The organism is Sphingobium algorifonticola, from assembly GCF_004005485.1.
Classification (GTDB): Bacteria; Pseudomonadota; Alphaproteobacteria; order Sphingomonadales; family Sphingomonadaceae; genus Sphingobium; species Sphingobium algorifonticola.
Window position 1 is genome coordinate 1 of the sequence record NZ_RZUL01000005.1, and the last position, 113,740, is coordinate 113,740.

Consider the following 113,740-nt stretch of genomic DNA (forward strand, 5'->3'; position numbering starts at 1 on the left):
GGCTTGCGGAGACTACCCCTCCGTCTCCTCCTGAGACCAATATTGGTGGCGCGGGATGGAGCAGCCCGGTAGCTCGTCAGGCTCATAACCTGAAGGTCGTAGGTTCAAATCCTACTCCCGCAACCAGCAAAAAAAGAGGCAATCCGGTCCGCCTCAGCAACCCTGCGCACATTCAGGGGCAGGTGACGAGAAAACAATCCGCATTAGCATGTCGCCCGGATCGCGCATCGGGTCGGTGGCGATCGTGTTGACCCGACCACTTTCCGGTGCCTTGACCGTTTCGACGATCCTGCCGAACGCATCGGATATGGTCGCGACGGCCTGACCCTTCACCACATCGCTGCCCAGCGGCGCAAGAATATGCGCAAAGCCGCCCCGTGTCGCGCGGACGGGGACAATGGCATTGGCGACATAGGGCGTTGTTCCGGCGGCAGGGGCGCTATTGGCGGCCTGCATCTTCAGGTCGATCATTACTCTTCCGATGCCCTCAACGGCTCGCCATGCCATGGTCGCGTCGAAGATTTCAGGGCGTCCCAGTTCCAGCGTGATGGCGGGCACGCCGTCGTTCAGCATCTCCAGTTCGACAGTGCCTTTCTCGCCGGGGTCAAGCTTGATGATGTCAGGCGCGATCAGTGCCGCAATCTCCCGCGCGCGGGGTGATCCGGCAAAGGCGTACATGACATATTCGGTGCCGCGCGACTGGGTATGCAGGTCGATCGCCGTATCGGCATTGGGACGCAACAGGCCGTGCCACAGCCGATATGCATAGCGACTGCCGATCGATGCGCCGGCATCGGCCTTGCCCGGCATCAGGCGGTTGAGGTTTTCGCCGTCCCTTCCGTCGTCGGGCGTGAAGCCCCGACTGTGATGCAGCAATCCGGGGATGTTGAGCCCGGGTACGCCGACCACGGTTCCATGAAGTGTCGTCGGATCGATTCTCGCGGTCAACTGGTGGATGACATCGATCCCGGTCAGCTCGTCGCCATGGATTGCGGCCGTCAACAACAGGCGAGGGCCGGGCGATGTGCCGCGCACCACGATGACCGGCACGTGCCAGCCCTGCGCAATGCCGTTGTCGGTAACGCGGAACCAGAAGCGGTGGACCTGTCCCGGCGGCAAGGCGGCGGCATCCAGCCGGTCGATGATCGGTGTGCCATCGATCATGCCGATGGGTTCAGGCGCACCTGCCGCTGCCGGGGCTGCCATGGGCACGAGGGCGCCCGACACGGCCAGTGCCAGTCCGACCCTGAGGATCACCCCGGTTCGTGCCGTCTTTCCAGAATATGTCATTATGCCCCCAGACTGCTTTGCCATGCGCTGTCATGGCGCAGGCCTAGTCATATGCGGGGTGTATCGAGATGGCCAGATGGCGGATTAAGCGCCGCCGTGCGTTCCAGAATGACATGAACCTGCTGCTGGATATCATCCTGAATGATTATTGACAGTAGGCCACTAAAAACTCATGATATACTATATCGCTGAGGACGTGGAAGATGCTTCTGATCGGTCGAACAATTCTCGCGATAGGGCTGGTAACTGCCGGGTTTGGGGCAGGGTCGGCTGTGCTCGCGCAGCGTCCCTCCAATCTTCAGCCTGGCGAAAGCGTATGGAAACCGGCGGCCGCACCACCCGGCGGCATCCCCTGGTCGGTGCTTGAAAGCACGAAGGAAATCCAGCGTCAGGCGGCCGGGATCATCTATTCCCGACCGGCATTTTCGCCGCGCGTCAAGGCGCTCGCCAGCAAGCGGATCAAGGTCAGTGGTTATGTGATGCCTCTGCAAAACACCGCGAAGCAGACCCATTTCGTCCTGCTCGCTTATCCGCCCGACTGCCCGTTTCACCTTAACCCGGCCCCGACGCAGTTCATCGAGGTCAAGACCACTTCGCCGATCGCCGTCAAGCAAGGTGTGCAGTCCTTCGAAGGCACATTGATATTGAGCGGACAAGACGAGAGCGGCATATTCTACAGCCTGCGCGCGGGCCGGGAGATTTGACCATGGTAATACAATCAGGAGCATGGATGGCAGGGACGGACAGAGGCAGGCGCATCTGTCTTGCTGCTGCGGCGCTCTCCTTGGCGGCCGGTGCACCGGCGTTCGCCTGTGCCGATCATGGCGGCGCTGACAATTATTTTCTGGCGTATATCGACTATAGCGGGATGACCGAGGCGGAGCAGTTCGCTGCCGAGCAGCGCGCCATAGCGCAATATCATGCCGCGCAGATCGACAAGGCGCGGGCGCAGTTCGTCACGCGTTTCAAGGTCGATCCGGCACCGACCACCGTGGCGCGGGCCGACGCGCAGTAACTTGTCCTGACGCAAGGTTGCAGCCTGCATCACTGCCGACCGTAGCGAGGAACCGTCCGCATGCCCGTGGCTCTTGACTTGCGTTGCGTGGACAAGGCCTATGGTGATCGTATCATTCTGCAGGATTTTTCGGTCACGGTCGACAAGGGCGAGCATCTGCTGCTGCTGGGTCCGTCCGGTTCCGGCAAGACGACGCTGCTGAACCTGATCATCGGCCTGCTCAAGCCCAATCGCGGTACGATCATGATCGCCGGTGAGGATGTCGCCGATACAAGCCATGGCGGACATGATGCCATCCGCAGGCGGCATGTCGCGGTTATATTCCAGACGCTGCGGTTGATTTCGGCCATCAGTATCCGAGACAATTTGCGGCTGACGCAACGGCTTGCCCTGGGACAAGCCGATGACAAGGCGATCGATCATATGCTCGATGCGCTTGGAATCGGCCATCGTGCAAGCGCGCAGCCGCGTTCCCTGAGCCAGGGGGAAGCGCAGCGCGCGGCCATCGCGCGCGCGCTGATCACGCGTCCGACGCTGATCGTGGCGGATGAGCCGACCAGCGCCCTGGATGACGGGAATGCCATGCGGGTTGCCGACCTGCTGCTGCATCATGCCGCTGTGCAGGGCAGCAGCCTGATCATCGCCACCCATGATCGTCGATTGCAGGACTTCATTCCGCGCAGCATCACCTTGGCGCAAACAGCGACGCCTTCGACATGATGCTACGCCTGCCTCTTGCCTATATGGCCGACCGCAAGCTGATGACGGGACTCAATATCCTTTTGCTTGCTCTCGCGGTGGCGACGCTGGTCATGTTGCTGGTCGTGTCGTCCCAGCTTTCGCAGCGGCTTTCGCGCAATGCGCAGGGAATCGATCTGGTGGTCGGTGCCAAGGGTGCGCCGCTTCAACTCATCCTGTCCGCAATTTATCAGATGGACCAGCCTACCGGTAATATCCCCCTGTCCAGTATCGCTCTGTTGCGCCGTAATCCAATGGTCGCACAGGTCATTCCCATGGCCTTGGGAGACAATTTCCGCGGCTACCGGATTGTCGGGACCGAGCCGGCCTATATCGACCTCTACGGCGCACGGATCGACCGGGGCCGCATGTTCGGTGAGCATGGCGAAGTCGTGCTGGGGGCTGAAGCGGCATCCCGCCTTGGTGCCGGGCTGGGCCAGAAGTTTCTCGGCAGCCATGGTTTGTCCGCAGGGGACGGCAGCAGCGATCACGACAGCCATCCCTTCGAAACGGTCGGTATCTTGCAGCGCACGGGTACGGTCATCGACCGGCTTGTCCTGACATCCATCGAGACGGTCTGGGAGGTCCACGGTATCGGCCATGAGGAGACGGCAGCGGCGGACCATGCCGATGAGGCCGCGCCGGATCATGAAGATGAGGACCACGATACGCATGCTACAGCCGACGCCGACAGGGAGGTCACGGCACTCCTCGTGCGTTATCGGTCTCCGGCTGCGGCCGTGCGGATACCGCCGATGATCAACCGCCAGACGTCGATGCAGGCTGCTGTGCCTGCCGTGGAACTGAGCCGTTTGCTCGGGCTGCTGGGTGCCGGTATCGAAGGGGCACGTCTCTTCGCATGGCTGCTTGCTTTGATCGGGGGCCTTTCGATCTTCGTCACCTTGCTGAATGCCGCGTCGGCGCGCGAGGCCGATCTCGCGCTGCTGCGCGTGATGGGCGCGTCCCGGGCCGAGGTGTTCGGCGTGGTCTTGGCGGAGGGCCTGTTGACTGCGTTGCTTGGTGCGGCAGTCGGCGTCGCGATCGGCCATATAGGGCTGGCGGTTGCTACAGAACTGTTCGTCAGCTTCAAGGAACTTGGCCTGCAACCCTGGGAGCCGGTGCCCGGTGAAATCGGGATCGTTCTGGCCGTCATAGCGGTCGGCCTGTCAGCTTCGCTCCTTCCGGCGCTTCGCGTTTTCCGTATGGACCTTGCCCACACCCTTGGCCGTACCCACTGACTATCCTGAGGCCTGTTCCGGTTTGGCCACAGCCATTGCGACCATGACGGGTGCGGACGTGCGCAACGATTGATCATCAAGGGGTTGCTGACCGGCGTTCCTTGCGACCCGCGCCTTGCCAGCAACCCCCGACACCCCGCACCCTGCAATCGTTTTAATCGATTGCAGGTAAATGTAAATCAAGCTTTGCTTCAATGGTTTGCGGACTGGCGCTCGCGATGCCCCGTTGATCCCAAAGCAGGCCAGGGTCAAACGACACGGTTACGCACAAGATTTTCGACGACAGCCGGATCGGCCAGTGTCGATGTGTCGCCGAGTGCCTGAGCGGACACTTCCCCTTCGGCGATCTTGCGCAGAATGCGTCGCATGATCTTGCCCGACCGGGTCTTGGGCAGGCCCGGCGCGAACTGGATGGCGTCGGGCGTGGCGATCGGGCCGATTTCGGTGCGGACCCATTTGACGAGATCCTGGCGCAGAGTGTCCGACGGGTCTTCGTCGGCATTCAGCGTGACATAGGCGTAAATGCCCTGGCCCTTGATGTCGTGCGGGAAGCCGACGACCGCGGCCTCGGCGACTTTCGGGTGAAGCACCAGCGCGCTTTCGACTTCGGCGGTGCCCATGCGATGGCCGGACACGTTGATGACGTCATCGACGCGACCGGTGATCCAGTAATAGCCATCGGCATCGCGCCGGGCACCATCACCGGTGGTATATTTGCCAGGATAGGTCGTGAAATAGGTCTGGAAGAAGCGATCGTGGTCGCCCCAGACCGTCCGCATCAGCCCGGGCCAGGCGCGTGTGACCACCAGATTGCCTTCGGCGGCGCCCTCCAGCACCTTGCCATCGGCATCGACGATCTGGGGATCGACACCTGGCATCGGGAGTGTTGCGGAACCTGGTTTCAGGTCGGTTGCGCCGGGCATCGGGGCGATCATCGCGCCGCCTGTCTCGGTCTGCCACCAGGTGTCGATGATCGGGCAGCGACCTTCGCCCACAACAGTGTGATACCAGCGCCAGGCCTCAGGATTGATCGGCTCACCGACTGTACCCAGCAGGCGAAGCGATGCGCGACTGGTGGCGGTGACGAACCCGTCGCCTTCCTTCATCAGGGCACGCAGCACCGTTGGCGCGGTGAACAGCGTGTGCACGGCGTGCCGGTCCACGATTTGCCAGATGCGGCCCGGCGTTGGCCAATTGGGCAACCCTTCATACATCAGCGTAGTCGCGCCATTGGCGAGCGGACCGTACACGATGTAGCTGTGCCCCGTGACCCAGCCGATATCGGCGGCGCACCAGTAAATGTCGCCGGGACGATAGTCGAAACAAAGCTCATGCGTCAGGGCGGCCCAGAGCAGATAGCCGCCGGTGGTATGCAACACCCCCTTGGGTTTGCCGGTGGACCCGGATGTGTAGAGGATGAAAAGTGGATCCTCGGCCTGCATGGGTTCGGCCGGGCAATCGGACGCCGCGTCGGCTGCCGCCTCGTGATACCAGATGTCCCGCCCGTCGCGCATGGCTATGGCACCGCCGGTCGCCTGCACCACAATGACCTTTTGCACGCAGGCGGACAGGTCCAGCGCCTTGTCGACATTGGCCTTCAGTGCGATCGTCTTGCCGCCCCTGCGCCCCTCGTCGGCTGTGATGACGATGGTAGAGTCGCAGTCGGTGATACGGCCCGCCAGTGCCTCGGGCGAGAACCCCCCGAAGACGACGCTGTGGATCGCGCCGATCCGTGCGCAGGCGAGCAGGGCGAACGCCGCTTCCGGGACCATCGGCATGTACACGGTGATGCGATCGCCCTTCTTCGCACCTGCGCTTTTCAGCACGTTGGCAAAGCGGCAGACTTCGGCGTGAAGCTGACGATAGGTGTAGCGACGCGGGGCTTCCGCCGGATTGTCCGATTCCCATAGAATCGCGACTGTGTCCCCGCGCTCCGCCAGATGCCGGTCGATGCAGTTCACCGAGACGTTGAGCACCCCGTCGCTGAACCAGCGTACACCGAAATCCCCTTCGGCAAAGCTGCTTTCGTCGGCCCGGGTAGGGGGCGTGATCCAGTCGAGCCGCTGCGCCTGTTCCAGCCAATAGGCGTCCGGTTCGGCCAGCGACCGGGCATGCTCGGCCGCGCGGCTTTCCGCATTGCGCCGGGCGTTGGCGCGCCATTCGGGAGGAACGGGAAAAAGATCCTGCGACATGCGCCTGCCAACTCCTTGTAACGCTACCCGGCGCCTTATCCGGTAATGCTGATGCCGATCCATAATGTCCTTGGCGTGCCAAGATCAATGGAGCCAGCGACATTGCGCGTTACGATCGCCTTGTCGAAGATATTCTCTGCGCGACCCACAAGGGCCACGCGCGCCATCAGTGGGAGGCGCGCGGTCGCATCGACCGTGATCGCACCGGGCAAGGCATCGGTTTCCAGATCGTCTTCATATTGGCGGGAGACGTAGCGCAGGCTTGTCGACAGCAGGGCATCAGGCGCCGGTTCCCATGCCAGCGTTGCGCTGGCCGCATGGCGTGGCGTCTGCGCAGGAACGAACCCGTCGAACGCCTTGCCGGGTGCCTCCACTTTCGCGCGGCTGTACGCATAGGACGCATTGAGCGACCAGGGACCGTGCCGGGCGCTGCCGGTCAGTTCAATGCCTCGTGCGACTATGGCGTCGACATTCTGGCGCTGGCGCAGATTGACGCCCGTCGTGACATTGGCCACGGCATCCTCCAGCCGATTGTGGAAGGCGGTGATGCCCATGCGCACGCCGGGTAGTGGCGTAAGGTCTGCCCCGATTTCCGCACCTTTCAGCTTTTCGAGCGCAAGGGCGGCGTTCGCCTGCGTCGTGACGGGGAACACGGCGAAGGGGCGATAGAGTTCATTCAGCGTCGGCAGGCGGAAGCCGGTATAGGCCGCCGCGCGTAAGGCAATGGTATCGACCGGACGCAGCAAGACGCCCGCACGGCCACTGAATCGCCAGCCGTCGCGATCGGGGTAGACGACGTCGCTTGTCAGCGCGCCAGCGCCATTGCGCGTTTCGAACTGGCCATCGGTGATCGTCCAGCGATCCGCGCGGACGCCCCCCGTCAGGATAAGACGGCCCAAAGTCCAGTCGTCCTCGATGAATAGCCCTGTCGTGCCCTGCCGCCCGAAAGCGTGGCGACGCGCCGTCACTGCGCCGGTTGTGGCGTTGTAGGCATCCTCGAACATATCGCCGCTGGCATGGCGGCTGTCCGCGCCGATCCGCAGGACATGGGCGTCGCCCAGCGGCGGGCGCACCTCGATCTTCCCGCCGATACCGGTGGACGGCGTGTTCCGCTGGTCGAGCGTCTTGCGGAAGCTGGTGGCACTGATGACGATGTTGCTGAAGTTGCGGGCCTGCACATAGGCGAGTGCATCGACCTGCCAACGGCCGCGTGCGATCACGCGAATGCTGGCATCCTGCCCTTCGCTATGGCTGTCCGTCCCGGCAAAGCGCAATGTCCGGTCATCATCGAATATCAGGCCGCGCGCCTGCACCTCCACTTCGGCACTCACCGGAACCACCGCCCGTATGCTCGTCGACCAGCCGTCATAGCGGGCGGGCACGTCTGCAATGGTGCGCTGATTGCGCGGCGTCGTGAAGAAACCGTCGCCCCGGTCCCAGCGGCCCGAAAGCGTAACCTGACCGGCGCCCAATGTCGGGGAGGCGCTGGCAGTCAGTTCCGTCGCATTACGACTGCCATACAAGGCGTTGGCGGCAAAGCGCGGCATATCCCCACCTGCCGCGCTTTCCAGCTCGATCGTCCCGGCGACCGCGCCTGCGCCAAACGCACCGGCGCCGCCGCCACGCGTGACGCGCACCGCACCCAGCCGGTCGGGCACTATCGCACTGAACGGGATGTAACCGAAGAACGGGTCGGCCATCGGCACACCGTCAAGCAGAACCAGCGCGCGGCTGGACGCATTGCCGCCCAGCGCGCGCAGGGTCGCCCCCTGGGCGGACGGATTGGCCGAGCGGCTGTCCGACCGGCGAAACTGCTGAAAGCCCGCCACGTCCGCCAATGCCGTTTCCAGCCGCCCCGATGCGACGGCGGTGAGCCGTTCACGTGGAATGATGACGGAACCATAAGCCGGCGTGCCCGGCGGCAACGGCAACCCTTGCCCGGTCACGATGATCGACGGGGTAGCTTCGTCCTGCGCGATGGCAGTTGTGGGCAGGACGAGCGGGCAGAGAAGCAGGGCGGCGCGACGCATAGTCTATGTAAACTCCGTTTGGCCGATCCCTTGGTTACATCACCCCCTCGGTCAACCCTCTTGTTTGTTTGCCATCACAGGATGAGGCCCTGTCTGTCCCATCCTTCAGAGCGTGACGCCGTCCTTCCAGATTGCGATTTCGCGGATGCCGTTCTCCTCATTCCGGGTAAGGCGTCGCCCGGAAGCGATAGCGAGAATAAGGTCCATGCATGTCTGGGAAACGCTATCCATCGGTATGCCGTCGAGCAGCGGCCCTGCGCTGAAATCGATCCATTGCGGTTTGCGCCGTGCGACATCGTCGTTCGAGGCGATCTTTATCGTTGGCACCGGGAAGCCGAGCGGGGTGCCGCGTCCGGTGGTGAACAGCAGCAGCGTCGCGCCGCTTGCCACTTCCGCTGTTGACGAGACGGCATCATTCCCCGGCGATCGCAGCAGCGCCATGCCGCCTTTGCCGACAGCCTCGCCATAATCGAGTACCTGTGTGATGGTCGCGCCGCCACCTTTCTGCACGGCACCCAGCGATTTTTCCTCCAGCGTGGTCAGCCCGCCAGCCTTGTTCCCGGGCGACGGGTTCTCATAGACAGGCTGGCCATGGTCGATGAAATAACGCTTGAACCCCTCGATCATCGCATTGGCCTTGTCGAAGGTCGCGCGGTCGGCGGCGCGTTTCAGCAGATGCTGTTCCGCCCCGAACATTTCGGGCACTTCGCTCAATATGATCGTGCCGCCCGCCGCGGTCGTGCGATCGGTGATGCGGCCGACCAGCGGGTTGGCGGTGAGGCCCGACAGGCCGTCTGATCCGCCGCATTTCACGCCGATGACCAGATCGGACAGGGGGCAGGGGGTGCGCGCATCATGGCGCATGACATCGACCAGCTCGGCGGCGGCCGCCAGCCCTTCTTCGATTTCGTCCTCCACCTCCTGCGCGTTGAAGAAACGGACGCGCGCGCGATCGACGCCCCGCGCGGCGGCCATCAGCGCCGCGAGTTGATTGTTTTCGCAGCCCAGGCCGACGACGATCACGCCGCCCGCGTTGGGATGACGGATCAATCCGGCAAGGATGCGCTGCGTCATGGCAAGATCGTCGCCTAGCTGGCTGCATCCGAAAGGATGGACGAAGGCATGGGCACCGTCGATGAGATGCCCGAACCGTATCTGCGCCTGCTCCGCAATGATCGTCGCGGCATGGTTGACGCAACCGACGGTATTGATGACCCACAGTTCATTGCGGGTGCCGACCCGGCCATCGGCGCGGCGGTAGCCCTGAAACGTGAGGTCCGACGCCAGCGGCAAGGCAGGCGCGATTGAGCCTGAAAATTGCGGCTGTGGCCCGCCTTCGCTCAAATCGGTTGTCAGATTGTGACTGTGCACCCATTCGCCCGCGCGGACCGGCTGATCGAGCGATCCGATCGGATAGCCATATTTGACGATCGCGCTGCCTGCGGGAAGATCGACGAGCGCAATCTTGTGTCCCCGCGCGATCGTCTCCTGCGCGATCAGCGCGCCGTCCGGCCCGATCATGGCCACGCCCGCGTCAACCGGCCCGAGCAGAACGCCGACATTGTCATCCGGGTGAACGCGGATCAGCCGAACGGTCATGTGTCGGCAAGGCCCATTGCGGACCGGACGGCACGGTCGTTTCGAAATGCGTCTGGGAACAGCGCCGGGTCGGCAACTGCCGTCGCGAGTGTCGCTTCGCCGGTTCGCCATGCGGCAAAAGCTGCGGCCTGAGGATCGATCACATGCTCCCTAGATCGCGCGAAGGCCAGCCATGCATCCACGACCTTTGCCATGCACGCGGTCGGCAGCCCGTTGCGTGCATTGGCTGTGAGCAGGGGAAAAAGCCGCTGCGCCAGCTTGGCCGATCCGTCCTGCGCGATCTGTTCCAGCGCATGATCGACCATCGGATTTTCGTAACGCGCGTGCACCGTGCGCCAGTAAGCCGCGACATCCAGCGGCGCCAGCGCCGGCGCAATCTCTTCATGGACGAGCCGCTCGACAAAGCCCAGCAGGCCAGGGTCGGCAATCGCATGGAGCACATAAAGGTGCCCGCGGGCGAGGCCCATATAGGCCAGCGTACTGTGCGTCGCGTTGAGCACATGCAGCTTCAGGCGCTCGAAGGGCGTGACGTCGGCGACGATATCGACACCCACCTTGTCCCAGGCCGGGCGCGGGCCGGTGAAACGGTCCTCTATCGCCCATTGGCCGAAAGGTTCGCGCTGCACGCTGGCGTGGTCGATCATACCGATTGCCGCGGCTACCCTTGCCGCCGATGCCGCATCGGTTGCCGGAACGATCGAGTCGATCATCGTATTGGGGAAGCCAATCTCGGTCGCGATCCAGCGGGCGAGCGCGGCGTCCCGCTCCTGCGCAATCGCTATCACCCCGGCACGCAGCTTTTCGCCGTTGTTCTGGAGATTGTCGCAGCTTACCACGGTAAACGGCGCGGTTCCCGCCGCATGCCGCAGCGCCAGCCCTTCGACCAGCCAGTCCATTGCCGTCCATGGCCTGCCTGGAACGGCGGGGCGGGCCGGATCGCGCACATAGCCTTTTTCCGTGACGGTCAGCGTGACGACATGGGTGGTTGGCGCGGCCAGCGCGGCGAGCACCTCTGCCTGTTGCGCGGTTGCAGTCAACGCCTGACGCACGATACCCATCACGCGGTAGCGCGGCACAGTGTCCAGCGTCTCGACGGTATACAGCCCGTCCTGCGGCACCAGCGTCGCAGGCACATCCGGGCGGCGCAGCGATACGCCCGTAATGCCCCAGGCGCCTCCGTCGGCGATAACGGCATCCTCTGTGAACACGCCCTGATGCGCGCGGTGGAATGCGCCGATGCCCAGATGGACGATGCCGGTGCCCAGCCGTGCCGGATCGAACGGTGGCCGCGTAACGCCGGGCCGTATCCGGTCGAGCGTTGCGAGCGACAGGCGCATACTCACAACTTGTACGCCGCCTTGGCGAAATCGCGGGCAAGGCGCGGTGCGAGGTCGAACGCTTCATCCTCCGCCAGCCGACCGGTCGTCACCAGTTCTGCAAGGAAGTGGCAATCGATCCGCCGCGCGACATCGTGCCGGGCGGGAATGGAGAAAAAGGCACGTGTATCGTCGTTGAAGCCGACGGTGTTATAGAAACCCGCTGTTTCCGTCACGTTGCGGCGGAAACGCAGCATTCCTTCGGGACTATCATGGAACCACCAGGACGGCCCCAGTTTCAGCGCAGGATAATGCCCGGCCAGCGGGGCCAGTTCGCGCGCATAGACCGTCTCATCCAGCGTGAAGAGGATGATCGAGAGGTCTGTTGCGTTGCCAAACCTGTCGAGCAAAGGTTTGAGCGCACGGACATATTCCGTCGCGACGGGAAGGTCGGCACCCCGGTCGCGCCCGTAATGGGCAAATAGCCAGGGATTATGGTTGCGCATGGCACCGGGATGAATCTGCATCACCATGCCGTCCTCCACGCTCATCCGCGCCATCTCGGTGAGCATCTGCGCGCGGAACAGCTCCGCATCGGCGGCGCTGCCGCGACCTGATCGGATGCGGGCGAACAATGCCTCGATCTCGTGCCGGGGCAGGTCGGCGGTGGCAGCGGTGGGATGGCCGTGATCGCTCGCCGTGGCACCATGCGCGCGGAAAAAGGCACGGCGCTTTTCCAGCGCGGCGAGATAGCCGCGCCACCCTTGCGTATCCTCACCCGTGATTTCGCCCAGGCGATCGACATTGGCGACAAAATCCTCGCGATCCGCGTCGATGACATCGTCGGGGCGAAAGGTCGTGATTACCCGCCCGTGCCAGTCCTTCTGGAGCGCGGAATGATGCTCCAGCCCGTCGAGCGCGCCTTCTGTCGTCGCGAGCACTTCCAAGCCGAACCGATCGAACAGCGCGCGAGGACGAAAAGCCTCTGATGCCAGCTTGTCGCCAATCAGATCATAATAATGATCCGCCGTCGCGCCGGTAAGGCGCACGTCGATCCCGAACACGGTGGCGAACACATGATCGTACCAGATACGCGACGGGGTTCCGCGGAACAGATGGTAATGGTCCGCGAACAGCCGCCAGGCGGCGCGCAGGTCGGTCTCTGCCGGAAGTTCAGGGTTGTCGCTCCGAATCCCCAGGCGCGCGGGGGCAATGCCCTGGCTGTAGAGCATGCGTGTCACATAATGGTCCGGCCACAGGAAAGTGGTTGTCGCATCGGTGAACGCCGCGTTGGAGCTGAACCACGAAGGATCGGTATGGCCGTGCGGGCTGATGATCGGTAGGTCGGCGATTTCGGCATAGAGACGCCGGGCTATATCCCGCGCACGGGATTCGGCGGGGAACAGGCGGTCGGGATCCAGCGTCAGGGCGACGGCATCGGTCATGAACAATCTCCGGACGGTTTCGCCATCGGCGGCATCACGCGTTGATAAGGCAGCATTGCGACGGTACGCGCGGCTGTGTAGAGTAAAGTGGTCAAGCCAATTACGGTAGCGCGACGGGATTTGTCAATTGATCGCGCCGCATCATAGGGAATGAGCGGACATGGAAAACCGCAAACGATACAAGGCTGTCGCAGAGGCGATTGCATCCGCGATTGCCGATGGGCAATTCATGCCCGGCGAACGGCTCCCCGCCGAACGTGAGCTGGTCGATCACTATGGCGTAAGTCGTCCGACAATTCGGGAGGCGATGCTCGTCCTCGAAGTCCAGGGGCTGGTCGAAGCACGGCATGGATCCGGCATCTATGTTCTGGATCGTCCACAGGGTCCGGCTGCGATAGATGTCGAGACGAGCAGCCTGGCCATCATCGAAGCGCGTGCCGTTGTTGAAGGGGAGGCCGCTGCCCTCGCGGCCGTGCAGATTGCCGATAGTGAGATAGCGGAACTGGAAAAGATACTCGCCGACATGATCGCCGAGAATCAGGCGAGCAGGCTTCAGGCCGAACCGGCCGATCGCGCCTTTCACATGGCCATTGCCCAAGCGACGCACAATGGCGCGATGATCGCCGTGGTGGAGCAACTCTGGACGATGCGCGACAATGCGCCACTGTCGCACGTCATGCTGGAGCGGGCCCGGCGTAACGGTATGAAGCCGACGATCGCGGACCATCGCGCGATATTGGACGCGCTGCGCTCGCGCGACCCGGCTGCCGCACGAACAGCGATGCGGCGCCATCTCTACCGGGTCATTGACGGCCTGCTGGATGCCACGGAAACCGAGGCGATCGCCCGCGCGCGCGAGGAAATGAGCGCACAGCGGACGTGGCTCCACCAACGCCGTACATGAAGGCCTTGTCGCGTCGCAGTGCACACAAACCGGCGGAGAACGAGGTGCCCAAGACCGCCGATGCATAATGGTGGGTCACGATGGCCTTGCCCTGCGCGCCATCTCCCATCGCGCGGCCATTCTTACCCCGCGTCAATGAGAAGGACTCGTCCCTGCGGTAAGCCGTCCCGGTAAGTGGAAACCGGAGTTTCATATGATCGGGCGGCGCACCTTTCTTTCGATCCTTGGTGGCGGGGCAATCTCTGCTGCCGGCGCCAGTTGGGGACTGACGCGTGACCCGACCGCGGCACGCGCGGCATGGGACATGGCGGGCAGTTCGTCCGACGACCCGCGTATTCGCTGGCTGAGCTGGGCGATCCTCGCGCCCAACCCGCACAACCGTCAGCCCTGGATGGTCGATCTGAGCGCGCCGGACGTCATCACGGTCTTCGCGCAGCATGACCGTCGCTTGCCCCATACGGATCCCTTTGACCGTCAAACCACGATCGGCCTCGGCGCATTTCTTGAGCTTGCCCGCATGGCCGTCGCCGCCGAGGGCATCCGGCTGGACACGGAGCCCTTTCCGTCGGGAAGTGCGCCCGACGGTTTGGATGCGAGGCCGATTGCCAGGATGACAGTCGCGGCGGGGACGGCCAAATCCGACCCGCTATTCGTCCATGCCGGAGCGCGTCGGACCAACCGCGCCGCTTATGACCTGAGCCGCCCCGTGGCGCCCGAGGCGATTGCGACCATCCGGCAGGCCGCTGGCCCCGATGCCATGGGATGGACGGCCGATCCGCAGCGGGTCAAACGGCTGAGGGGCATCGCGTGGCGCGCGATGACGACCGAACTCAAGACATCGGCGACCGCGCGTGAAAGCATCGATCTGACGCGTATCGGCAAGGCCGAGATCATCGCGAACCCTGACGGCATCTCTCTGGCGGGCCCGCTGATGGAGAGCCTCTCGATAGTCGGCTTGCTGTCCAGAGAGGCGATGGCGGACCCGGCATCGTCGGGGTTCCAGTCAATGCTTGCGGCGCAAAGACCGCAATTCGATACAGCGATGGCTTTCGTTTGGGTCATGACCGACGGCAACGACCGGAAGGCTCAACTGGAGGCGGGGCGCAGCTATCTGCGCGCGAATCTCGCCGCGACGAGCCTCGGCATCGCCATGCAGCCGTTCAGTCAGGCGCTGCAGGAATATGCCGAAATGGTGCCAAGCTTTACCGAACTCCATGACGCGCTTGCGCCGCCCGAGGGATCGCGCGTGCAGATGTTCGCGCGGCTCGGTTTTGCCAGCCCGCCATCCGGCAGCCCGCGTTGGCCGCTCGCCACCCGTATCATGAAGGCATGAGCACCATGAGGCTCTGGAAAAGACACGCGACGGAAAACGCGCGCCGCCCTCATGGTATCGTCGTGGAGCAACCGCCAGCCGGGGGAATGCTCGCCGTGCCGGGCAAGGCGTTGACCTTTGTTCGTGCGCCAGCAGGTCGCCTGCGGTTTCACGAAGATATCGGCCATGATGCCGCGCCCGTCCCACTTCACCGGCACTTGTGGCAGACCGAGCGTTTCACCGTCCTCTACGGGCGCCTGACGCTGACCTGCGATGGCACGTCCATTGACATGAACGCGGGCGATAGCCTCGACGTGCCGCCGCTAACGCTGCACAGCTACGCACCAGCTGTCACGGACGGCCCGGCAGGCTCTGTCCTGATCGAAGTGGAAATGTGGCCCGCCCTGCGCGCGGGACAATTTTTCGAGACGATTTATGCGCTTACGCGAGAGGGCGGGCTTCCGCCCAGGGATATTCGCGATGTCCTGAGGCTCCTGGCGCTGTCTCACGCCCACGGCTTCATGATCGGGGGTCCACCGGTTGCGCTGATGAGAATTGCCTCCGCTGTCGGGGCGGCGATCGCTGCACTGTTCAGGATCGACCACTGGTCGCCACAGTTTGCCGCACGCCCGCCCGCAGCGGCGCCTGCCCCTCCCATCTACCTGCCGGGATATTCGGACGCAGGCCCGTAAGGACCGCCATTTCGATCGAACCTGCCGGAACCGCAACGATCGCGCCTTCGACGCCGATGTTCCGCCGCCCAAGCGGCCCCCTCAACGCGCGTGTCGCAAACACGCCACCCGATCATTGGAGACGAACATGAATATGGATCAGACACAACTCCGCGCCTTCCTCGGCAGCGTCGGCCTTATCGCGGTCATCTTGATGACAACGGCCACTGGGCTGCTGAGCAGGCCGGTTACGCCCGCTCAGTCTACGTCGGTCGTATCGGCCCAGTCATGAGACCCCGCCTGAGATCCTTATGCACGCTTGTTCTGTCGCTCCTCGTCGTATCCTGCGCCTATCGTCACGATGCGCTGGATCGAGGAATGGACTATGCGACGCGCAACTTCTCGGACGGACGCACGATGCGCGCACCCCGGAACAACCCGATGACCGCGGCGAAGGTCGCGCTGGGCGAGGCATTGTTTCACGAAACCCGGCTGTCGGTCGATGGATCACGATCCTGCGCTTCCTGTCATCAGCCGTCGCGCGGTTTCGGTGACGGCATGCCGCGCACGGCCGGGCGCAGTGGCGCGCCCTTGCCGCGCCATACGCCCAGCCTTTGGAATGTCGGGCATGCAGGCAGGCTGTTCGCCGATGGTCGGGCTGCCAGCCTTGAGGCGCAATCCTTGATGCCGATCACCCAGCTGGAAGAGATGGGCCGGGCGCCAGGGACGGTGACAGACGGCATTCGGGACGACACGCACTATCGGCGCTGGTTCGCCGAGGCGTTCCCCAAGGCGCCGTTTGTTAACGAAACCAATCTCGCCCATGCACTCGCAAGCTATCAGCGCACGTTGATATCGGGGACGACCCCTTTCGACCGCTGGCTGCGCGGCGATCGTAACGCCATTTCCGTCGAGGCCCAGCGTGGCTTCGCCGTCTTTGCCGGACCAGGCAATTGCGCCGCGTGCCACCATAGCGCGAACCTGACCGACGAGAAGTTTCATGACATCGGCCTGCCGGATGGCGACCGCGGGCGCGGTGCCGTCACCGGCCGCCGCGCGCACGATCATCGCTTTCGTACACCCTCGCTGCGCGAAATCGGCCGGACCGCGCCCTATATGCATGATGGTTCGCTTCCCACACTCGAAGCGGTCGTCGATCATTATTCGGACCATGTCACCGATCGCGGCCAGACTATGCGGCGGGTCCATCTGAGCGCCGACAACAAGCGCGACCTGATTGCTTTCCTGAAAACGCTCGATAGCATGGCGCCCGCGACGAAGGTCGCTCGGGCGGAAAGAATGCAACGCGAATAGTGTCGTGATCGCATTTTCATCATGCTTGCATCGGGCGGGGGGTAATCACGGCCCACAGGATTGCATTTTCGGAGTGTAGCGTGTGACCTTGCCGGATCCTGACACTACAGCGGGCCGCTTTCTGGACCTGCTCCGGCGACAGGCGCATCCGGTCGAACCAGGCGAAGCGGCCTTAGGCAGGCTCTTGGCAGCGACGCGGGTTATCAATGTGGCAAAAGGCGACACCGTGCTGCGCGCCGGCGACGTTGCCGAATATCTATTCCATATCGACAAAGGGTTGCTTCGGTACTTCTATCTCGACGAGGCAACCGGAGACGAACGAACCGGGCAGTTCTTTGACGAGGGCGGCACGGTGACTGACGCGGCCAGCTTCCTGACGGGCGCGCCGGCGACCCAGACGATCGAGGCAATCGAGGAATCGGTGTTGCTGATCGTGCCGCGAATTGCGCTGTTGCGGGCATATGATGAGGATCACGCCACCGAACGCTTCGGGCGCAAAATGATCGAAGCGGGATTTGTGGGCTTGCAGCGCCGCGCCGCCAATCTGCTCAACATGTCGCCGGATGATCGCTACCGCTATTATGTGCAGACCCGGCCGGAAATCGTGCGCCGGGTGCCGCAATATCTTCTCGCCAGTTTTCTTGGCATCACGCCCGAGAGCCTGTCCCGCATCCGCGGTCGGATGGCGCGACCCGACAAGTCGAAACTGTAATCTAGCTTTGCTTTGCGCCAGTGAGCGTGTTTTGCGCAGCAGCGCTGCTGATGCCAAGCCAAGCCTGTAAGCGGGTGGGCCATTCCATCGCCGCCTCCCCACATGCATCGCAGCGCGCAGGCCCCCGCGAGACGCCCGGCGCGACGTGAACAACTCGCGTGAAAGCGCACTGGCCCGACAATCCCGGTCACGCATTCTTACCCCTCGTCAATGCCTCGGGTCAAAGTTTTCGGCAGTGCCCAGTCACCCAAGGCAGTTCCGCCTTGGCGCACAAGAAAACCGAGGACCGTCATGATCCACGCAGCAGCTATCGCGGCCGAACCGGGCCATCCGCTCCACCCCGCCGATCAGCGTCGCAGCGCCGCCCGCACCGGCGCGCTGCTGCTCGCCGGGCAGTTCATCGCGATGTGGACCGCGTTCTTCATTCTGGCACCGGCGATTAACTGGCCGGCCTCGCTCGGCGAGCCACCCGCAGTCATCCTGCCGCTGATCCGCGCGCATGCGTCCGCGGTGTTTCTCGGTTATCTCAGCTACATCATTCATGCGCTGCTGCTCATCCCCGCGGCGGCAATCCTTCCCGTTGCCCTTGGCATGGGGCCGCAGCAGCGGACGTCGCTGTTGTTCGGTGGACTGGCGGGTTTCGCAAAGGCACTGGGCATTTCGCGCTGGCTTTTCGTGATGCCGGGCCTTGCCACCGCCTTCACCGCGCCCGGCGCAAGCATCGCCACCCGGTCGGCCATCAGCGTCGTGTACCAGGCGTTCAACGCTTATGCCGGCGGGATCGGCGAGATCCTCGGCGTTGGGCTGTTTGCCGGGATATGGACCCTGCTCCTGTCGGCTGCCTTGTTGAAAATGGGCGCGCGGATGCTCGGCATTTTCGGCATGGCGGCAGGGCTTCTGCTGCTTGCGACTCTTCTCTCCGTCGTCGGCATTGAGTCGCCTGTCCTGCTCACCGGCTCGGGCATAGTCTGGCAGCTCTGGACCCTTGCCCTCGCAGTAAAGCTGTGGCGGTCGCGCCTATCCTGACCGGTCGCCGACTTCCTTTTGCCCTAATGCGTTATCGAAGGATTGCTACCATGACCTCCTCCCAGACACATGTCGTTTTCGGTGCCGGCGCGCTCGGCCTCGAAATCGCGCGTCAACTCGCCGAGAGCGGTGCAACGGTCCGTATCGCGACCCGCAGCGGCACGGCCACCGTTCCCGGCGTCGAACCTGTCAAAGCCGATCTGGCGGATCCCGACAGCGCGATTGCTGCGGCAAGCGGAACCGACGTCATCTATTTCTGCGCCGCGCCGCCCTATCAGCATTGGGTGCGCAGCTTCGAGGCGCTTCAGGAAGGGGCGATTGCGGCTGCGCAGCGATCGGGAGCCGTCCTGGTAGCGGCGGAGAATCTGTATGGCTATGGCCGTGCAGGCGCGCTGACGGAAAAGCTGCCGCTGGACGCCCGGACTCGCAAGGGCGCGGTTCGCGCGCGCATGAGCCACCGCCTGTTCGACGCACATGCGGGCGGAGACATCCGCGCAGTCTCGGGCCGCGCGTCGGACTTTTTCGGTCCGACGGTCCGGCAATCGGCACTGGGTGATAGGTTCTGGCCGGATTTGCTCGCCAGCAAGCCGGTCAACTGGTTCGGTGACCCCGATGCCCGCCACAGCTTCACCTATCTGCCGGACTTTGCCGCTGCCCTCATAACGCTGGGTGGCGCGCCCGCCGCCTGGGGCCGTGCCTGGCACGTGCCATGCCCAGAGACGCGGACCGTTCGCGAAATCGCAACGCACGCGGCGGCGCTGGCGGGACTCGCGCCGCCCCGATTTCGCCGGACGCCCCGGTTCATGCTGCGGCTCGTGGGTCTGGCAGTGCCTGCCGCCGGCGAGATGGTCGAGATGGAATATGCTTTCGCGGAGGATTTTGTGGTGGGCCAGGATGATTGGAACCGCCAGTTCAATGAGTCTGCCACCGACTGGGAAAGCGCGTTGGCGGCAACCGTGAAAGATTGGCGATTGAAGCTGTCGGACATTAGCGCAACTTGACCAACACCTCTGGTGCAAAGGCGGCAAGCTTCGGCGTCCGTGGCGTTGAACCGAAATGGTGCGCCACGCCGGACAAAGGTGATGAGTTTCAGCTGTCGCTTACGCTACGCCAGCGCCGCCAAGAAGCATTATACCCGTCGCTAAACGACGCATTGCGCCTTGAGTATCTCTATGCCTGAGTATGGACCGTTGCTTGAGCATGATCCGACCTGATAGAATCACGAGAAATTCCAAAAACGTTGAAATCTGATTCATCGTGCTTGCTGGATACCGAGGCCAGCAGGCATAGTGAAACCGATATCCGAGGATTTGCGGTCGCGGTCGCAAGTGTCGTGCGCCGAGTCCGTGAATGGTGAGAGAGCGGTACGGCAAGGGCAAAGCCGCAAGGCGGCAACAAGCGCTCTCAACGGATTGAAGCGTATCGCAACGCGATCCTGACAGCGATCGAGAGCTAAGTCGACATCACCCTTTTCGAGCTGGTCGAAATGCCGAGGGCGGCGCATGGAGCGCTGTTCGCGCCGAGCAGGATCGGCCCGATATGCTCGGGCGGCGGCAGGCCTGGTTCAAGCGCCGACCTGATCTTGATCCTGAAAGGCTGGTCTTTATCGATGAGACCGACGCCTCGACGAGGATGGCCCAGCTTCGCGGGCGGTCAAGTCGCGCGGTAGACCACCGTTCAGCGCGACGTCGTGATCGGCAATGCCTTTCCACAGCTCTAGCAGATCAGAAATCGCGGGCCAATTGCGAGGGCGACGACAGCACTTTTAGCCTATAGCCGACCCGCTACGACCGATGCGCTCACACCTTCATGTCCGCCATCCGTATCGCAGCAATCGTCATCTTCTGGCTCAACCCATAAGGCCTGAGCCTGGGGAATTGCAGTATCTGGGGCTACTCATATCGGCGGCCCATGTGAGTTGATTGGGTGTGGCCTGCGAATTCAAAAGACTATCTACTACATGCTCCTTCCGTTAATCCTGATGTTCTTAACCATCGGCGTCGTCCTGACGAACTTCGGTTCGCCGGGTGTGATGGGATACATGCCCAGTGCAGCCCAGATGTACCAGGCCGACATCGTCCCGGCATCATCATCCATCCCGTCGGCAAAGCCCTGCGGCGCGAGCGCAAAACTGCGCCCGATCCACGGTTCGGGGCGGACTCCCGAATTGACATAACGGTGTGCCACGGGCTGCTCGATATAGCGACGCACCGTACGTTCAGTTGCGGCCGGATCGCCAGCCCATGCGAAAAGATAGGGCACATGGATGTCGGGCTGGTTCGTCATGTTGAACAGATTGTCTGCGAAGAACCGGTCCAGTTCCGATCGGAACAATGGTCCCAATGTTTTCGCCAGCCAGGGCAGATCGAAAACAGGCGCCCAGCGATATTGTGCCAGCGTACCCTGATACAGGCCGCGTGCCTTCACGATGTCGGCATCCTCACCCAGTTCTCGAAAAGTCGAAAGCCACATCGGCCGATAGGCAAGCGCCTTGATGCGAAACCGCTGCGCGATGGCTGTTTCGCCGAGATCAGATGCGAGTTCGGCAACGGCCCAATCGTCGTAGGCCGCTTCGATCTGCTCGTCGGGTGTGTTCCGGGCCAGCGTATCGCTTTCGGCGACCATCCCCGCCAGCGCCGCCTGCGCATCGAAATCGACAATCCCCTTCCGGCGAAAATCGAGCAGAACGATCCCGGCATGTTCGGTGCGGACCGTCAGAAAGGGCTCCATCGGCGTGGCCCACCGCTTCTTGCCCGTCTGATACAGTCGAACGAGCGACCGGGCGATCTGCCCGGCGCGCGCAGGATCGACCAAGGCGAGCAAAGGCATCTGGGTGCGATAATTGTCCCATAATGCCCAGCTTGTATAATGTTGATCGCCGGGCGCGACTTGGGCGATCAGGCCGTCGCTGCCGCGGAAGCGCCCATCGGGATCAGCGATCGCCACCGGTGTCTGCATCACGCGAAAGAGGGACGTATAGAACAACGCCTGCTGTTCGGCCGAACCATCGAACGTGATGCGGGACAGCTCCCTGTTCCAGGCGGCAAGAGTCTTCGCAACGATAGCGTCGAACGGATGATCGGCCAGTTCGCTGTCGCGAACGGATGCCGCCGCCGCCGCATCGACTGAGGACAGACCTGTGCGCAACTCGATGACGTCGCCAGATTGCACCGAAAGCGACAACTGCGCCGCTTTCGCCGGATCGCCTGACCAGCCTGATTTCACAACCCTGTCGTTACGCACCAAGCGCGTGGCCGAATGGAGATTATAGGCACCTACGTCGCAGACCGTGCCGGCGGAGAAGTCCGCGCGCAGGTCACCATCGCGTTGCGCCTGCCATTTCGAGGAGAGTCGCTTAGAATAGCCCTGGTCGAACGCCACTGTTACAATGACGCGTCCGGCTTTCGGCAAGGTGAAACGTACGACCCCGGCTCCACGGGTTGCCGTCATTTCCGCCCGGATGGCCGGACCATAAATGACGGTATAATAGCCCGCATGCGCTTTCTCATGCGCCTTGTCGATCATTGCAGGCATGGGCGCATCAGCATAGTTCAGCGATATGCGGACATCGCCTCCTGCTCCGCCACATCCCACGCCCACGCCTCGCGTGTGGGAAAAGCCCACCAACTGCGTGGCGGCATGGTCATAGCCCGCATGATTGGCCGGAACGGTATCCGGACCAAGCTGCACCATGCCGAACGGTGCGACCGCCGCTGGGCTAAGCTGTCCGAAATCGGCCAGAGTGCCGACGAAGGGATCAACCAGCAAACCCGGTTCGCGCGCCATCGCTGTGGGCGCTGCAAGACCGATGGCGCACATGGTGAGCAATATGGCACCGATGCGAATCATGGGTCGAGCGGATCGACGGCTTCGACGTGAAAGGCGACGGGATCCGGCGTGAAGATCAGCGTGAAGCGATCCGGCCCCGGTGCGAGACGACCAGGCTGCACACCCATCTCGCGTACATTACGTTCCGCAAGTTCGCTGCTGCCGATATATTGGATGGTACGGTGATCCGACACCACCAACGCCGGTTTGTCGGCTGGAAAGTCCGCTGCGAGCAGCAGACGCGCGCAATTGCGCAGGTTGGTCGTCGTGTGGCGCGCATGAGGCTCCATCAGGATGCGATCGGCCGGAATACCATATTGTGTGACCAGAAGCCGTTTCATCTCCACCGCTTCGTTGAACGGGGTGCGGTTGGGATGCACATTGCCGCCGGACACGATGATGAACGGGGCAAGCCCGCGCGCAAACAGATCGGCGGCGATCGCCAGCCGGATATGGCCCATAACCCCGGTGCGCGATTGCACATCCTCCGGTCCGTGGCCGAACACCAGCAGGGCGGTATAGGGCTTGGCACGCCAGTTCATCCTGGCGATCGCGCGGACGGTGTCCGCATTGTCGCCGCCCAGCAAGGGCCGGAACGTGCCTGCGTCGATGCGTTCGTTCATCTGCATCAGGCCGTTGGCGTACCGCAGCGCCGGCTCGAAAAACAGATCGTTGGGCTTTGTCTGCGCTGCCGTCGCAACCCCATGGGCGCTCAGCACATCGACCATCCTCGGATCGGCAATGTCGAAGATGAACGCATCGATAGCGGGATAGCGCGGCGGCACCCCCTTGGCATAAACATCGATGACGCGGTTCATCGCCATCGCCGCGTCACGCCAGGCGGCTGCGAGCAAGTCCGCATCGGACAGCGCAGCATGGCGCGCGAACCGTCCGGACGCCCGTATTTGTCGGTCCACCAGCGCATCGGCGGCCTTTTGATTGCTCATGATCGTTCGCAGCCGGGCTTCGACCGCTGCTATGTCCTCGGCGGTCCAGGCCCATGCGTCCGCAAGGCACTGCGGTGCTGGTTTGCAGGCGCCTTGTGGCACGCGCGCCGCCCGATCAGTCGCCAGCTTCTGCAGCACGGGATCGTTCCGCAACGCATCTGCCCAGCCCGGTGCCGTTTGCAGCATCGCGAACAATGGAAAGACCCGGTTCGTCAGCCTGTCTGCAAAGGGTGCTGAATAGCCCGCAGGATCCTGTGCCGTCGCCGTCCTGTGAAGGCCGACGGCGACGGCAAGAGACAGGGCAAGCAGCGTAGTGCGCGCTGTCCGCACTCTACCAGCTCATGCTGACGATGAAGCGGAAGTTGCGGCCGAAGACCGGGCGACCGTAGATCGCTTCGCTCGAGCCTTGCCCCGCAAGCTGGTCCGTGCGCGGATTGCCTTCGGTCAGACCTTTTGCGTTGGTCAGATTGTCACCGACAACCTGGAAGCGCCACCGGCCCTGGGTCAGCGATGCACTTGCCCCGATCGTTTCAAAGCCGGGAAGTTCCGTCTGGTTGAAAAGGTCGACATAGCGGCGGCCCATCCATTCGTAGCGGCCCACTACCTCCAACTGGCCGTCGCCGACGGGGAAACGCACTGACGGACGGATGTTGCCGAAGAACTTGGGTTCGCGGATGATCTGGTTGCCGTTGACCGCGCTGGGATCGGCACCGGAGGAGTTTTCCAGATTGCGATATTGCGGATCGGAATAGGTGATCGATCCCGCCAGTTCGAACCAGCGCACCGGATTGATGCGGCCATCAACCTCGACGCCCTTCACGATGGCTTCGCCGATAAACGGCACGGCCTGATCGTTACGGCCCGTGACCGGGTTGAAGGCGATGAACGATGCGTTGAAGGGGTCGAACTTCGTATAGAAGCCGGTAACGTAGAGATTGGCCATGCCGAAGCTGGCCTTGACGCCCAGTTCGTATTGCCGTGCCTTGGTCTTGATGATGGTGGGTGCGGGGTTGGACACGACGCCCATCTGCGGCGGCACCTCGAGGTTCGACACACGGCCATAGGCACCCAGATTACCCGTGAAATCGTAATTCACGCCGAGCGTCCAGTTGGTCGCCGAAGGCTTCAGCGTACGTGAAACGATCGCACCGCTAAAGGCGCGCGTCGCGTTGTCCGCCAGCGTCGTGGGATCGCCCAGATCGGCGCTCGTCGACAACAGAGAGAAGCCTTCATAATCATACCATTCCTTGCGGATACCACCGTCCACGCGCAGGCCTTGCGTGATTTCCCAAGTGTCGTTGGCGTAGATGGCGATCATCTTCGCGTCTGCTTCGCCCTGGTTCAGTGTTGTGGTGTAGCGCAAAACGCCGTTCTGCGTGACCGAACCAAGCACTGCGCCGGTCGCCGAATAGGCCAGAAGATCAAGTGTACGGGGCCTGCTCTTCACTTCGATCAGCATATCCTGATAGACCTGGAACAGAGTGTTACCATAAGCCGAGCCGTAAACGCCGACGCGCACGTCATGCGATCCGAAGCCCGTCTCGAACTTGCGCGTGACGCTCAGATCCGCTTGGCCCGAGTAAAACTCCGATTCCGAGACGCGATACTGGCCGGACATGACGAGACCCAGAGACTCGGCAGGGTCGTAGGGCGTCGCGCCGTTGGTGCCTGCAATCGCATAGCCGATGCGCGACACGTTCGGCCCGAAGGCCGTGCGCGCCGCTGTCAGATAGCTCGCTGCGAAGGCGGTTGCGCCAGTCGGATTGGTGGTCGAATAGAAAGCGTCGAAGCTGCTCTTGCCCTTGGTGAAGCCGCCCTTGGCGGACACCCGCCAGCCGTCGAAATCGCCTTCATATTGCAGGCCGACATTGAAGAACCGCATGTGCCGTCCATCCGCCAGATCGCGGTTGAGGCTCTGCGTCACACCGGCACCGTCACGATATTTCAAGTTGACGTTGCGCAGCGACGGGGAGTTCAAGGTGCCGGTGTGATAATCGATCAGGGAGTCGAGCGAGACCGACGGATTGCGCGGATCGGCAACCGGGATCGGCAGATAGAACAGGTTGTGGTCGTTCGTATATTGCATCGACAGCTTTACGAACCCATTGTCGAGATCGTGCTTCAGGTTGGCGCGGATCTGGCCGCCCTTGTCGTTCGGAAAACCCGCATCGCGATAGCCGTCATGCTGACGCAGGAAGCCGCCAATGGCGTAATAGGTGTTCTCGCCAAGCGGACCGGACTGGACTGCATCAAGCCGGTACAGGCCGGTATCGCCCAGCGTGATCTGCGCCTTGCCGCGCGATTCCTGGGTTCCGGTTACCGTGATAATATTGGCGATGGCGGCGGCGCTGCTGGCGTAGATCGGCGCCGGGCCGCCGCGGACCACTTCGATACGTTCGCTCATCAGGTCGAAGCGGTTCATGCCGTCGCCCGAGTTGAAGAAGACGCCGTCGATTTCATGATAGAGCGGCAAGCCATCCTGCTGAAAGATGAGATAGCCCCGGTCGGTAGGAATGCCGCGGACGCGCGTGATGTTCTGCACTTCGCCGCCGGTCGCTTCGACCTGAATACCCGGAACGGTGCCCAGCAGATCGGCAAGGTTCTTCGGCGCAATTTTCTGCACTTCTTCCTGACCGAGCAAGTTGACGGCATAGGACACGTCGAAACGGCGCTGGGCGCGGGCGCTCCCCGTCACCACGATGTCCGACACCGTCGCCTCTTCTTCAACAACCGGAGCAGTGGCCTGTGCGGCGTCCTGTGCCAGCGCAACGCCCGGCATCGACCAGGCGAGAGCGCCAATCGACGCAAGCATTGGAACGACGTGAATAGCGCGACGTGTGGTGTTCATGATGTCAATTCCCCCTGTGGTTGACGGTCGGATAGGGGGACTTGGAGACAGCTTCGCGGCGGAGGCGTTACAGTGAGGTTACCTAATTACTACCATGTGCGTAATATTGCTTTTCTACCCAAAGTACGCGTCGCCGTGCCCGAGAATGCACATAGTCCATTGATTACATTGCGATAATCGAGATTTTGCCGGCGCTACGTGCAATTGTTCCCGTATCGGTTGCAGCCACGTCCTTCAGGGCGATTCGATCCATATTGGGCCGCTTTGCTGGCCTCCTCGGCAATGCACGCGCACCGGCTCCAATGGCTCTGACCATAGCCGCAATCTTTGCGACCTGCGCGCGGCGAACACTCGAATCGAGCCTTTTCCGGAGTAGCTCGACCGGCAATTCGGTGGGTCCCACGCGCCGTTCGGTTGCATCTCGTTCCGTAGCGATTTCATTACGTTTAGCGATCTGAGCATTGCGCTCAATCAGCCGCTGCTCAAACTTGTTCAGATGCAAATCTGTATTTGCGTTAAGGACTTTCAGCTTTTCGCGAACTTCGTAGTCAAACTTCTCCAACGGCTTATGGTGCGCGTCGGTCAGGCCGGCAAGACCACAGAGCGCATGAAGGCGATAGCCAAGGAACTGGCTGAGATTGATCGGACCACTTCTCAGGTGGTGGACTGCATCGTGGAGACTAAAAACAGGACTGTCATCAGACAACTGGAAAACAAGCTCAGCGAGATGGAACAGCCTAAGCTCCCTTTAGCTGAAAACATCGCAAAATGCGGAACGCCAGTACGCAATCATGGCTAGGTTTTGCGAACCTCGATGGCATTCCTCGTAAGTCATTAAATTTTCGTAGAATCAGACCGCCTTGCGGACAACGTGCAGCGGCAAGACTGACCCTTAGCGACCAACTCAAATATGACAGGAAAGAAGGGTTTCGAAATCAATAAATATCTTTTATTTTCAAAAAATTACGGTACATTTCCGACTGCAATGAAGGGATGGCGCGCCCGGCAGGATTCGAACCTGCGACCACCCGCTTAGAAGGCGGGTGCTCTATCCGGCTGAGCTACGGGCGCTCCGCGCTTCCCATAGCGATGCGCTCGGAGTGGCGCAATTGCGCGGCGGTAAATGATGCAAGGTGTCAACCAGGCGGATTGCATTGCGCCGCCGGTGCGATACACCCGATCGGGCATGACACAGCCTGCCGCAGATGATCCCATCCGCAAGATCGATTCCGCCGCGCTCGGCGCTCGGCCCCTGCGCTATTTCGATTTCGTCATGGCCGCGTTCGTCGTCGTGCTGGTGCTGTCCAATGTCATCGGTGCGGCAAAGCTCGCGGCGATCGACCTGTTTGGCCATCCCTTCATCTTTGGCGCGGGCATATTATTCTTTCCGGTCAGCTATGTGATCGGCGATGTGCTGACCGAAGTCTATGGCTATGCGCGGGCACGGCGCTGCATCTGGGCCGGTTTCGGCGCCATGATATTTCTGGCGATCATGACTGTGGTGGTCGTCGCCATGCCGCCCGCACCCGGCTGGAATGGGCAGGGTGCCTATGAAGCGGTGTTCGGTACGCTGGGCGAGCAGACGCTGCGTATCGTCGCGGCGTCGATCGCAGGTTTCTGGGGCGGAGAGTTCGTCAACGCTTTCGTCCTCTCGCGCATGAAAGTCCTGACGCAGGGACGAATGCTATGGAGCCGCACCATCGGATCGACGGTGTTCGGGCAGGCGGTCGACAGCCTGATCTTCTATCCGATCGCGTTCCTCGGCGTGTGGACGACCGATCAGGTGCTGACCGTGATGGTCACGAACTGGGCGCTGAAAGTCGCCTGGGAAGTATTGCTGACACCCCTAACCTATATCGTCGTCAACGGGCTGAAGCGTCGTGAGGGGCTGGATGTGTTCGACGCGGATACCGACTTCACGCCGTTCCGCACGCAGCTTTAGCGGTCGAACGATTTCGCCCGACCAGGCCTGTTCGTCCCGAGCCCTTCGACCGCCTGCTTGCAGCAGGCGCTCAGGCTAAACTTCAGCCTTTGGCTGAAGTCGAGGGACAAGGCGTCAAGCGTTGCGAATAGAGGTGTGTCGACTTCGTTAGACACGAACCGAAACCGGACGGCCCGCGTACAGGGCGGCAATCACGCCCGCTCCAGCAGCCCTTCGACAATGCCCTCGAACAGTCGCCGCCCGTCGATGCCGCCATGTGCCGCCTCGATCATGCGTTCGGGATGCGGCATCATGCCGAGCACATTGCCGCCATCGTTGAGAATACCCGCGATGTCGCGTGCCGATCCGTTGACGCTTTCGGCATAACGGAAAGCGATCCGTCCTTCGCCTTCCAGCCGGTCGAGCGTCGCGTCGTCCGCGAAATAATTGCCGTCATGATGAGCGACGGGGATCGTCACGCGCTCGCCTGCGGAATATTTCGCGGTGAAGGCCGACTGGCTGTTTTCGACCGTCAGCGCCACGTCACGACAGACGAAATGAATGTCCGCATTGCGCATCAGCGCGCCGGGGAGCAGGCCGGTCTCGGTCAGTACCTGAAAGCCGTTGCAGATTCCCAGGACGAAGGTCCCACGCGCCGCCGCTTGCACCACCGCCTGCATGACAGGCGATCGCGCGGCCATCGCGCCGGAGCGCAGATAATCGCCATAGGAGAAGCCGCCCGGCACGCCAATCAGGTCGATGTCGTCGGGCAACGCGGTATCGCCATGCCAGATCATCGCTGGCTTCGCGCCGGTCACGCTTTCGAAGGCGACGGCAAGGTCGCGGTCGCAATTGCTGCCGGGAAAGACGATGACCGCGCACTTCATGTCAGCCGACCTTTTCAATGCGATAGTTTTCGATAACGGTGTTCGCCAGCAGTTTCTGACACATGGCGTCGATGTCCGCGTCGTTCGTATCGTCGGCCAGGTCCAGTTCGATGAGCTTGCCCGCGCGCACGTCGTTCACCCCGTCGAAACCAAGGCCGTTGAGGGCATGGTGGATCGCCTTGCCCTGCGGATCGAGAACGCCGCCTTTCAGGGTTACGAAAATGCGGGCTTTCATGGCGGCAGGACTCCTGATCGGTCGAATGCCGCACCCCCTAGACCAAAGCGCGACGGAGTTGAAGCGGGTTTGGGATAACGGCCGCCATCATCATCCGTTCGGTTCGAGCTTGTCGAGAACTTCGCGCGGGCTGGGTTCTCGACAAGCTCGAACCGAACGGGGATGGGGATTAAATCCCGCGCTTCTTGCGATGCGTTTCCATGTCCAGAATGGCATTTTCCGCGCCTTCGGGCAGCAGGCCCAAACGGCGGGCTACTTCCTGATAGGCTTCGACTTCGCCGCCCAGATCGCGGCGGAACCGGTCCTTGTCCAGCTTTTCATTGGTCACGCTGTCCCAAAGGCGGCAGCCGTCGGGGCTGATTTCGTCGGCCAGGATGACACGGCTGAAATCCCCGTCCCAGATGCGACCGAACTCCAGCTTGAAGTCGATGAGGCGAATGCCGATGCCTGCAAACAGGCCGCACATGAAATCATTCACGCGGATTGCCATGTCGGCGATGTCGTGCATTTCCTCCTGGCTCGCCCAGCCGAAGCAGGCGATATGCTCTTCGGAAATCAGCGGATCGCCCAGCGCATCGTCCTTGTAGCAATATTCGATCAGCGTCCGGGGAAGCTGCGTGCCTTCCTCGATGCCTAGCTTCTTGCTGAGCGATCCGGCGGCAACATTGCGTACCACGACTTCGATCGGAATGATCTCGACCTGCCGGATGAGCTGTTCGCGCATGTTGAGGCGGCGGATGAAATGCGTAGGGACGCCGATTTGCCCGAGCAGCGTGAAGATATGCTCGGAAATCCGGTTGTTTAGGACGCCTTTGCCCGAAATCGTGCCTTTCTTCTGCGCGTTGAACGCGGTCGCGTCATCCTTGAAATACTGGATCAGCGTGCCCGGTTCGGGACCTTCGTAAAGGATCTTGGCTTTGCCTTCGTAAATCTGGCGGCGACGGGCCATGGCATATCCCTGCTTCTCGAAAAACAATGCGCCCCGGCAGACGCGAATCGAGAAAGATCAGCGGTCGCCGGGGCTGTAGCGGGTGCCCATAGACGAAAGCGGTGGGCGGTGCAAATGGGGCAGGCGCAAGCGACGCTCCACCACCTTACCGAATGTGGGTAACGCGAGCAGGCTTATGGATACACGGCGCTCACGAAATAGAGGCCGTCCGGCGGGGCATTGAGGCCCAGAGCCGCACGGTCCTTTGCCTCCAGCGCCCGTGCCATATCCTGCGCCGACCATTTGCCGGTGCCGACCAATGCCAGGCAACCGACCATCGAGCGCACCTGATGATGCAGAAAGGATCGCGCCGCTGCATGGATGGCGATGCGATCGCCCGTGCGGACCACGTCGAGCCGGTCGAGCGTTTTTACCGGACTGGCCGACTGACAATGGACCGAACGGAAGGTTGTGAAGTCATGGCGGCCCACCAGTCTCTGCGCCGCATCGTGCATGGCATCGCCGTCGAGCGGATGGGATATCCGCCAGGCCAGCCCCCTTTCCCACGTCAGCGGCGCGCGCCGGTTCGCGATATGGTAGACATAGGACCGGCCGACGCAGGAAAAACGGGCATGCCAGTCGTCCGCCACCGTCTCGCAGGCGATGATCGCCACCGGCACCACCCGCATCTTGGCGTTGAGGGCCTCCATCAGACGAAAAGGTGTGATCGCCTTGGCGATGTCCGCATGGGCACGCATCGCGATGCCATGCACGCCCGCGTCGGTGCGGCCCGCGGCATGCACGCTTACGCACTCCCCCGTGACTGCCGTGATCGCCTCTTCGATCGCCTGCTGTACGGTGGGGCCGTGCGCCTGTCGCTGCCAGCCCATGAACGGGCGGCCATCATATTCCACGGTCAGGGCGAAGCGGGTCATCGGTAAACCTTACCCCAAGCCACACCTCCCTCCGTTCGGTTCGAGCTTGTCGAGAACTTCGTACGGGAAGCGTTCTCGACAAGCTCGAACCGAACGGAGTTTGGGAAAAGTTGGGGTGACGGAATAGCGACAGCCTCAATCATCCACATGCGTCCCGGCCGCCATCGTGAAACCACGCAGCAGTTCGCCCGCCGACATGGCGGCCTTGCCGGCCCGCTGGATCAGCGTGGGGCGGATGCTCCCGCTGCCGCATCCGATCAGCAGGCTGTCGTCCAGCATCATGCCCGGTGTGCCATTGCGCGTCTCGACATTCGCGGCATGCACCCGCATCCGTTCTCCGCGATAGCTGAAATAGGCACCGGGGGCAGGGTTGAAGGCCCGTATCTGCCGCTCGACGGCATGGGCGTCAGCGGTGAAATCCAGCTTCGCCTCTGCCTTGTCGATCTTGGCGGCGTAGGTCACGCCTTCACTCGGCTGCGGCACGGTCGGGAAAGCCTCGATATCCTCCAGCACCTCCGCCATGAGCCGCGCGCCCGCCTCCGCGAGTTCTGCCGTCAGTTCGCCGGCCGTCTTTGTCTCGATCGGGGTGACGTGCTTCGCGCGCATCGGGCCGGTGTCGAGACCCGCCTCCATGTCCATGATGGTGACGCCGGTCAGCGTGTCGCCCGCCAGGATCGCCCGCTGGATCGGTGCCGCACCGCGCCAGCGGGGCAGCAGCGACGCATGGATATTCAGGCAGCCGCGTTTCGGTGCGTAAAGGATCGCGCGCGGCAGGATCAGGCCATAGGCCGCAACCACCGCTACATCGGCCCCGTGCGCGGCAAACGCCGCCTGCGCGGCTGCATCCTTTAGGCTGACGGGCACATGGACAGGCAATCCCAATGCTTCCGCCTGGGCCTGCACGGGGGAGGGGCGCAGCGCCTTGCCCCGCCCGGCGGGACGCGGCGGCTGGCTGTAGACGGCGACGATGTCGTGGCCTGCCGCGACCAGCCGTTCCAGCGGTGGCACCGCGAATGCGGGCGTTCCCATGTAGATGATGCGCATCGCCTCTCTCAAGCCCTTGTCGGGCAGGAGTGCAAGCCCCTATGTGGTGTGTCATGGCTTCTCCCGAAATTGAGGCGTTGACGCAGGCGCTCGCCCGCCTTCCCGGTCTTGGCCCGCGGTCGGCGCGGCGCGCCGTGCTACATCTTCTCAAAAAGAGGGAACTGGCACTGGCGCCCTTGCGGCGCGCGCTTGAAGCGGTGGAGCAGACCCTGTCCACCTGCCAGCTTTGCGGCAATGTCGATACGGTCGATCCCTGCGGCATCTGCACCGATCCCCGCCGCGATGCGCGCGCGCTGTGCGTGGTGGAGGATGTGTCGGATCTTTGGGCGCTCGACAAGTCGCGGCTCTTCCCGGGCCGCTTCCATGTGCTCGGCGGGCGGCTCTCCGCGCTTGAAGGCGTACGGCCGGAGGATCTTGCCATAGACGCTCTGGTGGGCAGGGTGGCGGCGGGCGGCATCGACGAAGTGGTGCTCGCCATGAATGCGACGCTGGAGGGACAGACGACGGCGCATTACATTGCCGAACGGCTGGAACGGTTTCCGGTGCGCCTTACTCAGCTTGCTCATGGCCTGCCGGTCGGCGGCGAACTCGACTATCTGGATGAAGGGACGCTGGCGCAGGCGCTGCGCGCACGTCGGCCGGTCGGGTGACTTGATCTTCCGGCGCTCTCCCCATATTTTACCGCCATGGCTATCCTTCCCATCATCGAGACGCCCGATCCTCGGCTGCGCACCATTTCCACGCCGGTTGAGGCGATCGACGCCGATCTGCTGCGTCTGATCGACGATATGTTCGAAACGATGTACGATGCCCCGGGGATCGGCCTTGCCGCCATTCAGGTCGGCGTGCCCAAGCGAGTGCTGGTCATTGACCTGCAGGAGCCGGAGGAAGAGGGCGGACCGCCGGTCAAACGCCCGCTGGTGTTCATTAATCCGCAGATATTGGACGGATCGGGCGATCTTTCCGTCTATCAGGAAGGCTGCCTGTCGGTGCCCGACCAATATGCCGATGTAGAGCGGCCCGCTTCCATCCGCGTGAGCTGGATGGACCGTGATGGCCGCATTCGGGAGGAGCAGCTCGACGGGCTGCTCGCGACCTGCCTTCAGCATGAGATGGACCATCTGGAAGGCATTTTGTTCATCGATCACCTTTCCCGTCTCAAGCGAGAAATGGTGCTCAAGAAGCTGGCGAAGCAACGCAAGGAAGCGAAGGCCGCTTAGGGTCTGAAAGCAAAACGGCGCGCCACTTTTTAACCCGTCATTCCCGCGAATGCGGGAACCCATCTTGCCAACCGCACGTCTGTAACCAAGATGTGACATGGATTCCCGCATTCGCGGGAATGACGGGTTCGCATGTAAAGCGATGGTCGATCATCACCCCCTTGCCACCTTCCTCCCCCTCCGATAAGTTCCCTTTTCGTTCCCATAACGGAAAGCCCTGATGGACCCGATCGTTCTTGCCATTATCGTTGCGGCGCTGATCGGAGGTCTGGTCGTCGGCTGGGTATTGCGGGGACAGGCCGTGTCAGCGCTCACCGCGCGTCTTGACGCGGCCGTTGCCGATCGGGACATGGCGCAGCGCGATCTTGCCGTCGCCCGCGAGCGCGTGGATCAGGCCGCTACCCTCGCGGCGCGGCTCGACGCCGTGCAGGCGGAGCGGGAAGCGGCCCTGCGCGATCTTGCCGCGCTGCGTTCCGACCAGCAGGCCCGCACCGAGGCCTTCCACGCACAGATCACGGCCCTGACGCAGGCCAAGGAACAGCTTTCCGCCCAGTTCAGCGAAATCGGCGGCAAGATACTGGAACAGGCGCAGAAAGCCTTCCTGGAACGCGCCGACCAGCGGTTCGATCAGGCCAATCAAAAAGGCGAGGCGCAGTTGAAGGCGCTGCTTCAACCGGTGGAAACGACGCTCAAACGCTATGAGGAAGGGTTGCAGCGTGTCGAGAAGGACCGCGTCGGCAGCTATCACGAGCTGCGCGAGGCGGTCGAGCAGGTCAAGCTGGGGCAGGGTCAGGTGCGCGACGAGACCGCGAAACTCGTCAACGCCCTGCGCGCTGCGCCCAAGACGCGCGGGCGCTGGGGCGAGCAGCAGTTCAAGAACCTGATCGAAACGGCGGGCCTTTCCGCTTTTGTTGATTTCAGCGAGGAAGTGTCGGTCGATACGGAGGAGGGGCGGCTGCGCCCCGATTTCATCATCCGCCTGCCGGGCGACCAGCAACTTGTCGTCGATGTCAAATGTTCGCTGGAGGCTTATCTGAACGCCGTGGAGCAGACGGAGCAGGGCGCGCGGGACCGGTATCTGATCGATCATGCGCGCGCGGTTCGCACCCATGCCGACGCGCTGGGCCGCAAGGCCTATTGGGAACAGTTCGACAAGGCGCCCGATTTCGTCATCATGTATGTGCCGGGCGACAATTTCGTCACCGCCGCGCTGGAAGCCGACATGGACCTGTGGGAGCGGGCGGCGAAGAACCGTGTCATCATCTGCGGCCCCGCCACCTTCCTGCCGCTCGCGCGGACGCTGGCCGGGCACTGGCGGCAGGCGAAGATGCAGGAGGAAGCGCAGCAGATCGGCCTGCTCGCCAAACAGCTTTACGAACGCCTCGCCAGCGCCGCGACGCAGCTTAAGAAGCTGGGCAACCGGCTGGGCGGTGCGGTGGCGGATTACAACGCGTTCGTCGGCGGCTTTGAATCACGCGTCCTAGTGACGGCCCGCAAGTTCAGGGATCTGAACGTCGATACCGGCGGCAGAGACCTTGAAGCGGCAGACCCCGTCGACGTGATGCTGCGCGATCCGCAAGCCATCGAAAGCCTCCGCGCGCTGCCTGAGCCTGATACTGCGGCGCAGGCGGCGGAGTAGATGAAACACTCCTCCCCCGTTTGGGGGAGGGCAGCGAGACTTGGTGGCGTAGCCACCTAGTCGCAGCGGGAGAGGGATTGCGCCGTATCGGGCTGAGAACCCCTCTCCAAGTTTCGGTAAGCCTACGGCTAACCTCCACTATCCTCTCCCACTGGAGAGGATGCGTGTTACCGGTCCACTCCCTTCACCTTCCCCCATGTTCGCGCCGCGGTGTACCCCAGATAGCCTGTCCCGAAGAGCGCATAGAGCGACTCCGGCAATCCGTTCAGATAGGCCGTAATCCCCCGCGCGATCGCCTCGGCCAGTTCCGGGCGGATGCCTGCGATCAGGCCCATCGGGATCGACCACAGCAGCAGCGCATACATGACATAGAGGAACGCGGGGCGGGCGCGGCTGGTCCACGGGTCGGGTGATTGCGCCTCGGCGAGGATCGCCGAAAGCTGGGCCTGCACGGCGTCGATCTCCCGACTCGCCTCCAGTTTCAGCAGTTCAAGCTTGGCGGCGTCGCGGGCGCGGGGATCGGGAATGATCTTGTCGATGATCTGGCCAACAGGGCCGATGATGCCTTGTAGCATGCTCATGGCATGATCCTCCGCTTAACCGATCCGGTTGGCAAGCCAGCCATAGAGAAAGGCCTCGTTTGCAGGGCGGCTCTCGGCCAGATCGATGTAGCGCGCACCCTGCAATGCCTCTATCGCTTTCAGCAGCACCGTCTCGCCGTTGCGCCCGCGTGCTTCCATGAAGCCGCCCAGCGCCGCCAGGGTGCGCGGCCCGATTCGTCGGTCGACGGCGATATCGCGATAATCCCGCCCGTTGCGATTGAGGGCATTGAGCGCCCGCTGCAGAAAGCCGGCCGCCACCGCTGGTCCCATATTCACGCCAGTGTCAAACAATTCTGCGGCGATCTTCGGCGCAATCTCCGCGACGAAGGCGAAGCGCGGCCCGTCCCAATAGCGCGCCCGATAGATGGCGACGGCCTGTTCGCGCGGAAAGCCCCGCATGTCGCCCTGATAGCCATGCGCGCGTGCCACTGTCTGCGTAATGCCCCACCGCGTCGGCCCGCCACGGTCCGCCGGATGGTCGCTGAACCCGCCCTCACGGCGGATCACCTCGTCGATAAGCGTGTCGATGTCCATGCTGCTCTCCTGATGAAAAGAAGCAGAAATAACCTTATTGGTTATCTGTAGGACAGCGGCTATTGCGTCCCGCCATTCGCGTTACCGGCGCTGCGCCCGATGGATCGCCTCGGGCACCGGTGAAACCGCCTGCCCGCTTTCAAACCAGGCGATGAGGTTGTCCACCACCATCTGCCCCATGGCGTTTCTGGTGTGTTGAGACGCCGAACCAATGTGAGGCAGCAACACGACATTGGGCATGGTTCGCAGCGCATCGGGCACATGCGGTTCATCTTCGAACACGTCCAGTCCGGCGCCCCATATCGTGCCTTGCTGCAAGGCATCGATCAAGGCGGCCTCGTCCACGACACTGCCGCGCGCGACATTGACGAGTATCCCCTCGGCGCCCAGCGCCGCCATCACGGCGGCATTGATGAGGTGCTTGGTCCTGTTGCCGCCCGGAACAATGACGATCAGAACGTCCGATGCCTCGGCGAGCGCAATCAGGTCTTCATGAAATGCGTAATCTACGTCCGGCTGGCGTGATCGCCCGTGATAGGCAATGGCAACGCCGAATGCGTCCAGGCGTCGCGCAATGGCCTTGCCGATTGCGCCAAGTCCCACAATGCCGATCCGGCGTCCGCGCAATGTCGGGGAAAGCGGGAAAGGTCCGTCAGGCCAATGACCGTCGCGCACATAGCGGTCCGCCTGTGGAATGCGGCGCAAGGTCGCCAGCAACAGGCCGATGGCGAGATCGGCGACTTCCTCGTCCAGAATGCCGGGTGTGTTCGTGACGACAACGCCGCGCGCCGCCGCGGCACGGGCGTCGATATTGTCATATCCGACGCCGAAGTTGGCGATAATCTCCAGCGCGGGCAGCCGATCGAGCCACATGGCATCGACCTTGCCGGCCAATGTGCTTACGGCCATGCCCCTGATACGCGGCGCGACATCAGTAATGAAGGCGTCCGGCGCGTCTTGTTCCCACAGACGATGCACGCAATAGCGCGCTTCGAGCGCCGCGACGACGCCGGGCAACATGGGGGCGGGTATCAATATTTCCGGGATCGTCATCAGGCCGATCTAACGGGCTTTGGCGCTTTATGCCATGCGGTCTTTGCCGATGATGGCCGAACCATGAACCCTGACAGACTGAAAATGACGGTAATTTGGTCGGGACGAGAGGATTCGAACCTCCGACCCCCACACCCCCAGTGTGATGCGCTACCAGGCTGCGCTACGTCCCGACCGGAGGGGGGCGTTTAGGCGGATGTCCGGGAAGATGCAAGGGTGTACCGGTGTTAGGACTGCGATGGCTTGCTTTGCCGAGCTTTTGCGGAGTTCAATTCAATGTTACTGACGCGTGTTCCCCGGCTTTCGCCGGGGAACAAACAGGGTGGGCCGGTAAGCGAATTAGGTGGAGCAGCGGCGCGTCATGCGGAGAGCAAATCGGTCGGCGCCCGGTCACTGCACTGCCATCCCCCTATATATGTTGCCACTGCGCCCCGGTTTGTGTTAGCCGCCCGCCCTCGCCCTTGGGGTGTCGATGCGATGGCGTCGGCCGGCCTGGGGTCGCCCTATTTCTCGCAACAGAGAGTGTTTTCATGTTCATCAGTCCTGCCTTTGCCCAAGCCGCCGCGTCAGGCACCGGCTCTGCGGGCGGGTCCGCCTCCATCATCGCGAACATTCTGCCGCTAGTCCTGATTTTCGTCGTGTTCTACTTCCTGCTGATCCGCCCGCAGCAAAAGCGGATGAAGGATCACAAGGCAAAGATCGACGCGGTGAAGAAGAACGATCAGGTCGTCACTGGCGGCGGCCTAGTCGGCAAGGTGGTGCGTGTCGATGACCTTTATGTCGATGTCGAGCTGGCACCCGGCATGAAGGTGAAGGCCGTCAAGGCGATGCTGACCGATGTGATCGATCCTGCCACCGCGAAACCGGCGAACGACTGATCTCATGCTGACGTTTCCCCGCTGGAAGATCACGCTTATCCTGGCCGTGCTGGGCATCGGCATCCTGTGTGCCGTTCCCAGTTTCCTGCCCGAACGGATCACGTCGGCCTGGCCCGGCTTCGCGCAGGTCCGCGTCAATCTGGGTCTCGATCTGTCGGGCGGCAGCCATCTGCTGCTGGAGGCCAGCACCGATGATGTGACCAAGGCCCGCCTGACCAATATGGAGGACCAGGTCCGCACGGAGCTGCGCAGGGGCGATCCGCGCATCGCGATCGGCGACATTTCCCGGCGCGACGGGAAGCTCTCCTTCATGGTCCGCAATCCCGCACAGGTCGATGCCGCCGTGGAGCGTATCCGCCCGCTGACGCAAGGCGCGGGGATGACCGGCCAGCGCGATTTCGACGTCAGCGTCGTGGACAGCAGCACGATCGTGCTGGCACCCACCGACGCGGGCATAGCCAATTCGGTGAACAGTGCGATGGAAGTCGCCACCGAAGTGATCCGCAAGCGTATCGACGAGTTGGGCACGCGTGAACCCAGCATCGTGCGGCAGGGCGAAAATCGTATCGTCGTTCAGGTGCCGGGCCTGCAAGACCCAAAGCAGCTTAAGGATTTGCTCGGCCAGACGGCGAAGCTTGAGTTCAAGCTGGTCGATTTCACCGCCAACCCTGCCGAAGTGGCGCAGGGACGTGCGCCGGTCGGCAGTGAAGTCCTGCCCTATCCCGGCAATCCCGCCGGCGTTCCGTTTATCGCGGTCAAGCGGCAAGTCATGGTTTCCGGCGACGAGTTGACCGACGCGACGCAAGTCTACGACCAGCAGAACAATCTGCCCGCCGTCTCGATCCGTTTCAACGCGTGGGGCGGGCGCAAGTTCGGCAAGGTGACGAGCGAGAATGTCGATCGTCCCTTTGCCATCATCCTCGACGGGCAGGTGCTGTCCGCACCGAACATCAACGAGCCGATCCTGGGCGGCACCGCGCAAATCAGCGGCAATTTCACTGTCGAAAGCGCCAATCAGCTTGCCATTGCGCTGCGTTCGGGCAAGTTGCCGGTGGCGCTCAAGGTCGTGGAGGAACGCACCGTCGGGCCACAGCTCGGCGCCGATTCGATCCGCGCGGGCATCATTGCGTCGGTCGTCGCGGCGGGCGCGGTCGCCGTATTCATGTTCCTCAGCTACGGCCGCTTTGGCCTTTATGCGAACCTCGCGGTGGTCATCAACATCCTTGTCATCCTGGGCGTCATGGGGCTGCTCAACGCGACGCTGACGCTGCCGGGCATCGCCGGTTTCGTGCTGACGATCGGCACCGCGGTTGACGCCAACGTGCTCATCTACGAGCGTATCCGCGAGGAACGCCGACGGGGCCGGGGTGTCGTGCAGGCGATCGAGTTCGGCTACAAGGAAGCCAGCCGCACGATCTTCGAAGCAAACGTCACCCATGCGATTGCGGGCGGCATCATGCTCGCGCTCGGCTCCGGCCCGGTGAAGGGCTTTGCCATCGTTCTGCTGATCGGCATTGCGACATCAGTCTTCACCGCCGTCACCTTCACGCGCCTCATCGTGGCGACATGGCTCCGCCGTGCGCGCCCGACGGAGCTGCATATATGAATACGCCCCTTTCCCCGTTCGCCCTGAGCCTGTCGAAGGGCCGTACTGAGCACAGTGAAGTGCCGTCACTTCGTTCAGGCGAAGGCTTCGAGAACCCCGGATCAAAGCCGGGGCCGAGCGGCTTGGGGTGCGAGATCGGAACCACGTCATGAAACTGCTCAAGCTCGTTCCCGACAATACGAACATCGGCTTTGTCCGCGTTCGCCATATCGCCTTTGCGATCACGGCCATCCTGACGCTGCTGGCCGTTGCCGCCGTGGGCGTGCGAGGCCTCAATATGGGCGTCGATTTCGTTGGCGGGCTGATGGTCGAGGCGAAGTTCGCGTCCGCGCCGCCGCTCGACAAGGTACGCAGCGATATCGATGCGATGAACGTCGGTGAAGTCTCGCTGCAACAGTTTGGCGACCCGCGCACCGTGTCGATCCGTTTGCCGCTGCCCGAAAGCAGCGACGATGGCGCGACCGACGCCTTGGTCCGCAAGGTGCAGGCAGGCGTGGAGGCCAAATATCCCGGCGTCACCTTCAGCCGCTACGATGCGGTGTCGGGCAAGGTGTCCGGTGAGCTGATCCGCAACGGTATCCTGGCGGTGCTGCTTGCCGTCGTCGGCATCGCGATCTTCTCCTGGTTCCGCTACGAATGGCAATTCGGCGTGTCGACCTTCGTCGCGATCATGCACGACGTGCTGATGACATTAGGGTTTTTCGCCATCACGCGGCTGGAGTTCGATCTCAATATCGTCGCCGCCGTGCTCACCATCGTGGGCTATTCTATCAACGACAAGATGGTGATCGACGATCGCATCCGCGAAAACATGCGCAAATATCGAAAGATGGACATGAAGGCGTTGATCGACCTGTCCGTCAACGAAACGCTGCCGCGCACCGTGATGACGTCCGTCACCGTGATGCTGGCGCTGGGGGCGCTGCTGGCCTTTGGCGGGCACGTGCTGCGCGGCTTCTCCGCTGCGATGATGCTGGGGATCATCATCGGCACCTATTCCTCGGTCTATGTGTCCTCTTCGCTGCTCATCACTTTGGGTCTGAAGCCGGAAGCCGCCTCGGACAAAAAGGCAGGTGGTATTGCTTCGAAGGCCGAACGCATGGGCGACGGCGCGCAGCCTTGAACGGCCCCCTGAACGGATCGGCGTGACCAGCGGTATGGAGATGCGGCGCGACGGCGGCTATGGCGGCCCGCGCATCACCGGCTTTGCCGGGCGCGGCTATCGCTTGCAGGATAGCGTCTTTCCCGGCGGCGTGCTTCTGAGTTGGACGGAGGCATGGCCGTGGGATGATGCGCCCGCGCCAGACGCGCTCAGCCTGTCTTCGCTGGGTCCTCTGGCCGCGCTCGATCCCATGCCGGAGTTTCTGCTGCTTGGCACCGGCGCGGGTCTGGTGCAGCCTGCACGCGCCTTCGTGCGGGAGCTGGAGGCACGGGGCGTCGGGGTAGAGGTGATGGACAGTCGCGCCGCTGCCCGTGCCTGGGGTGTGCTGCGCTCGGAGGATCGTCAGGTGATTGCGGCGCTAATGGCGCTTTAGCCTTAGGTTCGTTACTAATTCACCGTTCATCCTGAGCTTGTCGAAGGACCAGCCTGAGCGTAGCGAAGGCACTTCACTTTGTTTAGTAATGCCCCCTTCGACTGCCAGCCTGCGGCAGGCGCTCAGGACAGGCTTCGACATGCTCAGGGCGAACGGATAGAGGTTATCCCTTCCCCGCAACCCCTTTGAGATGCGCCAGCAAAGCATCGCCATTCGCTACCCAGGTGAAGCGCCGCGCGGTCTCGCGCACCGCCTCTCGCTCTGGTGGATTGTCGATCAGGTCGCGGATCGCGGTCGCGATGGCGGCCGGTTCGCGCGCAACGATATGCCCCGCTTCGGGCCGATCGATCAGTTCGCCTGCGCCGCCGACATCGCTTGTGACGACCGGCGTGCCGCAGGCCAGGGCCTCGACCCAGGCATTGGCCAGTCCTTCCGACGCAGACGGCAAGGCCATCACATCGGCAGCATTCAGATATTGTGGCAGACGATCGTGCGGCACCGCACCGACCAGGCCGACCCGATCGGAAACGCCCAGTTCCTGCGCGAGCGCCAGCAGCGGGCTTGCTTCCGGTCCCTGACCGATCAGCAACAGCGTGACGTCGGGCATGGCCGACATCGCCCGAATCAGCAGATCCTGGCCCTTGCGCGGGATTAGCGCGCCAACGCTCGCCACAACCGGCCCTTTCAGGTCCAGCGCATCCTTTGCCGCATAGCGGTCCTCGATGCGGAAGCGGTCGAGATCGACGCCGGTGTAATGCACCATGATCTTGTCCTCGGCCATGCCGAGCGCGATCATCGAGCGTTTCATCGCTGCCGATACCGCCAGCAGACCGGCAGCATCCTCCCCGGCGCGCAATACGGCACGGCGGGTATCCGCGCGCTTGCCCCAATAATGGATGTCCGCGCCGCGTGCCTTCACCGAAAAGGGAATGTTCAGCACCTTTGCGATCCGCGCCGCTACCGGTCCGTCGGGGTAGAAAAAGCTCGCATCGATTACATCGAACGGCCGTTCCCCGTGCAGGCGGCGGACAAGCGGCAGAATGGCACGCGTCATGGTCGTCACGTTGATGCGCCCGCCGAACTTGGGAATGATCGGGAAGCGCGGGCGATAGACCATCAGATCGCGCCAGCGTTCCTTTTCCGGCAGGCGGGCCAGCGCCTGATAGGGCGTAGCGTTTGAAAGCGGCCAGGGCGGAATACCGACCGGCGCAACCACCGTGACGTAGCAGTCCGGGCGGCTGCCCAGCTCACGCGCCTGCCGCTCCACGAACACGCCGAAATTGGGGCGGCTCATATCGGGAAACAGCGTTGACAGCATCAAGACGCGGATAGTCATTCGACCATAGTATAGCAGGTCGGTTAACGGGCTGTTAGTCCTGCGCGGATCGGCCCAGCCGTCAAAGCGCGCGGACCAGCCGCGTGGCGACCCCTATCCACGGTGGATCGGCAAGCACCTGCTGCCGCGTGCGCGCGCCCAGCGGCAATAGGTGGATCATCGCGGCATCGCGTCCGATCAGCCGTCCGAACAGAAACCGTCCTCCGGGACGAGGGACGAGCACGTCGCGGTTGAGCGCGCCCGCATAATCGGCCGGCGCGATTCGCGCGCACCATATTTCGTCGCCGCCGCGGTAATCGCCGATGCTGGCCGTCACCCGCACGCCCGCTATATCGCCGCTGGCGACCGGCGGTGCGATGTGCATCGACTTGGCCGGTGCATGGGCACCATCCGGTCCGATCAGCGCGGCAACGGGCAGCAGGTCCTGCCCCGGCAGGTTCACCAGATCGGCGCTGCTGACGCCCAGCGCCGCGGCGATGCGGTTCAGCCAGCCGACCGATACTGTCCGCATGCCTGTTTCCAGCCGCCCTATGGTCTGCGCGGTTGTCGGCGGATCGCATCGGCGCGCGACATCGTCGAGCGTCATGCCCTTGGCTTTGCGCACGTCCCTTATCCGCGTGATCATGGCGTCCTCCATTAACCTATATGGTTTTCCTGTCCTACATGTCGATGCACAAGGCAATAGGCTGCGTTCTGCATGAAAGGATCATTTATGCCTGTCCCTGCCGCCTGCCTTGTGGAACGCACCCTGCGCGATAGCGATGGCCGCCTGCATCATGTCACGATCAATCTTGCGGAATCGCCGCTCGGCTGGCTGCATGCGCGCGGCAGGCTGTCTGACCGGCAATATGCCGCCGGCGAATTGCTGCGTCGCGACTGGGAACGGGCCGGGATGGGCGCGCAGGTCACGATGCGCTGGGATCCCACGCCTGTCGCGCGGGGACGGGGCGGGGCACCCGATGCGCCCGATCCCACCATGCCCCAACTTTCCGCAAGGGACCGGCTTGCCGCAGCGATGCGCGCAGCGGGCCCCGGTCTGTCCGATATCCTCTGGCGCGTGGCCTGCGCCGGTGAGGGGCTGGTCGCGGCGGAAAAGGCGCTTGGCTGGCCGGGACGCGCGGGAAAGCTGGTACTCGGTTTCGCACTGGATCGCGTCGCTGATTATTATCGCATTCCCGCGTGACAGCAGGCATCGCCAGGACTAGAACATAAAAAGAACAAGGGGGCGATTCATGGCACGGCTTAATTACGTCGAACTGTCGGTCAGCAGCATCGAAACGGTACGCGGACTTTATGAGCAGGCCTTCGGCTGGCAATTCACGGACTATGGACCGGACTATGCGGCGGTCGAAGGGGGAAGCACGACCATCGGTTTCAATGCCGATGGCGATGCTAACGCAGTTGCCGTTCTGCCGCTCGTCGCGGTCGATGATCTGGAGGCGGCACTCGATGCCGTGTTGCGGGCGGGAGGCCATGTCCGGGTCCCCATTTTCGCTTATCCTGGCGGGCGGCGCTTTCACGCCGTCGATCCCGCCGGGCATGAAATCGGGGTGTACCAGAGCACGGAGTAGCGACATGGCCCACTTGACGCGAACGTAAACGTCAATTAGATCATGGGCCATGAAGCACAGCACCCAGATCGCGGGCATCGAAATGCCCGACCTCAACGAACGGGATCACTACAGCATCTCGGATCTGTCGACCGAGTTTGGCGTCACGGCCCGCGCGCTGCGTTTTTATGAAGATGAAGGGTTGATTGCGCCCGAGCGGCAGGGGCTCGCCCGCATTTACTCGCGTCGCGACCGCGCGCGGCTAGCATGGATATTGCGCGGCAAGCGTGTCGGCTTCAGCCTGACCGAGATTCGCGAGATGATCGACCTCTACGATCTCAACGACGGACGGTCCGCGCAGCGCCGCGTCACCATAGAGAAATGTCGTGCCCGTATCGATTTGCTTCAGCGGCAAAAGGCCGACATCGATTCGGCGATAGAGGAATTGTCCGCCTTCGTCTCGATCGTCGAGGCCCAGGGCGACGACGACATCTGATCAGCGACAGCGCCGCACTCCGATACGGACGGCGGCAGATTGACTTAACCCGGAGAGTGCCATGCCCAAATATACCGCCCCCGTTCGCGACACGCAGTTCGTGCTCGATCATGTCGTCGGCATCGATCGCTATGCCAATCTCCCCGGCTTCGAAAATGCCACACCCGATCTGATCGAGGCTGTACTGGGCGAAGGCGGCAAGTTCGCCGCACAGGTTCTCTTCCCGCTCAACCAGGTCGGCGATCGCGAAGGCTGCACGCGCCATCCCGATGGCAGCGTCACTACGCCGACGGGCTTCAAGGACGCATTCGACCAATATGTCGCGGGCGGCTGGACCACGCTGCACGCGCCGGAGGAATTTGGCGGGCAGGGGTTGCCCCATGTCGTTTCCACGGCCTTTGGCGAATATGTGTTGTCGGCCAATCAGGCTTTCGAAATGTATCACGGGCTGACCGCAGGCGCGATCGCCGCCATTCTCGCCAAGGGTTCGGACGACCTCAAGCAGAAATATGTGCCCAATATGGTGAGCGGCAAATGGACCGGCACCATGAACCTCACCGAACCGCATTGCGGCACTGATCTAGGCCTCATCAAAACGAGGGCGGAGCCGCAGGCAGACGGCAGCTATGCCATTACCGGCACGAAGATCTTCATTTCGGCAGGCGAACATGACCTGGCGGAGAACATCGTGCATCTGGTCCTCGCCAAGACGCCCGGCGCACCCGAAAGCAGCAAGGGCATTTCGCTCTTCATCGTGCCCAAGTTCATGGTGCACGACGATGGGTCTTTGGGAGATCGCAACGCCGTCTCCTGCGGCTCGATCGAACACAAGATGGGCATCCACGGCAATTCGACCTGCGTCATGAACTATGACGGTGCGACCGGCTTCATGGTGGGCGAAGAGAACAAGGGCCTTGCCGCCATGTTCATCATGATGAATGCCGCCCGCCTGGGCGTGGGCCTTCAGGGTCTGGGCCAGGCCGAAGTCGCCTATCAGAATGCGGTGCAATATGCGCACGACCGGCGGCAGGGCCGCGCGCTTACCGGCCCCGCCGAGCCGCAGGAAAAGGCCGACACATTGTTCGTCCATCCCGATGTCCGCCGTATGCTGATGGAAGCCAAGGCGCTGACCGAAGGCTTGCGCGCGCTTTGCCTGTGGGGCGCGCTTCAGGTCGATCTCGCGCACAAGGCGCAGACCGAGGAAGAGCGGCAGACCGCCGATGAGCTGATCTCTCTCCTGACCCCCGTCATCAAGGGCTATGGCACCGACAAGGGCTTCGACGTGACGGTGAACTGTCAACAGGTCTATGGCGGCCACGGCTATATCGAGGAATGGGGCATGGACCAGTATGTCCGGGACGCCCGCATCGCCATGATCTACGAAGGCACCAACGGCGTTCAGGCCATGGATCTCGTCGGCCGCAAGCTGGCGCAGAATGGCGGTCGCGCGCTCCAGACGCTGTTCAAGGTGATCGCGCAGGAAGTCGCTACCGCCAAGGCCGAACCGCGTCTCGCCCCGCTGGCCGAGGCGCTGGAAAAGGCCAATGCGCAGCTCCAGGGCGCCACCATGTGGCTGATGCAGAACGCCATGACCAACCCCAATAACGCGGGCGCGGGCGCGCACAGCTATATGCACATCATGGGCATCGTGTCGCTGGGTCTGATGTGGCTGCGCATGGCGAGCGCCGCCGTTCGCCTGCTCGACGCGGGCGAGGGCGACCCGAAATATCTGGAAGCCAAGCTGGTTACGGCCCGCTTCTATGCCGAACGTATCATGCCCGACGCGGGGGCTCTCCGTCGCAAGATAGAAGGCGGCGCGGAAAGCCTGATGACGCTCGACCCGGAGATGTTCGCCACGGCGGCATGAGGGGTTGGACTGACGATATCAGACGCAAGAAGGCCCGCCGAACCGGCGGGCCTTATTCGTGCTGCACTAAATCGGACGACCGGGTGTTAGGTTATCAGCACGCTCACGCGGCAACGGCCATGCGGACATAGCTGGAAAACAGCGCGCGAATATTGGGATCGGACACATCGGCGACCAGGGCATCGACGGCTTCGATCAGGCTGCGGTCGTTGGTGTCGCGCGTGGCGCGCTGGGATGCCATCGCCCAATTGCCGAACTGCCGATCATCTACCGCCTTGGAAGACAATATGGCGGAGGCGCGATGGCGATGGTCGCACTTGATGCGCTTATAGGCCGCCATGACCGGTGCTTCCTCGCCTTCGAGAGCCTGCAGAAACCGCTTGCCGTTGAACAGCAGCATGCCGGTAATGCCGTCACGGCCATTGTTGCGGCGGGAGATCGAGAGAATAGAGTCGAGATCGTTTGGAAGGATGTTTTGCGCGGTGCTGATGTAGATAAGCTGGAACATTCTGGCTGACTTTCGGAGGCTGACATGTCCTGTTTGCCCGTCAAAAGTTAAAATCCGGTCGAAATCCACCTTAACATCTTGCAATACAGTCTTTTCCTCGCACTTACTCTTGCCCTGCCGTCCGCGCCTCGACCGGCCGTATCACCACCGTCTCCGCCGCCTTCGCCTTCACCGTCGGTACCACCGCAGGCGCTGCACCAGCCGCCGCCGGTTCCCGCACCCGCATGCACTCGCTGCGACTCGTCCGTGGCGTCCGCGCGCAATTCCACAAGGCTCGTTGCAGTCCGCTCGGCGCGTCGTGGATGTAGCTGAAAGCCATGCTCGCCAATGTGCTTTCCGGGATCGGGAAGCCCCTGGGCGCGGCTGTCCTGTCGCTCCATGCCAATATGCGGCAACGTTGCCGCCCGGCGCAAAACCGGGTGGCGATGCCTGGGTAGCTGTCGGTCGCCAGCGGGTCCAGCAGCAGGATGAAGGCATTGGCCTCCGGCGCAATCGCGATCAGCCGCGCCCCATCGACCTGCTTGCCCAGCATATCCGCGCTGATGGCCTTGGCGGGCGCGGCGGCAAGAGCGGCAGGCGCGGTAAGGCCCAGGGGCATGCCCGGCGCGCCCGCGACGGCTACCGCAGCACCCTGATGCGCCGCCGAAAGCCGTGCGATTTGCGGCACCACCGGTTCCCGACTGGAAAGCCGACGCAGAAAGGCAGGCGGCGTCCCCCACCATCCCGTCCAGCGGAAGAACAGATGCGTGTCCACAGCCGCCACCTTGTCCAGACTGCTGCTCCAATAGGGCACCACCCAGTCGGTATGATAGTGGGTGGCATAGCCAACCCTGCGATCGACGCTGCCAGACAGCGCCAGCCGCGCGACATCCCGTGCCCGTGCCCATGCACTCGCTGAGGGCGTACGCGCGAGCGCCCCGTCGCAGGTGAATGTGAACTGGCATCCGGTCCGCCGCTCTGCGCCCTGAAAGACGACGCCGCACACGCTCTTGGGAAAGGCGGGGTGCCGCACCCGGTTCAGCACCACTTGCGCCACCGCTTTCTGCCCGCCCGTATCGTCACCCGCTTCATAAAGCTGCGCCGCCGCCAGGCAATCGACGGCCCTGTCCAGGTCGTCGGGTTCGCCGTCGAAAAGAAACGGTCGCGCCGCCGGATTGGGCAGGCGGGAAAAGGGGACACGCGCATTGAACTTCCGCGCGTCGTCCGGGGCGACGGCGCGCACGCGCAGCGGCTCGACCGGCGGCGGCGGGGAAGGGGGACGGATCGTCTCGCGCATATCGCTGGATGCTTGTCCGTGCGGCACCGCAACGCGCCCGCTGTCGAACCAGGCGATGGCGGCGGGCAGCCCGGCAAAGGCGATCACGGCGCATGCCGCCCGTGCCCAGCCCGCCATCCGGTCGTTCAGCATGCGGCTGATCTGCCTGCGCCCCGGCCCCGCCTATTCGGGCAGGAAATCAGGAACGGACAGGTAGCGTTCGCCAGTGTCATAGTTGAAACCCAGCACCTTCGCGCCTGCGGGCAGTTCGGGCAGCTTCTGCGCGATCGCTGCCAGCGTCGCGCCGGATGATATGCCGACCAGCATGCCCTCCTCGCTCGCCGCGCGGCGTGCATAATCCTTCGCAAGCGCCGGATCGACCTGGATCGCCCCGTCGAGCAATTGCGTATGCAGGTTGGTGGGAATGAAGCCTGCACCGATGCCCTGAATGGGGTGCGGCCCCGGTTGACCGCCGCTGATGACGGGCGAGAGCGTCGGCTCCACGGCGAAGATCTTCACATGCGGCCAGGCGGCCTTCAGCACCTGCGCCACGCCGGTGATATGCCCCCCGGTGCCGACGCCGGTGATGATCGCATCCAGCGGTGCGTCAGCAAAATCCGCCAGTATTTCCTGTGCCGTCGTGCGGACGTGCACATCGATATTGGCAGGGTTCTCGAACTGTTGCGGCATCCACGCGCCCGGCGTCTGGTCGACCAGCTCCAGCGCGCGTTCGATCGCGCCTTTCATGCCCTTTTCGCGCGGGGTGAGGTCGAAGGTCGCGCCATAGGCGAGCATCAGCCGCCGCCGCTCGATCGACATGCTTTCGGGCATGACGAGAACCAGCCGGTATCCTTTCACCGCCGCGACCATGGCCAGGCCCACGCCGGTGTTGCCCGATGTCGGCTCGATGATGGTGCCGCCCGGCGTCAGGTCGCCGGAGGCCTCCGCCGCTTCGATCATCGCCAGCGCGATACGGTCCTTGATCGACCCGCCGGGGTTCGACCGCTCCGACTTGATCCACACTTCGGCATCGCCGAACAGGCGGCGCATGCGGATATGCGGCGTCTTGCCGATGGTTTCCAGAATGCTGGCAGCTTTCATGTCGTCGTCTCCTTGGCGGTCGGTGCGAATGGTGGGGCGGGCGCTCCGTTCGGCCGTATGTCGGGTGGATCGAAACTGCGTGCAAGCCTGATTTCGGGGAAGAGCCGCGCCCATGCAAGCGTTATGATGATCGCGCCGATGCCGCCTGCAATAACTGCGGTGACTGGCCCGACCAGCGCCGCCAGAAAGCCCGATTCGGCTTCCCCCAACTCGTTGGACGCAGAAATGGTGAGCTGCGACACGCTGCCGACGCGGCCACGCATGGCGTCGGGCGTGTAAAGCTGGATCAACGAAGAGCGAATATAGACCGACACCATGTCGGCGCTGCCGAGCACCACGAGGGACGCCAGCGCCACTTCCATCGCGATGCCATGCGGCATAAAGGCGGTCAGCCCGAACACGATCGTTGCCATGCCGAAGATGATGACAGCCGCCAGCATCCTGACCCCCACTTCGCGTTCCATGGGTCGGAAGGAAAACCATAGCGCCGTCACGGCCGCGCCGATCGCGGGAGCGGCGGCAAGATGGCCCAGCCCCTGCGATCCGACCTGTAATATGTCGCGGGCATAGACTGGCAGCAGCGCTGTCGCCCCCGCCAGCAGCACCGCGAACAGATCGAGCGTGATCGTCGCCAGCAGAAAACGGTTCTGCCGCACGTAAGACAAGCCGTCGACCATTTGCCGCAACGGATGGCGCGTCAGGTCGCGCGCCGCTTGCGGCACCTTGCCGATCAGCAGCATCGCGGTCATCGCGACGACATACAGCAATGCGCTGGTCGCATAGGCACCCCAGGGCGTCAGCGCATAGATATATCCGCCCATCGCCGGACCGACGATGGACCCGGATTGCCATGCGACGCTGGAAAGGGCGATGGCGCGCGGCAGGCTCTCTTTCGGCACCAGATTGGGGGCAAGCGCGCTGAACGCGGGTCCGTTGAAGGCGCGGGCGATGCCGACGAGCACGGCAATCAGGAAGATGAGCGGCAGCGTGACCCAGCCTTCGAACGTCGCCAGCGCCATCAGGCTTGCGCCCGCGATCAGCAGCAGCAACGTCGCCCGCACGATCAGTCGCCGGTCGAAATGATCGGCCACCCAGCCGGTGACGGGCGTGAGCAGGAACAGAGGCAGGAACTGTGCCAGGCCGATAAGGCCCAGCTGTGCCGCGGCACCCTGTGTCCCCATGGTCTCGCGGGCAATGTTGTACGCCTGCCATCCCAGCACGATCATCATGCCATATTGTGCGAGCATCGCGGATAATCGCCCGAACAGATAGGCCCGGAAACTGCCGTATTGCACGGGGTGGCGGGCCGGCGGGGCTGCTTGTGGGGCAGGATCGGTTTCGGGGTGCTGCATCGATTCCGTCCTTGGCGGCGATTGGCGCGCATGACAACCGGCCAATGCATCGCTACGCCGCGTCGATGCACCGCTGACGTCGTGCGGGCTATCGCTCTTGCGATCGGGGCGGTAACCACGGCGCGTCCCTCAGGACGAATCTACAGGGGGCGCGCCTCCAGGGAACAATGCGAAGTCGAAACAGGCGGAACAGGATTATCTGGCGGCATTGGGGCGTGACGGATGGACGCACAGCCTCAACAAGCCTTTCTCGGACAGCTATTGCGCGATCAATCTTGCCTCCATCGGTGCGATCATGGCGCTGCTGCCCCCGCCGCCTGCGCATATTCTGGATCTGGGCTGCGGCGGCGGCTGGACCAGCGCCTTTCTGGCGCGGGCGGGCTATACGGTCGTGGGTCAGGATATCGCGCCGGACATGATCGCGCTCGCGCAGGAGACGAAGGCGCTGCACCATCTCGATGATCGGCTGACATTCATCTGCGGGGATTTCGAATCGCTGGATATGGACGGGCAGTTCGATGCCGCCTTGTTCTTCGATTGCCTGCATCATGCCGATGACGAGCGGGCAGCCATCGCGTCAGCCTATCGGGCGCTGCGACCCGGCGGCATTCTCATCACGCATGAGCCAGGCGAGGGGCATTCGACGGCGCCCGGATCGATCGAGGCCATGCGGCTTTACGGCGTGAACGAACGGGACATGCCACCGCATCTCATCATCGCGCAGGGCCGCGCAGTCGGCTTTCGCGATGCGCGCGTGGTGCCGATGCAGCATGAGTTGATGGCGATCTTCTATGACAGCAAGGTGCCACGCCTGTTCAGCGAGGCGGCATGGCTGCGCGCCAAGCGGGTGCTGACTGCGGCCTTCCGGCCGTCGCACAGAGACAGCGCCATTGTCGTGCTTACCCGCTGAATAGCAATCATTTCGTCATGCTGGCACCATGGCGCTGGCGTTCTGTGTCTTATATGGCATCATTGGCGGGGCATGATCCTTGCGCATGCCCTGTCTGTCTGGAGAATCCCGTCTATGTCGCGGAGCACGCTACGCATCCTTCTTGCCGCATCCGCCCTGTCCGCGTCCCTTCTGACAGGCTGCTCGCAAGCGCCGACCAACGAACAGCAGGCCGTTACCGTCACCGATGCCGCTGCGGGCGATCCCCGGTGGGGCAAGTTCAGCGCAGCCTTTCTGGATCGCTATTTCGAGCATGATCCCTATTTCGCGGTCTATCAGGGGCGGCACGACTATGACGGGCGGTTGCCCGACTGGAGTGCGGCGGGGCTCAAGGCGCACGCCGATTTCCTGACCGAGACCATTCGGCAGGCGGAGGCATTTGATGCGCGCAAACTGTCTGACGAGCAGGCGTTCGAGCGCGATTATCTGATCGCGGTGGCGCGCGGGCGGCTTTTCTGGCTTACTGATGCCGATCAGCCGCACACCAATCCGGCTTACTATATCGGCGGCGGGCTTGATCCCAACGTCTATGTCGCCCGGCCCTATGCCGATGCGGCAACGCGGATGAAGGCGTTCATCGCCTTTGCGAAGAACGTGCCCGCTGCCGCCGCGCAGATCCGGGCCAACCTGCGCATGCCCATGCCGCTCAGCTTCGTCGATTTCGGCAAGGCAGGTTTTGCGGGATTGGCGGCCTATTACACGGGCGACGCGAAGGCCGCCTTCGCCTCCGTCAAGGACCCCGCCTTGCAGCAGCAGTTTGACGAGGCGGCGGGCGCCGCGTCACGGGCCATGGCTGATCTCGCCAAGTGGATCGAAAGCGGGCGCGGCACGGCGACGCAGGATTTCGCGCTGGGTTCGGACCGCTTCGCGCGCATGGTGCAGGCCACCGAAATGGTCGATGTGCCGCTCGCAGAGCTGGAGCGCATTGGTCAGGCGGACCTGAAGCGCAATCAGGACGCGATGAAGGCCGCCTGCGCGCAATATGCGCCGGGCGGGGGCATCCCGGCCTGCCTTGCAAAGATGAACGCCCGGAAGCCGTCAGGCGGCGTGGTCGCCGCCGCGCGGAGCCAGTTGCCGGGCCTCAAGGCGTTTCTGATCGAAAAGGATATTGTGTCTATTCCCGGTGAGGAGGAGGCGCAGGTCGAGGAAGCACCGCCCTACAACCGGCAGAACGCCGCCTATATCGACATTCCCGGCCCATATGAGAAAGGCCTGCCTTCGGTCTATTACATCGCGCCGCCCGATCCAGCCTGGTCGAAGGCCGTGCAGGATGGCTATATTCCGGGGGAAAAGAACCTGCTGTTCACCTCCGTCCACGAAGTCTGGCCGGGCCATTTCCTCAATTTCCTGCACGCCAACCGATCGAGGCGCATGTTCGGTAAGGTGTTCGTCGGCTATGCCTTCGCAGAGGGCTGGGCGCATTATGCCGAGGAAATGATGTGGGATGCCGGTCTCGACAGCGGCAATCTGGAAACGCACATCGGCCAGCTCAGCAATGCGCTGCTGCGCAACTGCCGCTTTCTCTCCGCCATCGGCCTGCATGCGCGCGGGATGACGCAGGACCAGTCACGCCGGATGTTCATCGAGCAATGCTATCAGGATGAGGGCAATGCCCGGCAACAGGCGGCACGCGGCACCTACGATCCCGCCTATCTGAATTATACCATGGGCAAGCTGATGATCCGCAAGCTGCGCGACGACTGGGTGCGCGACAAGGGGGGAAGGGCGGCATGGAAACAGTTCCATGACGGCTTCCTCAGCTACGGCGGCCCGCCTGTTCCGCTCGTCCGTGCCCAGATGCTGGGAGGCAAGGCGCAGGCGGTGTTCTAGGTGTGATGGCGCTACCCAATAGGCGTCGGCGATTATCCTTTCGCGCCTATATGTCATGTTCCCCTGCGGAAGGAGGGGTCCAGAGCCCTGAATGCAATACCGTGCGGCCCTGGACCCCTGCTTTCGCGGGGGAACGGTACCTTAGGTGCCGGAAAGCTAGGGCTGCCATCCTCGCCATGCTGAACGCGTTTGAGTGTCCCTTGGCTCTGAACGCGGCGCAAACCCGCAAGACCTGTACCCTACAACAACCCCATGGCCCGCATCGAACGATAGCCGTCGCGTCCGATGATGATGTGGTCGTGCACGGCGATGTCGAGCCGCTTGCCCGCCTCGGCGATCTGGCGCGTGATCTCTATGTCCTGGCGGCTGGGGTCGGGCGCGCCACTCGGATGGTTATGGACCAGAATGAGGCTCGCCGATCCCAGATCCATCGCGCGCCTGATGACTTCGCGGGTATAGATGGCCGCCTGATCGATCGACCCGTCGCCCATATGCTCGTCGCGGATCAGCATGTTGCGGCTGTTGAGGTGCAGCACCCGCACGCGCTCGACGGTCAGGAACGCCATGTCGGCACGCAGATAGTCGAGCAGTGCCTGCCAGCTCGAAAGCACCGGCTGGTCCGCGACCTCGGCTTTCAGCAGGCGCAAGGCGGCCGCCTGGACGATCTTGATCGCCGCGACGCTGGTATCGCCCATGCCCGGCATTCTGGCGAGCGCCTGCCAGTCGGCCGTCAGCAGCCCGCCGATCCCGCCGAAATGGTGCAGCAGCATCTTGGCCAGCGGCTTCGTGTCGCGGCGCGGAATGGCCAGCGCCAGCAGATATTCGATCAGTTCATGATCGAGCAGTGCGTCCCCACCGCCTTCGGCCAACCGCTGGCGCAGCCGCGCGCGGTGGCCCGTACCCCCATGTTCGATGCCGCCGTCCGCCATGCCCTATGGCGTAAAGCGCCCCTGTCGCCGCAGCAAGGCTATTTCCTGCTGGTCACATGCTGTTCAGGCGTTACGGGTTTGATGATGGCAATGGAACAACGTCCGGGGTGGCGCGCAGATGCACGATGACAAGGGGGACGCAGCGCACATGCCGCGGCACGCCCGCCATCGGCCGTGGGTGCGCGTGGCGCTGGGCGGCACGGCCGTGCTGGCACTCACGGCCCTGACCATATGGACTCTGCGCCAGCCCATTGCGGAAAACTTCATCGCCCGTGAACTGGCGACGCGCGGCGTACGCGCCGATTATGACATCGTCGCCATCGGCTTGCGGACGCAACGCGTCGAAAATGTCGTCATCGGCGATCCGCGCAATCCCGATCTTACTGCCCGCTGGGCCGAAATCGATCTGTCGCTCACCGGCCTCACGCCGCATGTCGTCGCCGTGCGGGCTGGCGGCGTGCGGCTGCGCGGCCAGTGGCGGGGCGGTGTGCTTGATCTCGGCGCGCTCGATCGTTTCCGCAGCGGTGATCCCGCCGCGCCCTTCGCCTTGCCCGATCTGCGGCTTGCCCTGACCGATGCGCGCATGCGACTGGAAAGCGACTTTGGTGCCGTGGGGATGACGCTCGATGGCACGGGCAACCTGCGTTCGGGATTTCGCGGGCAACTCGCCGCCGTCAGCCCGCGTCTCACTCTGGCCGGATGCGCGCTGACCGATGCGAACGCCTGGCTTTCGCTTTCGACCAGCAACGGTCGTCCGCGCCTTGCCGGGCCGATCCGTGGTGCGGCGCTCGGCTGTCGCGATCAGGATGTCGGCATAGCCAGGCCGGTGGTGACGCTGGATGCCTGGCTGTCCTCGGGCTTCGACCGCTGGACTGGCCATGCCGATCTGACCGCACTCGCCATCAAGGCCTCTGCGGCAACCTTCGTCCGTCCGTCCGGCCGTATCGGCTTTGACGGCGCGGCGGCGGGAACGCGCGGCACGGCGAAGCTCTCGGCGCAGGCGGCAGGGCAGGGGACCCTTGCGTCGGGTGCGGTGAACCTGACGGGCGCCTATCGTTTCGCGCCAGGCCGGACCGGGTTGGATGCGCGGATCGAAGGTGCACTTTCGGCGCGCGATCTGCGCTCGACGCGATCTGATCCCCTCGCGAGCCTGCGCGCCGCGACGACGGGCACACCCATATCGCCGCTCGGCCTGCGCCTCGCCGATGCCGCCCGCGCCGCCAGCCGCGATAACCGTACGACGCTGCGCTTTGCCGCGGACCAGAGCGACATGGGCCGCACGCTCTCCCTCACCAACGCGCAGTTTTCCAGCCGCAGCGGTGCGCGCATCGCTCTGGCACCCGACAGCCGCCTGTCCCTCGACTGGCCGCGCGCGAGCGGCCGCTTCGCCTGGGCACTGGACGGCGGCGTCACGATGGAGGGCGGCGGTCTGCCCAAGGCCGCGCTCCGGCTGGCGCGCAATGCTGCGGGCGGCTTCGGTGGCCAGATGTTCCTTGATCCCTACACCGCCGCCGACGCGCGCCTTGCCATGGATGCCGTCCGCTTCTCGGCCGGGTCCGATGGCATGACCCGATTTGCCACCAGCCTGCGTCTTGACGGGCCGCTTCAGGGCGGCGGTATCAAGGGTCTTGTCCTGCCGATCGACGGCGCGCTCTCCAGCGGCGGGGCGCTGACCATCAACCGCAACTGTACGCCGCTGGCGTTCGATGCGCTGCGCTACGGTAGTGTCGGCCTTGGCACGACGCGCGTGCGGCTCTGCCCCGATCGTGGCACGCCGCTGCTCGCTTACGGGGCGGCGGGGCTTTCGGGTGGTGCGCGCGTCGAGGCCCTGCGCCTCGCCGGTACGCTGGGCGACAGTGCGATGCGTCTGTCTGCCGCCAGCGGACGCCTCAGCCTCGCCGATCGCGATTTCCGCCTGACCGACGCCGATCTGCAACTGGGCGATCCTGCCGCGCCCGTCCGCCTGTCCGCCGCCAGCTTTGCCGGGCGCATGGATAAGGGCGGGCTTGGCGGCACCATGACGGGCGCAAGCGGCCGCATCGGCACAGTGCCTCTGCTCGTTGGCGATGCCGCCGGACGCTGGCGCTATGCCGACAGCCTGTTGCGTGTTGATGGCGGTCTGACTCTCACCGACTCGGAGACGCCGCATCGCTTCGAGGCCCTCGTCAGCCGTGACTTCACCCTGGCCCTGCGCGACAATCGTATCACCGCGCAGGGAAGCCTGCTTGAACCGCGGACCGGCGCGCGCGTCGCCCGCACCGATATCGTGCATGATCTGGGGAGCGCGAAAGGGCGCGCCGATCTCGATGTGCCAGGCGTAACCTTCACCCAGGCGCTCCAGCCCGAAATGCTCACCCGTCTGGCGCTGGGCGTCGTTGCCAATGCCCGCGGCACCGTGGTGGGCAAGGGGCAGGTCCGCTGGACGGGAAGCGACGTCACAAGCGACGGCCTGTTCCGTACCGACGCCATGGACCTGGCGGCCGCCTTCGGTCCGGTCACCGGCCTGTCCGGCGAACTGCGTTTTACCGATCTGGTCGGCCTCGTCTCTGCACCGGGACAGGTGGCGCGCATCGCTAGTGTCAATCCGGGTGTCGAGGTCACCGGCGGCGAAGTGCGCTATCAGCTTCTTCCCAATCAGCAGGTGCATATCGAAGGCGGCGAATGGCCATTTGCGGGCGGGCAACTCAGCCTGCTGCCGACCACCATGGATTTCAGCGCGGACAAGCCCCGCAACCTGTCGTTCCGTGTCGTCGGCATGGATGCCGGTGCCTTCATCCAGACTCTCGACCTCGACAATGTTTCGGCGACCGGCACGTACGACGGGCTGCTGCCCATGATCTTCGATGAACATGGTGGACGCATCGTGGGCGGCGTGCTGGTCGCGCGGCAGACGGGGCGCGCCCCGCTCGTCCTGTCGGACACCGCAAACTTGCGCATAACCTGCGATCCCGCGCAGCAGGGCGGCACCCTCGCCTATGTCGGCCCGGTCTCCAACGAACAGCTGGGCGTCTATGGCAAGATGGCGTTCGATGCGCTCAAGCACCTGCAATATAAATGCCTGACCATCCTGATGGACGGCGCACTCGATGGCGAACTGGTGACGCAGGTGTCGTTCAACGGCGTCAATCGCGGTACGCCGGGGGAGAGACCGAAGGGCATCGCCCGCAATTTCATCGGCCTGCCGTTCCTGTTCAACATCCGCATCGAAGCCCCGTTCCGCGGGCTGCTCAATACGGCGCAGTCCTTTATCGATCCGAGCGGCCTGATCCGATCCAATCTGGGCGATCAATACGCGCCCGTAACACAATCGCCGCCCGTCACGTCTTTCGGGCTTGCCGTTCAGCCTGCCGAAAGCGACAAGGGCGCACAGAGGGACCGGAAATGAAGACATATGGCATATTGGCGCTTGGGTTCGTCGGCCTTGCTTTTGGTGGCTGCATTCAGGTGCGCGCGCCGGACAAGCCGATCGAGATCAACCTGAACGTGAAGGTGCAGCAGGAAGTCGTGGTGCGCCTGCAACGCGACGCGCAGGATCTTATTCAGAATAACCCGGAGTTGTTCCCGCAATGACACGTACATCTTTTCTTTTTGCCGCCAGTGCCGCGCTTGCGGTCGCGTCCGGCATCGCGCTGACAACATCCGCTCGCGCCCAAAGCGGTGTGGTCGCGCAAGCGATCGCCGCCGGAACGGTCGGGGAACAGTCCGACGGTTATCTCGGCATCGCGGGATCAGTCTCCGCCGATGTGCGCGCCGAAGTCGAATCGATCAACATCAAGCGCCGGGCCGCCTATACCGACCTGGCCGGCAAGCGCGGCGTGACGGTGGCGGATGTCGCCGCCGCCACCGGATGTCAGACGCTGGCGGCCCGCGTGAAGGCGGGACAGGCCTATCGCATCGGCAATGGCGCGTGGCAGACAAAGGGCAGCGGTGCGATCGCTCTGCCGGATTACTGCGCCACGGCGGGGTAAATCGTCTCCCTCTCCCTTGAGGGGAGAGGGCCGGGGAGAGGGGGCTGTCCGTCGATCACGGGACTATGGCTGCCGCCTGACATGCTCCTCTCGCAACCCTTTCGCCGGAAGGGGAGAGGGCTTTTTCTTGCTCCTTTCCTCCCCATCCCCAAGCACTGTTGACTTGGGGGGACACCCTTTCTAAACGGGCCGCGCCTTGACGGGTGCAGCGTCTGGCGTTCATGGCGCTCCTGACCGCAGCGATGCGGGAACGTGGGAGAGCCGGGCAATGTCGGATACTGAACCTGGGGAAGACCCCGTCGGGGGCGATGCGCGGATACGGTCACTCGAAGAGCGGCTGGCGCGTATCAGCCGCGACGAACAGGTCAGGACCGGCACTACGCAGCAGGGGGCGGATGCGAATTACCGCCTCGGCAACCGCGTATTGGCGGAACTGATCGGCGGTCTTGCCGGTGGTGCACTGATCGGCTGGTTGTTCGACCGGCTGTTCGGCACATCGCCCTGGCTCCTGCTGGTTTTCCTCTTTCTGGGGATCATCGTGGCCTTCAGGAACATCATTCGGATTTCAGCGAAGCGTCCCGACTGACGGGGCGCTTTCGTTATAGGGTTTAATGGGGTTTCGCGTGGCAGAATCAGGCAAAATCGACCCAATGCACCAGTTTGCGATCGAGCCGCTGTTCGGCACCGATCAACTGGCCATCGGCGGTTACAACATTGCCTTCACCAACAGCGCGCTGTGGATGGTGGCGACGGTCGTCGTCCTGTGGATCTTCATGATCGGCGGCATGAAGCGCGAACTGGTGCCCGGTCGCTGGCAGGCGGCGGTCGAAACGATGACCGGCTTCATCAGCAATCTGCTGACTGCCAATGTCGGGCCGGAAGGCAAAAGATACGTGCCTTACGTCTTCTCGCTCTTCATGTTCATTCTGCTCGCCAACCTGCTCGGCCTGTTGCCGCTCGGTCTCGTCGGCCTGCACCCCTTTACCTTTACCAGCCATTTCACTGCCACCGGCGTTCTTGCCGTGATGAGCTTCGCGATCGTCCTGATCGTCGGTTTCTGGCGCCATGGCCTGCATTTCTTCTCGCTGTTCGTGCCGCACGGCACGCCGGTGCCGATGATCCCCTTCATCTTCCTCATTGAACTGGTGTCCTTCATGGTCAGGCCGTTCAGCCTCGGCCTGCGGTTGTTCGTCGCGATGACCGCCGGGCACGTCCTGCTCAAGGTGCTGGCCGGGTTTGTCATCAATTCCACCAATGCCGGGGCCGGTTTCGGCTTGACCGTCGGCCTCTCCAGCTTCGCGCTGATGATCGGCATCAGCGCGCTGGAAATGCTGGTTGCGGTGATCCAGGCCTATGTGTTCGCGCTGCTCACCTCGCTCTACATCAACGACGCGGTGAACCTGCACTAAGTTTTCTTCCAACATTACATACGTTTAACAAGGAGTATTATCATGGACGCAGAAGCCGCAAAGCTCATCGGTGCCGGTCTCGCAGCAATTGGTGCCGGCATGGCCGCGCTCGGCGTGGGCAACGTGTTCGGCTCGTTTCTCGAAAGCGCGCTGCGCAATCCTTCGGCCGCCGATGGCCAGCAGGGTCGCCTGTTCATCGGCTTCGCCGCTGCCGAACTTCTCGGCCTGCTGGCGTTCGTCGTGTCCATGATCCTGATTTTCGTCGCCTGACACTGCCGTTCGTCCTGAGTGAAGTCGAAGGATCATGCTGAGCCGCAGGCGAAGCACCTTCCCTTCGTTCAGGCGGGAACTTCGACAGGCTCAGTCCGAACGGTGGTCTTGACCGGACGGTAATTACGATAGCGGGAAACCCATGCCTCAAATCGCGCAAATCGCCGAAACCTACGCCTCCCAGATATTCTGGCTGTTGCTGACGTTCGGCTTCGTATTCTTCGTCATCGGTCTCGGCATGGTCCCGAAGATCGAAGCGACGGTGGGTGCGCGCGATGCGAAGATCGCAGGCGATCTCGAAACCGCGAAGGCAGCCTTTGCCCGTGCGGACGAGATCGAGGCGGATTACCGCAAGCATGATGCCGACGCCCGCGCCGCAGCGCAGGCCCGGATCGCCGAAGCCAAGGCGCAGGCGGCCCGCGATACGGAGGCGAAGGTGAAAGCCACCGATGCCCTCGTGGCGGAAAAGATCGCGGCGGCCGAAGCGGAGATCCGGGCCGCCAGCACCTCGGCGATGGCGGAGATCGAGCATGTCGCCGCCGATGCCGCGCGCGACATGGTGGCAAAGATTTCGGGCCTTTCGGCGTCGCCGGAAGCCGCCCGTCAGGCAGTGAAGGCAGCTCTCGTCCATGGCTAATGCAGCAGCGAACAGCGCGCCGACCGCGAATGAAGCCATCCATGCGGAAGGTTCTGAGGCCGTCGGCACCACGGCGCACGAAGGGGTTGCGGCGCACACCGATCCCAAGGCGCTCGGTCTCGATGCGACGGCCTGGGTCAGCCTCGCGATGGCGATCTTCATCGCGGTCCTGATCTGGAAGAAAGTGCCTGCACTGATCGCGCGCGGTCTTGACGGAAAGATCGCGACCATCCGCACCCAGTTGGAGGAAGCCTCGAAGCTGCGCGCGGAGGCGGAGGCCCTCAAGGCGGAATATGAAGCCAAGCTCGCCGCCGCCGCTGGCGAGGCCAATGCGCTGAAGGCGCGTGCCGAAGAGGAAGCCGCCCAGTTGCTGGACGATGCGCAGGCGAATGCCACGGCGCTCATCGCCCGCCGCCAGAAAATGGCGGAGGACAAGATTGCCGCCGCCGAGCGCAGCGCCATTGCCGATGTCCGCGCGAAGGCCGTACAGGCCGCCACCGCCGCCGCCGCCGCGCTGATCGCAGAGGGCCATGATGCCGGTGCCGACAAGGCGCTGGTCGACAGCGCCATCAAGGGCCTCGGCCCGGTCGCCTGATCGGCACGCCTGCATGACGTAGAGAGGCCGGGCAAACCCCCGGCCTATTCGTTTTGGGGAGGCGTTGATGATCGGGGGCTTGATCCAGAACTGCTTGCCGTTCATGTGGCTGGATTGAAGCTGATAGACTTCGAACGCGGTAGATTCTGCGATGTGGCTTCCCGACCCCGCTTGATCGACGTCCTCGATGGCTTGTTTGCTATGGGGCCGACAGAAGGCTGTTATGGTCGTTGGTGATTTACGCACCATGCACCTCTACACATCCAACCCACCCCGACAGTTGGACAGCCGGTCATGCTCTGCTAAAGGACCGCAATGCTGATGCGCTTCGTCCTCGCGCTGTTCTTCGTCTCGCTTGCCGCCAATGCCGCCTTTGCGTTGCGCGACCCGAGCCTGTGGGCGATCCCGGCGATGCTGCTGGGCTGGTATGTCGCGGACATGCTGTCGGGCGCGGTGCATATGTACATGGATTATCGCCCCTGCGTGACCGGGGTGGGGCTGGACCGGCTGTATTTCTATCCCGGATCGCGCGAATCCGATGAATATCAGGCGATGTTTCGCGCCGCGATGGCGCGGATTAATCCGCTCGAACGGCTGGTCTACGATTTCAAGAACCACCATCCGCGGCCCGATGCGCTGGGGCGGCGGGGCGTGGTGCGGCTGATCGGATCGACGGTGCTGGCGGGCGCGCTGCCGCTATCGCTGCTGATGAATGGCGCGGCGAAGCTGTGGCCCGTGCCGGGATGGGCGATGGCGGGGATGGTGGCGCTGCTGATCGGGGGCGCCTTCGCGCAATATTTCCACGGCACGCTGCATCGCGCGCAGAATGTGTGGATCGTGCGGGCGATGCGCCGCGCGGGACTGCTGATGACACCGCAGGCGCACCAGTTGCACCACGACACGCTGCGGCGTGATTTCAGCACCAATTGCGGGTGGAGCAACCCGCTGCTTAACCGGCTGTTCGCGCTGGCCTATCGGCGGCGCTGGCTGCGTGACGACGGGCTGGAGCCGGTGGGATAGCGGGTGTTCCCTTTCTCGATAGACGGTAACCAATCGTTGACCTTGGCGAAATGTTGTTCCCATGTAGGAGGGGAAAAATCGCGCATGCGTAGCAATTGAGCCGCACGCGAAACACTATCTTGGGGCAAGTAGGCTTCAATCGCGTTGCGCCAGCCAATGCCGTCGATGGGGCTGAAATATTCTGGAATGTCTCCGGCCAGTTCCCGAAAAACCGCAATGTCACTCGCGATGACCGGCAGACCCGATGCAAGCGCCTCGATAAGAGGCATTCCATATCCTTCTGTGAACGATGGAAAAAGCAGCGCCCGGGCATGACGGAAATAGTGCGCAACATCGTGGTCCTGGCCGTGCTGAAGTTCGATAACATGACCTTTTATGTGAGGACTTCGTTCAAGCAAATCCACGGCCTGCTCGCATTCCCAGCCACGCTTGCCGATTATGACCAGAATAGGTGCCTCGGCCCCCATCTTGGTTACCAGATCACGCCATATGTTAAGGATGAGAATGTGATTTTTGCGGCCTTCGATCGTCCCCAACATTACAAAATACGGCCGGTCAAGTGGCGCCCTGTTATCGGTCGCGCTGACCATCAACCGCGTTCCAAGATATGCGGTGAGCGTAGGAGGCAGCGTCTGTCCTTCCGATTGGGCGAATGCGCTAAATGCCGTCACCGTGTCATTTGAATTGGCAATGACGCCATGCCCGCGCTTCAAAATGGTGCGGACACGCTCGGCATGACGGATATTTTCCCCGGCGCGGCAATATTCGGGGTGGGTGATCGGTATGAGATCATGTAGAAGGTACACTGGCTTAACATCAAGCAGTGCGATGCCCGATGACTGTTCCAGCCCAGTATGACCTACATTGAGGTATACACGTCCCTTACCACGCTGTCCTTCGCCGAAGCTGGAGAGCATGGCGCGCATCCCGAGAATCGACATGTTGCGTTTGAATCGGTCCATCCCAAAGCGAAGCATTGCGAAGAGCCGGTCGGAGTTTTCGGGTGACAGAATGCAACGGACACGGCCCCTTTCGACTACCGCTTGGGCATGTTGAGCATAATGTTCCAAATAGGCTAGGCAGACGTGATCGACGCCGGTGGGCATGCCGCCCACCCATATGCGCCAAACAAGGCGACGGACGTCCAGCAGTAGAGGGCGTGAGGCATTCATGTCAGCAGGGATAGTCTCTCAAAAGAGTTTGGAGAAGTGCGGTGGCAGCTCATGGCTGCGATTATCTGAAAAAGCGAGATGCTGCCGGGATGATCAACATGCGTTCACACTGGGCTACGCTTATTCTGTGCGGCGTGGGGTGCAAAACTGCTGCGTATCATCGTTGGTAGCTTTTCTAGTTCGTATCGTGCCAGGTAGGAGCGCCATTCTAACGTTTTGGCAAGTGCATCGACCGCTGCCATAGTCACGAAAACATGGCAGCATGATATGAGCGTGAACCAATGGTGCCAGAGGTGGTAAGTCATCAGCATAAAATATGCCAGATAATATAATTCATCTAAATATCAATAGTTAAAGTGAATTTTTTCAAATGCATGTCAAAGTTATAATAAAAAGAATCCGTAAATTATTTGGTATGATTGCGGTATCTGATGATAATTTAATTGATAAAAATAAAAATTCTATATTAATAGACATTTCTACTATTAATAAATACGATGCTGGAACAGGAATTCAAAGAGTCGTTCGATCAGTTGTTTCAAACTTACTTTCAATGAATTTAGAGAAATTTATAGTTAGAACAATTATATCAAATGGTAGAATTAATTATATTTATAATCAATTACATAGTTTAAGTAATATTGATAGAAAATTTAATCAAGTTAATAACGAGAAGGTTATTGCTCGTCCGGGAGACATGTTTTTAGGAATCGATTTGTCCCCCAAGGATATTTTACGAAATAAAGGACAGATTATTCGATGGAAGAGCGCTGGCGTCCGCATAGTTTTTTTTGTCTACGATTTGTTGCCTGCACGGAACCCAGATTGGTTTCATCGGACGACGAGCCGCAGATATTTGAAGTGGCTTAATTTCGTTGTTGATCATGCCGATCATGTGATCTGTATTTCTCGCACTGTGGCTGACGATTTTGCACTCTGGATCGCTCAAAATCGTCCGGGTAACGCAAACGGCCCTGACATCGGCGTGATCCGGCTTGGCAGCGATTTTACGACCAGCATGCGAACGACGACAATGCCCGACAACGCCGAGAAGATATTTTCTTGGATGCGGGCCAAGCGGACTGTGCTGATGGTTGGTACCATCGAACCCCGGAAAGGATATGATCAAGCCCTTAAAGCTTTCGACCTGATTTGGCAGAATGACCAAGATAATGCGCCGCATTTACTTATTGTAGGGCGACCCGGCTGGAAATCGGCATTGTTACAGGCGAAGATTCGCAATCATGTCTGCTACGGCAAATCTCTTTTGTGGCTCGAGGATGCCAGCGATACATTTCTCGCAGCACTATATCAAAAATGTGCAGGTCTGCTCTTGGCTTCGCGAGGCGAGGGCTTTGGATTGCCCATGCTGGAGGCAAAGGCATATGGAAAAAGTGTTCTCGTAAGAGATTTACCTGTTTTTCGAGAGGTAGCGCGGGGATCAGCCACATTTTTCCACGGAGAGGAGCCTGAGGATTTGGCGAATGCGATCAACGGCTGGCTGGCAACGATAGACGTCAACAAGCAGGAGGCCGAAGATGCTACGCAAGCTGGAAATTGGCAGACGACGGCTAACGACATCCTGACCATGTTGGGTGTGTTGGACAGTACCAATAACAAGACCGTATAACGTCAATCTCAAGCCGGATTTCATTGAAATCCAGCACATGACTTTAGAACATCAACTACTTTAGCAACATCGTCATCACTTAGTGCAGGATAACTGGGTAAACTAATGCCCGACTTCGCAATATGCTCTGACACTGGATAGGCCAAGCCGCAATCGTACATTGGCATCTGATGAGCGCAATAAAAAACCGGCCGACTATCGATGTTTCTGTTACGCATCGATTTCATAAGAGTATCGCGATCGGATTTAGACGGCAGAAGAAGGCTGACCAGCCAATCTGAACTTACAACGTTGTCCTGGATGTGTTGAAAATGAACCGGACAATCTTGCAAAAGTTGGCGATATAGAGCGCCAATCTGCCTCTTCCGGAAAAGTATTGCGTCTATGCGCTCCATCTGTGCCAACCCGATAGCTGCACAGATGTTTGTCATACGATAGTTGAAGCCTAACTCGTCGTGCCAATAACGCCTGTCAAGCGACTGGCCCTGTCCCTTTACCTTGCGCAATCTATCCGCGAGGGCTTTGTCATTAGCAATGACCATGCCACCTTCGCCCGTGGTAACAGTCTTGTTGCCGAAGAAACTGAATGTTCCGACATCCCCAAACGTACCCACGTGTTGATCATCCAAGGTCGATCCCAGCGCTTCGGCACAATCTTCGACGATGCTCAACCGGTGTGCGTCGGCGATCCGGCGAAGTGCGAGCATGTCGCAGACAGCACCATAAAGATGTACTGCTACGATGGCCTTGGTTCTCGAGGTGATCTTCCGTTCAACATCAGCGATGTCGATCAACCAATCATCTAAGTTGCATTCAACAAAAACGGGCGTGGCGCCGGTTTGACGAATTGTGTTGACGGACGCGATATAAGTGAACGTCGGAACGATAACTTCATCACCTGGTCCGATATCAAGACAATGAAGTGCCAAATGAAGAGCCACAGTCCCATTAGATACGCTTATTGCATGCCCACAACCGACATAATTTGAAAAATAGCTTTCAAATTTTTCTGTATAAATGCCTATCGATGAAATCCACTCGGTATCCAAGCAGTCAATGACGTAAGCCTTCTCATTTCCTGAAAGATCGGGCCGGTACACCGGGATAAGGGACGATCCCGGATTTTGAGAATTATTTGAAATGGGCATTTTTATATCACCAAATACATCAATAAATCGGAAAAATGCTATTCTTCCGAGCAAAAATACAATTCATTCACGACTTCAGCTATTTGCTTAAGGGCTGGCAACATGACTTCCCCTCCAGCATAGCAGGCAGTTGTAGCCAATTGACGGCATGCCAACAGGGCCGGCATCATCGCCAACGATGTGTCAATCAACGGTTCCAACTTATCGACATATGCGCTGGCAGAAAAGTTGTTTCGTGCCCAATCTCGCGCTGCGAGGGCTTTGGCATCTGACGTTTGTGGATTGTTGAAAATCTCCCGAAGTGCTTGAGCAAGCGAGTTTACGTCGTCGCCATAAGGCACTTTGTATACCAGATCGTCGGGGGTCAAAGCGTAACTGGCTACGTCGGACACCACAAGAGGCCGAGCGTGATACAGGGCAGTGATGAGTGAAGCAGACCCACCTTCCGTTACCGGATATCTTAAACAACAGACAGCAGTAGATTGGTGCAGCAGATTAGATAACTCTTTGTCCGGCAAATAACCATGAAAAATCGGTGAGGGTATGCCGAGATCCATTGCAATGCCTGTCAACGCATCCCGATACCAGTCTTCGATCGTACCAGCGAAATGAATTTCAATTGCGCCGAAATCCTCGCTTAACATGGCAATCGCCTTCAAAAGGCGATCCGGCTGTTTGTAGCGGCTGATTATCCCAAAGATAGTTACACTCAGCTTTGGCGATCGCGAAGGTGCTGCATCCGCTGCGCCAATGTTCGGAAAACATAACGGGATAACCTCTACCGGACCAGGGCAGGATTCTGCGACTGCTGCTAGATAATGTGGGCCGTGGACGACTGAGCAAGCTCCCAAGGCGCTCAACGACAGCAACAACGGTCTCGCATCTGGATCGACAAGATCAAAATCCAGTCCGTGCGGATCCTTGCCCGACGGACCGTAAAGAGACGGGACGTGAATTTGGTGACGTTCGATCATACCCGCCGCAAAATGTCGCATTTCGGCATCATGGAAGATCGACAGCGCGGGATAAGCTGCTGCCAGCCGAAGCGCCCCGGCATGATAGGGTGCATGGTTGCCATAATTGATCACGACCAAATCGATATCCAAGGGGATCGGGTCATCCGATCCCCACACAAGTGCGTCTATGGGCAGCGCGGGCAAAGCGGCCTCTGTACCACTTTCAATTCGCATGATTTGGATGGAATAGCCGCGGCGCATCAGTTCGTTGCACACTTCGCTGCTGAAAGTGCCGATGGCGGATTTGACATTGAAGGGCGTGGCCCACAAAATTCGAATCATATCTCACCAAGGAGCTTGGTAAGGTGAGAACCCCAGTTTATATCTTTGGAACGCCAAAAAGCCTTGGCTTGGGCACCCATCCTTGCCGCCATATTGGGATTGTAAAGCAATGCCGCCATTGCGCCTGCTAGCGATTCCGCGTCAGCCTCGCTTATGAACCCGGTATTTCCATCAATAACGAGTTCCAGGATTTCCCCGGCATCGCGACACGTTATCACCGCCTTACCCGCTTCAAAGGCTTCCATGGTAACATATCCATAGGAATCCTCCTGAAACGGAAGATATGCGACAGCGGTTGCATGATTGACATAGTCAGCTAGTTCTTGCCGCGTCAGAAAACGCAAATCGAGTTTTACCTGCGCTGCCAAATCTAACCGTCCTACTAAATCATGCAGCATCATTCGATCTGCATCCGATTCGGGCGGACCAGCAATAACCAGTTTTGCGGTAGCCGGCAGGTGCTGCATCGCTTCTACAAGCAAAAACTGCCGCTTGGACGAGTTTATGCGCCCAGGTGCCAGTATATAGCCGGACGGGTCGGCGCCAGTAAACAAATGCGGATCGTTTATCGGCGCCCTCAACGCTTCAGCCTGTATACCATTATATTTATAAAGTCTGCGACTTATTTCATCAGATATCGTAAATATGTTATTGGCGCTCTTAAAATACTCATTATCCTGTGCTCTAATAAAATCTTTAACAACGATACCATTTTTATCATGAGGAATGTTGCAATAAGGAGAGTCCCACATATCATAGGCTTGTCTATATTGATGAATAAGCCATGTTGTATGATGAGAGGCAGAAATGAAGTAGGCTGGAAACTTCATTGATATAACGCGATCAACATTAGGGAGCTTCATCATCTTGAAACGAGCTATTTCTCCAGGAATTCCACTGTAAGGTTCCCATTGAAAAGGTAGTCGAAGCAGCTCAGCATCAATGTTACGTTGCCTGAGATTATATATAAGGTGTTGAGATAATTCTTCTGCCCCCCCCCAGACATAAGGAGCCATACTGTTGACTACTAGGACTTTCATGCCGTCAGCCTCGCAACAACATGTTCCCAATTTATCCCCAGCGTGCATACCCGCGCTTGCGCGGCTGCACCTAGCCTCTCGGCCAGTCCCCGGTCTAACCAAAGTCGATCAAATGCTTCGGCCAGCGCAGACGGCGTCGGTTCAGTCAATAGGCCGCACTGTCCGTCGACAATGAATTCGCTAACACCACCGGAGTCATGAGCGGAAACAGTGGCGCGACGGGCGCTGGCGCCTTCCAAAGTGGGATAGCCATAGCTGTCTTCATCGAGCGGCAAGTAAACGACACCGAGCGCCTGAGCGAGAAGATGATGTTTTTCGCCTTCACTGATCCAACGACCATCGACCGTCACACGATCCTGCAATCCGTTACGCTGCACTTCTTCATGTAGAGAAGCAAGATATGCCAGGTTCTGTGATGCCCCGGCAATCCGTAATCGGACGGGGGTTTGTGTCATCGCCATCGCCTGTATCGCAAGATGTTGCCTTTTGTGATGTTCTATTCGGCAAATGAATAAGAGTTCTGACCCATATCCCAATGATTCTACAACGACTGGATTGTCGATCGGAGGGTATAGGACTTCTGCGTGGATACCGTTGAAGTGATGAAGCCGTGAAGCAACTACCCGAGAATTGGCAAAAACCAAGTGTGCTTCTTCGAGTGTTCGCTTGTCTAAATCGAACAATGTCTGTCGAAATTTTTCCCAATATGCTGTTTTGGGAATCGGGTTATATTCACTATCCCAAAGGTCATAGAAAATCCGTTCGTGATGGATAAACCATATCACTTTCTGGGAATGCTTGATGGCATGTGCCGGAGGGCGGCAACAGATGACCCGGTCGCATACGTTTTCAAGGTCCATCATTCTGAAACCCGCTATTTCAGCCAACATGCTATTCGGGTCACCGCTAAAGGGAAGCCAGATTCGCTCGACTTGATGTCCGGCGCTTTCCAGATGTGGTACCAGTTGATTTACAAAAGTTCGATAGCCGCCATCGACATGGGGAACCATGGAACTGACTATGCCAATTCTCAATCCATCCTCCCTTTACGCTGCGTGGCAGGAGCGCCCATGACGGTTACAAACTCTTCAATTGCTGAAACTACGACCGAACCCGCGCCAACGATCGCTCCTTGGCCGATAGTAGTCTCGGGCCGCGCCACGCTGCCGATGCCGAAAAGAGCCTGAGCTCCAACTTTCACGTTGCCGCCCATAACCGAGCGCGGCGCTATGTGAGCTCCGTCTCCGATCCGGCAATCATGTTCGATTATCGCGCCCGTATTCAATATGACAAACCGTCCGACGTTAGCCCATGCATTGATTATTGCGCCGGGCATAACGACGGTGCCTTCGCCTATGCGTGCATAGGGCGAAATGATTGAACTGGGATGCAAGATCGTCGGACACGTAAAGCCGATTTCGAGAAGGCGTTCTCCGATTCGAGCGCGCAGTTTATTTAGGCCGATCGCTACGACAGCGTGCCTTATGCCGCCTGCATATACAGCCCCTGCTTCATCATCGCCCCCAACGACTGGGACATCAGAACACATATGTCCGGGCCCTACGGGATCGAGAATTGCCGTCGGGTTCCAACCCGCTGCCCGCGCCACATCAATGACGACCTTTGCGTGACCTCCCGCCCCGATCACCAACATCCTTCGATCAGGAACGGCATGCGTGGTCATGACGCCAGCCCCGCGGGCAAATGGTTCGTCATGAGCAGGTTGATACTCTCGACGATTTCTAATCCCGTCGCTCTCAGCGGATTCAGCGCGCCCGACCACTCATCGATCTCATACAGATCCATATCGAACTTACGCAACTCGTCCAGCCATTCAGTAATGCCATAATTGGCCCGCTTGAGATGAGATGGACCGAATTCCAGGATTACGGATATTTGAGGATTGGCCCTGAGAGTATTTTCTAACCCCTTCAAAACATTCATTTCCCAACCTTCAACGTCAATCTTTATGACGTCAACTCGTTCGCCGGACAGCAATGTGTCCAAAGCAACCACCGGAACATCGACCATGTCCTTGGCATCGTCCAGAGGCAGTATCGAATTGTGGCCGCAGGTGCGGCCGATGTGCAACTTGGCCTCACCCTTTTCTGCACCAGCGGCACATTCGAGCAGCGTCACGATTTTGTCGACGCCATTAAGCTGGAGAGTTACCTTAAGCGCAGCTATGGTAGATGGCGTCGGTTCGATCGCCCAGACACGCCCCGCAGTCCCGACCCGACGACTGGCGACCACCGAAAACAAACCCAAATTGGCACCGACGTCAACAAATCGTCCGCCCGGAATAAGTAACTTGTTCAAAACCGACAGCGTGCCGGGCTCGGGAAGAGTGCCGTCCGAATAATAAGCGATCGCGTCGATATCGCTTTCCGGAATCAAAAATAGGCCAGCAGAATTTCGGCACACGACGCTTTCTCTCTGCGGCAGGGAAAATACCTGTCTCAACAGCAATGCATCTATCTTTGAAAATGCACTATCACTATTTTTCTGCAAAAAATCATATGATTTATCTAAAATATCTCTAATGTTATTTATTTTAATTTCATTTTCGGAAAGTAAAATTTTATTGTTATTTGTAACTGCGACGATATCAAGGATACTTTCTTTAAATATTAATTCTATTTTGGATAAGTCTTCCAATTTCACAGAATTGATTTTAATGTAATCAATTATGCTTTTTAGCTCATTTAATTTTTCGGAATGATCTTTTGCTGCTTCAATGGACCGTGCCATATTTTTATTGAAATCAATTGTATCTTTTTCTTGCTTGTTTTCAATATTGCTAATTTTTAATTGACTATCTGAGATATTTTTTTCGACGATCAACAGTAAATTTTCAATGTATTTATGAAAATGATCAATTTGTTTAATATCATGGCTAATTGAAGATATTTCCTTAGGTATGTCGATAAAATTCAATAATTCACGATATATGACACGTATCAGTTCGGAATTTCCACGAGAATTTTCGTGAATTTTCATCTGTTCTGTCAAGATTCTGTTCAAAATCTTATTATTGGATATTGCAGACTGAGAACTTAGCCGTACGTCTTTTGCAGTTTCTAAAATGTTAGAATTGAGCGATTTGATTGAATGGTCATTTTGTAATGAAATATGACGCAATCTATTAAAATCATCTTTCATTTCTAACAGAGACAATCCTAATCTTGAGAATATCACATTCAACTGATCATAAAAATGTGTAAGTTGCGCATCTGCTATCTCAGCATAATGGCGTGAATGATTTAACTGACTAGATGATGCTTTTTCTAGAAGCGTCCGTGTTTTTTTCTCACTTTCGATAAGTAGGTCATAGCGACCCAGCAGCTCATCATGTTTCCGCTCTATCCGGTCTATTATCGGTTCCAGGAAATGCCGATTATAGAAACCCTGCATATAGGCGATAGCCGCACGAAACAGGCGCGGACTCCGTCGAATGGGAACATCATTACCGCCCATATCGATACGAACGGCATTTTCCGGAAGGTCCGGGCTATTTCTAGGCCCGGCAATGCTCTCACGGACTTCCGCGTTTGGTGTCCATCGTTCCGCATGCGTAGTTTCTCGATATACGCTAAAGTCGGCAGCTTGTGGATGCTCCAAAACGGGCAACGCGGACAACGTCCAGGCAGGTGGTAACGTCTCGTCTGGTACCATCGCGTCGTCTGCTGCCGGCGGAGGTGCTGCGCCTTCGGCGATCGTGTAAGTTATGGGCAATGCGCCTAACTGCCGCTGGAGATCATAAGCCGCGATACTGCCGCGAAGTGCGCGAAACGCAGCCCTGTTATTCAACTCGTGCGGCCATGCGTCGTGCGCTGCGATATCTATTGCAATGTCGCATCCTCCGGTCTCAAAACGATCACAAAACCAGAAATTGGCTTCATGCACACATGAGAACCGCAAGATCGCTTTGCCCTCGAACAGCGGCACGGGAACGGTCACAAAATATCGACGTGTTTCTCCGGGGTGGAGGAACGTGCCGATTTCAGTCCTGATGCCATCGGGCACCACGATGTCGCCATTGGCACTATACCATCGGTATGTCAGGTTAACCGGGTGATTCTTGTCCCAAGTCAGGGGAGAAGCCGAACCGTTGAATATATCAACCGTACAATCGATCAATGCGAACGGATAAACCGCGAACGTAGACGCAGCAGTTGCTGCAAGGACAACATCTGCGCCTACCGTCTCCACCGGGGCGATCGAGTACTCAGGCATGTCCGTCCAGTTCACAGTCTATTTGCCAACCATCTGGATTTGGTAGTGAAGTGGGCTTGCTACCACGCTGATGGCGGACCCGCGATAAGCAACCTTTCCCACTCTGTCTATTGAAGAAAGGGCATTCCGGCCGAGGCGTCAAACACATGGGCGGTACCATCTCTGTATCTCATTCAATAATTCAGGGATCGCAGCGCCAGCGGGGCAGTATGGAGCCATTCTCATTATATCGGTTATCCAATCCACCGAGTGATTTTGAGGCCAACACCGTCAAGTCAAACGTCGATGTGGTGGAAAACGTCCGATGGCAGCTTACTTCACCGAAACTGTCCGCCTTTCATAAGCCTGCGGACGCGGCCCTGAACGGGTACCTTGTCGAACGGCGTGTTTCCGGCGGCTGCCGCCATCCGCGCCGAATCGACGCGCCAGGGGGTGTCGGGATCGATGAAGATGATGTCGGCGGCCTGACCGGCGCCGAAGGTGCCTGCCTGCACGCCCAATATCCGGGCCGGATGCGCGCTGAGCAGGCGCATCAGGGCATTCATCGTCAGATGCCCCTCCCGCACGAGATTGAGCGACAGGGCGAGCAGCGTTTCCGCACCCGCCATGCCGGGGCTTGAGTCCGCAAAGGGCAGTCGCTTGTCCTCGGGACCACGGGGATCGTGGCTCGATGTGATGACGTCGATGGTGCCGTCCGCCACGGCCTGGATGGCCGCCAGCCGATCATCCTCGCTGCGGAGCGGCGGCGAGAGATGCGCGAAGGTGCGGAAATCGGTGACGGCGATGTCGGACAGGAACAGATAGGCCGGGCTGATGCCGCAGGTGACGTGCAGCCCATCCGCCTTCGCCGCGCGGATCAGGGCGAATCCACCTGCCGTCGTCACCAGACGGAAGTGGATCGCGGCGCCCGTTTCCCGCGCGAGCATGATGTCGCGGGCGATGGCCATCGCTTCCGCGCAGGCCGGGGCGGCAGACAGGCCAAGGCGCGTTGCCGTCTCGCCCGATGTCGCCACAGCCTTGCCGGTAAGGCCGCCATCCTCGGCATGGGCGATCACCGTAAGCCCCAGCGCCGACGCATAGGACAGCACACGCAGCATCACGCCGGAATCGGCGATCCACTGCCGCCCCGTGCCCACCGCGCGCGCGCCCGCCGCCTGCATCATGCCGATTTCGGCAAGCTCCACGCCTTTGAGACCGCGGGTGGCCGCGGCGATGGGATGCACCCAGAAATCCGGCTTTCCCGCACGTGTCGCCTGGCGAATGAGGCCGACATCGTCGAGCGGCGCGGCCTGATCGGGCATCAGCGCCGCACGCGTGATACCCCCGAAGTGAAAGGCGGGCTTATCGGTGCGGAACACGCCAAGGTCGATGATGCCCGGCGCAACGATCAGTCCGCCTGCATCGATACGCTCCGCATCGAGTGGAATGGCGATGTCGCCTGCCGCGACGATCGCGTCACCATCGATCAATATGCTGCCAGGCATAACGGTGTCGGCATCGGGATCGGCCAGTTGCGCGTTGACGATCGCTAGAGTCATGCCCAGCCCTCCACGCCGCGCGCGGCCCGGGTCAGCACATCGAGGCAGGCCATCCGTACTGCGACACCCATTTCGACCTGCTCCGTGATAGCCGAGCGTTCGGGATGATCGGCAACGATGCTGCTGATTTCGACACCGCGGTTCATGGGTCCGGGGTGCATCACCAGCGCATCGGGCTTCGCCCGTGCCAGTCGTTCGGGCGTCAGGCCATAGAGCATGTGATATTCGCGCGGGGAGGGGATGAACGCGCCGTCCATACGCTCGTTCTGAAGGCGCAGCATCATCACCACATCCGCGCCTTCCAGCCCGGCATCCATGTCGGTGAAGGGCGTGACGCTCATCTGTTCGATTGCCGCGGGCATCAGCGTGGGCGGCGCAATCACGCGGACTTGGGCGCCCAGCGATCCCAGGCACAGTATGTTCGATCGCGCGACACGGCTGTGCAGCACATCGCCGCAGATCGCGACGACCAGCCCGGCTATGCTGCCCTTGCGCCGCCGGATGGTTAGCGCATCGAGCAAGCCCTGGGTCGGATGCTCATGCCATCCGTCGCCCGCGTTCAACACAGGACAACTCACCTTGTCCGCGATCAGGCGCACCGCGCCGGAGCTGCCATGCCGGATAACGATCACATCGGCGCGCATCGCATTCAGCGTCATCGCCGTGTCGATCAGCGTTTCGCCTTTCTTCACGCTCGATTGTGCGGCGTGCATGTTGACGACGTCCGCGCCAAGCCGCTTGCCCGCAATTTCGAACGACAGGAGCGTCCGCGTGCTGTTCTCGAAAAAGGCGTTGATCTGCGTGAGACCACCCAGGCGGTCGTCATGCTTGCGGCTGTGCGCGCGATTGACGCCCACCCAGTGCTCCGCCTCATCCAGCAGAAACGATATTTCCCACGGCATCAGGGCCGATATTGCGAGCAAATGCCGATGCGGAAACTGCTGACGCCCGGTCAGGCCCGTAGGCATGGTCTGGACGGCGGTCTCGCGAGGCGGCTGCGGCATGAAGGGAGGCCTTAGAGGCAATTGGCGCGGGAGGGAAGGGGGGCGGCGTCCCCTTGCACGGCCATCGCTTTATCCGCGCAAAGCGTCAACGGCCCCCTGGAGGATGTAGCTGGCCGCCAGCTTGTCGACCAGAACGTCGCGGCGGGCGCGGCTGGCGTCGGCGGCGATCAGGGTGCGGGTCACCGCCTGCGTCGACCAGCGTTCGTCCCACAGCAGGATCGGCAGGCCCAGATCAGCGAGATTATGGGCAAAGGCGCGCGATGACTGGCTGCGCGGAGACTCGCTGCCATCAAGGTTGAATGGCAGCCCTATGACGATGCCCTTCACTTGCTGCTCCCCGATGAAGCCGACAATTGTTGCCTTGTCCTTCATGAACTTGCCGCGGGTGATGGTATGAGCCGGACTTGCGATCACCCAGCCCGCATCGCACAGCGCCAGACCGACCGTCTTCGTGCCGACGTCCATGCCGATCAGCCTTCCACCAACGGGCAATGCCGCGCGAAACGCCGCGCGATCTGCGGTAATCAACGCTCTTTCAGAAATGACAACAGCCTTTCGCGCGCATCCACCCGGATATTGGCCCAGAACAGAGCATAGTCATAGACGTGATAATTGTTGCCTGGCAGCGCATAGGGGCCAAGATCGGGCGGATCGCCGATCAGCAGGAAACCGTCCTTGCCGCAGCGGGCAGGCACAGCACGCGGCACGAGAACCGGATTCTCCTCGTCAGCGCGTCCATCGAGCGTGCCGAGGTTCAGGCTGGCCGCCGCCGCGCTGTCGGGCTTGCCTGTCAGCGGATTGATGCAGAGCATTCTGGTGCCCATGCGCGGTTTGCCGGTGTAGCCCTGTCCACCATCATAGACGCGCTGAATGGCCGAAGGATCGGCAGGCTCGGCAAAGCTCTGCCAGCTCAGGATGCAGCCGGACTGTCCCTTGGCCGTGCAGGCCGGAAGGCCGAGCGCGGGGACATCAGCCTCCAGCGACACGGGCCAGCCGATCACATAGGCTGCGACAATGCGCTGCGCGAGTGGGGTTCCTGCGACTTTGTCCTTCAACAGGCGCAGCAGGTGCAACGACCCCTGGCTATGCCCGGCGAGCACTATCGGGCCATCAGGGTTGGCCGCGAGAAAGGTCTCGAAGGCGCGCGCAACATCGCCATAGGCGGCGTTTATGGCGCGCTGTCCCTCGGGCTTTTCGGTCAGAAATGCCCCGAAATGCGCCTGCCGATAGCGCGGTGCCCAAATCGCGCCGATACCGTTGAAGGCGCTCGCCTGCCCGGCGACGAACCGGGCCGCCATGGTGCGCGAATCTGCATCATTGAGCGGTGCGTTCCACTGCGCCAGATTGGCCGTCGCCAGATAGCTGGTCGGATGAACGAAGAAAATCGCAGCGGGCTGCGGAACGGCGCCGTCGCGCGTACCCGCCGGGCGCCAAAGCGCGGGATTGCCTTGAGCGATGTCGGGACGGGCGATCCAATGGTCGCTACGGCCATAGGCATCCTGCCCCAGCGGCTCCGGCGCGCGGAAGGCCCGGGAAGGGACCATCGTCGCATTGATGAGCTGTTGCCCCCAGATGCGATAGGCAAAGGCAGACGCGATCGCCAGCACGATCAGGATTGCAACGACATAGAGGAACTTTCTGGCCAAACGGCACTCCGACATATTGCAGTGCAGCATGGCACAGTGAGGCGCAATCGCTTTTGCGCATCTCGCCCATGCGTTTATTGCAATCGCGCCTATCCTGTCCCATGGCCCGGGGCAATGATGCTTGATGCCGCGCCAGCGCGATGGTAGCGCGCCGAGCCAGAGATCGCCTGCCATCCGGGCGAATGGGAAGCTGAATGTCTGTCGACCTGCAAACCGTGAAGAAGATTGCCAGCCTGGCGCGCATTTCCGTAACCGACGGAGACGCGCAGGCGATGGTGCCGGAACTCAACAACATCCTGGGGTGGGTTGAGCAACTGGGCGAAGTGGATGTCTCCGGCATAGAGCCGATGACCGCCGTGATCCCCAACACGTCGCGCCTGCGCGACGACGTCGTGACCGACGGCAATGTGCGTGACAAGGTGCTGGCCAATGCACCGCAGGCCGAACAGGGCTTTTTCGCTGTGCCCAAGGTGATCGAATGATGACTGACCTCACCAACCTCACCGTTGCCGAAATCCGCGACGGCTTCCGCGCAGGGGATTTCACGGCACGCGAAGTGGCTGAGGGCTTCAATGCCAATGTCGCCGCCGCAAAGGCGCTGAATGCCTTCATCGTCGAAACGCCGGACAAGGCGCTGGATGCCGCCGATGCTGCCGACTCGGCGCGGGCTTCGGGCGATCTCAAGCCGCTTTCCGGCGTGCCGATAGGCATGAAGGATCTGTTCTGCACGGAAGGCGTGCAGACGACGGCCGCCAGCCATATTCTCGAAGGGTTCGTGCCGACCTATGAATCCACGGTATCGGGCAAGCTGTGGGCGGCGGGTGCGGGGATGCTGGGGAAGCTGAACCTTGACCAGTTTGCCATGGGATCGTCCAACGAAACCAGCTATTTTGGTAATGTCATCAGCCCGTGGAAGCGCAACGATGGCGGCAACGCCGCGCTCGCGCCGGGTGGATCGTCTGGCGGGAGCGCCGCTGCGATTTCCGCGCGGCTGTGTCCTGCGGCCACCGGCACCGATACCGGCGGGTCGATCCGTCAGCCTGCTGCCTTCGTCGGCATCAGCGGGATCAAGCCGACCTATGGCCGCTGTTCGCGTTGGGGCGTCGTTGCCTTTGCCTCGTCGCTCGATCAGGCGGGGCCGATGGCGCGCACCGTGCGCGACAATGCGATCCTGCTGGAAGCGATGTCCGGTTTCGATCCCAAGGACTCGACATCGCTCGACTTGCCGGTTCCCGCTTGGGAAGCCGGATTGTCGAGCGATCTGAAAGGCAAGCGCGTCGGCATTCCTCAGGAATATCGTGTTGAGGGCATGCCTGCCGAAATCGACGCCTTGTGGGAAAAGGGCATTGCGTATCTGAAGGATGCAGGTGCTGAGATCGTCGAAGTCTCGCTGCCGCACACCCAATATGCGCTGCCGACCTATTACATCATCGCGCCAGCCGAGGCGTCGTCCAATCTGGCGCGCTATGATGGCGTGCGTTTCGGTCTGCGTGATCTGCCTGACGGCGCGGGATTGCAGGACATGTATGCCGCGACGCGCGCCGCCGGGTTCGGGCCGGAAGTCAAGCGCCGCATCATGATCGGCACTTATGTGCTGAGTGCCGGCTTCTACGACGCCTATTATACGCAGGCGCAGAAGGTCCGCACCCTCATCGCACGCGATTTCGATCGGGCCTGGGAAAGCTGCGACCTGCTGCTGACGCCGACCGCGCCTTCCGCGGCCTTCGCGCTGGGCGAGAAGCAGGCCGATCCTTTGGCGATGTATCTCAACGACGTGTTCACCGTCCCTGCGTCGCTCGCGGGATTGCCCGCCATGTCGGTGCCGGGCGGTCTGGACGCGCAGGGCTTGCCGCTGGGCCTTCAGATCATCGGCAAGGCGCTCGACGAACAGGGCGTGCTGAACGCCGCACTTGCCATAGAGGAACGCGCAGGCTTCACGGCACGGCCGGACAAGTGGTGGTGACAAAGTGGCGTCATGCCAGCGCAGGCTGGCATCTCACTGCCTTTGTCGGGACATTAGAAAAGAGAGATCCCAGCCTACGCTGGGATGGCGGTGTAAAACATGACTGAATCAACCTATCGTATCCAGGGCGCCACGGGCGAGTGGGAAGTCATCGTCGGGCTGGAGGTTCATGCCCAGATCACGACCAACGCCAAACTGTTTTCCGGTGCGGCGACGCGGTTCGGTGCGGAACCGAATACGCAGGTGAGCCTGGTCGATGCGGCGATGCCCGGCATGCTACCCGTGCCCAACCGCGAATGCATCCGGCAGGCAGTGCGCACGGGCATGGCGATCGAGGCACAGATCAACCGCTGGTCGCGCTTCGACCGGAAGAATTATTTCTACGCCGACCTGCCGCAGGGCTATCAGATCAGTCAGCTCTACCACCCGATCGTCGGCGAAGGGCAGATCGAGGTGACGCTGGACGAGAAAGACCCGGACAGCGCCACGAAAGTGATCGGCATAGAGCGCATCCATGTCGAGCAGGATGCCGGCAAGCTGATGCACGATCAGCATCCCACGCGCAGTTATGTCGATCTCAACCGGTCCGGCGTTGCGCTCATGGAAATCGTGTCAAAGCCAGACATGCGTTCCCCAGCGGAAGCAGGGGCTTATGTGAAGAAGCTGCGATCAATCCTGCGCTATGTCGGTTCCTGCGATGGCAATATGGAAGAAGGCTCCATGCGCGCGGACGTGAACGTCAGCGTGCGTCGGCCGGGCGAAGCCTTCGGTACGCGCACGGAAACCAAGAACGTCAATTCCGTCCGCTTCGTGATGGCCGTGGTGGAGTATGAAGCGAACCGGCAGGTCGATGTGCTCGAAAGCGGCGGCACGATCGTGCAGGAAACGCGCCTCTACGATCCCGACCGGAACGAGACCCGGTCGATGCGGTCGAAGGAGGATGCCCACGACTATCGCTATTTCCCCGATCCCGACCTTTTGCCGCTGGAACTGGACGATGCGTTTCTCGCCGAATGTCGCGCGTCGCTGCCCGAACTGCCGGACGCCAAACGCAAGCGGTACGAAACGGCGCTCGGCCTTTCTGCCTATAACGCGGCCGTTCTGACGGCAGAGGCGGAAACGGCGCGCTGGTTCGAGACGCTGATCGCGGAAAGCGCGCGCATCCAGGGGAAAAGCGAAAGCGACGTGGCGAAGGCGGCGTCCAACTGGCTGCTGTCCGAATTGTTCGGCGCGCTCAATCGTCTTGGCAAGGATCTGGAGACAAGCCCCGTCAGCCCGACGCAGGGCGCGGAACTGCTGGCGCTCGTTGCGGACGGGACGCTATCGGGCAGCCTCGCCAAGCAAGTATTTGAGATCATGCTGGAAACCGGCGACACGGCTGGCAAGATCGTCGAGGAAAAGGGCCTGAAGCAGACATCCGACACCGGCGCGATCGAGGCAGCTGCAGCGCAGGTGATCGCCGCCAACGCCGACAAGGTGGAACAGTATCGCGGCGGCAAGGAAGCCCTGTTCGGCTTCTTCGTCGGGCAGACGATGAAGGCAATGGGGGGCAAGGCCAATCCCAAGGTCGTCAATGAGATATTGAAGACGATGCTGGGGTGAGCGATCTCCGGGCGCTTGCCTTCGCGCAGCGCCCGTTTTCGCCGCTACGGGGCCGGTGCGACTGCGGGTGCCGGTGCGGCTGCTCCGGTGAATCGGATCGCCGTATCGGTCGCTTTTATCTGTGACACTTCGCGCCTGGTGACCCCATAACGGCCTGCGCGAGGCTCAAATCTCGTCCGGGCCGCGTCCCGGTTCATCGATATTCGGCACGTCCGGCTGGATTTCCGGTTCCTGATAGTCGGGCGCTTCGTCGGGCGTCTGCATCGGCGGCAGTTCGTCCGGCGATTGCGGTTCGATCACGTCGGGCGGTGGGATGTCGGGGTTGGTGGCCATGGCGTTTCTCCTTTTTCTGTATGCCGCAAGCGCCGACCAGGGCTGTTGGTTCCGGCGCGATAGCACGGCTGGTCGCATCGGCGGATGGAACGTGTGCCTCTGTCCGCCGTTTCCTCTTCACGATAATCGACCGGAGGAGACCCATCATGCCCAACAACGACACTGACGCACCATCGCCTGCGTCCGCGCCCGTTCACACGACGACGATCATCGAAAGGCGCAGCGGCGGCGGTGGGATGGTCATTATCGCCATCGTTGGCCTGGCCCTCCTCCTTGCCGTCGGCTATTTTCTGATGGTGTCCGATGCACGCGAAAATGCACAGAGTGAAGCAGTGATCGGCGCGGCCAAATCGGTCGGAGATGCGGCGGGCAGTGTCGGCGATGCTGCCAAGGGCGCTGCCGACAAGCTCAAAGACGAGTAATGCGGCGTTCCACACACCTAAAATCCTGCGGATTCAGCAAATCTTTGCGATTCTGGGCGACAATGTCCTCAATGTCGGGGATATTGACATGACGCTGTAAACTGCGGCGTCATGCGCCGTCCCTTGTTGCCTGACCCCCGGGGACGCCGGGAACAGGCGGCCGTCAATCGGGGAAACGCGCGTCGCATGGTTCGCTTGTTCAAACATTATGTGCCGCATGCCGTGCTGCTGCTCGGCTTTCTCGACTTCATCCTGTTGCTGTGCGCGGCGGAAGCCGCCTGGGTGCTGCGCGCGCACCAGATTGGCATGGATGTCGATTATGTGGCTACGCGTGCCGCGCCGCTGGTCAGCTTCGCCCTGGCATTGCAGATCGGGATGATCGCCGTCGGCGTCTATGGCACGGAGGCGTTGCAATCGCTGCGTTTCGCGATGGCGCGCCTGATCGTCGCGATTTCGCTTGGCGTGATATTCCTGTCCGTAATGCACTTTTTGATGCCGGGCATGACGCTGTGGCGGTCCAATTCGCTTTACGCCATGGGCTTTGCAGTCCTGTTTCTCATGGTGCTGCGGCTGCTGGTCGGATCGATGTTGGGGGGCGAGAGCTTCAAGCGTCGACTGGTCGTGCTGGGCGCGGGCGCACGGGCCGATCGCATCCGCCAGCTGGAACAGCGCAAGGGATCAGGATTTCTGGTGGTCGGCTACATTGGTATGAACGACGGGCCGCAGTTGATCCCGGAGGCGATCAATCGCAGTGCGATCTACAATCTGGCCGATTTCGTTGTGCGTCTGGCGGCAACCGAAGTTGTCCTGGCGCTCGAGGAGCGGCGCAATGCGATCCCGATGTCGGACCTGTTGCGTATCAAGACGACCGGCGTCCATGTGAACGATCTGTCGACGTTCCTCGAACGCGAAACCGGCCGTGTCGATCTCGATAGCGTGAACCCGAGCTGGCTGATCTTCTCTGACGGTTTTTCGGCCGGACAGCGGCTGTCATCAATGGCGAAGCGCCTGTTCGACGTTCTGGCAAGCGCGCTGCTGCTGTTGCTTACCGGGCCTGTCATCCTGCTGGCCGCGATACTGGTCAAGCTCGACAGCAAAGGACCGGCTTTCTACCGCCAGCAGCGGGTCGGGCTGTACGGGCAGGAGTTCTGGATCGTGAAGCTGCGCACCATGCGGCAGGACGCGGAGGTCGCGGGTCAGGCGCAATGGGCCGAAAAGGACGATCCGCGTATCACCCGCCTTGGCCACTGGCTGCGCAAGCTGCGTATCGATGAGCTGCCGCAGACCTGGACAGTGCTGAAAGGTGAAATGAGCTTCGTGGGGCCGCGGCCGGAACGGCGGCAGTTCGTCGAGGATCTGGAACAGCATCTGCGTTATTATGCCGAACGGCATATGGTGAAGCCGGGCATCACCGGCTGGGCGCAGATCAACTATCCTTATGGCGCCTCGATCGAAGATGCGCGCAACAAGCTGGAATATGATCTTTATTACGCAAAAAACTATACGCCGTTCCTCGATCTCCTGATCCTCATCCAAACCCTGCGCGTCATCCTTTGGCCCGAAGGCGCGCGATAGGCCGTGATAAGCCTGTCGCTCCAGATTATCGGTGATGCGGGCTATGCGCTCGCGGCGGCGCTGTTTGCGGCGTTGGCGATCTTTGTCCTGCGGGGTAGTGTAAACAGCATCGAGCGGGCATTGCTGTGCGCCGGAACATTCCTGACCGCGGCCTGGGCTTTGCATACAGCGGTAAACAGCGTTTCCGCACCGCTCAGCGGTCTGTTCGAGAGCGTCCGCAACGGAACATGGCTGCTGTTCATGTTTGCGCTGCTGCGGCGGGGGGAAGGGCGGCTCACACGCCATCCGCTCTCGCTCAGCCTGATCTACGCGGTGCTCGGTGGGTTACTGCTGTTGCAGACGAGCGCCGACCTCGCGCCTGCGCATCTGGTAGCCGACAATTTCGCCGCGCTGGTGCGGTTCAGCGTGATGCTGCGCATGATGTTCGCCATCGGTGCGCTGGTACTGGTCCACAATCTGTTCACCATTTCCGCGCCGGAAGGCCGTGCGCGGATCGTGATGGTCATGGCGGCGCTGGCGGCAATGTGGACTTACGATCTCAACCTTTACAGCATCGCTCTGATTTCGGCCGATAACGTGTCCGAACTTTATGCCTTGCGGGGAGCTGGCATGGCCGTGCTAGCGGTCGTGATGGGCTTGGGCCTGCGCGGTGGCGGTGCCTGGCGGTTGCGCCTGTCACGCACGGTCACCTTCCGGTCGTTGTCGATTGCCGCCGTCGGGCTGTATTGTGTCGCCTTCGCGCTGGTGGTGATGGGAATTGAGAGTGTCGCTGGACCCTATGCGCGTGAGATAGAGATTGCCCTGCTGTTCACGACGCTGGTCGGCGCAATCGTCATGCTCCCGTCGCAACGGTTCCGCGCGCTCGTGAAGATGCAGGTCGCCAAGCATTTTTTCCAGCACCGCTACGATTATCGGGCTGAATGGATACGCTTTGTCGATACGATCGGCGCGCCGGGCGAAGGGGCCGCACCCCTTCATGCCCGTGTCGTCAAGGCGATGGCCGACATCACCGAATCCACGGGTGGCCTTCTGCTGCTGCCCGATGGCGGCGGCGGCCTGGCGCTGGAGTGCCGCTGGAACTGGGCGGATGTCCCGGTGCCTGCCATCGCGCTTGATCCCACCGACGTTGCGGCGCTCGAACGCAGCGGTGCGATCATGGATCTCGATGCTGCGCGCGCCAAGGGGGGCGTCGCCGGCGTCGCATCGTGGATGCTGATGGACCTGAACGCTTGGGCGCTCGTTCCGCTCGTTCATTTCGACCGGCTCGCCGGGGCGATACTGTTGTCGCGGCCGCTCGTGGACCGGCGGCTCGACTGGGAGGATTTCGACATGCTGCGCGCCGCCGGTCGGCAGGTGGCCAGCTATCTGCGCGAGGCGCAGGGGCAGCAGGCGCTGGATGATGCCCGCCGCTTCGACGAGTTCAACCGCCGCTTCGCCTTCATCATGCACGACCTCAAGAATCTGGTTAGCCAGCTTTCGCTACTTTCCCACAACGCGGAGCGGCATGCCGAAAATCCCGCGTTTCGTGCCGACATGCTGCTGACGCTGCGCGAGTCGGTAGGGAGGATGAACGACCTGCTCGCCCGTCTTTCCCAGCATAACAACGCGCGCGCCGAGGAACCGCGGCCGACTGATGTCCTGTCGATCGCACGCATTGTCGCACTGTCGCGGGCAAGGCAGCATCGGATCGACGTTCGCGGTGAAGCACCATTGGCGCTTGCCGACCCGCAGCGCGTTGAACAGATACTGATCCACCTTGTCCAGAACGCCATCGACGCTAGCGCGCCGGACGTGCCGGTGACGCTTTGCCTTGGCGTTCGCGACGGGCAGGCGTGCATCGATGTGATCGACCAGGGCAGCGGGATGAGCGCCGAGTTCATCCGGCGCGACCTGTTTCAGCCCTTTGCGTCCAGCAAGCCGGGCGGTTTCGGGATAGGCGCGTTCGAGGCGCGGGCGCTCGCGCTGTCGATGGGCGGTCGGCTCGATGTGGAGAGCAGCCCCGGTGAAGGCAGCCGCTTTACGCTGCGCTTGCCACTAGCCGATGCTGCTGTTGCTGTTCCGCCCGCCAACGATGAGCAGGAAAGGGCGGCCTGATGGTGGATACGCGTCCCAAATTGCTGATCGTCGAGGATGATCCCGGGCTGCAAAGGCAATTGCGCTGGGCCTATGACGACTATCAGCTTTTCATCGCGGGCGACCGCGAGGAGGCGATCGAGTTCCTGCGCGCCGAAACGCCCGATGTGGTGACACTGGACCTTGGCCTGCCGCCCGATCCCGACGGTACGAGCGAGGGCTTTGCGACGCTCGAGGAGATGTTGCGGATCAAGCCTGATACCAAGATCATCGTCGCATCGGGCCATGGGGCGCGGGAGAGCGCGCTTCATGCCATTGCCGGGGGGGCTTATGATTTCTACCAGAAGCCGGTCGATATCGACCAGCTAGGGCTGATCGTGGCACGCGCCTTTCACCTGCACGCGCTGGAGCAGGAAAACGCGCGGCTGGTCGAGACACCCGCGCCCGACGATCGGGTTCTGGGGCGAGTCGTGACGGCGGCGCCCGAAATGCTGAAGGTCGCCCGCACGGTCGAGCGGGTGGCGGCGACGGGTGTATCGGTTCTGCTGATGGGTGCGAGCGGCACCGGAAAGACATTGTTGGCGCAGGGCCTCCATCAGGCGAGCGGCGGCGCGGCAAATCCGTTCGTCATGCTGAACTGCGCCGTCCTTCCCGAAGCCGCGCTGGCCGCCGAGTTGTTCGGCGTCGAAGGGGGCGAAGATGCGACGTCGGCAGGCAGGATCGCACCGGCGCACGGCGGAACCTTGTTTCTGGACGAAGTGGGTGACATGCCGGCGTCGATACAGAGCAGGCTGCTGCGTGTTCTTGAGGACAGGGGCAGAGAGGCGCAGGGGGCCATGCACAGTGCGCGGATCGTCTGCGCGACCCAGCATGACATGAAGGCCCTGATCGCCGAGGGGACTTTCCGGGAGGATCTCTATTACCGGCTTGCCGAAGTCGTCGTCGCCATTCCGCCGCTCAAGGATCGGCCCGGTGACGCTGTACTGCTGGCCCGGCATTTTCTGACCCGTCATGCAGCGGCACTGAACCCGACGGTGAAAGGGCTGGCCCCGGATGCCCTCGCCGCCGTGGATGCATGGCCTTGGCCCGGCAATGTGCGCGAATTGGAAAACCGCGTCCGCCGCGCGGTCATCATGGCGGACGGGAAGCTCGTGACCGCCGACGACCTCGACTTGCCAGTGGCAGAGGGCGAGGAGGGGGATTGCATCAACTTGCGTGCCGCCCGCGAAATGGCCGATCGCCGGGCCATTCGCCGCGCGATCGCCCGGTCGCAGGGCAATATATCGGGTGCCGCAAAGCTGCTCGGCATCAGCCGCCCGACGCTGTACGATCTGCTCAAACAATATGGCATGCAGGGATGACAAGGCGGGCTTGGACGACGGGCCTTGCGATCGTCGGGTTGACGGCCGCATTGGTTGTGCTGCCTGCGCAAACCCTGCTGGCGGGCAATCGGGAGGATGCGCAGCCGATGCTGGCGCGCGCACTGGCCGCGCTCGACCGCGGAGACGCGCGCATCGCACGGGTCGAATTGCTGAATGCGGTCCGCGCCGATCCCGACTGGGCAGCGCCACGGCTGGCGCAGGCGCGGGCGATGATCGCGCTGGGCGACGGACGCACGGCGCAGGACGCGTTGGAACGTGCGCGCGCTCTTGGCGCCCCGGCAGCGGTGACCCGAGCCATGATGGCGCAATCGCTGCTGATGAACGGCGATCCGGCTGCGGCCCTGGCGCAGGCGCAGGCGAAGGACGTGCCGCGCGCGGATGTGCCCTATGCCGCAAGGATGGCCGCCCTGGCGCTTGCGGACCTGGGGCGCGTGCCGGAAGCCTTCGCGGCTTTCGAGAAGGCGCTGGCGCTGTCACCCGATGATGCCGCGCTGTGGCGGGACATCGCTGTGTTCAGACGTGCGACGGGAGATCGTGCCGCGGCTCTTCTGGCCAGCGATCGGGCGATCGCCCTCGCACCCGATGATCCGGCGGCGCTGACTTTGCGGGCGGAATTGGTGCGGACACAATATGGGCCGGTCGCAGCGTTGCCCTGGTTCGACAAGGCCATAACCGTCGCGCCGGATTATCTGCCAGCCCTGACCGAATATGCAGCGACGCTCGCCGATCTGGGGCGCGCCCGGCAGATGCTGGCGCTGACCCGGCGGATCATCGCACGCGATCCGGCCAACCCCAGAGCCTTCTTCTTGCAGGCGGCGATGGCCGCGCGCGCTGGTGACATGGGCCTGGCGCGGCGCATGCTCGACCGGACCGAGGGGCGGCTGGACGATCAGCCTGCCACGATGCTGCTAAAGGGTATGCTCTATCTCGATGGCGGCAATGCCACGCTCGCGGCCGATCAATTCAAGGCGTTGGTCGCGCGCCAGCCTTTCAATTTCCGCGCGCGGCTGCTCTATGGGCGGGCGCTCGCGGATATGGGGCAATATCGGGAGTCGGACGCCGTCCTCGGTCCGCTCGCCGCCCGCGCAGATGCCGATGGTCATGCCCTCACCCTTGCCGCGCGGGTTCGTGAACAGCTTGGCGATCGCGCAGGGGCCGATGCATGGCTGGTACGCGCAAGCCGACCCGAGCGTCAAACCGCCGCGCTCTTGCCACTCGATCCCGATGTCGCGGCATTGAGCGCAAGGGCAAGTGCCGATCCCGGTCTCGCCGGACCCAATATTTCCTATGTTCGCGTTGTGCTGGCACGAGGGCAGACTGGTGCCGCCATCACCAGAGCGACCAAGCTCCGCGACGAAAATCCCGGCGCGCCGCAAGCGCATGTTGCGCTGGGCGATACGCTGGCGGAACTGCGGCGCTGGGGAGAGGCCGCGCGCGCTTATGCCGCTGCTGCCAATCTGGTTTATGATGAAGCGACGGCCATGCGGCTTGCGACGGCGTGGAACAACGCCGCACAACCCGCGCGCGCGGAACAGGCGCTGGGGCTGTTTCTCACGCAGAATCCCGGCAGTGTCGTTGCGTTCCGGCTGGCGGCGACGGCTTGGATGCGTACAGGCCAGTGGCAACGCGCCACTGATGCGCTGGAACAGGTGCGTGCCCGCACCGGCAGCCGTGACGCATGGTTGCTGGCCGATCTCGCTTGGGCATGGCTGGGACGGGGCGACGCGAATCGCGCGCTGGTCTATGCGCGGCAGGCCTATCGTCTCCAGCCGGCCGGACCGGTGACGACCGACGCTTACGGCTGGGCGCTTTTAAAGGCGAAAGGCGGCAATCAGGCCAGCGTCGATCTTCTGGAAAAGGCTGTCGTCCTGTCACCGGGCAATGCCCTGCTGAACGATCATCTGCGCACGGCAAGGGCGGCCCTCGCCAAAGCAGGCGCCTAGGCGATCAAGCCTCGACCTCAACCGGCAGGTCATCCAGCGTAATGCCTATGCGACGCATCTGTGCCGCCACGGGCGGCCAGACATGCTCCAGAAAATGCGCGCGTTCTGTTCGGCGCAGCTTGCGCGCGGCCCCATCGGCAACGAACATGCCGACACCCCGCTTCACAGTGATCAGCCCGTCGTCCTGAAAACTCTGATAGGCCTTGGCGACTGTCAGGGGGTTTGCGCCCTGTTGCGCGGCAAAGGCGCGGACCGACGGGAGCATGTCTCCATCGCGATAGTCGCCATCGAGAATGGATGCCGAAATAATGTCGCGCAGCCGCAGATAAACGGGTTTTGAATCATCAGCCATGACTGATGCAGTGCCATAATACAGCCCATCACGTCAAGCGAATCTCAATACAAATGGCCTGTATTTTGTGACATTAAATGTCCCAATCGAGAATGATTTTGTCATATTCAGGGCGCGGTCGCTCCTCCAGCGGTTTGCTTGGGGTGCCGAGGAAAAGGAACCCTGCTATCCTGTCATCCGGACCGCCAAAGGCATTCCGCACGGCATCGCTGTAGGTTGCCCATCCGGTCAGCCAGCTGCCGGCAAAGCCGCTTGCATGCGCCGCATGCAGCAGGTTCATAATCGCCGCACCCGTCGAAAGCTCCTGCTCCCACAGGGGTATCTTGCTTGGCCGGGGCGTGAACAGGGCGACGACCAACGCCGGGGCCTGCCGCGCGAACTGGTGCAGCGCCTCTATTTCCAGCTTCCCGGCGTCGGGTTTCTCGTCGCGATAGGCGCGTTCCAGCAGCATTGCCAAGGCATCGCGCTGATCGTCACGCACAATGACGAACCGCCACGGTGCCAGCTTGCCGTGATCGGGCGTTCGTATCGCCGCCTGGAGTATCGTGCGCATCTGCGCGGCATCCGGCCCGGGCGCAATCAGATCGCGCGGCTTGCCCGACCGTCGGGTTTGCAGAAGGGAAAGTGGCGAGGTGAGGTCGTTGAACATGCCGCTGCAATGCGCGAAGGTGCGCCGCGGCGCAAGCTTTGGGATCAGTGGTTGGAACTTTATTCCCATAACCGGTAACTTTTTGACAGCGGCCGATTTTGCGTTAGGGTCAAGCGATCAATGCCCGCCGGTCGAGCGGGCAAATTGAATCGCAAGAGGGTCACGCCGCATGGCAGCAGCATATGAACGTCCCGAACGAGCCAAGGGCACGTTCCTTGGCCATCCGACGGGCTTGTTCGTCCTATTCTTCGCCGAAATGTGGGAACGCTTTTCCTATTATGGCATGCGCGCGCTGCTGATTTTCTACCTCACCAAACATTTCCTGTTCGGCGATGACAAGGCCTATCTGATCTATGGGGCATATACCTCGCTCGTTTACATCACGCCGGTCATCGGCGGCTATTTGGCGGACCGCTATCTGGGCGCGCGCAAAGCGGTGCTGTGCGGCGGTATCTTCATCGCCATCGGCCATTTCCTGATCGCGATCACCGAAGGGCCGACCGGGCAGGACGGTTTCCACCTCAACGGCTTTTTCCTGGCGCTGGCATTCATCATCATCGGCACGGGTTTTCTGAAGGCCAACATATCGGTGATGGTCGGGCAGCTCTATCCGCGCGACGACATCCGCCGCGATCCGGCCTATTCGATTTTTTATATGGGCATCAATCTGGGCGGGATGCTTGGCCCGATCATATGCGGTATTCTCGGCGAGACGATGGGCTGGGGCTGGGGCTTCGGCGCGGCCGGCGTCGGGATGCTGCTGGGACTGGTGGTCTTCGTGCTGTGCAGGCCGACATTGCAAGGGGCCGGAGAACCGCACGAACCGCATGTCCTTGTGCAGAAATCGCCCGTTGGTATTTCGAAGGAATGGACGATTTATCTGGCGGCGATCCTGTCTGTCGTCGGCATATGGGCAATCATCCAGTATCAGGAAGTCGTTGGCTATGCCTTGCTTGCCTTCGCATTCGCGACCGTTGCCTATATTCTTTACCGCATATTCGCGACATTTCAGAAGGTCGATCGTGACCGCATTCTTGCGGCACTGTTCCTGATTTCCCTCAATCCGCTGTTCTGGGGTCTGTTCGAACAGGCAGGATCATCACTCAACATTTTCACTGACCGCGAAGTCGATCGCACGATTTTCGGCTGGAACGTGCCCGCCTCCGTATTCCAGTCGGTCAATTCCGCTTTCATCATCCTGCTCGCGCCGCTTTTCGCGGTCCTATGGACCTTTCTCGGGAAAAGGCGGCTCGAACCCAATACGGCGGCCAAGTTCGGGATAGGCCTGCTGCTGATCGGTGTTGGCTTTCTGGTGCTGGTCGGTGGCGCCATGGCCGCAGGCAGTAATCTCACGCCGGTTGTTTTCATTCTCGGCATTTACTTCTTTCACACCATGGGGGAACTTTGCTTCTCTCCGGTGGGGCTGTCGGCGATGACACGGCTCAGCGTCGGCAACATGGCCGGGCTGATGATGGGCACCTGGTTCCTGGCGACAGCCGCTGGCAATTTCGTCGCGGGCCTCATCGCCCGCGCGACCGGCGGCGAGGGTGCCGGACCGGAAAAAGTTCTGGAAGTCTACACCCGACTTGGCTGGTTCGCGCTGGCGGTGGGTCTCGTCGTCATCATCATTTCGCCGATCATCAAACGGATGATGCACCTAGACAGTCTCGGCCAGGATTCTGCACCGGCCAGAGCCTCCACCATCAAGGGAGAAATACTGTGAAACGCCTGTCTTGTCTGGCCTCACCCGTCGTGCTGGCGCTCGCCGCCTGCACCACGGCGGGTAGCGATGCCGCACCGAAATCGGCCAGCGCCGCATCGACGCCCGGTCCATCCACGGCACCGGAAAATCCCTATCCTTCGACATACAAGGCTTATCCGGGTGTGCCGACGGTCATCCGCAACGCCACCATTTTGGATGGCGAGGGCGGCAAGATCGAGCGCGGTGTGGTGTTTCTGTCCGGCGGCAAGATTACCGCAATCGGGGGACCGGAGACGCCGATCCCTGCCGATGTCGCCGTGTTCGACGGCACCGGCAAATATGTGACGCCGGGCATCATCGATATCCACAGCCATCTGGGTGATTATCCTTCGCCGCAGGTGGAGGCACTGAGCGATGGCAATGAAGCGACCGGTCCCGTCACTGCGGACGTATGGGCCGAACACAGCATCTGGCCGCAGGATGCCGGTTTCGGCCGGGCGCTCGCCAACGGCGGGGTGACGGCGCTCCAGATATTGCCGGGTTCCGCCAATCTGTTCGGCGGGCGCGGCGTCAGCCTCAAGAATGTGCCCGCACGCACACAGCAGGGCATGAAGTTCCCCGGTGCCCCCTACAGCCTCAAGATGGCCTGCGGGGAAAATCCCAAGCGCGTCTATGGCCGCAAGGGCCGTCAGCCCAGCACTCGCATGGGCAACATGGCCGTCGATCGCCAGACGTGGATCAGGGCGCGCGACTATCAGAAGAAACGCGCCGCCAACAAGGAACAGATGCGTGACCTGTCGATGGAAACGTTGGCCGATGTGCTGGAAGGCAAGATCCTGGTGCAGAACCACTGCTACCGGGCGGACGAAATGGCCAATGTCATCGATATGAGCAAGGAGTTCGGCTACAAGGTGACGACATTCCACCATGCCGTGGAAAGCTACAAAATCGCCGATCTGCTGAAGGATAACGGCATATGTTCGGCTATGTGGGCCGACTGGTACGGCTTCAAGATGGAAAGCTATGACGGCATCCGTGAGAATATCGCGCTTGTCCACAATGCGGGGGCCTGCGCCATCGTCCACAGCGACGATGAAAACGGCATTCAGCGGCTGAACCAGGAAGCGGCAAAGGCCATTGCCGCCGGCAAGCGGATGGGCATCACCGTGCCGGAAGAAATCGCGTGGACGTGGCTCAGCTACAATCCCGCCAAGGCGATGGGCATCGCGGACCAGACCGGCAGCCTGAAGGTCGGCAAGATGGCGGACGTCGTGTTGTGGAACGGCAATCCGTTCAGCATCTACACTCGCCCGGAACGCGTCTGGATCGACGGGGCGCTGATGTATGATGCCAACGATCCCAAGCGTCGCCCGGTGAGCGACTTTGAACTGGGCCAGATCGGTGCGGGAGACACGAAATGACACAGCGCAAGAAATGGGCAGCACGGGCAGGCGCAGCGGCGCTGTCTCTGCTCGTGACGTCTGCGATGGCGCAGACGATTGCGATTACCGGGGGCATGGTCGCCATCGGTGACGGATCGGAGCCGATCGAGAATGGCACGGTCGTGATCGTGAATGGCAAGGTGATGGCGGCGGGGGCCAATGTCGCCATTCCCCCGGGCGCGCAGCGGATCGATGCGACGGGCCAGTGGGTGACGCCGGGTATCATGTCGGGCTTTTCGCGTGTCGGGCTGGTCGAGGTGGGTGCGGTAGACCCGACCAATGACAGCGAGGCGCCCGACTCCCCTTTTTCAGCGGCGCTGGATGTTTCGACGGCCATCAATCCGCTGGTCAATCCGATCGCGATCAATCGCAGCAGCGGCATCACCCGTGCCGTCGTTGCGCCCGCGGCAAGCAAAAGCATCTTCGCCGGCCAGGGTGCGATCATCGATCTGGGGGCGGATGCCGATGCCGTGACGGTGCCGCGTGCGTTTCAGATGGTCGAGATGGGCGAGAAAGGTGCAGGCAATGCGGGCGGAAGCCGCCCCGCGGCGCACCTGATGTTCCGCGAACTTCTGGCTGAGGCGCAGGATTACGCACGCAATCCGGCGGGCTATGACGGGCGGTCGAAGGACAATCTGCTGCTGCGTGCCGATGCGCGGGCGCTTGTGCCGGTGGTGCAGGGCAAGATGCCCTTGCTCGTCCATGTCGAGAGCGGGACGGATATTCTGAGTGTCATCGCACTGCGCAAGGACTTTCCGGCGCTGCGGATCGTACTGGTCGGCGCGGCCGAAGGCTGGCGGGTAGCGCGGGAGATTGCAGCGGCGAAGATTCCCGTCATTGCCGGTGGTCTCACCGATCTTCCGGCTAGCTTCGAGATGCTGGCGGCGACGCAGTCCAATGTGGGGCGTATGGTCGAGGCAGGCGTTCTTGTCGCCATCGGCCTTACCGACCGGGACGAAGCCTTTCAGTTGCGTCATGCGATGCAGCAGGCAGGGAATATGGTCGCGTTGCAGAAGGTGCCGGGTGCCAAGGGGCTGAGCTGGGGACAGGCGCTGCGTACCATCAGCGCCGCACCAGCCGAGGCTATGGGTCTCGGCGACCGTATGGGATCGCTGCGTCCCGGCCGCGTGGGCGACGTCGTGATCTGGGACGGCGATCCGCTTGAGCTGATGTCGGCACCGGTCGCGGTGTTCATCGACGGCAAGCAGCAGCCGCTCGACAATCGCCAGACCAAGCTGCGCGATCGTTATGCAACGCCGGGCGAAGGCGCATTGCCGAAAGCCTATGAGTTCTAAACGGATTGAGCGCCACCGTTATTCCGGCATCGCCGGGAAACGGTGGCGCTGAAACGTTATGACGTTCGCACTCGCCGCCAGTAATCCCTGACATCCTGCCGTAATTCCCCGGCACATAGATACAGTGCGATCACATTGGGAATGGCCATCAGGAAAAAGCTGCAATCGACGATGCTGATGACTCGGCCGAGGTCGATGACGGCGGCGGGCGGCAGGGCGACGATGTACAATATCTTGTAGGTCATCTGCGTAGCGGGCTTGTGGCCGAACAGATAACCCCAGGCCTGCAAACCATAAAATCCCCAGGCGACCAGCGTGGAATAGGCGAACAGCACGACGGCGATCGCCAGTACATAGGGAAACCATCCCGCAACGCCGGCAAATGCCGCAGTGGTGATCGCAATCCCTTCCAGCCCGCCGTTCCATGTACCCGCCACCACCAGCGCAAGGCCGCCCAGCGCGCAGACGATCATCGTGCCGAGCAACGGTTCGAGCAGGGCGACCATGCCTTCGGACACCGGTTCGTCGGTGCGCGCCAAGCTGTGCGCCATCACCGCGGACCCGACGCCTGCCTCGCTGGCGAACACCGCGCGGCGCATCCCGGCAACGAACGCGCCGACTGCGCCGCCCGCCGCCGCCGTGCCGTTCCACGCGCCGTCCCAGATCTGCGCCAACGCGCCGGGAATGGCGGATGCGTTGAAGGCAAGGATCGCCAGTACGCCCAGCAGATAGACCGCTACCTTGAGCGGTGTCAGCCTGCTGGCGACACGCCCCAGCCATGCCGCACCGCCCAGCGTCACCAGCGACACCGCCAGCGCCAGGGCGATACCGTAAGCCCAGCCGTTGTCGAACCCGGTGACGGCGGAAACGGCGGCATAGCTCTGGTTCACCTGCACCATGGGAATTGCGCCGAACAGCGCGAAAAAGGCGTAGAGCGCACCGATCGCAAAGCCCATGCGGGGCCAGCCGCGGCGCGTCAGCACGGCTTTCAGCACATACATCGGCCCGCCATGCGCGTGCCCGCGTTCATCCAGCACCCGATATTTGAGACCCAGGGTCACTTCGGCCATCTTCACGGTCATCGCGAACCAGCCGATGACGAACATCCAGAATATCGCCCCTGGGCCGCCCATCGTCAGCGCGACCGCGACGCCAGCGATGTTGCCCAGCCCGATCGTGCCCGCCAGCGCCGTGGTGAGCGCGGCAAACTGGCTGACGTCGCCTTTCGCCTCGCCTTCGCGCGGCTGGTTGCGCAGCACGCTGATGGCGTGACCGACTGCCCGCAGGTTGGGGAAACCCAGCCAGACCGTGAAAAACACCATCGGTACTGCGAGGTAGAGCACGATCAGCTCGATCGAGACACCCAGCATCGGCACCTTGAAGAACACGGCGGCGGACAGCGCATCGACAGCGCGATTGAACGATTCCATGGCCTCTGCATGGCGGGCAGGTGGTAGATTGTCGATGGGATTTCGCTATAGCGATTTCTGAACTGCTAAGGTGAGCGAGTGGACCGGGAATGAGCAGAACCTATTTCGGCACGGATGGCATTCGGGGCCGGACGAACATCTGGCCGATGACGCCCGATCTGGCGATGAAGGTCGGCATGGCGGCGGGTACGCATTTCCTGCGCGGCAAGCATCGGCATCGTGTGGTGATCGGCAAGGATACGCGCCTTTCCGGCTATATGGTGGAAAATGCCTTGGTCGCCGGTTTCACAGCAGTCGGGATGGACGTGGTGCAGTTCGGGCCGATCCCGACACCGGCGGTCGCGATGCTGGCCCATTCGATGCGCGCCGATCTGGGCGTCATGATCTCGGCCAGCCACAATCCCTATTTCGATAATGGCATCAAATTGTTTGGGCCGGATGGATATAAGCTATCCGATGAGGATGAACTGAAGATCGAGGCGCTGCTCGGAGACGAGATTGCGTTGGCGGCATCCGCTGATATCGGGCGCGCCCGCAGGGTGGAGGATGCCCGCGGCCGCTATATCCACGCCGTCAAGTCGAGCTTCCCGCCCGAGCTGCGGCTCGACGGCCTGCGGATCGTCGTCGATTGTGCCAATGGTGCCGCTTATCAGGTCGCGCCATCCGCGCTGTGGGAACTGGGTGCCGAAGTCATAGCCGTTGGCGTCACGCCCAATGGCACCAACATCAACGATGGCTGCGGATCGACCGCGCCCTTGCTGTTGCAGGAAACGGTCCTGAGCGCAGGCGCCGACATCGGCATCGCACTGGACGGCGACGCCGATCGCCTCATCATCGTCGACGAACAGGGGCAGATCGTCGATGGCGACCAGATCATGGCGCTGATCGCGGCGAACTGGGCGCGCGACGGTATGCTACGGGGCGGCGGGCTGGTGGCGACGGTCATGTCCAATCTGGGGCTGGAACGTTTTCTGGCCGGCCGTGGCATTGCGCTCGAACGCACCCGAGTTGGCGACCGTTACGTGCTGGAGCGGATGCGCGAAGGCGGCTTCAATGTCGGCGGCGAACAGTCAGGCCACATGATCCTGTCGGATTATGCGACGACGGGCGATGGCACGATCGCCGCCTTGCAGGTGCTGGCCGCACTGGTGCGCAGCGGCAAGCCTGCCAGTGAGGTACTGCATCAGTTCGATCCTGTGCCGCAACTGCTCAAAAATGTCCGCTTCTCGGGGGGCAAGCCCCTTGAGCATCAGGACGTGCAGCGGACGATCGCACAGGCAGAAGCGGAACTGAACGGAACGGGTCGCCTCGTCATCCGCCCGTCCGGTACGGAACCGGTCATCCGCGTTATGGCGGAGGGCGACAACGAGACGCAGGTGCGCGATGTGGTCGATCGTATCTGTGCGGCGGTGGAAAAGGTGGCGGCGTGAGCAAACACCATTTTCCGTTCGCCCTGAGCTTGTCGAAGGGCCGACCTGAACGCAGGGAAGGCACTTCGCCATGCTCAGTTTGGCCCTTCGACTTCGCTGAGGGCGAACGGTCCTCGTGCAAACCCCATGCTTGAAATGCGCCCTGACTGCGAACGCTGCGGCGTCGATCTGCCCGCCGATGCGCCGGGCGCATTCATCTGCTCGTTCGAATGCACATGGTGCGCGCCTTGCGCGGAGGCGCTGGACGATCGCTGTCCGAACTGCGGCGGCGAACTGATGGATCGGCCGACCCGCACCGGCACTGCACTTGTTGATAATCCCGCTTCGACAAAGCGGCTGTACAAGGGGTGAAGCCGCCACGCATCCTGATCATTGCCGGGTCGGACAGCGGCGGCGGCGCGGGTATTCAGGCCGACATCAAGACCGTCACGATGCTTGGCGGCCATGCGATGACGGCGATCACCGCGATCACTGCGCAGAACAGTATCGGCGTGCAGGATGTCCACCCGGTGCCGGTCGATATGGTGATTGCCCAGATCGACAGCATACTTGCGGACTTCAGCGCGAGCGCGATCAAGATCGGCATGATCGGCTCCGCGCCGATTGCCCATGCCGTCGCCGACCGGTTGCAGGACGTCCGCGATATCCCGATTGTGTTCGATCCGGTCATGGTGGCGACCAGCGGTGCCCGCCTGGCCGATATCGCGACGGTCGCCGCCTTTGAACGGCTGATGGCGATGGCGCGGCTGATTACACCGAATGTGCCCGAACTGGCGCTGCTGACCGGCCCGGATATCGCCGATGTCGACGGTCTGGAGCAGGCAGGGCACATGCTTGCCCGCCGATATGGCTGCGCGGTCCTTGCAAAGGGCGGGCATCTGCCCGATCAGCCGCAGGACGACGCGCCGATTGTCCATGATCTGCTGATCCGCGCGTCGGGCGTTTCGGAATATCGGATGCCACGGATCGCAACGCGGCACAGCCATGGCACCGGCTGCACCCTTGCCAGCGCGATCGCGACCGGCATAGGACGTGGTCTTCGGCTGGAGGACGCCGTCGATCGTGCCGAAGCCTTTGTCGCGGGGGCGCTTTTCAACGCGCCGGGCTTTGGCAAGGGCCATGGGCCGATGGGGCATGCCATGGGCACGACGCCCTTTTATCATACGCTTGCCGCCGTAAATGGGCAGGGCAAGGATGCCACGGCGCTGGCCGCGCAATGGGGCGACCGTGCCTGATTACAGCTTCGAGCGGCTGCATGACGGGCCGGTGGCGGGGGTGGACGAGGCGGGCCGCGGGCCTCTCGCCGGGCCAGTGGTCGCTGCTGCGGTCATCCTCGATCCCGACGCCATTCCCGACGGCCTTGACGACAGCAAGAAACTCTCGGCGGGCAAGCGCGCGGCGCTGGACATCATGATCCGTGAAAAGGCCGTCGGCTTTGGTGTCGGGATGGCGAGCGTGGCGGAAATCGACAGCCTCAATATTCTGTGGGCAACGATGCTCGCCATGACACGCGCCGTGGAGGCGCTGGCGCTGGATGTCGCGCATGTGCTGGTGGACGGAAACCGATGCCCGCAATGGCGCTGGGCGTCCACCGCTGTAGTGGGCGGCGATGCGCGCTGCGTTTCGATTGCAGCTGCCTCGATCCTTGCCAAGGAAGCGCGGGACCGGATCATGCTCGAGGCGGCCGTCCGGCACCCCCATTATGGCTGGGATCGCAACAAGGGCTATGGCAGCGCCCTGCATCTCGCTGCCTTGCGCGAACATGGACCGACGCCGCTTCATCGGCGCAGTTTCGCACCCGTCGCCCAGATGCTGCTGGTCTGACCCTAGAAAAATCATTTCGCACGACAATCGAGTCCTGCGTGCCACACCACGACATATTGAGTCTCGTTTGTCCAAGGGGACTCAATATGTCGTGGCTACCCGGTTCGTTCTCCTGCCGTTAACCATTTTCTGAGGCTTCCTGCGTAAGTTTTTGACCTTGACGGAGAGTCCGCGAGGACTCATCCCCGTCTCCTAACGACTGGGGGCACTATCCGATGGGCGTAATGGAGCGCGTTACAACGCGACCGAAAAAGGCGGCGATATCCGTTGCGCCGGTCGCCGCTGATCGCCTGATCCGTGGCGACTGCATCGCCGAAATGGCGAAGCTGCCGGATGCCTGCATCGACATGATCTTTGCCGATCCACCCTATAATCTTCAGCTTGGCGGCGACCTGTTCCGGCCCGAAGGCGGCCGGGTCGACGCCGTCGACAATGACTGGGACAAGTTCGATACGCTGGCCGCCTATGACCGGTTCACTGCGCTTTGGCTGGCGCAGGCGCGCCGCATATTGAAGCCGGACGGCACCATCTGGGTGATCGGCAGCTATCATAATATCTTCCGCGTCGGCGCGACGTTGCAGGATCAGGGCTTCTGGATCCTCAACGACATCATCTGGCGCAAGGCGAACCCGATGCCCAATTTCAAGGGCACGCGCTTTACCAACGCCCACGAAACGCTCATCTGGGCGAGCCAGGGCGAGGACGCGCGGTATACATTCAACTATAAGGCGATGAAAACGCTGAATGACGAGTTGCAGATGCGATCCGACTGGGTATTGCCGATCTGCGGCGGGCAGGAGCGGTTGAAGCGCAACGGAACGAAGGCGCATCCGACCCAGAAACCCGAGGCACTGCTCTACCGCGTTCTGCTTGCCTGCACGAAGCCGGGCGACATCGTGCTCGATCCGTTTTTCGGTACTGGAACCACGGGTGCTGTCGCAAAACGTCTTGGCCGCCAATGGATCGGCATCGAGCGGGAGGACAGCTACAGCGAAGTCGCCCTGCAACGGATAGCGGAGGCGCTGCCGCTCGATGAATCCGCGCTCGCCATCATGCAATCCGCGCGCCAGGCACCCAAGGTCGCATTCGGTACCCTGATCGAGACCGGCTATCTGACGCCGGGCGCGGTGCTGAGCGATGCCAAACGGCGCTGGCATGCCGTGGTGCGGGCGGACGGATCGCTCAGCATGGGCGCGGACAGCGGATCAATCCACAAGCTGGGCGCGATGGTGCAAGGCGCGCCATCCTGCAACGGCTGGACCTTCTGGCACCATGACACCGTCGACGGGCTGAAACCCATCGATACATTGCGGCAGACCTATTTGCTGGCGACGCAGCCCTAACCGGGCGACAGTTCAACTGTCGATCCGCGTGACCTTCACGTCCTGCGATATCAATTCCGCCGCGCCGAATGTCGTCATGAACGCGACATCGGTCGCATCCCGACCCACGGCCATGCGCACCATGCCGGGTATCGGCGCCAGCCCCGTTGCATCCACGATGTGCCATGCATCGTCCAGCCATACTTCGACGACCGCATGGAAATCCGGCGGATCGAGCCGCCAAGCATAGACCGATACGACCCGTGCGGGAATGTCATGCGCCCGTACGATCGCCGCCGTCAGATGCGCGAAATCGCGGCAGACGCCCTGACGGGACAGGAATGTGTCGGCGGCCGTCGTCGTCCCGTCCGAACTGCCCGCGACATAGCGGATATGCTGCCGCACCCATTCCACCGCCGCGTGGACGAAATCGCCGCCGTCCAGCCCGTCGAACTCCTGATGTGCGAAGCTGTTGAGCCTGTCGGCTTCACAATAGCGGCTTGGCCAGAGGAACGGGACCACTTCCGACGGAATGGCGGGCAGCGGCGAAGCGGGCAGCCCCAGTACCGTGGAGGGCGCCCGCTCGACATCGACTGTTGCGGTATAGTGGGCATTGAAATCCCCGGTTCCGGTTCGCGTCCATGTCCTGCGGCCGACGCGGCTACCCCCCGGGATGGTCGAGAGCGGTCCGGCGCCGGTTACGATCAGACGATCCTCGACCAGAATCTGATCCGGCTGCGCCGCAGCCTCTATGGCGAGCAATACGTCAGTCGGCTCCGCGAAACGATAATTCAGGTCTGCTTTGATGTGCAGGCGCATCGGGGGACTTTCAGTGGGAGGAACAACATGACGTTCGGGTTGTGAAACAATGTGGCGCCTGAGGGCAGACGATCGCGGGAAGGGCGGGATTTACAGCGCCACAGGCTGGTCCCCTTGACGGCAGGATAGCAGACCGGTCGGCACAAAACCATAATCCTGCATCAAGGACTGCGGTTTTCCGCCTGCGACCGGCACGTTACCGGCATGACAAGCTGTCCCATCGCGGCACGGCCGCGCGTTAACTCTCTTTGCCGATAGCCTGATTGGTAAACAATGCGTTAACTGCGTGTCATGAGAAAACGTCGCGCCCTTGTCCTTCGCACCGAATCTGCCGGGCATCCTTTCCGCCGCAGTCTGCCGCCGCATGTATTGGTGATGCCGCGTCATGATCCGCCGGTGAAGGGTGACGAAAGCGACTGGAAGCTTTTTGGCCTGAGTTTTGCGGCCTTCTTTACCGCCTTCTACAGCTTTATCGCGTAACGCCGGTCAGGACGTAATCGTCGGACCGCACTCGCCGTCGTTGCATGCCTTGTGCAGTCGCGAGGCAAGCCATGCCGATATCGGGCACATGGCGGCGACGAGGATCAACTGGTTGACCGGCGTCATGCCGAGGATCGTCAGGCCGATGGCGATCAGCGAGCCGACCACCATCGCACCAGAATTGACGATATTGTTGGCTGCAATCGTGCGCGCCGCCTCGCATTTTTCGACGGTTGTCGTGAGGAAGGCGTATAGCGGCACAACGAACATGCCGCCGAAGGTCGCCACGCCCAACAGGGTGCCGGTGATGCCCAATGCGTGGGGATGGCCCAGGAAATCCGATAGCGAGAGCAACTGGCCGTTTGCCGCACCCTGCCAATTCGCGCAGACGAAATGGAAACCCAGCAGGAACAGCCCCATGCCGATGACCGAGGCAGGCGCATATTTCGCCGAAACCGATCCTTGCAGCAGCCGGTTGATGGCCACTGATCCGATGGCGATACCGATCGAGAATATCGCCAGAAAGAGGCTGGCGACGGCCTTGTCGGCCGTCAGTACATTTTTGACGAGCGGCGGAAACTGGATGAACAAGACAGCACCGATCGTCCAGAAAAAGCTGATCGATACGATGGCGAGATAGAGCCGCGGCACATGCATCGTGCCCCTGACGAGCGTGATCGACGCACGGATGAAATGATAGTCAAGAGGATCGCACTGGCCTAGCGGTGGGGCCGTCGGAACCTGTCGCCCGGCCAGATAGCCGATGATCGCCGTGCCAATCACCACTCCCGCCGCAACTTCAACGGCAATCAGCCCGGCCAGAATCGTGCCTGCCAGGATCGCGATATAGGTGCCTGCTTCGACCAGGCCGGTGCCGCCCAGCACTTCCTCCTCGCGCAGATGTTGCGGCAGAATCGCATATTTGATCGGGCCGAAAAATGTCGAGTGGATGCCCATTGCAAAGAGGGCCAACAGCATCAGCGGGATCGCGACGACATGAATGGCGACGCCCATCCAAGCCATCGCCAGCCCGACCGCTCCCACACTCATGATGACGATTTCTGCTGCCTTCACAAAGCGGATAATACGTGCCTTGTCCCGCTGATCGGCCAGTTGCCCCGACAGGGCGGAGAGCAGAAAAAAGGGCAGGATGAACACGCCGGTCGCAATGGCGCTGAACCAGGTTTCGGCACGCGCGTCATTATAGACCGAATAGACCACGAACAGGACCATCGCGTTCTTGAACAGATTGTCGTTGAAGGCGCCCAGAAGCTGCGTGACGAAGAGCGGCAGAAAACGCCGCTTGGTAAGGAGCCTGACCGAGGCTTGCATGGAGGCGACATCTTCTCGCTGTTGCGCTTGTGGCGCCGGGGTCTAGCCGTTGTGACGCGGCCTGTCCAACAACACCTTATTCCACTGGCCATGTTCCAGTTATGTGACAGGCCAATGTTGGGCGTTGGCATGCACGTTGGCATCCAATGGGCCGCTTGTAACCGCCCCCGCGCTGTGGCAGGCGAGCGATATGCTGACGCTGCCAAATCTGCTGACGCTCTCGCGTATCCTGGCCGTGCCGTTGCTGGTCGGGCTGCTGTGGTGGCCGCAATGGCGCACCGGCTATGGCTTTGCCTTCGTGCTCTATTGCCTGATGGGCATCACCGATTATTTCGATGGCTATCTTGCGCGCGCCAACGGTGCTGTGTCCAAACTCGGCATCTTCCTGGATCCGATCGCCGACAAGATCATGATTGCCGCCGTCATCCTGATGCTGGCGGCGACCCGCGACATTGCCGGTATCCATATTATTGCGGCGCTCACCATATTGCTGCGTGAAATCGCGGTATCGGGCTTGCGTGAGTTTCTGGCCGGTTTGCAGGTGTCGGTACCAGTGTCGCAACTGGCGAAGTGGAAAACGACGTTCCAGCTCATCTGTTTCGGCGCGCTGATTCTCGCTGGTGCCCTGCCGCAATTTGCCTTCATCCAGTGGACCGGACTGGCGACGCTCTGGGCGGCGGCGATACTGACGGCCATCACCGGCTGGGATTATCTGCGCGTCGGCCTGAAGCATATGGATTGAGAACGGTATGGCGGCGCTCGACATCCTGTATTTCGCCTGGGTGCGGGAAGCGATCGGCAGGGACGGTGAGCGTATCGACGCTGTCGATCCCGCGGTGACCGTTGCCGACCTGGTGGGGGCGCTTGCCGGGCGTGGCGGCGGCTACGCAGAGGCGCTAGGGGATATTGAACGTCTGCGCGCTGCACTCGATCAGCATTTCGTGGCCTTTGATGCCGTCATCGGTTCAGCGCGGGAATTGGCCATATTTCCGCCGGTCACAGGCGGATGACGATTCATAGCCGCGTTGGCCCGGAGGATTTCGATCCGGCGGAGGAACTGGCGGCGCTGGAACGTCTCGGTGGTGGTGCCGTTGCAAGTTTTACCGGGCTGGTGCGCGGCGGAGATGGGCTGACGACGCTGCGCCTCGATCACTATCCTGCCATGACTGAGGCACAGGTGACGCGCATCGCCGCAGAGGCAGCATCACGCTGGCCGCTGCTTGGCATCCGCATCGTCCATCGCATCGGAACATTGGAACCGGGAGACCGCATCGTCTTTGTCGGTACAGCTTCGGCGCATCGCCGCGTAGCGCTGGAAAGCTGCGCCTTTCTGATCGACTGGATGAAAAGCCACGCGCCGTTCTGGAAAAAGGAAAGCTTCGCCGATGGCCGGGAGCGCTGGGTCGAAGCAAAGGCGGAGGATGTGGTGAAAGCCGACGCTTGGGCCGCGTTTCACAATTGATCCGCTATCCCGCCGATCGGAGCCAGCGGCTCGTATCTCACCGTTCCAACTGCACATTGCAGTTTTATCTTACCCCGCGACGGCACCCCGGATACGCTTCGGGGCCTTCGCCGCGTCGCGCAATATCTCCGCCATCATCCGAAACTCCTTTTCGCGTGGGCTGTTGCGGCGCCAGACCAGCGCGATCTGCCGCTGTGCGTTGTCCGCGTGAAGGGGCCGCGCGACGATATCGGTGTTCTCCAATATACCCCCGGTGATCGCCATTTCGGGCAGCATGGTCAGGCCCAGCCCGTTGTCGACCATCTGAACCAAAGTGTGCAGCGACGTGCCCATCATCGTCGCTTCGGCGCGTAATTCGGGCCGGTTACATGCCGAAAGTGCATGGTCCTTGAGGCAATGGCCATCCTCCAGCAACAAAAGCCGTGCTTCGTCGATCATGTCCGGGTCGATATGCGCGGGAGGATCGCGCGGATCATCCTTGGGGAATGCCACGAACAGCCGGTCGGCGAACAATATCTCGCTGTCCACTTCGCCCGTCGCATAAGGCAGGGCAAGCAACACGCAATCGACATGACCGTGACGGAGCGATTCGACCGCAGCATGGCTGGTTTCCTCGCGCAGATAGAGTTTGAGCTCCGGCTTGTCGGCGCGCAGGCGCGGCAAAAGCTGGGGAAGCAGGAACGGGGCGATCGTCGGGATCACGCTCATGCGCAATTCGCCACACAGCGGCTTGCCCGCCGCTTGCGCTATGCCCGCCAGTTCCTCCGCTTCGCGCAATACGCGATGCGCCTTTTCCACGATCCGGTCGCCCAGGGCCGTAAACCGGACGACGCGGCGTGTCCGCTCGACCAGGGTAACGCCGATCAGCGATTCGAGTTCGCGGATGCCTGCGGACAGCGTGGATTGCGTGACGAAACAGGCGTCGGCCGCCTTGCCGAAATGGCCATGTTCCTTCAGCGCGGCGAGATACTGCAACTGCTTGAGCGTCGGCATGTAGCTCGACATCTTATTTGCTCCCTCACTATGTAGGGGGCATATAATCGCTCTAGCCGATATATCCAAGCCACTTGGCGATGCCGAACGCCGATGTCAGCGTCAGGATGATGCCGACCGAGACCATCAGTATCTTCGGCGCGACATGGCGCGCGAGCATGGCACCCAGCGGCGCCGCAACAACGCCACCGATGAGCAGGCCGGACGTGGCTATCGTAAAGGCTTCCCAGCCGATGTTGAGGAAGAAGGTGATGGAGATGCTGAGCGTCAGAATGAACTCGACACTGTTGACCGTGCCGATCGTATGACGCGGGCTGGACCCCTGGATCAGGAGATTGGATGTAACCACGGGGCCCCAGCCGCCGCCGCCGGTCGCATCGAGAAAGCCGCCGACCAGGCCCAATGGGCCGACGACTTTCGGGTTGCTGTTCGGCAGTGTCCGGTGCGTCGAGCGCCACACCAGGTAAAGACCAATGCCCAGCAGGTAAATCTGGATGAACGGCTTGATGATTTCGCCGTCGATATTGGAAAGGACATAGGCCCCCAGCACGCCTCCGATCACACCGGGTACTACCAGCCGCCGGAACAGGCTCCAGTCGACATTGCGATGCGCGATGTGGCTGATCGCTGAAACGCCCGTCGTGCAAGTTTCGGCGGCATGGACACCGGCCGATGCCGCTGCGGGCGGCACGCCGAGTGCGAGAAGCAATGTACTCGATATCACGCCATAGGCCATGCCGAGCGCGCCATCCACCATCTGCGCAAAGAAGCCGACGAGAATGAAAGGCCAGATTGCATCGGCATGCAGCGCCCCGGCATTCAGGATCGAATCGATCATCTAGGCCCCTTGCACAGCATATTGTCTACTGCCCTGCTTTGCTTTTTCGGCATCGCCAAGGAAGTTTCTCTATCGACCGATGTAGGCAAAAACGACCGGCATCTGGAATAAAGCAACGAGACGCACTATTCTGACAATTGGTTCAGGTCAAAGGACAGTTATGGCCCGTCGTCTTGTCGCCTATCTGGATTCGGTCAAGTCCCGCGATCCTGCGCCGCGCTCCCGTGCGGAAATCCTGCTCTATCCGGGGGTGTGGTCGCTTGCCTTTCATCGTGTGGCACATCGGCTGTACCGCATGGAGCTGTTTTTCCTTGCGCGCGCCGTCAATCATCTCTCCCGCTTTCTCACGGCGAACGATATTCATCCGGGCGCCCGGATCGGGCGGCGGCTGTTTATCGATCATGGCTTTACCGTCATCGGCGAAACGGCGGAAATCGGTGATGACGTGACGATCTATCAGAATGTCACTCTGGGTGGCACCGATCCTGCCAACGGGATCGCGGGCAAGCGGCATCCGACAATCGGCAACGGAGTCATCATCGGATCGGGTGCGCAGGTTCTTGGACCCGTGACGGTCGGCCAGCGCGCGCGTATCGGGGCTAATGCCGTCGTGACGAAGAACGTGCCGGAAGGTGCGACAATGGTCGGCATTCCTGCCAGGCAGATGCTGGTCGATGTCACCGCCTATCAGCGCGACTTCCTGCCTTATGGGACGCCGTGCAGCGACAGCTTCGATCCGGCAACGCAGAAGCTGGAGCTGATGCAATGCGAAATCGAGCAATTGCGCAAGCGGCTGGCCGCGCTGATCGAGGAGCAGGCGAAATCCGCGCTATCCGCCGATCCCGTCGACGAGCAGGAGCGCGGCTGCGCCTGATGAGCGGCACGGCCATTTCGCCCGGTAACGTCACCCCCTTTCCGGGGGGCAAGCCGCCTCCGCAGACCGGCTTCGACCGTCAGGAATTGATGCGGATCATGGACCTGTACGGGCGCATGGTCTCTGCCGGCCATTGGCGCGATTATGCGATCGACATGGGCAAGGATGCGGCGGTGTTTTCCGCCTTTCGTAGGGCGACGGAGCGTCCCGAGTTCCGTATCGAAAAGCGCCCGGCGTTGCGCAATCGCCAGGGCATGTGGGCATTGATCGGTGAAGCGGGTGCCGTGCTGAAGCGTGGCGCGGAACTCGGCCCGGTGCTGGCACCCGTCGAGCGGCGGCTGATGAAACTCGTGGAGGAGTAACTGCGGCAGGCAGCATGTGCCTTTCGCCGTTATACCGCCACGGCATCCCGATCCAGATAGGGCATCCTGATCCGCACATTTTCCGGCAGGCCATCGACCACCAGCCTGCGCGCCGTGTGCCACAAGGCGGAAAGCAGCAGGAGGGCTGATCCAATGACAAGCGCCGTCAGCGCAAACGACAGCTCGACTGCGCCAGCCTCCCGAAACAGCGCGCTTAACGCCCACAGGACATAAGCAAGACTGGAAACGAGCAACGCCCGGCGGTCAATTGCCAGCGCCACCAGCCCGAACAGCACGTAAAGAGCGATGACGGTTGCCGCCGTGCCGATGCTGATCGCGCCGTCCAGTACGCCGAGCAAATGAAACAGGCTGTGTGCGATCATCGGCGCAGCGGCAAGATGCAGCCAGAAGGCAACGTCGGATCGGCGGGTCGTGCGGCTGCGATCGCTGACGTCCCACCACATGGCATAAGCGAAGATGGCGATGCCGCACAGCAGCACGACCCAGAATATGCCACCGTCGATTGTTGGCGCGGAGGCCAGTACGAGACTTATGGCTACACCGGCAGCGGCCGCAGCGCCTGCCGCGACCGCGATAGGCACCATGAACCTGCGCCAGTGCAGCCAGATTGCGCCCACAGTCGCCAGCGCCACGGCCGAGAGCAGCAAGGCACCGATCTGCGTTCCGGCATTGGGAACAAGCCGGGCGACCAAGCCGATCAGCGACATTGCCACCCCGCCTGCGAAGCTGAGCAGCAGGATGATGCTGGGCAAAGCCATGCGCCGACGCCGTGTGAAATATTCGGCAAGGCCCCAGGAAATGGCCGCCACGAGAACGCCTGCCAAGATGGCCGGCCGCTGCGCGAACCTCGCCTCGCCGTCCAGATTCTGGCCGAGCCAGCCGACCGCGACCAGCAGGATGACACTCGCGATCGATACGAAGATATCGTTGAACCCGGTGAGCAGGCGGAAATGCTCCTCATCGACCAAGGGGCTGACCCGGCGCGCGGCGACATGGCTGCGCAAGGCATCTGCTGCCGCCGGATCGAGGACACCGGCTTCGATCGCTGCCTGCAAGTCGCTTTCGCTGTACATGGTTCATGCTCCTGTTACGGCCATAGTGTAGCGCAACTGTATCACTATGGCAATACAGTTGCATGCCGTGCAGCCCTCTCAGCGCATCGCCTGCGCCTGCATCGCGGTGCAGTCGATATCCTGCGCGACGGCACCTTGCTTGCCGGCGATCGCCCGGCCGATCATTTTCATCACGTTGCCGAACGATGCGGTTTCTTTCGGTACGATGATCTGCGGTACTTTCATCGTTCCGCGCACCGGAACCGTCCCCGCAAAGCGCAGAATACTGCGACCCTTGGGCACCCCGGACAGGGCAAAGTCCATGACCTCTGTATTCAGGTTCACAGAACCGGTTGCGCGGGTAAGCGCGCGCGTGGTGTCGATCAGCGCCGGATCGGCTCTGGCGACCCCGCCTTGCACATCCAGCCGCGCGATGATGCAGCGCAACTGCGCCTGTTCGCTTTTCCCGGTCAGCAGGCCGCGCCCGATATCCTGCCCCAGCAAAGAGGCTGTCCGGGCCGGTATCGTACCATCGCGGGCAACAAGGGCGATCAGGCCGTTGGAAGCACCGATGGCGTCGCGCACGGTGCCGCCGCGGCCGGCGATCCGCAAGCGGGCACTCAACGCCCCGTCGATCGCGGCATGCGGGAAGAAATCGACCAGATGCGCGTCACGCATATCCATCCGTATCGTGAGCAGCGGGGCAGGGGCCATGCCGTCACTTCCCTGCTGATCGACGACAAGCAATCCGGCGAGCGTTCCTCGCGCCAGGCCGATCACCAGCGGGTCAAGTGTCAGCTTGCCATGGTCGAGCACCAAGGTGGTCTGCATGCTGCGAAAGGGGGATGGTTCAGGCCATAGAATCCGATCGACACGCAGGTCGAGACGGCCGTCGGTTTTGGAGACGGTTTTGAGATCGATGGCGGTATTCGGAACGACGCGCGGACCGCTCTCCCGGCGTTCCGCCCGGCCACGGGCCAGCCCTTCGTCGCTTGCCAGATCGTCAAAATCAAATGCCCGCGATCGGATTTCGCCGTCGATCCGCGTTCGCCCATCGCGCTTTCGGATGGTGGCATTGCCTGCGATGTCCGACCGGCCGATGGTGCCGCGCAGTCGGGTAATCGTCCAGTCGGGCCGGTCGCGCCGTACCTGCGCCGCCAGTCGCACCGGTTGCGTTCCCGGCAGGCCCGCCTCGATGATGACATCCACCAGTGCCAGGTCCCGGCCATAGGCGGTGGCCTCCGCCGTCAGATGGCCAATGTCGAGCGGCCGATCCATCGTGCCCTTGAACGTGGCACCGACGGCGTCGCCGCTGATTTCCGCGCGGAACGGCCATGGGCGATCGGCCGCATCCCCGGCGACGGCGGCCCCGTCTATGGCGACCTTGACCGGATGGCCTTTGATCAGGCCGGTGCCGCGCATCGCAAGACCGCGCCGGACATCAGCCTCGACTTTCACGTCCATGCTGCGGTCACGCTTGGCGTCTTCGTAGATCAGGCGACTTCGCACGATCCGCAACCGGTTGAAGCGGGGCGCGCGCGTGCTGCTCGCCGCTTCGTCCTTCTTGCCATCGTTCCAGCTTTCCCGGCCAACCTTGTTTCGGATCAGATGGACGGTCATCCCGCTGACGTCGAATGCCTCGATGTCCGGTCGTCCGCGTAGCAGCAGCGACAGCGCGCTGAACGTCACGCGCGCTTCCTCCGCATCGACAAGATTGCCCGAGCCTGCCCATTGCGGTTGGGGAATACGGATATCGCGCGCGATGATTGTCGGATGAAGCGAGAAACTGTCTGCACGCTCCAGCACCGCAATTGTTGCGGGGCGCCCCAGCCGCGCCGTCAGCCGCTGTTCGATCGTCTCGCGCAGCATGCCCCAGGGAAAGGCGGCCAGAGCGGCGAGCAGGACCAACGCGAGCAGCATGAACAGCAGCGGGCCTTTGACCCACCAGGATAGTCCGCGCAGCGCCGTCATATTTCCCCCTCAAATCCGCATTCGGCCGAACGCGTGGAAAGGGGACGCGTGAACGGTCATTTCGTTCCGCTGCCGGATTGAAAGACTGCCTGCCGAATGTCCAGGTCTGCGCCGCAGGTCGGGAAGTCAGGCGAGCCCGTCGGTATCCAGCGCATAGCCCGCCGACCGAACGGTGCGGATGATGTCCCGATGCCCGTCGCCGTTGATGGCCTTGCGCAGACGGCGAATGTGGACATCGACGGTGCGCAGTTCGATGTCGCTATCCTGCCCCCATACGCTGTCGAGCAGCCGTTCGCGCGAAAAGACCCAGCCGGGATGTTCCAGGAAATGCTTCAGCAGGCGAAACTCGGTGGGGCCGAGCGATACCGTCTGCCCGGCACGACGCACCTTGTGCCCGACCGTATCCATCTCGATGTCGGCGAAAGCCAGGGTTTCGCCTGCCAGGGCAGGGCGCACCCGGCGCAAAACGGCGCCGACGCGCGCGACCAGTTCCCGCGGCGAAAAAGGCTTGGTGACATAATCGTCCGCGCCGGTCTCCAGCCCGCGGACGCGATCTTCCTCTTCACCACGTGCGGTCAGCATGATGATCGGAACATTGGCGGTGCCGTTCATGCGGCGCAGGCGTCTACACACTTCGATGCCCGACAGGCTTTCGACCATCCAGTCGAGCAGGACGATGTCCGGCGTGTCTTCCTGTGCCATGATGAGGGCTTCCTCGCCATCCACGGTATGCGCGACGTCGAAATCCTCGCGCTTGAAATGCCATATCAGAAGCTCTGCGAGCGCCGCGTCATCTTCCACCAGCAACATCTTGGCTCGTGCCATCGTCTCTATCCTTATTTGCCCGCGCCGTCTTCAGGGGCTTCGCCGCGCTCGCGATCGGGCAAATACTGGCCAGTCGCGGCATAATAGACCATCTCGGCCACATTGGTTGCATGATCGCCGATCCGTTCGATGTTCTTGGCGACGAACAGCAGATGCGCGCTTTCCGATATCATCTTCGGATTTTCGACCATGTAGGTCAGCAATGTCCGGAAAATGCTGTTGTAGAAATCGTCGACCACCTTGTCCCGTTCGATGACCGCGAGCGCCAGATCGGCGTCACGCGCGGCAAAGGCATTGAGCGCATCATGGACCATTTCGCCGGCAATCTGCCCCATAGCGGGCAGAAGGGACATCAGCTCAAGCTTACGGTTTTCGACGATCAACGGAACACGCTTCGCGATGTTCTTGCCATAATCGCCGATCCGCTCGACGACGCCAGCGATCTTCAGTGCCGCCACGACTTCGCGCAGGTCGTTTGCCATCGGCGCGCGCAAGGCAATGGTCTGGACTACCAGCCGCTCGACCTGTTCTTCCAAGGCGTCGATCTTGGGATCGTCGCGGACGACCTGCCGCGCCAGTTCCTTGTCGCGCCGGATCAGCGCGGTCATGGCATTTTCCAGGCTTGATTCGGCGCGCCCGCCCATCTCAGCAATCAGCCCACGCAGCGAGTCGATGTCCTCGTCAAAGGCTTTGACCGTATGTTCAACCATCATCTGTCTCCCCCGGTCAGCCGTAGCGACCGGTAATATAATCGCGCGTGCGGTCGGCCTTCGGGTTGGTAAAGATGTCCGACGTCACGCCATATTCGACCAGCGTCCCAAGATGGAAAAAGGCGGTGCGCTGCGATACGCGCGCGGCCTGCTGCATGTTGTGGGTCACGATCACGATTGCGTAGCGGCCGCGCAGTTCGTGAATCAACTCCTCGATCTTTGCCGTCGCGATCGGGTCGAGCGCCGAACAGGGTTCGTCCATCAATATCACTTCCGGTTCCACGGCGATTGCGCGGCCGATGCACAGGCGTTGCTGCTGCCCTCCTGAAAGCGCCGTGCCGCTGTCGTGCAGCCGGTCCTTGACTTCATCCCACAATCCGGCGCGCCGGAGCGACTTTTCGACGATCACGTCCATGTCAGCCTTCGCGCTAGCGAGGCCATGGATACGCGGGCCGTAAGCGATATTCTCGTAGATAGACTTGGGAAAGGGATTGGGCTTCTGAAACACCATGCCTACACGCGCGCGCAGCTGCACGACATCCATCGAGGGAGCATAGATATTCTCGCCGTCGAGGGTGATATCGCCTTCGACGCGGGCGTTGGCGACGGTGTCGTTCATGCGATTGAGCGTGCGAAGGAAGGTCGATTTGCCACAGCCCGACGGCCCGATGAACGCCGTTACATTGTCCATATCGACGTCGATCGAGACCGTCTTGATCGCCTGTTTGGCTCCATAGAATACGTTGACGTCACGCGCTGACATCTTCGCATTATTGGGCTTCAGCGCCTGTTGTTCGTCAGTCAGCATATCTATGGATCACCAGCGTTTTTCAAACTTGTTGCGAAGATAGATGGCCAGCCCGTTCATGGCGAGCAGGAAGGCAAGCAGCACGATGATCGCAGCGGACGTCTTTTCAACGAAGCCCTTGCTGACTTCATCGGACCACAGGAAAATCTGCACGGGGAGAACGGTGGCCGGGTCAGTGATGCCGCCGGGCGGCGTTGCGATGAAGGCACGCATGCCGATCATCAGCAAGGGGGCGGTTTCGCCCAGCGCACGGGCCATGCCAATGATGGTGCCGGTCAGAATGCCCGGCAGTGCCAGAGGCAGTACATGGTGGAACACAACCTGCACGGGTGACGCGCCAATACCCAGCGCCGCATCGCGGATCGATGGCGGCACAGCCTTGATCGCGTTTCGTCCCGCTATCACGATGACCGGCATGGTCATGAGCGCCAGCGTCATCCCGCCGACCAGCGCGGCGGACCGCGGAAAGGCCAGCAGGTTGAGAAAGATCGCCAGCCCAAGCAGGCCAAAGATGATCGACGGGACCGCCGCCAGATTATTGATGGAAACCTCTATAATGTCGGTCCACCAGGTCTTGGGCGCATATTCCTCAAGATAAAGTGCCGTTGCCACCCCTACCGGAAAACTCAGCAGCAAGGTGACGATCATCGTGAGCAGCGATCCCTTGAAAGCGCCCCATATCCCGACCTGGGTTGGATCGGTGGCATCGCTTGCGGAGAGAAAGGCGCTGTTGAAGCCCGTGGAGACCATCCCGGACTGCTGGAGGCGCGCATAAGATGCTTCATCGGCAGCACTCGCATCCGTTTTGGCGGCCAGATCGATACTGGTGGAAGCGGGAACCGAGATCACCACCCGTTCGGTTACGATCTGCGGGTTGTCCAATATTGCGTCGCGCACCGTCAGCCACGCGTTGGGCGAGAGCAGGGTATCGCCATTCGGGCCAAGCGCGGTGACCGCGGCCTGCGCGGTCACATCCTGCAAATTGGCACTGACCAGCGATTGCGCGGTGACCGTGGCAGGATCGACCACCATTGGCGCGGTACGAAAATCAATCGGCAAGGTGATTTCGGTTCGCGTGAAGCCGCGGGCCCCATTACCGATCATGCTGATGAGCAGGAAGGCGAGAAAACCCGCGGATAGCAACACAGCAGCCATGCCCAGCAGTTTGAAACGCCGCTCAGCCGCATAGCGTCCGGCAATCCGCTTCTGCATTGCCGCGCCCTTCCAA

At 61.6% G+C, this 113,740-nt stretch carries 109 protein-coding genes and 3 tRNA genes (1 of these 112 cut by a window edge); 60 read left to right on the plus strand and 52 right to left on the minus strand.

The window, feature by feature from the left end:
* Positions 1–49: 49 nt before the first annotated feature.
* A tRNA-Met gene (locus tag ENE74_RS13460) sits at positions 50–126 on the plus strand.
* Positions 127–153: 27 nt separating this feature from the next.
* On the opposite strand, the gene ENE74_RS13465 is transcribed toward ENE74_RS13460, so the two are convergent.
* On the minus strand, positions 154–1,290 hold the full coding sequence (locus tag ENE74_RS13465) for a succinylglutamate desuccinylase/aspartoacylase family protein (RefSeq protein WP_164847478.1): 1,137 nt from the start codon (positions 1,288–1,290) through the stop codon (positions 154–156).
* 203 nt (positions 1,291–1,493) lie between these two features.
* On the opposite strand from ENE74_RS13465, the gene ENE74_RS13470 reads away from it, so the two are divergent.
* From ENE74_RS13470 to ENE74_RS13485, 4 genes are read left to right on the plus strand one after another with little or no spacing between them, the layout of a single operon-like run.
* Positions 1,494–1,994 (plus strand): DUF3299 domain-containing protein, encoded by a 501-nt coding sequence (locus ENE74_RS13470; RefSeq protein ID WP_127691465.1) that lies wholly within the window; start codon positions 1,494–1,496, stop codon positions 1,992–1,994.
* 26 nt (positions 1,995–2,020) lie between these two features.
* Positions 2,021–2,305: a hypothetical protein gene (locus tag ENE74_RS13475; protein WP_127691466.1), complete on the plus strand. Its 285-nt coding sequence runs from the start codon at positions 2,021–2,023 to the stop codon at positions 2,303–2,305.
* A gap of 60 nt (positions 2,306–2,365) precedes the next feature.
* Positions 2,366–3,025 carry an ABC transporter ATP-binding protein gene (locus ENE74_RS13480; RefSeq protein WP_127691467.1) on the plus strand — a complete coding sequence of 220 codons (660 nt, stop codon included), beginning with the start codon at positions 2,366–2,368 and terminating at the stop codon, positions 3,023–3,025.
* Positions 3,022–4,281, plus strand: coding sequence for an ABC transporter permease (locus ENE74_RS13485; protein ID WP_241241999.1), 1,260 nt, complete (start codon positions 3,022–3,024; stop codon positions 4,279–4,281). Before ENE74_RS13480 ends, ENE74_RS13485 begins: the two co-directional genes overlap by 4 nt.
* A 248-nt stretch (positions 4,282–4,529) precedes the next feature.
* On the opposite strand, the gene acs is transcribed toward ENE74_RS13485, so the two are convergent.
* The 5 genes from acs to uxaC all read right to left on the minus strand — a co-directional run bounded on the left by acs (position 4,530) and on the right by uxaC (position 12,863).
* A complete protein-coding gene (gene acs, locus ENE74_RS13490; protein ID WP_127691468.1) occupies positions 4,530–6,473 on the minus strand; it encodes an acetate--CoA ligase in 1,944 nt (647 codons plus the stop codon).
* Positions 6,474–6,508: 35 nt separating this feature from the next.
* Positions 6,509–8,503, minus strand: coding sequence for a TonB-dependent receptor (locus tag ENE74_RS13495; protein ID WP_127691469.1), 1,995 nt, complete (start codon positions 8,501–8,503; stop codon positions 6,509–6,511).
* A gap of 105 nt (positions 8,504–8,608) precedes the next feature.
* Entirely contained in the window at positions 8,609–10,102 is a 1,494-nt protein-coding gene (locus ENE74_RS13500) for a UxaA family hydrolase (protein ID WP_127691470.1), read from the minus strand.
* Positions 10,099–11,439: a mannitol dehydrogenase family protein gene (locus tag ENE74_RS13505; protein ID WP_241242015.1), complete on the minus strand. Its 1,341-nt coding sequence runs from the start codon at positions 11,437–11,439 to the stop codon at positions 10,099–10,101. Before ENE74_RS13505 ends, ENE74_RS13500 begins: the two co-directional genes overlap by 4 nt.
* Before the next feature lie 2 nt (positions 11,440–11,441).
* Positions 11,442–12,863, minus strand: a complete 1,422-nt coding sequence (gene uxaC / locus ENE74_RS13510; protein ID WP_127691472.1) for a glucuronate isomerase — start codon at positions 12,861–12,863, stop codon at positions 11,442–11,444.
* Between the two features lie 160 nt (positions 12,864–13,023).
* Here uxaC and ENE74_RS13515 point away from each other — a divergent pair, with 160 nt between their 5' ends.
* The 8 genes from ENE74_RS13515 (at position 13,024) to ENE74_RS13550 (ending at position 19,982) form a co-directional block, all read left to right on the plus strand.
* Positions 13,024–13,767: a FadR/GntR family transcriptional regulator gene (locus ENE74_RS13515; protein ID WP_127691473.1), complete on the plus strand. Its 744-nt coding sequence runs from the start codon at positions 13,024–13,026 to the stop codon at positions 13,765–13,767.
* A 193-nt stretch (positions 13,768–13,960) separates the two neighbouring features.
* Positions 13,961–15,100, plus strand: a complete 1,140-nt coding sequence (locus ENE74_RS13520; protein ID WP_206517720.1) for an Acg family FMN-binding oxidoreductase — start codon at positions 13,961–13,963, stop codon at positions 15,098–15,100.
* Entirely contained in the window at positions 15,097–15,771 is a 675-nt protein-coding gene (locus tag ENE74_RS13525) for a cupin domain-containing protein (RefSeq protein ID WP_127691474.1), read from the plus strand. The genes ENE74_RS13520 and ENE74_RS13525 overlap by 4 nt, the downstream gene beginning before the upstream one ends.
* 357 nt (positions 15,772–16,128) lie before the next feature.
* On the plus strand, positions 16,129–17,064 hold the full coding sequence (locus ENE74_RS13530; RefSeq protein WP_164847479.1) for a cytochrome-c peroxidase: 936 nt from the start codon (positions 16,129–16,131) through the stop codon (positions 17,062–17,064).
* A gap of 82 nt (positions 17,065–17,146) precedes the next feature.
* A complete protein-coding gene (locus tag ENE74_RS13535) occupies positions 17,147–17,776 on the plus strand; it encodes a Crp/Fnr family transcriptional regulator (RefSeq protein WP_127691476.1) in 630 nt (209 codons plus the stop codon).
* Between the two features lie 291 nt (positions 17,777–18,067).
* On the plus strand, positions 18,068–18,802 hold the full coding sequence (locus ENE74_RS13540) for a DUF4386 family protein (RefSeq protein ID WP_164847480.1): 735 nt from the start codon (positions 18,068–18,070) through the stop codon (positions 18,800–18,802).
* 50 nt (positions 18,803–18,852) lie between these two features.
* A complete protein-coding gene (locus tag ENE74_RS13545; RefSeq protein WP_164847481.1) occupies positions 18,853–19,803 on the plus strand; it encodes an NAD-dependent epimerase/dehydratase family protein in 951 nt (316 codons plus the stop codon).
* Complete coding sequence (locus ENE74_RS13550) at positions 19,800–19,982, plus strand: hypothetical protein (protein ID WP_127691479.1); 183 nt, start codon at positions 19,800–19,802, stop codon at positions 19,980–19,982. Before ENE74_RS13545 ends, ENE74_RS13550 begins: the two co-directional genes overlap by 4 nt.
* Positions 19,983–20,758: 776 nt before the next feature.
* Here ENE74_RS13550 and ENE74_RS13560 read toward each other — a convergent pair.
* The 4 genes from ENE74_RS13560 to ENE74_RS13575 form a co-directional block, all read right to left on the minus strand.
* On the minus strand, positions 20,759–22,651 hold the full coding sequence (locus ENE74_RS13560) for a glycoside hydrolase domain-containing protein (protein ID WP_127691480.1): 1,893 nt from the start codon (positions 22,649–22,651) through the stop codon (positions 20,759–20,761).
* Entirely contained in the window at positions 22,648–23,907 is a 1,260-nt protein-coding gene (locus ENE74_RS13565) for a YdcF family protein (protein ID WP_241242000.1), read from the minus strand. The genes ENE74_RS13560 and ENE74_RS13565 overlap by 4 nt, the downstream gene beginning before the upstream one ends.
* Before the next feature lies 1 nt (position 23,908).
* Positions 23,909–26,389: a TonB-dependent receptor gene (locus ENE74_RS13570; protein ID WP_127691615.1), complete on the minus strand. Its 2,481-nt coding sequence runs from the start codon at positions 26,387–26,389 to the stop codon at positions 23,909–23,911.
* 199 nt (positions 26,390–26,588) lie between these two features.
* Positions 26,589–26,987, minus strand: coding sequence for a hypothetical protein (locus tag ENE74_RS13575; protein ID WP_164847482.1), 399 nt, complete (start codon positions 26,985–26,987; stop codon positions 26,589–26,591).
* A gap of 6 nt (positions 26,988–26,993) precedes the next feature.
* Here ENE74_RS13575 and ENE74_RS18275 point away from each other — a divergent pair, with 6 nt between their 5' ends.
* A complete protein-coding gene (locus ENE74_RS18275) occupies positions 26,994–27,224 on the plus strand; it encodes a hypothetical protein (RefSeq protein ID WP_164847483.1) in 231 nt (76 codons plus the stop codon).
* A gap of 195 nt (positions 27,225–27,419) precedes the next feature.
* Here the strand turns inward: ENE74_RS18275 and ENE74_RS13580 are convergent.
* Positions 27,420–27,496, minus strand: a tRNA-Arg gene (locus ENE74_RS13580).
* Between the two features lie 115 nt (positions 27,497–27,611).
* Between ENE74_RS13580 and ENE74_RS13585 the strand changes: the two genes are divergently transcribed.
* Positions 27,612–28,367, plus strand: a complete 756-nt coding sequence (locus tag ENE74_RS13585; RefSeq protein WP_127691482.1) for a queuosine precursor transporter — start codon at positions 27,612–27,614, stop codon at positions 28,365–28,367.
* A 191-nt stretch (positions 28,368–28,558) separates the two neighbouring features.
* Here the strand turns inward: ENE74_RS13585 and purQ are convergent, their stop codons facing one another.
* From purQ to fmt, 5 genes are all read right to left on the minus strand, one after another.
* Complete coding sequence (gene purQ, locus ENE74_RS13590; RefSeq protein ID WP_127691483.1) at positions 28,559–29,233, minus strand: phosphoribosylformylglycinamidine synthase subunit PurQ; 675 nt, start codon at positions 29,231–29,233, stop codon at positions 28,559–28,561.
* 1 nt (position 29,234) lies between these two features.
* Positions 29,235–29,468, minus strand: a complete 234-nt coding sequence (purS, locus tag ENE74_RS13595; RefSeq protein WP_127691484.1) for a phosphoribosylformylglycinamidine synthase subunit PurS — start codon at positions 29,466–29,468, stop codon at positions 29,235–29,237.
* A gap of 169 nt (positions 29,469–29,637) precedes the next feature.
* Complete coding sequence (gene purC, locus ENE74_RS13600) at positions 29,638–30,417, minus strand: phosphoribosylaminoimidazolesuccinocarboxamide synthase (protein WP_127691485.1); 780 nt, start codon at positions 30,415–30,417, stop codon at positions 29,638–29,640.
* 173 nt (positions 30,418–30,590) lie between these two features.
* Entirely contained in the window at positions 30,591–31,331 is a 741-nt protein-coding gene (gene truA / locus ENE74_RS13605) for a tRNA pseudouridine(38-40) synthase TruA (protein ID WP_127691486.1), read from the minus strand.
* A gap of 135 nt (positions 31,332–31,466) precedes the next feature.
* On the minus strand, positions 31,467–32,375 hold the full coding sequence (fmt, locus tag ENE74_RS13610) for a methionyl-tRNA formyltransferase (protein WP_127691487.1): 909 nt from the start codon (positions 32,373–32,375) through the stop codon (positions 31,467–31,469).
* A gap of 53 nt (positions 32,376–32,428) precedes the next feature.
* Between fmt and recR the strand changes: the two genes are divergently transcribed.
* The 3 genes from recR (at position 32,429) to ENE74_RS13625 (ending at position 35,234) form a co-directional block, all read left to right on the plus strand.
* Positions 32,429–33,025 (plus strand): recombination mediator RecR, encoded by a 597-nt coding sequence (gene recR / locus ENE74_RS13615; protein WP_127691488.1) that lies wholly within the window; start codon positions 32,429–32,431, stop codon positions 33,023–33,025.
* 36 nt (positions 33,026–33,061) lie between these two features.
* Positions 33,062–33,595 carry a peptide deformylase gene (def, locus tag ENE74_RS13620; protein ID WP_127691489.1) on the plus strand — a complete coding sequence of 178 codons (534 nt, stop codon included), beginning with the start codon at positions 33,062–33,064 and terminating at the stop codon, positions 33,593–33,595.
* A 220-nt stretch (positions 33,596–33,815) separates the two neighbouring features.
* Positions 33,816–35,234: a DNA recombination protein RmuC gene (locus tag ENE74_RS13625; RefSeq protein ID WP_127691490.1), complete on the plus strand. Its 1,419-nt coding sequence runs from the start codon at positions 33,816–33,818 to the stop codon at positions 35,232–35,234.
* A gap of 167 nt (positions 35,235–35,401) precedes the next feature.
* On the opposite strand, the gene ENE74_RS13630 is transcribed toward ENE74_RS13625, so the two are convergent.
* The 4 genes from ENE74_RS13630 to ENE74_RS13645 form a co-directional block, all read right to left on the minus strand.
* Positions 35,402–35,815, minus strand: a complete 414-nt coding sequence (locus ENE74_RS13630) for a holin family protein (RefSeq protein WP_127691491.1) — start codon at positions 35,813–35,815, stop codon at positions 35,402–35,404.
* 15 nt (positions 35,816–35,830) lie between these two features.
* The gene (locus ENE74_RS13635) at positions 35,831–36,370 is read right to left on the minus strand and encodes a glycoside hydrolase family 108 protein (RefSeq protein WP_127691492.1); all 540 of its coding nucleotides are present in this window, start codon (positions 36,368–36,370) and stop codon (positions 35,831–35,833) included.
* A gap of 81 nt (positions 36,371–36,451) precedes the next feature.
* A complete protein-coding gene (locus tag ENE74_RS13640; RefSeq protein ID WP_127691493.1) occupies positions 36,452–37,423 on the minus strand; it encodes a 2-hydroxyacid dehydrogenase in 972 nt (323 codons plus the stop codon).
* 96 nt (positions 37,424–37,519) lie between these two features.
* Positions 37,520–37,596: transfer RNA gene (locus ENE74_RS13645), tRNA-Pro, on the minus strand.
* 357 nt (positions 37,597–37,953) lie between these two features.
* Here ENE74_RS13645 and yajC point away from each other — a divergent pair.
* From yajC to ENE74_RS13665, 4 genes are all read left to right on the plus strand, one after another.
* A complete protein-coding gene (gene yajC / locus ENE74_RS13650) occupies positions 37,954–38,301 on the plus strand; it encodes a preprotein translocase subunit YajC (RefSeq protein ID WP_127691494.1) in 348 nt (115 codons plus the stop codon).
* 4 nt (positions 38,302–38,305) lie between these two features.
* Positions 38,306–39,907: a protein translocase subunit SecD gene (secD, locus tag ENE74_RS13655; protein ID WP_127691495.1), complete on the plus strand. Its 1,602-nt coding sequence runs from the start codon at positions 38,306–38,308 to the stop codon at positions 39,905–39,907.
* A gap of 148 nt (positions 39,908–40,055) precedes the next feature.
* Positions 40,056–41,030 carry a protein translocase subunit SecF gene (gene secF, locus ENE74_RS13660; RefSeq protein WP_127691496.1) on the plus strand — a complete coding sequence of 325 codons (975 nt, stop codon included), beginning with the start codon at positions 40,056–40,058 and terminating at the stop codon, positions 41,028–41,030.
* Between the two features lie 34 nt (positions 41,031–41,064).
* The gene (locus tag ENE74_RS13665; protein ID WP_127691616.1) at positions 41,065–41,442 is read left to right on the plus strand and encodes an Mth938-like domain-containing protein; all 378 of its coding nucleotides are present in this window, start codon (positions 41,065–41,067) and stop codon (positions 41,440–41,442) included.
* Positions 41,443–41,605: 163 nt separating this feature from the next.
* On the opposite strand, the gene ENE74_RS13670 is transcribed toward ENE74_RS13665, so the two are convergent.
* Both ENE74_RS13670 and ENE74_RS13675 read right to left on the minus strand, forming a co-directional pair.
* Positions 41,606–42,778, minus strand: a complete 1,173-nt coding sequence (locus tag ENE74_RS13670; protein WP_127691497.1) for a glycosyltransferase — start codon at positions 42,776–42,778, stop codon at positions 41,606–41,608.
* 61 nt (positions 42,779–42,839) lie between these two features.
* Entirely contained in the window at positions 42,840–43,403 is a 564-nt protein-coding gene (locus tag ENE74_RS13675) for a helix-turn-helix domain-containing protein (RefSeq protein ID WP_127691498.1), read from the minus strand.
* 87 nt (positions 43,404–43,490) lie between these two features.
* On the opposite strand from ENE74_RS13675, the gene ENE74_RS13680 reads away from it, so the two are divergent.
* The 4 genes from ENE74_RS13680 (at position 43,491) to ENE74_RS13695 (ending at position 46,691) form a co-directional block, all read left to right on the plus strand.
* Positions 43,491–43,961 carry a DUF6456 domain-containing protein gene (locus ENE74_RS13680; RefSeq protein ID WP_127691499.1) on the plus strand — a complete coding sequence of 157 codons (471 nt, stop codon included), beginning with the start codon at positions 43,491–43,493 and terminating at the stop codon, positions 43,959–43,961.
* Between the two features lie 49 nt (positions 43,962–44,010).
* Complete coding sequence (locus ENE74_RS13685) at positions 44,011–44,349, plus strand: VOC family protein (RefSeq protein ID WP_127691500.1); 339 nt, start codon at positions 44,011–44,013, stop codon at positions 44,347–44,349.
* A gap of 49 nt (positions 44,350–44,398) precedes the next feature.
* Positions 44,399–44,824 (plus strand): MerR family transcriptional regulator, encoded by a 426-nt coding sequence (locus tag ENE74_RS13690; RefSeq protein ID WP_127691501.1) that lies wholly within the window; start codon positions 44,399–44,401, stop codon positions 44,822–44,824.
* Positions 44,825–44,885: 61 nt separating this feature from the next.
* Positions 44,886–46,691, plus strand: coding sequence for an acyl-CoA dehydrogenase C-terminal domain-containing protein (locus tag ENE74_RS13695; protein ID WP_127691502.1), 1,806 nt, complete (start codon positions 44,886–44,888; stop codon positions 46,689–46,691).
* A 103-nt stretch (positions 46,692–46,794) separates the two neighbouring features.
* Here the strand turns inward: ENE74_RS13695 and ENE74_RS13700 are convergent, their stop codons facing one another.
* The 4 genes from ENE74_RS13700 to ENE74_RS13715 form a co-directional block, all read right to left on the minus strand.
* Positions 46,795–47,199 carry a BLUF domain-containing protein gene (locus ENE74_RS13700; protein WP_127691503.1) on the minus strand — a complete coding sequence of 135 codons (405 nt, stop codon included), beginning with the start codon at positions 47,197–47,199 and terminating at the stop codon, positions 46,795–46,797.
* A gap of 103 nt (positions 47,200–47,302) precedes the next feature.
* Entirely contained in the window at positions 47,303–48,607 is a 1,305-nt protein-coding gene (locus ENE74_RS13705; RefSeq protein ID WP_127691504.1) for a cell wall hydrolase, read from the minus strand.
* 30 nt (positions 48,608–48,637) lie between these two features.
* Positions 48,638–49,555, minus strand: coding sequence for a cysteine synthase A (gene cysK, locus ENE74_RS13710; protein ID WP_127691505.1), 918 nt, complete (start codon positions 49,553–49,555; stop codon positions 48,638–48,640).
* The gene (locus ENE74_RS13715) at positions 49,552–50,907 is read right to left on the minus strand and encodes an MFS transporter (RefSeq protein ID WP_127691506.1); all 1,356 of its coding nucleotides are present in this window, start codon (positions 50,905–50,907) and stop codon (positions 49,552–49,554) included. The genes cysK and ENE74_RS13715 overlap by 4 nt, the downstream gene beginning before the upstream one ends.
* A gap of 208 nt (positions 50,908–51,115) precedes the next feature.
* On the opposite strand from ENE74_RS13715, the gene ENE74_RS13720 reads away from it, so the two are divergent.
* On the plus strand, positions 51,116–51,817 hold the full coding sequence (locus ENE74_RS13720; protein ID WP_241242001.1) for a class I SAM-dependent methyltransferase: 702 nt from the start codon (positions 51,116–51,118) through the stop codon (positions 51,815–51,817).
* Between the two features lie 114 nt (positions 51,818–51,931).
* Positions 51,932–53,686, plus strand: a complete 1,755-nt coding sequence (locus tag ENE74_RS13725) for a DUF885 domain-containing protein (RefSeq protein ID WP_127691508.1) — start codon at positions 51,932–51,934, stop codon at positions 53,684–53,686.
* Positions 53,687–53,925: 239 nt separating this feature from the next.
* On the opposite strand, the gene radC is transcribed toward ENE74_RS13725, so the two are convergent.
* Entirely contained in the window at positions 53,926–54,615 is a 690-nt protein-coding gene (gene radC / locus ENE74_RS13730; RefSeq protein WP_127691509.1) for a RadC family protein, read from the minus strand.
* A gap of 118 nt (positions 54,616–54,733) precedes the next feature.
* Here radC and ENE74_RS13735 point away from each other — a divergent pair, with 118 nt between their 5' ends.
* The 9 genes from ENE74_RS13735 to ENE74_RS13775 all read left to right on the plus strand — a co-directional run bounded on the left by ENE74_RS13735 (position 54,734) and on the right by ENE74_RS13775 (position 62,514).
* A complete protein-coding gene (locus ENE74_RS13735; protein WP_127691510.1) occupies positions 54,734–58,000 on the plus strand; it encodes an intermembrane phospholipid transport protein YdbH family protein in 3,267 nt (1,088 codons plus the stop codon).
* On the plus strand, positions 57,997–58,185 hold the full coding sequence (locus tag ENE74_RS13740; RefSeq protein ID WP_127691511.1) for a YnbE family lipoprotein: 189 nt from the start codon (positions 57,997–57,999) through the stop codon (positions 58,183–58,185). The genes ENE74_RS13735 and ENE74_RS13740 overlap by 4 nt, the downstream gene beginning before the upstream one ends.
* A complete protein-coding gene (locus tag ENE74_RS13745; RefSeq protein ID WP_127691512.1) occupies positions 58,182–58,583 on the plus strand; it encodes a YdbL family probable chaperone protein in 402 nt (133 codons plus the stop codon). The genes ENE74_RS13740 and ENE74_RS13745 overlap by 4 nt, the downstream gene beginning before the upstream one ends.
* A 268-nt stretch (positions 58,584–58,851) precedes the next feature.
* Positions 58,852–59,169, plus strand: coding sequence for an AtpZ/AtpI family protein (locus ENE74_RS13750; protein ID WP_127691513.1), 318 nt, complete (start codon positions 58,852–58,854; stop codon positions 59,167–59,169).
* 25 nt (positions 59,170–59,194) lie between these two features.
* Positions 59,195–59,992, plus strand: a complete 798-nt coding sequence (locus ENE74_RS13755) for a F0F1 ATP synthase subunit A (protein ID WP_241242002.1) — start codon at positions 59,195–59,197, stop codon at positions 59,990–59,992.
* A 42-nt stretch (positions 59,993–60,034) separates the two neighbouring features.
* Positions 60,035–60,262 (plus strand): F0F1 ATP synthase subunit C, encoded by a 228-nt coding sequence (locus ENE74_RS13760; protein ID WP_070157997.1) that lies wholly within the window; start codon positions 60,035–60,037, stop codon positions 60,260–60,262.
* 142 nt (positions 60,263–60,404) lie between these two features.
* Positions 60,405–60,899 (plus strand): F0F1 ATP synthase subunit B family protein, encoded by a 495-nt coding sequence (locus tag ENE74_RS13765; protein WP_127691515.1) that lies wholly within the window; start codon positions 60,405–60,407, stop codon positions 60,897–60,899.
* Positions 60,892–61,494: a F0F1 ATP synthase subunit B family protein gene (locus ENE74_RS13770; protein ID WP_127691516.1), complete on the plus strand. Its 603-nt coding sequence runs from the start codon at positions 60,892–60,894 to the stop codon at positions 61,492–61,494. The genes ENE74_RS13765 and ENE74_RS13770 overlap by 8 nt, the downstream gene beginning before the upstream one ends.
* 315 nt (positions 61,495–61,809) lie before the next feature.
* Positions 61,810–62,514: a fatty acid desaturase CarF family protein gene (locus ENE74_RS13775; protein WP_127691517.1), complete on the plus strand. Its 705-nt coding sequence runs from the start codon at positions 61,810–61,812 to the stop codon at positions 62,512–62,514.
* On the opposite strand, the gene ENE74_RS13780 is transcribed toward ENE74_RS13775, so the two are convergent.
* Entirely contained in the window at positions 62,466–63,686 is a 1,221-nt protein-coding gene (locus ENE74_RS13780) for a glycosyltransferase family 4 protein (protein ID WP_127691518.1), read from the minus strand. The two genes, ENE74_RS13775 and ENE74_RS13780, sit on opposite strands and share 49 nt — an antisense overlap.
* A 370-nt stretch (positions 63,687–64,056) precedes the next feature.
* On the opposite strand from ENE74_RS13780, the gene ENE74_RS13785 reads away from it, so the two are divergent.
* On the plus strand, positions 64,057–65,316 hold the full coding sequence (locus ENE74_RS13785) for a glycosyltransferase family 4 protein (protein WP_127691519.1): 1,260 nt from the start codon (positions 64,057–64,059) through the stop codon (positions 65,314–65,316).
* A 20-nt stretch (positions 65,317–65,336) separates the two neighbouring features.
* Here ENE74_RS13785 and ENE74_RS13790 read toward each other — a convergent pair whose 3' ends face one another.
* The 10 genes from ENE74_RS13790 to ENE74_RS13835 form a co-directional block, all read right to left on the minus strand.
* Positions 65,337–66,518: a DegT/DnrJ/EryC1/StrS family aminotransferase gene (locus ENE74_RS13790; RefSeq protein WP_241242003.1), complete on the minus strand. Its 1,182-nt coding sequence runs from the start codon at positions 66,516–66,518 to the stop codon at positions 65,337–65,339.
* Entirely contained in the window at positions 66,503–67,762 is a 1,260-nt protein-coding gene (locus ENE74_RS13795) for a glycosyltransferase family 4 protein (protein WP_127691521.1), read from the minus strand. The genes ENE74_RS13790 and ENE74_RS13795 overlap by 16 nt, the downstream gene beginning before the upstream one ends.
* Positions 67,759–68,802: a glycosyltransferase family 4 protein gene (locus ENE74_RS13800; RefSeq protein ID WP_127691522.1), complete on the minus strand. Its 1,044-nt coding sequence runs from the start codon at positions 68,800–68,802 to the stop codon at positions 67,759–67,761. Before ENE74_RS13800 ends, ENE74_RS13795 begins: the two co-directional genes overlap by 4 nt.
* A complete protein-coding gene (locus ENE74_RS13805; protein WP_241242004.1) occupies positions 68,799–69,812 on the minus strand; it encodes a glycosyltransferase family 4 protein in 1,014 nt (337 codons plus the stop codon). Before ENE74_RS13805 ends, ENE74_RS13800 begins: the two co-directional genes overlap by 4 nt.
* A 20-nt stretch (positions 69,813–69,832) precedes the next feature.
* Entirely contained in the window at positions 69,833–70,486 is a 654-nt protein-coding gene (locus tag ENE74_RS13810; RefSeq protein ID WP_241242005.1) for an acetyltransferase, read from the minus strand.
* Positions 70,483–73,053 carry an FkbM family methyltransferase gene (locus ENE74_RS13815; RefSeq protein WP_127691524.1) on the minus strand — a complete coding sequence of 857 codons (2,571 nt, stop codon included), beginning with the start codon at positions 73,051–73,053 and terminating at the stop codon, positions 70,483–70,485. Before ENE74_RS13815 ends, ENE74_RS13810 begins: the two co-directional genes overlap by 4 nt.
* Positions 73,054–73,355: 302 nt before the next feature.
* Positions 73,356–74,576 carry a dihydroorotase gene (locus ENE74_RS13820; protein ID WP_127691525.1) on the minus strand — a complete coding sequence of 407 codons (1,221 nt, stop codon included), beginning with the start codon at positions 74,574–74,576 and terminating at the stop codon, positions 73,356–73,358.
* Positions 74,573–75,544, minus strand: coding sequence for an aspartate carbamoyltransferase catalytic subunit (locus ENE74_RS13825; RefSeq protein ID WP_127691618.1), 972 nt, complete (start codon positions 75,542–75,544; stop codon positions 74,573–74,575). The genes ENE74_RS13820 and ENE74_RS13825 overlap by 4 nt, the downstream gene beginning before the upstream one ends.
* A gap of 105 nt (positions 75,545–75,649) precedes the next feature.
* Positions 75,650–76,108, minus strand: a complete 459-nt coding sequence (gene ruvX / locus ENE74_RS13830) for a Holliday junction resolvase RuvX (RefSeq protein ID WP_127691526.1) — start codon at positions 76,106–76,108, stop codon at positions 75,650–75,652.
* Positions 76,105–77,226: a DUF3089 domain-containing protein gene (locus ENE74_RS13835; RefSeq protein ID WP_127691527.1), complete on the minus strand. Its 1,122-nt coding sequence runs from the start codon at positions 77,224–77,226 to the stop codon at positions 76,105–76,107. The genes ruvX and ENE74_RS13835 overlap by 4 nt, the downstream gene beginning before the upstream one ends.
* A gap of 194 nt (positions 77,227–77,420) precedes the next feature.
* On the opposite strand from ENE74_RS13835, the gene gatC reads away from it, so the two are divergent.
* The 3 genes from gatC (at position 77,421) to gatB (ending at position 80,791) form a co-directional block, all read left to right on the plus strand.
* On the plus strand, positions 77,421–77,708 hold the full coding sequence (gene gatC / locus ENE74_RS13840; protein ID WP_127691528.1) for an Asp-tRNA(Asn)/Glu-tRNA(Gln) amidotransferase subunit GatC: 288 nt from the start codon (positions 77,421–77,423) through the stop codon (positions 77,706–77,708).
* Positions 77,708–79,189 (plus strand): Asp-tRNA(Asn)/Glu-tRNA(Gln) amidotransferase subunit GatA, encoded by a 1,482-nt coding sequence (gene gatA / locus ENE74_RS13845; protein ID WP_127691619.1) that lies wholly within the window; start codon positions 77,708–77,710, stop codon positions 79,187–79,189. Before gatC ends, gatA begins: the two co-directional genes overlap by 1 nt.
* A 99-nt stretch (positions 79,190–79,288) precedes the next feature.
* Positions 79,289–80,791: an Asp-tRNA(Asn)/Glu-tRNA(Gln) amidotransferase subunit GatB gene (gene gatB, locus ENE74_RS13850; protein ID WP_127691529.1), complete on the plus strand. Its 1,503-nt coding sequence runs from the start codon at positions 79,289–79,291 to the stop codon at positions 80,789–80,791.
* A gap of 165 nt (positions 80,792–80,956) precedes the next feature.
* Here gatB and ENE74_RS18280 read toward each other — a convergent pair whose 3' ends face one another.
* The gene (locus ENE74_RS18280) at positions 80,957–81,124 is read right to left on the minus strand and encodes a hypothetical protein (protein ID WP_164847484.1); all 168 of its coding nucleotides are present in this window, start codon (positions 81,122–81,124) and stop codon (positions 80,957–80,959) included.
* Positions 81,125–81,270: 146 nt separating this feature from the next.
* Between ENE74_RS18280 and ENE74_RS13855 the strand changes: the two genes are divergently transcribed.
* From ENE74_RS13855 to ENE74_RS13875, 5 genes are all read left to right on the plus strand, one after another.
* Positions 81,271–81,546 carry a hypothetical protein gene (locus ENE74_RS13855; RefSeq protein WP_127691530.1) on the plus strand — a complete coding sequence of 92 codons (276 nt, stop codon included), beginning with the start codon at positions 81,271–81,273 and terminating at the stop codon, positions 81,544–81,546.
* 186 nt (positions 81,547–81,732) lie between these two features.
* A complete protein-coding gene (locus ENE74_RS13860) occupies positions 81,733–83,121 on the plus strand; it encodes a TIGR03013 family XrtA/PEP-CTERM system glycosyltransferase (protein WP_127691531.1) in 1,389 nt (462 codons plus the stop codon).
* Positions 83,122–83,127: 6 nt separating this feature from the next.
* Positions 83,128–85,215 (plus strand): XrtA/PEP-CTERM system histidine kinase PrsK, encoded by a 2,088-nt coding sequence (gene prsK, locus ENE74_RS13865; RefSeq protein WP_127691620.1) that lies wholly within the window; start codon positions 83,128–83,130, stop codon positions 85,213–85,215.
* Positions 85,215–86,555 carry a PEP-CTERM-box response regulator transcription factor gene (prsR, locus tag ENE74_RS13870; protein ID WP_127691532.1) on the plus strand — a complete coding sequence of 447 codons (1,341 nt, stop codon included), beginning with the start codon at positions 85,215–85,217 and terminating at the stop codon, positions 86,553–86,555. Before prsK ends, prsR begins: the two co-directional genes overlap by 1 nt.
* On the plus strand, positions 86,552–88,519 hold the full coding sequence (locus tag ENE74_RS13875; protein ID WP_127691533.1) for a tetratricopeptide repeat protein: 1,968 nt from the start codon (positions 86,552–86,554) through the stop codon (positions 88,517–88,519). The genes prsR and ENE74_RS13875 overlap by 4 nt, the downstream gene beginning before the upstream one ends.
* 4 nt (positions 88,520–88,523) lie before the next feature.
* Here ENE74_RS13875 and ENE74_RS13880 read toward each other — a convergent pair whose 3' ends face one another.
* A complete protein-coding gene (locus ENE74_RS13880) occupies positions 88,524–88,871 on the minus strand; it encodes a GntR family transcriptional regulator (protein ID WP_127691534.1) in 348 nt (115 codons plus the stop codon).
* 73 nt (positions 88,872–88,944) lie between these two features.
* A complete protein-coding gene (locus tag ENE74_RS13885) occupies positions 88,945–89,520 on the minus strand; it encodes a nitroreductase family protein (RefSeq protein WP_127691621.1) in 576 nt (191 codons plus the stop codon).
* 169 nt (positions 89,521–89,689) lie between these two features.
* Between ENE74_RS13885 and ENE74_RS13890 the strand changes: the two genes are divergently transcribed.
* From ENE74_RS13890 to ENE74_RS13900, 3 genes are read left to right on the plus strand one after another with little or no spacing between them, the layout of a single operon-like run.
* Entirely contained in the window at positions 89,690–91,243 is a 1,554-nt protein-coding gene (locus ENE74_RS13890) for a peptide MFS transporter (protein WP_127691535.1), read from the plus strand.
* A gap of 5 nt (positions 91,244–91,248) precedes the next feature.
* Positions 91,249–92,643 (plus strand): amidohydrolase, encoded by a 1,395-nt coding sequence (locus ENE74_RS13895; protein ID WP_420902595.1) that lies wholly within the window; start codon positions 91,249–91,251, stop codon positions 92,641–92,643.
* On the plus strand, positions 92,640–93,959 hold the full coding sequence (locus ENE74_RS13900; protein WP_127691537.1) for an amidohydrolase family protein: 1,320 nt from the start codon (positions 92,640–92,642) through the stop codon (positions 93,957–93,959). The genes ENE74_RS13895 and ENE74_RS13900 overlap by 4 nt, the downstream gene beginning before the upstream one ends.
* 56 nt (positions 93,960–94,015) lie before the next feature.
* Here ENE74_RS13900 and ENE74_RS13905 read toward each other — a convergent pair whose 3' ends face one another.
* Positions 94,016–95,389 carry an alanine/glycine:cation symporter family protein gene (locus tag ENE74_RS13905; protein WP_127691538.1) on the minus strand — a complete coding sequence of 458 codons (1,374 nt, stop codon included), beginning with the start codon at positions 95,387–95,389 and terminating at the stop codon, positions 94,016–94,018.
* Between the two features lie 89 nt (positions 95,390–95,478).
* Here ENE74_RS13905 and glmM point away from each other — a divergent pair, with 89 nt between their 5' ends.
* The 5 genes from glmM (at position 95,479) to ENE74_RS13930 (ending at position 99,986) form a co-directional block, all read left to right on the plus strand.
* Positions 95,479–96,819, plus strand: a complete 1,341-nt coding sequence (gene glmM / locus ENE74_RS13910; protein WP_127691539.1) for a phosphoglucosamine mutase — start codon at positions 95,479–95,481, stop codon at positions 96,817–96,819.
* Positions 96,820–96,945: 126 nt separating this feature from the next.
* A complete protein-coding gene (locus ENE74_RS13915; protein ID WP_127691540.1) occupies positions 96,946–97,170 on the plus strand; it encodes a DUF1272 domain-containing protein in 225 nt (74 codons plus the stop codon).
* Entirely contained in the window at positions 97,167–98,054 is an 888-nt protein-coding gene (gene thiD / locus ENE74_RS13920; RefSeq protein ID WP_127691541.1) for a bifunctional hydroxymethylpyrimidine kinase/phosphomethylpyrimidine kinase, read from the plus strand. The genes ENE74_RS13915 and thiD overlap by 4 nt, the downstream gene beginning before the upstream one ends.
* Positions 98,047–98,643, plus strand: a complete 597-nt coding sequence (locus tag ENE74_RS13925) for a ribonuclease HII (protein ID WP_127691542.1) — start codon at positions 98,047–98,049, stop codon at positions 98,641–98,643. The genes thiD and ENE74_RS13925 overlap by 8 nt, the downstream gene beginning before the upstream one ends.
* Before the next feature lie 215 nt (positions 98,644–98,858).
* Positions 98,859–99,986, plus strand: coding sequence for a site-specific DNA-methyltransferase (locus ENE74_RS13930; protein WP_127691543.1), 1,128 nt, complete (start codon positions 98,859–98,861; stop codon positions 99,984–99,986).
* Positions 99,987–99,998: 12 nt separating this feature from the next.
* Here the strand turns inward: ENE74_RS13930 and ENE74_RS13935 are convergent, their stop codons facing one another.
* Complete coding sequence (locus ENE74_RS13935) at positions 99,999–100,784, minus strand: transglutaminase-like domain-containing protein (protein WP_127691544.1); 786 nt, start codon at positions 100,782–100,784, stop codon at positions 99,999–100,001.
* 291 nt (positions 100,785–101,075) lie between these two features.
* Between ENE74_RS13935 and ENE74_RS13940 the strand changes: the two genes are divergently transcribed.
* Entirely contained in the window at positions 101,076–101,264 is a 189-nt protein-coding gene (locus tag ENE74_RS13940; protein WP_127691545.1) for a hypothetical protein, read from the plus strand.
* A 6-nt stretch (positions 101,265–101,270) separates the two neighbouring features.
* Here the strand turns inward: ENE74_RS13940 and ENE74_RS13945 are convergent, their stop codons facing one another.
* On the minus strand, positions 101,271–102,596 hold the full coding sequence (locus ENE74_RS13945) for an MFS transporter (protein ID WP_127691546.1): 1,326 nt from the start codon (positions 102,594–102,596) through the stop codon (positions 101,271–101,273).
* Between the two features lie 190 nt (positions 102,597–102,786).
* Here ENE74_RS13945 and pgsA point away from each other — a divergent pair, with 190 nt between their 5' ends.
* Genes pgsA through ENE74_RS13960 form a run of 3 tightly spaced genes read left to right on the plus strand, consistent with a single transcriptional unit; the run spans position 102,787 to position 104,058 of the window.
* Positions 102,787–103,338, plus strand: coding sequence for a CDP-diacylglycerol--glycerol-3-phosphate 3-phosphatidyltransferase (gene pgsA / locus ENE74_RS13950; RefSeq protein ID WP_127691547.1), 552 nt, complete (start codon positions 102,787–102,789; stop codon positions 103,336–103,338).
* 7 nt (positions 103,339–103,345) lie between these two features.
* Positions 103,346–103,606 (plus strand): MoaD/ThiS family protein, encoded by a 261-nt coding sequence (locus tag ENE74_RS13955; RefSeq protein WP_127691548.1) that lies wholly within the window; start codon positions 103,346–103,348, stop codon positions 103,604–103,606.
* Positions 103,603–104,058, plus strand: a complete 456-nt coding sequence (locus ENE74_RS13960; protein WP_127691549.1) for a molybdenum cofactor biosynthesis protein MoaE — start codon at positions 103,603–103,605, stop codon at positions 104,056–104,058. Before ENE74_RS13955 ends, ENE74_RS13960 begins: the two co-directional genes overlap by 4 nt.
* Positions 104,059–104,127: 69 nt before the next feature.
* On the opposite strand, the gene ENE74_RS13965 is transcribed toward ENE74_RS13960, so the two are convergent.
* Together ENE74_RS13965 and ENE74_RS13970 are read right to left on the minus strand one after the other, a co-directional pair.
* Positions 104,128–105,063, minus strand: a complete 936-nt coding sequence (locus tag ENE74_RS13965) for a hydrogen peroxide-inducible genes activator (protein WP_127691550.1) — start codon at positions 105,061–105,063, stop codon at positions 104,128–104,130.
* A 40-nt stretch (positions 105,064–105,103) separates the two neighbouring features.
* Positions 105,104–105,889: a sulfite exporter TauE/SafE family protein gene (locus ENE74_RS13970; RefSeq protein ID WP_127691551.1), complete on the minus strand. Its 786-nt coding sequence runs from the start codon at positions 105,887–105,889 to the stop codon at positions 105,104–105,106.
* A 160-nt stretch (positions 105,890–106,049) separates the two neighbouring features.
* Here ENE74_RS13970 and epsC point away from each other — a divergent pair, with 160 nt between their 5' ends.
* Together epsC and ENE74_RS13980 are read left to right on the plus strand one after the other, a co-directional pair.
* The gene (epsC, locus tag ENE74_RS13975) at positions 106,050–106,763 is read left to right on the plus strand and encodes a serine O-acetyltransferase EpsC (protein ID WP_127691552.1); all 714 of its coding nucleotides are present in this window, start codon (positions 106,050–106,052) and stop codon (positions 106,761–106,763) included.
* The gene (locus tag ENE74_RS13980; protein WP_127691553.1) at positions 106,763–107,125 is read left to right on the plus strand and encodes a DUF2794 domain-containing protein; all 363 of its coding nucleotides are present in this window, start codon (positions 106,763–106,765) and stop codon (positions 107,123–107,125) included. The genes epsC and ENE74_RS13980 overlap by 1 nt, the downstream gene beginning before the upstream one ends.
* Before the next feature lie 29 nt (positions 107,126–107,154).
* Here ENE74_RS13980 and ENE74_RS13985 read toward each other — a convergent pair whose 3' ends face one another.
* The 6 genes from ENE74_RS13985 to pstA form a co-directional block, all read right to left on the minus strand.
* Positions 107,155–108,219 carry a hypothetical protein gene (locus ENE74_RS13985; protein ID WP_127691554.1) on the minus strand — a complete coding sequence of 355 codons (1,065 nt, stop codon included), beginning with the start codon at positions 108,217–108,219 and terminating at the stop codon, positions 107,155–107,157.
* A 78-nt stretch (positions 108,220–108,297) separates the two neighbouring features.
* The gene (locus tag ENE74_RS13990; RefSeq protein WP_127691555.1) at positions 108,298–110,169 is read right to left on the minus strand and encodes an AsmA family protein; all 1,872 of its coding nucleotides are present in this window, start codon (positions 110,167–110,169) and stop codon (positions 108,298–108,300) included.
* A gap of 126 nt (positions 110,170–110,295) precedes the next feature.
* Positions 110,296–110,994 carry a phosphate regulon transcriptional regulator PhoB gene (phoB, locus tag ENE74_RS13995; RefSeq protein ID WP_127691556.1) on the minus strand — a complete coding sequence of 233 codons (699 nt, stop codon included), beginning with the start codon at positions 110,992–110,994 and terminating at the stop codon, positions 110,296–110,298.
* Between the two features lie 11 nt (positions 110,995–111,005).
* A complete protein-coding gene (phoU, locus tag ENE74_RS14000; protein WP_127691622.1) occupies positions 111,006–111,704 on the minus strand; it encodes a phosphate signaling complex protein PhoU in 699 nt (232 codons plus the stop codon).
* 16 nt (positions 111,705–111,720) lie between these two features.
* A complete protein-coding gene (gene pstB, locus ENE74_RS14005) occupies positions 111,721–112,512 on the minus strand; it encodes a phosphate ABC transporter ATP-binding protein PstB (RefSeq protein ID WP_127691557.1) in 792 nt (263 codons plus the stop codon).
* Positions 112,513–112,521: 9 nt separating this feature from the next.
* Positions 112,522–113,740 carry the 3' portion of a phosphate ABC transporter permease PstA gene (pstA, locus tag ENE74_RS14010; protein WP_241242007.1) on the minus strand. It continues 41 nt past the right edge of the window, so the window shows 1,219 of its 1,260 coding nt (coding positions 42–1,260); the start codon falls outside the window, past its right edge; the stop codon is at positions 112,522–112,524.

Bases quoted from the DNA above. Each gene is read 5' to 3' on its own strand.
- ENE74_RS13465 (WP_164847478.1), bottom strand. From the start codon at position 1,290: ATGACATATTCTGGAAAGACGGCACGAACCGGGGTGATCCTCAGGGTC.
- ENE74_RS13470 (WP_127691465.1), top strand. From the start codon at position 1,494: ATGCTTCTGATCGGTCGAACAATTCTCGCGATAGGGCTGGTAACTGCC.
- ENE74_RS13475 (WP_127691466.1), top strand. From the start codon at position 2,021: ATGGCAGGGACGGACAGAGGCAGGCGCATCTGTCTTGCTGCTGCGGCG.
- ENE74_RS13480 (WP_127691467.1), top strand. From the start codon at position 2,366: ATGCCCGTGGCTCTTGACTTGCGTTGCGTGGACAAGGCCTATGGTGAT.
- ENE74_RS13485 (WP_241241999.1), top strand. From the start codon at position 3,022: ATGATGCTACGCCTGCCTCTTGCCTATATGGCCGACCGCAAGCTGATG.
- acs (WP_127691468.1), bottom strand. From the start codon at position 6,473: ATGTCGCAGGATCTTTTTCCCGTTCCTCCCGAATGGCGCGCCAACGCC.
- ENE74_RS13495 (WP_127691469.1), bottom strand. From the start codon at position 8,503: ATGCGTCGCGCCGCCCTGCTTCTCTGCCCGCTCGTCCTGCCCACAACT.
- ENE74_RS13500 (WP_127691470.1), bottom strand. From the start codon at position 10,102: ATGACCGTTCGGCTGATCCGCGTTCACCCGGATGACAATGTCGGCGTT.
- ENE74_RS13505 (WP_241242015.1), bottom strand. From the start codon at position 11,439: ATGCGCCTGTCGCTCGCAACGCTCGACCGGATACGGCCCGGCGTTACG.
- uxaC (WP_127691472.1), bottom strand. From the start codon at position 12,863: ATGACCGATGCCGTCGCCCTGACGCTGGATCCCGACCGCCTGTTCCCC.
- ENE74_RS13515 (WP_127691473.1), top strand. From the start codon at position 13,024: ATGGAAAACCGCAAACGATACAAGGCTGTCGCAGAGGCGATTGCATCC.
- ENE74_RS13520 (WP_206517720.1), top strand. From the start codon at position 13,961: ATGATCGGGCGGCGCACCTTTCTTTCGATCCTTGGTGGCGGGGCAATC.
- ENE74_RS13525 (WP_127691474.1), top strand. From the start codon at position 15,097: ATGAGCACCATGAGGCTCTGGAAAAGACACGCGACGGAAAACGCGCGC.
- ENE74_RS13530 (WP_164847479.1), top strand. From the start codon at position 16,129: ATGGACTATGCGACGCGCAACTTCTCGGACGGACGCACGATGCGCGCA.
- ENE74_RS13540 (WP_164847480.1), top strand. From the start codon at position 18,068: ATGATCCACGCAGCAGCTATCGCGGCCGAACCGGGCCATCCGCTCCAC.
- ENE74_RS13545 (WP_164847481.1), top strand. From the start codon at position 18,853: ATGACCTCCTCCCAGACACATGTCGTTTTCGGTGCCGGCGCGCTCGGC.
- ENE74_RS13560 (WP_127691480.1), bottom strand. From the start codon at position 22,651: ATGATTCGCATCGGTGCCATATTGCTCACCATGTGCGCCATCGGTCTT.
- ENE74_RS13570 (WP_127691615.1), bottom strand. From the start codon at position 26,389: ATGCTTGCGTCGATTGGCGCTCTCGCCTGGTCGATGCCGGGCGTTGCG.
- ENE74_RS18275 (WP_164847483.1), top strand. From the start codon at position 26,994: ATGGTGCGCGTCGGTCAGGCCGGCAAGACCACAGAGCGCATGAAGGCG.
- ENE74_RS13585 (WP_127691482.1), top strand. From the start codon at position 27,612: ATGACACAGCCTGCCGCAGATGATCCCATCCGCAAGATCGATTCCGCC.
- purQ (WP_127691483.1), bottom strand. From the start codon at position 29,233: ATGAAGTGCGCGGTCATCGTCTTTCCCGGCAGCAATTGCGACCGCGAC.
- purS (WP_127691484.1), bottom strand. From the start codon at position 29,468: ATGAAAGCCCGCATTTTCGTAACCCTGAAAGGCGGCGTTCTCGATCCG.
- purC (WP_127691485.1), bottom strand. From the start codon at position 30,417: ATGGCCCGTCGCCGCCAGATTTACGAAGGCAAAGCCAAGATCCTTTAC.
- truA (WP_127691486.1), bottom strand. From the start codon at position 31,331: ATGACCCGCTTCGCCCTGACCGTGGAATATGATGGCCGCCCGTTCATG.
- fmt (WP_127691487.1), bottom strand. From the start codon at position 32,375: ATGCGCATCATCTACATGGGAACGCCCGCATTCGCGGTGCCACCGCTG.
- recR (WP_127691488.1), top strand. From the start codon at position 32,429: ATGGCTTCTCCCGAAATTGAGGCGTTGACGCAGGCGCTCGCCCGCCTT.
- def (WP_127691489.1), top strand. From the start codon at position 33,062: ATGGCTATCCTTCCCATCATCGAGACGCCCGATCCTCGGCTGCGCACC.
- ENE74_RS13625 (WP_127691490.1), top strand. From the start codon at position 33,816: ATGGACCCGATCGTTCTTGCCATTATCGTTGCGGCGCTGATCGGAGGT.
- ENE74_RS13630 (WP_127691491.1), bottom strand. From the start codon at position 35,815: ATGAGCATGCTACAAGGCATCATCGGCCCTGTTGGCCAGATCATCGAC.
- ENE74_RS13635 (WP_127691492.1), bottom strand. From the start codon at position 36,370: ATGGACATCGACACGCTTATCGACGAGGTGATCCGCCGTGAGGGCGGG.
- ENE74_RS13640 (WP_127691493.1), bottom strand. From the start codon at position 37,423: ATGACGATCCCGGAAATATTGATACCCGCCCCCATGTTGCCCGGCGTC.
- yajC (WP_127691494.1), top strand. From the start codon at position 37,954: ATGTTCATCAGTCCTGCCTTTGCCCAAGCCGCCGCGTCAGGCACCGGC.
- secD (WP_127691495.1), top strand. From the start codon at position 38,306: ATGCTGACGTTTCCCCGCTGGAAGATCACGCTTATCCTGGCCGTGCTG.
- secF (WP_127691496.1), top strand. From the start codon at position 40,056: ATGAAACTGCTCAAGCTCGTTCCCGACAATACGAACATCGGCTTTGTC.
- ENE74_RS13665 (WP_127691616.1), top strand. From the start codon at position 41,065: ATGGAGATGCGGCGCGACGGCGGCTATGGCGGCCCGCGCATCACCGGC.
- ENE74_RS13670 (WP_127691497.1), bottom strand. From the start codon at position 42,778: ATGACTATCCGCGTCTTGATGCTGTCAACGCTGTTTCCCGATATGAGC.
- ENE74_RS13675 (WP_127691498.1), bottom strand. From the start codon at position 43,403: ATGATCACGCGGATAAGGGACGTGCGCAAAGCCAAGGGCATGACGCTC.
- ENE74_RS13680 (WP_127691499.1), top strand. From the start codon at position 43,491: ATGCCTGTCCCTGCCGCCTGCCTTGTGGAACGCACCCTGCGCGATAGC.
- ENE74_RS13685 (WP_127691500.1), top strand. From the start codon at position 44,011: ATGGCACGGCTTAATTACGTCGAACTGTCGGTCAGCAGCATCGAAACG.
- ENE74_RS13690 (WP_127691501.1), top strand. From the start codon at position 44,399: ATGAAGCACAGCACCCAGATCGCGGGCATCGAAATGCCCGACCTCAAC.
- ENE74_RS13695 (WP_127691502.1), top strand. From the start codon at position 44,886: ATGCCCAAATATACCGCCCCCGTTCGCGACACGCAGTTCGTGCTCGAT.
- ENE74_RS13700 (WP_127691503.1), bottom strand. From the start codon at position 47,199: ATGTTCCAGCTTATCTACATCAGCACCGCGCAAAACATCCTTCCAAAC.
- ENE74_RS13705 (WP_127691504.1), bottom strand. From the start codon at position 48,607: ATGCTGAACGACCGGATGGCGGGCTGGGCACGGGCGGCATGCGCCGTG.
- cysK (WP_127691505.1), bottom strand. From the start codon at position 49,555: ATGAAAGCTGCCAGCATTCTGGAAACCATCGGCAAGACGCCGCATATC.
- ENE74_RS13715 (WP_127691506.1), bottom strand. From the start codon at position 50,907: ATGCAGCACCCCGAAACCGATCCTGCCCCACAAGCAGCCCCGCCGGCC.
- ENE74_RS13725 (WP_127691508.1), top strand. From the start codon at position 51,932: ATGTCGCGGAGCACGCTACGCATCCTTCTTGCCGCATCCGCCCTGTCC.
- radC (WP_127691509.1), bottom strand. From the start codon at position 54,615: ATGGCGGACGGCGGCATCGAACATGGGGGTACGGGCCACCGCGCGCGG.
- ENE74_RS13735 (WP_127691510.1), top strand. From the start codon at position 54,734: ATGCACGATGACAAGGGGGACGCAGCGCACATGCCGCGGCACGCCCGC.
- ENE74_RS13740 (WP_127691511.1), top strand. From the start codon at position 57,997: ATGAAGACATATGGCATATTGGCGCTTGGGTTCGTCGGCCTTGCTTTT.
- ENE74_RS13745 (WP_127691512.1), top strand. From the start codon at position 58,182: ATGACACGTACATCTTTTCTTTTTGCCGCCAGTGCCGCGCTTGCGGTC.
- ENE74_RS13750 (WP_127691513.1), top strand. From the start codon at position 58,852: ATGTCGGATACTGAACCTGGGGAAGACCCCGTCGGGGGCGATGCGCGG.
- ENE74_RS13755 (WP_241242002.1), top strand. From the start codon at position 59,195: ATGGGGTTTCGCGTGGCAGAATCAGGCAAAATCGACCCAATGCACCAG.
- ENE74_RS13760 (WP_070157997.1), top strand. From the start codon at position 60,035: ATGGACGCAGAAGCCGCAAAGCTCATCGGTGCCGGTCTCGCAGCAATT.
- ENE74_RS13765 (WP_127691515.1), top strand. From the start codon at position 60,405: ATGCCTCAAATCGCGCAAATCGCCGAAACCTACGCCTCCCAGATATTC.
- ENE74_RS13770 (WP_127691516.1), top strand. From the start codon at position 60,892: ATGGCTAATGCAGCAGCGAACAGCGCGCCGACCGCGAATGAAGCCATC.
- ENE74_RS13775 (WP_127691517.1), top strand. From the start codon at position 61,810: ATGCTGATGCGCTTCGTCCTCGCGCTGTTCTTCGTCTCGCTTGCCGCC.
- ENE74_RS13780 (WP_127691518.1), bottom strand. From the start codon at position 63,686: ATGAATGCCTCACGCCCTCTACTGCTGGACGTCCGTCGCCTTGTTTGG.
- ENE74_RS13785 (WP_127691519.1), top strand. From the start codon at position 64,057: ATGCATGTCAAAGTTATAATAAAAAGAATCCGTAAATTATTTGGTATG.
- ENE74_RS13795 (WP_127691521.1), bottom strand. From the start codon at position 67,762: ATGATTCGAATTTTGTGGGCCACGCCCTTCAATGTCAAATCCGCCATC.
- ENE74_RS13800 (WP_127691522.1), bottom strand. From the start codon at position 68,802: ATGAAAGTCCTAGTAGTCAACAGTATGGCTCCTTATGTCTGGGGGGGG.
- ENE74_RS13805 (WP_241242004.1), bottom strand. From the start codon at position 69,812: ATGGTTCCCCATGTCGATGGCGGCTATCGAACTTTTGTAAATCAACTG.
- ENE74_RS13810 (WP_241242005.1), bottom strand. From the start codon at position 70,486: ATGACCACGCATGCCGTTCCTGATCGAAGGATGTTGGTGATCGGGGCG.
- ENE74_RS13820 (WP_127691525.1), bottom strand. From the start codon at position 74,576: ATGACTCTAGCGATCGTCAACGCGCAACTGGCCGATCCCGATGCCGAC.
- ENE74_RS13825 (WP_127691618.1), bottom strand. From the start codon at position 75,544: ATGCCTACGGGCCTGACCGGGCGTCAGCAGTTTCCGCATCGGCATTTG.
- gatC (WP_127691528.1), top strand. From the start codon at position 77,421: ATGTCTGTCGACCTGCAAACCGTGAAGAAGATTGCCAGCCTGGCGCGC.
- gatA (WP_127691619.1), top strand. From the start codon at position 77,708: ATGACTGACCTCACCAACCTCACCGTTGCCGAAATCCGCGACGGCTTC.
- gatB (WP_127691529.1), top strand. From the start codon at position 79,289: ATGACTGAATCAACCTATCGTATCCAGGGCGCCACGGGCGAGTGGGAA.
- ENE74_RS18280 (WP_164847484.1), bottom strand. From the start codon at position 81,124: ATGGCCACCAACCCCGACATCCCACCGCCCGACGTGATCGAACCGCAA.
- ENE74_RS13855 (WP_127691530.1), top strand. From the start codon at position 81,271: ATGCCCAACAACGACACTGACGCACCATCGCCTGCGTCCGCGCCCGTT.
- ENE74_RS13860 (WP_127691531.1), top strand. From the start codon at position 81,733: ATGGTTCGCTTGTTCAAACATTATGTGCCGCATGCCGTGCTGCTGCTC.
- prsR (WP_127691532.1), top strand. From the start codon at position 85,215: ATGGTGGATACGCGTCCCAAATTGCTGATCGTCGAGGATGATCCCGGG.
- ENE74_RS13875 (WP_127691533.1), top strand. From the start codon at position 86,552: ATGACAAGGCGGGCTTGGACGACGGGCCTTGCGATCGTCGGGTTGACG.
- ENE74_RS13880 (WP_127691534.1), bottom strand. From the start codon at position 88,871: ATGGCTGATGATTCAAAACCCGTTTATCTGCGGCTGCGCGACATTATT.
- ENE74_RS13885 (WP_127691621.1), bottom strand. From the start codon at position 89,520: ATGTTCAACGACCTCACCTCGCCACTTTCCCTTCTGCAAACCCGACGG.
- ENE74_RS13890 (WP_127691535.1), top strand. From the start codon at position 89,690: ATGGCAGCAGCATATGAACGTCCCGAACGAGCCAAGGGCACGTTCCTT.
- ENE74_RS13900 (WP_127691537.1), top strand. From the start codon at position 92,640: ATGACACAGCGCAAGAAATGGGCAGCACGGGCAGGCGCAGCGGCGCTG.
- ENE74_RS13905 (WP_127691538.1), bottom strand. From the start codon at position 95,389: ATGGAATCGTTCAATCGCGCTGTCGATGCGCTGTCCGCCGCCGTGTTC.
- glmM (WP_127691539.1), top strand. From the start codon at position 95,479: ATGAGCAGAACCTATTTCGGCACGGATGGCATTCGGGGCCGGACGAAC.
- ENE74_RS13915 (WP_127691540.1), top strand. From the start codon at position 96,946: ATGCTTGAAATGCGCCCTGACTGCGAACGCTGCGGCGTCGATCTGCCC.
- ENE74_RS13930 (WP_127691543.1), top strand. From the start codon at position 98,859: ATGGGCGTAATGGAGCGCGTTACAACGCGACCGAAAAAGGCGGCGATA.
- ENE74_RS13935 (WP_127691544.1), bottom strand. From the start codon at position 100,784: ATGCGCCTGCACATCAAAGCAGACCTGAATTATCGTTTCGCGGAGCCG.
- ENE74_RS13940 (WP_127691545.1), top strand. From the start codon at position 101,076: ATGAGAAAACGTCGCGCCCTTGTCCTTCGCACCGAATCTGCCGGGCAT.
- ENE74_RS13945 (WP_127691546.1), bottom strand. From the start codon at position 102,596: ATGCAAGCCTCGGTCAGGCTCCTTACCAAGCGGCGTTTTCTGCCGCTC.
- pgsA (WP_127691547.1), top strand. From the start codon at position 102,787: ATGCTGACGCTGCCAAATCTGCTGACGCTCTCGCGTATCCTGGCCGTG.
- ENE74_RS13955 (WP_127691548.1), top strand. From the start codon at position 103,346: ATGGCGGCGCTCGACATCCTGTATTTCGCCTGGGTGCGGGAAGCGATC.
- ENE74_RS13960 (WP_127691549.1), top strand. From the start codon at position 103,603: ATGACGATTCATAGCCGCGTTGGCCCGGAGGATTTCGATCCGGCGGAG.
- ENE74_RS13965 (WP_127691550.1), bottom strand. From the start codon at position 105,063: ATGTCGAGCTACATGCCGACGCTCAAGCAGTTGCAGTATCTCGCCGCG.
- ENE74_RS13970 (WP_127691551.1), bottom strand. From the start codon at position 105,889: ATGATCGATTCGATCCTGAATGCCGGGGCGCTGCATGCCGATGCAATC.
- epsC (WP_127691552.1), top strand. From the start codon at position 106,050: ATGGCCCGTCGTCTTGTCGCCTATCTGGATTCGGTCAAGTCCCGCGAT.
- ENE74_RS13980 (WP_127691553.1), top strand. From the start codon at position 106,763: ATGAGCGGCACGGCCATTTCGCCCGGTAACGTCACCCCCTTTCCGGGG.
- ENE74_RS13985 (WP_127691554.1), bottom strand. From the start codon at position 108,219: ATGTACAGCGAAAGCGACTTGCAGGCAGCGATCGAAGCCGGTGTCCTC.
- ENE74_RS13990 (WP_127691555.1), bottom strand. From the start codon at position 110,169: ATGACGGCGCTGCGCGGACTATCCTGGTGGGTCAAAGGCCCGCTGCTG.
- phoB (WP_127691556.1), bottom strand. From the start codon at position 110,994: ATGGCACGAGCCAAGATGTTGCTGGTGGAAGATGACGCGGCGCTCGCA.
- phoU (WP_127691622.1), bottom strand. From the start codon at position 111,704: ATGGTTGAACATACGGTCAAAGCCTTTGACGAGGACATCGACTCGCTG.
- pstB (WP_127691557.1), bottom strand. From the start codon at position 112,512: ATGCTGACTGACGAACAACAGGCGCTGAAGCCCAATAATGCGAAGATG.